This window comes from Lonsdalea britannica (genome assembly GCF_002111595.1).
GTDB lineage: Bacteria > Pseudomonadota > Gammaproteobacteria > Enterobacterales > Enterobacteriaceae > Lonsdalea > Lonsdalea britannica.
In genome coordinates this window covers 57,672-173,014 of record NZ_LUTN01000002.1, presented here as the reverse complement: position 1 = coordinate 173,014, position 115,343 = coordinate 57,672, and the positions used below count along the sequence as shown (strand labels likewise).

The 115,343-nt window shown below is 54.6% G+C and carries 96 protein-coding genes, 1 tRNA gene, 2 other RNA genes, 10 pseudogenes and 1 other annotated feature; of the genes and pseudogenes, 51 read left to right on the top strand and 58 right to left on the bottom strand.

The genetic code is table 11. The features are described 5' to 3' along the window. Nucleotides 1-51: 51 nt before the first annotated feature. Nucleotides 52-1,500: a 16S rRNA (cytosine(1407)-C(5))-methyltransferase RsmF gene (rsmF, locus tag AU509_RS02205; RefSeq protein WP_094117548.1), complete on the top strand. Its 1,449-nt coding sequence runs from the start codon at nt 52-54 to the stop codon at nt 1,498-1,500. 117 nt (nt 1,501-1,617) lie between these two features. Beyond that, nucleotides 1,618-1,809 (top strand): YdfD/YebW family protein, encoded by a 192-nt coding sequence (locus tag AU509_RS02200; RefSeq protein WP_085651987.1) that lies wholly within the window; start codon nt 1,618-1,620, stop codon nt 1,807-1,809. Between the two features lie 194 nt (nt 1,810-2,003). On the opposite strand, the gene AU509_RS02195 is transcribed toward AU509_RS02200, so the two are convergent. Beyond that, on the bottom strand, nt 2,004-2,870 hold the full coding sequence (locus AU509_RS02195; protein ID WP_409359740.1) for a helix-turn-helix domain-containing protein: 867 nt from the start codon (nt 2,868-2,870) through the stop codon (nt 2,004-2,006). A 403-nt stretch (nt 2,871-3,273) separates the two neighbouring features. Here AU509_RS02195 and AU509_RS02190 point away from each other — a divergent pair, with 403 nt between their 5' ends. Together AU509_RS02190 and smrA are read left to right on the top strand one after the other, a co-directional pair. Then, a complete protein-coding gene (locus tag AU509_RS02190) occupies nt 3,274-3,495 on the top strand; it encodes a hypothetical protein (RefSeq protein ID WP_085651985.1) in 222 nt (73 codons plus the stop codon). 1,137 nt (nt 3,496-4,632) lie between these two features. Then, nucleotides 4,633-5,199 carry a DNA endonuclease SmrA gene (gene smrA / locus AU509_RS02185; protein WP_085651984.1) on the top strand — a complete coding sequence of 189 codons (567 nt, stop codon included), beginning with the start codon at nt 4,633-4,635 and terminating at the stop codon, nt 5,197-5,199. A gap of 49 nt (nt 5,200-5,248) precedes the next feature. Here smrA and AU509_RS02180 read toward each other — a convergent pair whose 3' ends face one another. Continuing rightward, a complete protein-coding gene (locus AU509_RS02180) occupies nt 5,249-6,592 on the bottom strand; it encodes an MFS transporter (protein WP_085651983.1) in 1,344 nt (447 codons plus the stop codon). A 434-nt stretch (nt 6,593-7,026) separates the two neighbouring features. Here AU509_RS02180 and AU509_RS02175 point away from each other — a divergent pair, with 434 nt between their 5' ends. From AU509_RS02175 to AU509_RS02155, 5 genes are all read left to right on the top strand, one after another. After that, the gene (locus AU509_RS02175) at nt 7,027-7,236 is read left to right on the top strand and encodes an ogr/Delta-like zinc finger family protein (RefSeq protein ID WP_085651982.1); all 210 of its coding nucleotides are present in this window, start codon (nt 7,027-7,029) and stop codon (nt 7,234-7,236) included. Between the two features lie 345 nt (nt 7,237-7,581). After that, nucleotides 7,582-8,901, top strand: a complete 1,320-nt coding sequence (gene guaD, locus AU509_RS02170; RefSeq protein WP_094117547.1) for a guanine deaminase — start codon at nt 7,582-7,584, stop codon at nt 8,899-8,901. A gap of 490 nt (nt 8,902-9,391) precedes the next feature. Next, on the top strand, nt 9,392-11,188 hold the full coding sequence (locus tag AU509_RS02165; protein ID WP_244200957.1) for a sensor domain-containing diguanylate cyclase: 1,797 nt from the start codon (nt 9,392-9,394) through the stop codon (nt 11,186-11,188). Nucleotides 11,189-11,540: 352 nt separating this feature from the next. Then, nucleotides 11,541-11,861 carry a phage holin family protein gene (locus tag AU509_RS02160; protein WP_085651979.1) on the top strand — a complete coding sequence of 107 codons (321 nt, stop codon included), beginning with the start codon at nt 11,541-11,543 and terminating at the stop codon, nt 11,859-11,861. A 335-nt stretch (nt 11,862-12,196) separates the two neighbouring features. Further along, nucleotides 12,197-12,430: a hypothetical protein gene (locus AU509_RS02155; RefSeq protein WP_085651978.1), complete on the top strand. Its 234-nt coding sequence runs from the start codon at nt 12,197-12,199 to the stop codon at nt 12,428-12,430. 37 nt (nt 12,431-12,467) lie between these two features. Here the strand turns inward: AU509_RS02155 and AU509_RS18430 are convergent, their stop codons facing one another. Continuing rightward, a complete protein-coding gene (locus tag AU509_RS18430) occupies nt 12,468-12,761 on the bottom strand; it encodes a hypothetical protein (RefSeq protein WP_094117545.1) in 294 nt (97 codons plus the stop codon). Between the two features lie 136 nt (nt 12,762-12,897). Here AU509_RS18430 and AU509_RS02145 point away from each other — a divergent pair, with 136 nt between their 5' ends. Beyond that, nucleotides 12,898-13,077, top strand: a complete 180-nt coding sequence (locus tag AU509_RS02145; protein ID WP_094117544.1) for a YodC family protein — start codon at nt 12,898-12,900, stop codon at nt 13,075-13,077. A gap of 552 nt (nt 13,078-13,629) precedes the next feature. Beyond that, complete coding sequence (locus AU509_RS02140; protein ID WP_094117543.1) at nt 13,630-14,007, top strand: helix-turn-helix domain-containing protein; 378 nt, start codon at nt 13,630-13,632, stop codon at nt 14,005-14,007. A gap of 588 nt (nt 14,008-14,595) precedes the next feature. Here AU509_RS02140 and AU509_RS02135 read toward each other — a convergent pair. From AU509_RS02135 to ftnA, 4 genes are all read right to left on the bottom strand, one after another. Further along, entirely contained in the window at nt 14,596-14,925 is a 330-nt protein-coding gene (locus AU509_RS02135; protein ID WP_094117542.1) for a hypothetical protein, read from the bottom strand. 15 nt (nt 14,926-14,940) lie between these two features. Beyond that, on the bottom strand, nt 14,941-15,648 hold the full coding sequence (locus AU509_RS02130; protein ID WP_094117541.1) for a hypothetical protein: 708 nt from the start codon (nt 15,646-15,648) through the stop codon (nt 14,941-14,943). A 973-nt stretch (nt 15,649-16,621) separates the two neighbouring features. Continuing rightward, nucleotides 16,622-16,963, bottom strand: a complete 342-nt coding sequence (locus tag AU509_RS02125; RefSeq protein ID WP_094117540.1) for a YebY family protein — start codon at nt 16,961-16,963, stop codon at nt 16,622-16,624. A gap of 174 nt (nt 16,964-17,137) precedes the next feature. Further along, complete coding sequence (gene ftnA / locus AU509_RS02120) at nt 17,138-17,647, bottom strand: non-heme ferritin (RefSeq protein ID WP_085651972.1); 510 nt, start codon at nt 17,645-17,647, stop codon at nt 17,138-17,140. A 320-nt stretch (nt 17,648-17,967) separates the two neighbouring features. Between ftnA and AU509_RS02115 the strand changes: the two genes are divergently transcribed. Both AU509_RS02115 and purT read left to right on the top strand, forming a co-directional pair. Further along, a complete protein-coding gene (locus tag AU509_RS02115; RefSeq protein WP_085651971.1) occupies nt 17,968-18,198 on the top strand; it encodes a DNA polymerase III subunit theta in 231 nt (76 codons plus the stop codon). A gap of 160 nt (nt 18,199-18,358) precedes the next feature. After that, nucleotides 18,359-19,536: pseudogene (gene purT / locus AU509_RS18935) on the top strand (formate-dependent phosphoribosylglycinamide formyltransferase). Nucleotides 19,537-19,724: 188 nt separating this feature from the next. Here the strand turns inward: purT and AU509_RS02105 are convergent. The 3 genes and pseudogenes from AU509_RS02105 to zwf form a co-directional block, all read right to left on the bottom strand. Then, nucleotides 19,725-22,436 (bottom strand): annotated as a pseudogene (locus AU509_RS02105) (AAA domain-containing protein). A gap of 496 nt (nt 22,437-22,932) precedes the next feature. Further along, nucleotides 22,933-23,574, bottom strand: coding sequence for a bifunctional 4-hydroxy-2-oxoglutarate aldolase/2-dehydro-3-deoxy-phosphogluconate aldolase (locus tag AU509_RS02100; RefSeq protein ID WP_094117539.1), 642 nt, complete (start codon nt 23,572-23,574; stop codon nt 22,933-22,935). A 123-nt stretch (nt 23,575-23,697) separates the two neighbouring features. Then, nucleotides 23,698-25,173, bottom strand: a complete 1,476-nt coding sequence (gene zwf / locus AU509_RS02095; RefSeq protein ID WP_085651968.1) for a glucose-6-phosphate dehydrogenase — start codon at nt 25,171-25,173, stop codon at nt 23,698-23,700. Nucleotides 25,174-25,534: 361 nt separating this feature from the next. Here zwf and AU509_RS02090 point away from each other — a divergent pair, with 361 nt between their 5' ends. Both AU509_RS02090 and pyk read left to right on the top strand, forming a co-directional pair. Beyond that, the gene (locus AU509_RS02090; RefSeq protein WP_085651967.1) at nt 25,535-26,404 is read left to right on the top strand and encodes a MurR/RpiR family transcriptional regulator; all 870 of its coding nucleotides are present in this window, start codon (nt 25,535-25,537) and stop codon (nt 26,402-26,404) included. 154 nt (nt 26,405-26,558) lie between these two features. Continuing rightward, nucleotides 26,559-28,001, top strand: a complete 1,443-nt coding sequence (pyk, locus tag AU509_RS02085; RefSeq protein WP_085651966.1) for a pyruvate kinase — start codon at nt 26,559-26,561, stop codon at nt 27,999-28,001. Between the two features lie 216 nt (nt 28,002-28,217). Here the strand turns inward: pyk and AU509_RS02080 are convergent, their stop codons facing one another. From AU509_RS02080 to znuA, 4 genes and pseudogenes are all read right to left on the bottom strand, one after another. Next, nucleotides 28,218-28,574, bottom strand: coding sequence for a hypothetical protein (locus tag AU509_RS02080; protein WP_139824006.1), 357 nt, complete (start codon nt 28,572-28,574; stop codon nt 28,218-28,220). A 330-nt stretch (nt 28,575-28,904) separates the two neighbouring features. Continuing rightward, nucleotides 28,905-29,867 carry a lauroyl-Kdo(2)-lipid IV(A) myristoyltransferase gene (gene lpxM, locus AU509_RS02075; RefSeq protein ID WP_085651964.1) on the bottom strand — a complete coding sequence of 321 codons (963 nt, stop codon included), beginning with the start codon at nt 29,865-29,867 and terminating at the stop codon, nt 28,905-28,907. A 150-nt stretch (nt 29,868-30,017) separates the two neighbouring features. Next, nucleotides 30,018-31,396: pseudogene (gene mepM, locus AU509_RS02070) on the bottom strand (murein DD-endopeptidase MepM). A 12-nt stretch (nt 31,397-31,408) separates the two neighbouring features. Further along, complete coding sequence (znuA, locus tag AU509_RS02065; RefSeq protein ID WP_094117538.1) at nt 31,409-32,455, bottom strand: zinc ABC transporter substrate-binding protein ZnuA; 1,047 nt, start codon at nt 32,453-32,455, stop codon at nt 31,409-31,411. Nucleotides 32,456-32,530: 75 nt separating this feature from the next. Here znuA and znuC point away from each other — a divergent pair, with 75 nt between their 5' ends. Both znuC and znuB read left to right on the top strand, forming a co-directional pair. Next, nucleotides 32,531-33,283, top strand: a complete 753-nt coding sequence (gene znuC, locus AU509_RS02060; RefSeq protein ID WP_085653342.1) for a zinc ABC transporter ATP-binding protein ZnuC — start codon at nt 32,531-32,533, stop codon at nt 33,281-33,283. Then, nucleotides 33,280-34,064, top strand: a pseudogene (znuB, locus tag AU509_RS02055) (zinc ABC transporter permease subunit ZnuB). The gene znuC and the pseudogene znuB overlap by 4 nt, the downstream one beginning before the upstream one ends. Before the next feature lie 123 nt (nt 34,065-34,187). Here znuB and ruvB read toward each other — a convergent pair. The 6 genes from ruvB to aspS all read right to left on the bottom strand — a co-directional run bounded on the left by ruvB (nt 34,188) and on the right by aspS (nt 39,469). Beyond that, nucleotides 34,188-35,192, bottom strand: coding sequence for a Holliday junction branch migration DNA helicase RuvB (ruvB, locus tag AU509_RS02050; protein ID WP_094117537.1), 1,005 nt, complete (start codon nt 35,190-35,192; stop codon nt 34,188-34,190). Nucleotides 35,193-35,199: 7 nt separating this feature from the next. Continuing rightward, complete coding sequence (ruvA, locus tag AU509_RS02045; RefSeq protein WP_094117536.1) at nt 35,200-35,817, bottom strand: Holliday junction branch migration protein RuvA; 618 nt, start codon at nt 35,815-35,817, stop codon at nt 35,200-35,202. Nucleotides 35,818-35,901: 84 nt separating this feature from the next. Then, nucleotides 35,902-36,423 carry a crossover junction endodeoxyribonuclease RuvC gene (gene ruvC / locus AU509_RS02040; protein WP_026742342.1) on the bottom strand — a complete coding sequence of 174 codons (522 nt, stop codon included), beginning with the start codon at nt 36,421-36,423 and terminating at the stop codon, nt 35,902-35,904. A gap of 37 nt (nt 36,424-36,460) precedes the next feature. Further along, complete coding sequence (locus tag AU509_RS02035; RefSeq protein WP_085653332.1) at nt 36,461-37,204, bottom strand: YebC/PmpR family DNA-binding transcriptional regulator; 744 nt, start codon at nt 37,202-37,204, stop codon at nt 36,461-36,463. A gap of 23 nt (nt 37,205-37,227) precedes the next feature. Then, complete coding sequence (gene nudB / locus AU509_RS02030; RefSeq protein WP_139824005.1) at nt 37,228-37,680, bottom strand: dihydroneopterin triphosphate diphosphatase; 453 nt, start codon at nt 37,678-37,680, stop codon at nt 37,228-37,230. Further along, entirely contained in the window at nt 37,673-39,469 is a 1,797-nt protein-coding gene (gene aspS / locus AU509_RS02025) for an aspartate--tRNA ligase (protein ID WP_094117534.1), read from the bottom strand. The genes nudB and aspS overlap by 8 nt, the downstream gene beginning before the upstream one ends. A 309-nt stretch (nt 39,470-39,778) precedes the next feature. Between aspS and AU509_RS02020 the strand changes: the two genes are divergently transcribed. From AU509_RS02020 to cmoB, 5 genes are all read left to right on the top strand, one after another. Beyond that, nucleotides 39,779-40,360, top strand: a complete 582-nt coding sequence (locus tag AU509_RS02020; RefSeq protein WP_085653326.1) for a hydrolase — start codon at nt 39,779-39,781, stop codon at nt 40,358-40,360. A gap of 18 nt (nt 40,361-40,378) precedes the next feature. Further along, nucleotides 40,379-41,194, top strand: a complete 816-nt coding sequence (locus tag AU509_RS02015; RefSeq protein WP_085653324.1) for a DUF72 domain-containing protein — start codon at nt 40,379-40,381, stop codon at nt 41,192-41,194. 155 nt (nt 41,195-41,349) lie between these two features. After that, nucleotides 41,350-41,745: an MAPEG family protein gene (locus AU509_RS02010; RefSeq protein WP_094117533.1), complete on the top strand. Its 396-nt coding sequence runs from the start codon at nt 41,350-41,352 to the stop codon at nt 41,743-41,745. A gap of 121 nt (nt 41,746-41,866) precedes the next feature. Then, the gene (gene cmoA / locus AU509_RS02005; protein ID WP_094117532.1) at nt 41,867-42,610 is read left to right on the top strand and encodes a carboxy-S-adenosyl-L-methionine synthase CmoA; all 744 of its coding nucleotides are present in this window, start codon (nt 41,867-41,869) and stop codon (nt 42,608-42,610) included. Then, nucleotides 42,607-43,578: a tRNA 5-methoxyuridine(34)/uridine 5-oxyacetic acid(34) synthase CmoB gene (cmoB, locus tag AU509_RS02000; protein ID WP_085653320.1), complete on the top strand. Its 972-nt coding sequence runs from the start codon at nt 42,607-42,609 to the stop codon at nt 43,576-43,578. The genes cmoA and cmoB overlap by 4 nt, the downstream gene beginning before the upstream one ends. Before the next feature lie 612 nt (nt 43,579-44,190). Here the strand turns inward: cmoB and cutC are convergent. Both cutC and AU509_RS01990 read right to left on the bottom strand, forming a co-directional pair. Further along, nucleotides 44,191-44,949: a copper homeostasis protein CutC gene (gene cutC / locus AU509_RS01995; protein ID WP_094117531.1), complete on the bottom strand. Its 759-nt coding sequence runs from the start codon at nt 44,947-44,949 to the stop codon at nt 44,191-44,193. Nucleotides 44,950-45,082: 133 nt separating this feature from the next. Next, on the bottom strand, nt 45,083-45,655 hold the full coding sequence (locus tag AU509_RS01990) for a VOC family protein (protein ID WP_085653344.1): 573 nt from the start codon (nt 45,653-45,655) through the stop codon (nt 45,083-45,085). Nucleotides 45,656-46,316: 661 nt separating this feature from the next. Between AU509_RS01990 and argS the strand changes: the two genes are divergently transcribed. After that, entirely contained in the window at nt 46,317-48,047 is a 1,731-nt protein-coding gene (gene argS, locus AU509_RS01985) for an arginine--tRNA ligase (protein ID WP_094117530.1), read from the top strand. Nucleotides 48,048-48,389: 342 nt separating this feature from the next. On the opposite strand, the gene murJ is transcribed toward argS, so the two are convergent. Both murJ and rimJ read right to left on the bottom strand, forming a co-directional pair. Beyond that, nucleotides 48,390-49,925 (bottom strand): murein biosynthesis integral membrane protein MurJ, encoded by a 1,536-nt coding sequence (gene murJ / locus AU509_RS01980; protein ID WP_094117529.1) that lies wholly within the window; start codon nt 49,923-49,925, stop codon nt 48,390-48,392. A gap of 187 nt (nt 49,926-50,112) precedes the next feature. Then, on the bottom strand, nt 50,113-50,697 hold the full coding sequence (gene rimJ / locus AU509_RS01975) for a ribosomal protein S5-alanine N-acetyltransferase (protein ID WP_094117528.1): 585 nt from the start codon (nt 50,695-50,697) through the stop codon (nt 50,113-50,115). A 308-nt stretch (nt 50,698-51,005) separates the two neighbouring features. Between rimJ and mdtH the strand changes: the two are divergent. The 3 genes and pseudogenes from mdtH to AU509_RS01960 all read left to right on the top strand — a co-directional run bounded on the left by mdtH (nt 51,006) and on the right by AU509_RS01960 (nt 53,737). Then, nucleotides 51,006-52,210 (top strand): annotated as a pseudogene (gene mdtH / locus AU509_RS01970) (multidrug efflux MFS transporter MdtH). A 168-nt stretch (nt 52,211-52,378) separates the two neighbouring features. After that, on the top strand, nt 52,379-53,029 hold the full coding sequence (gene grxB, locus AU509_RS01965; RefSeq protein WP_085653309.1) for a glutaredoxin 2: 651 nt from the start codon (nt 52,379-52,381) through the stop codon (nt 53,027-53,029). Nucleotides 53,030-53,173: 144 nt separating this feature from the next. Beyond that, nucleotides 53,174-53,737 carry a lipoprotein gene (locus AU509_RS01960; protein ID WP_094117527.1) on the top strand — a complete coding sequence of 188 codons (564 nt, stop codon included), beginning with the start codon at nt 53,174-53,176 and terminating at the stop codon, nt 53,735-53,737. Between the two features lie 68 nt (nt 53,738-53,805). Here AU509_RS01960 and AU509_RS01955 read toward each other — a convergent pair whose 3' ends face one another. After that, entirely contained in the window at nt 53,806-54,375 is a 570-nt protein-coding gene (locus AU509_RS01955) for a TorD/DmsD family molecular chaperone (RefSeq protein ID WP_094117526.1), read from the bottom strand. A gap of 31 nt (nt 54,376-54,406) precedes the next feature. Then, the gene (locus tag AU509_RS01950; RefSeq protein WP_085653304.1) at nt 54,407-55,144 is read right to left on the bottom strand and encodes a phosphatase; all 738 of its coding nucleotides are present in this window, start codon (nt 55,142-55,144) and stop codon (nt 54,407-54,409) included. Between the two features lie 338 nt (nt 55,145-55,482). On the opposite strand from AU509_RS01950, the gene AU509_RS01945 reads away from it, so the two are divergent. From AU509_RS01945 to AU509_RS01930, 4 genes are all read left to right on the top strand, one after another. Next, on the top strand, nt 55,483-56,499 hold the full coding sequence (locus AU509_RS01945) for a ParA family protein (protein ID WP_094117525.1): 1,017 nt from the start codon (nt 55,483-55,485) through the stop codon (nt 56,497-56,499). Nucleotides 56,500-56,735: 236 nt separating this feature from the next. Beyond that, nucleotides 56,736-56,825 (top strand) — tRNA-Ser (locus AU509_RS01940). 46 nt (nt 56,826-56,871) lie between these two features. Beyond that, nucleotides 56,872-57,002, top strand: a non-coding RNA gene (locus AU509_RS01935) — RtT sRNA. Nucleotides 57,003-57,048: 46 nt separating this feature from the next. Further along, nucleotides 57,049-57,178, top strand: a non-coding RNA gene (locus AU509_RS01930) — RtT sRNA. Between the two features lie 66 nt (nt 57,179-57,244). Here the strand turns inward: AU509_RS01930 and AU509_RS01925 are convergent. Continuing rightward, nucleotides 57,245-57,937 carry a carbon-nitrogen hydrolase family protein gene (locus AU509_RS01925; RefSeq protein WP_254901504.1) on the bottom strand — a complete coding sequence of 231 codons (693 nt, stop codon included), beginning with the start codon at nt 57,935-57,937 and terminating at the stop codon, nt 57,245-57,247. A 131-nt stretch (nt 57,938-58,068) separates the two neighbouring features. Continuing rightward, nucleotides 58,069-58,200 (bottom strand): annotated as a pseudogene (locus AU509_RS18410) (carbon-nitrogen hydrolase family protein); the annotation flags it as partial. Nucleotides 58,201-58,312: 112 nt separating this feature from the next. On the opposite strand from AU509_RS18410, the gene AU509_RS01920 reads away from it, so the two are divergent. The 4 genes from AU509_RS01920 to yjiA all read left to right on the top strand — a co-directional run bounded on the left by AU509_RS01920 (nt 58,313) and on the right by yjiA (nt 62,955). Further along, the gene (locus AU509_RS01920; protein ID WP_085651676.1) at nt 58,313-59,239 is read left to right on the top strand and encodes a LysR family transcriptional regulator; all 927 of its coding nucleotides are present in this window, start codon (nt 58,313-58,315) and stop codon (nt 59,237-59,239) included. Between the two features lie 334 nt (nt 59,240-59,573). After that, nucleotides 59,574-61,724, top strand: coding sequence for a carbon starvation CstA family protein (locus AU509_RS01915; RefSeq protein WP_094117524.1), 2,151 nt, complete (start codon nt 59,574-59,576; stop codon nt 61,722-61,724). 47 nt (nt 61,725-61,771) lie between these two features. Next, on the top strand, nt 61,772-61,975 hold the full coding sequence (locus AU509_RS01910; RefSeq protein WP_085651674.1) for a YbdD/YjiX family protein: 204 nt from the start codon (nt 61,772-61,774) through the stop codon (nt 61,973-61,975). Nucleotides 61,976-61,992: 17 nt separating this feature from the next. Then, entirely contained in the window at nt 61,993-62,955 is a 963-nt protein-coding gene (yjiA, locus tag AU509_RS01905) for a GTPase (protein WP_094117523.1), read from the top strand. 26 nt (nt 62,956-62,981) lie between these two features. Here yjiA and btsR read toward each other — a convergent pair whose 3' ends face one another. The 6 genes from btsR to cmoM all read right to left on the bottom strand — a co-directional run bounded on the left by btsR (nt 62,982) and on the right by cmoM (nt 73,042). Beyond that, entirely contained in the window at nt 62,982-63,701 is a 720-nt protein-coding gene (gene btsR / locus AU509_RS01900; protein ID WP_094117522.1) for a two-component system response regulator BtsR, read from the bottom strand. After that, nucleotides 63,695-65,383, bottom strand: coding sequence for a sensor histidine kinase (locus AU509_RS01895; RefSeq protein ID WP_094117521.1), 1,689 nt, complete (start codon nt 65,381-65,383; stop codon nt 63,695-63,697). The genes btsR and AU509_RS01895 overlap by 7 nt, the downstream gene beginning before the upstream one ends. A gap of 415 nt (nt 65,384-65,798) precedes the next feature. Next, nucleotides 65,799-70,241 carry a chromosome partition protein MukB gene (gene mukB / locus AU509_RS01890; RefSeq protein WP_094117520.1) on the bottom strand — a complete coding sequence of 1,481 codons (4,443 nt, stop codon included), beginning with the start codon at nt 70,239-70,241 and terminating at the stop codon, nt 65,799-65,801. Then, nucleotides 70,238-70,957, bottom strand: a complete 720-nt coding sequence (mukE, locus tag AU509_RS01885) for a chromosome partition protein MukE (protein WP_085651669.1) — start codon at nt 70,955-70,957, stop codon at nt 70,238-70,240. The genes mukB and mukE overlap by 4 nt, the downstream gene beginning before the upstream one ends. Then, the gene (gene mukF, locus AU509_RS01880; protein ID WP_085651668.1) at nt 70,938-72,260 is read right to left on the bottom strand and encodes a chromosome partition protein MukF; all 1,323 of its coding nucleotides are present in this window, start codon (nt 72,258-72,260) and stop codon (nt 70,938-70,940) included. The genes mukE and mukF overlap by 20 nt, the downstream gene beginning before the upstream one ends. Continuing rightward, the gene (gene cmoM, locus AU509_RS01875) at nt 72,257-73,042 is read right to left on the bottom strand and encodes a tRNA uridine 5-oxyacetic acid(34) methyltransferase CmoM (protein ID WP_094117519.1); all 786 of its coding nucleotides are present in this window, start codon (nt 73,040-73,042) and stop codon (nt 72,257-72,259) included. The genes mukF and cmoM overlap by 4 nt, the downstream gene beginning before the upstream one ends. Nucleotides 73,043-73,195: 153 nt before the next feature. Between cmoM and elyC the strand changes: the two are divergent. Further along, nucleotides 73,196-73,971 (top strand): annotated as a pseudogene (gene elyC, locus AU509_RS01870) (envelope biogenesis factor ElyC). Here the strand turns inward: elyC and AU509_RS01865 are convergent. The 6 genes and pseudogenes from AU509_RS01865 to msbA all read right to left on the bottom strand — a co-directional run bounded on the left by AU509_RS01865 (nt 73,968) and on the right by msbA (nt 80,350). After that, entirely contained in the window at nt 73,968-74,861 is an 894-nt protein-coding gene (locus AU509_RS01865; protein WP_094117518.1) for a YcbJ family phosphotransferase, read from the bottom strand. The pseudogene elyC and the gene AU509_RS01865 overlap by 4 nt on opposite strands. A 159-nt stretch (nt 74,862-75,020) precedes the next feature. Continuing rightward, nucleotides 75,021-76,334 carry a pectate lyase PelN gene (gene pelN / locus AU509_RS01860; RefSeq protein ID WP_094117517.1) on the bottom strand — a complete coding sequence of 438 codons (1,314 nt, stop codon included), beginning with the start codon at nt 76,332-76,334 and terminating at the stop codon, nt 75,021-75,023. A 281-nt stretch (nt 76,335-76,615) separates the two neighbouring features. Then, a complete protein-coding gene (gene kdsB, locus AU509_RS01855) occupies nt 76,616-77,368 on the bottom strand; it encodes a 3-deoxy-manno-octulosonate cytidylyltransferase (RefSeq protein WP_085651663.1) in 753 nt (250 codons plus the stop codon). After that, complete coding sequence (locus AU509_RS01850) at nt 77,365-77,547, bottom strand: Trm112 family protein (RefSeq protein WP_026740410.1); 183 nt, start codon at nt 77,545-77,547, stop codon at nt 77,365-77,367. Before AU509_RS01850 ends, kdsB begins: the two co-directional genes overlap by 4 nt. A 51-nt stretch (nt 77,548-77,598) precedes the next feature. After that, nucleotides 77,599-78,606, bottom strand: coding sequence for a tetraacyldisaccharide 4'-kinase (gene lpxK / locus AU509_RS01845; RefSeq protein ID WP_094117516.1), 1,008 nt, complete (start codon nt 78,604-78,606; stop codon nt 77,599-77,601). After that, nucleotides 78,603-80,350 (bottom strand): annotated as a pseudogene (msbA, locus tag AU509_RS01840) (lipid A ABC transporter ATP-binding protein/permease MsbA). The gene lpxK and the pseudogene msbA overlap by 4 nt, the downstream one beginning before the upstream one ends. A gap of 392 nt (nt 80,351-80,742) precedes the next feature. Between msbA and AU509_RS01835 the strand changes: the two are divergent. Both AU509_RS01835 and AU509_RS01830 read left to right on the top strand, forming a co-directional pair. Further along, nucleotides 80,743-81,234: a metallophosphoesterase family protein gene (locus AU509_RS01835; RefSeq protein ID WP_094117515.1), complete on the top strand. Its 492-nt coding sequence runs from the start codon at nt 80,743-80,745 to the stop codon at nt 81,232-81,234. Between the two features lie 18 nt (nt 81,235-81,252). Further along, a complete protein-coding gene (locus tag AU509_RS01830; RefSeq protein WP_094117514.1) occupies nt 81,253-81,582 on the top strand; it encodes a metallophosphoesterase family protein in 330 nt (109 codons plus the stop codon). 226 nt (nt 81,583-81,808) lie between these two features. Here the strand turns inward: AU509_RS01830 and AU509_RS01825 are convergent, their stop codons facing one another. Both AU509_RS01825 and AU509_RS01820 read right to left on the bottom strand, forming a co-directional pair. Then, complete coding sequence (locus tag AU509_RS01825) at nt 81,809-84,073, bottom strand: ComEC family protein (RefSeq protein WP_094117513.1); 2,265 nt, start codon at nt 84,071-84,073, stop codon at nt 81,809-81,811. Nucleotides 84,074-84,334: 261 nt separating this feature from the next. Continuing rightward, entirely contained in the window at nt 84,335-84,673 is a 339-nt protein-coding gene (locus tag AU509_RS01820; protein ID WP_026740414.1) for a DUF496 family protein, read from the bottom strand. A gap of 733 nt (nt 84,674-85,406) precedes the next feature. On the opposite strand from AU509_RS01820, the gene AU509_RS01815 reads away from it, so the two are divergent. The 4 genes from AU509_RS01815 to sbcB all read left to right on the top strand — a co-directional run bounded on the left by AU509_RS01815 (nt 85,407) and on the right by sbcB (nt 89,942). After that, nucleotides 85,407-86,126: a (Fe-S)-binding protein gene (locus AU509_RS01815; RefSeq protein ID WP_094117512.1), complete on the top strand. Its 720-nt coding sequence runs from the start codon at nt 85,407-85,409 to the stop codon at nt 86,124-86,126. Between the two features lie 9 nt (nt 86,127-86,135). After that, nucleotides 86,136-87,563 (top strand): LutB/LldF family L-lactate oxidation iron-sulfur protein, encoded by a 1,428-nt coding sequence (locus AU509_RS01810; protein WP_094117511.1) that lies wholly within the window; start codon nt 86,136-86,138, stop codon nt 87,561-87,563. Beyond that, complete coding sequence (locus tag AU509_RS01805) at nt 87,563-88,300, top strand: LutC/YkgG family protein (RefSeq protein WP_094117510.1); 738 nt, start codon at nt 87,563-87,565, stop codon at nt 88,298-88,300. Before AU509_RS01810 ends, AU509_RS01805 begins: the two co-directional genes overlap by 1 nt. Before the next feature lie 211 nt (nt 88,301-88,511). Beyond that, nucleotides 88,512-89,942 carry an exodeoxyribonuclease I gene (gene sbcB / locus AU509_RS01800; RefSeq protein WP_176223441.1) on the top strand — a complete coding sequence of 477 codons (1,431 nt, stop codon included), beginning with the start codon at nt 88,512-88,514 and terminating at the stop codon, nt 89,940-89,942. Between the two features lie 222 nt (nt 89,943-90,164). Here the strand turns inward: sbcB and AU509_RS01795 are convergent, their stop codons facing one another. The 12 genes from AU509_RS01795 to AU509_RS01750 all read right to left on the bottom strand — a co-directional run bounded on the left by AU509_RS01795 (nt 90,165) and on the right by AU509_RS01750 (nt 100,470). After that, entirely contained in the window at nt 90,165-91,526 is a 1,362-nt protein-coding gene (locus AU509_RS01795; protein ID WP_094117508.1) for an APC family permease, read from the bottom strand. After that, nucleotides 91,516-91,758, bottom strand: a complete 243-nt coding sequence (locus AU509_RS17890) for a hypothetical protein (RefSeq protein WP_139824004.1) — start codon at nt 91,756-91,758, stop codon at nt 91,516-91,518. Before AU509_RS17890 ends, AU509_RS01795 begins: the two co-directional genes overlap by 11 nt. Nucleotides 91,759-92,000: 242 nt before the next feature. After that, nucleotides 92,001-92,357, bottom strand: a complete 357-nt coding sequence (locus AU509_RS18930) for a PilZ domain-containing protein (RefSeq protein WP_322788415.1) — start codon at nt 92,355-92,357, stop codon at nt 92,001-92,003. Next, a complete protein-coding gene (locus AU509_RS18925; RefSeq protein ID WP_322788414.1) occupies nt 92,273-92,737 on the bottom strand; it encodes a flagellar regulator YcgR PilZN domain-containing protein in 465 nt (154 codons plus the stop codon). The genes AU509_RS18930 and AU509_RS18925 overlap by 85 nt, the downstream gene beginning before the upstream one ends. Before the next feature lie 138 nt (nt 92,738-92,875). Continuing rightward, nucleotides 92,876-93,769, bottom strand: coding sequence for a triphosphoribosyl-dephospho-CoA synthase CitG (gene citG / locus AU509_RS01785; protein ID WP_094117507.1), 894 nt, complete (start codon nt 93,767-93,769; stop codon nt 92,876-92,878). Continuing rightward, nucleotides 93,747-94,289: a citrate lyase holo-[acyl-carrier protein] synthase gene (gene citX, locus AU509_RS01780; protein ID WP_085651652.1), complete on the bottom strand. Its 543-nt coding sequence runs from the start codon at nt 94,287-94,289 to the stop codon at nt 93,747-93,749. Before citX ends, citG begins: the two co-directional genes overlap by 23 nt. Continuing rightward, complete coding sequence (gene citF / locus AU509_RS01775; RefSeq protein WP_085651651.1) at nt 94,282-95,811, bottom strand: citrate lyase subunit alpha; 1,530 nt, start codon at nt 95,809-95,811, stop codon at nt 94,282-94,284. Before citF ends, citX begins: the two co-directional genes overlap by 8 nt. 36 nt (nt 95,812-95,847) lie before the next feature. Further along, nucleotides 95,848-96,723, bottom strand: a complete 876-nt coding sequence (gene citE / locus AU509_RS01770; RefSeq protein ID WP_026743477.1) for a citrate (pro-3S)-lyase subunit beta — start codon at nt 96,721-96,723, stop codon at nt 95,848-95,850. Further along, nucleotides 96,723-97,013 carry a citrate lyase acyl carrier protein gene (gene citD, locus AU509_RS01765; RefSeq protein WP_085651650.1) on the bottom strand — a complete coding sequence of 97 codons (291 nt, stop codon included), beginning with the start codon at nt 97,011-97,013 and terminating at the stop codon, nt 96,723-96,725. The genes citE and citD overlap by 1 nt, the downstream gene beginning before the upstream one ends. Before the next feature lie 33 nt (nt 97,014-97,046). After that, nucleotides 97,047-98,090, bottom strand: a complete 1,044-nt coding sequence (citC, locus tag AU509_RS01760) for a [citrate (pro-3S)-lyase] ligase (RefSeq protein ID WP_094117506.1) — start codon at nt 98,088-98,090, stop codon at nt 97,047-97,049. Nucleotides 98,091-98,165: 75 nt separating this feature from the next. Continuing rightward, the gene (locus tag AU509_RS01755; protein ID WP_094117505.1) at nt 98,166-99,050 is read right to left on the bottom strand and encodes a fumarylacetoacetate hydrolase family protein; all 885 of its coding nucleotides are present in this window, start codon (nt 99,048-99,050) and stop codon (nt 98,166-98,168) included. Nucleotides 99,051-99,105: 55 nt separating this feature from the next. Beyond that, a complete protein-coding gene (locus tag AU509_RS01750) occupies nt 99,106-100,470 on the bottom strand; it encodes a 2-hydroxycarboxylate transporter family protein (RefSeq protein WP_085651647.1) in 1,365 nt (454 codons plus the stop codon). A gap of 427 nt (nt 100,471-100,897) precedes the next feature. On the opposite strand from AU509_RS01750, the gene AU509_RS01745 reads away from it, so the two are divergent. Both AU509_RS01745 and AU509_RS01740 read left to right on the top strand, forming a co-directional pair. Further along, nucleotides 100,898-102,541: an ATP-binding protein gene (locus AU509_RS01745; RefSeq protein ID WP_094117504.1), complete on the top strand. Its 1,644-nt coding sequence runs from the start codon at nt 100,898-100,900 to the stop codon at nt 102,539-102,541. Beyond that, nucleotides 102,531-103,256, top strand: a complete 726-nt coding sequence (locus tag AU509_RS01740) for a response regulator (protein WP_094117503.1) — start codon at nt 102,531-102,533, stop codon at nt 103,254-103,256. The genes AU509_RS01745 and AU509_RS01740 overlap by 11 nt, the downstream gene beginning before the upstream one ends. A 10-nt stretch (nt 103,257-103,266) precedes the next feature. On the opposite strand, the gene AU509_RS01735 is transcribed toward AU509_RS01740, so the two are convergent. Beyond that, nucleotides 103,267-104,091, bottom strand: a complete 825-nt coding sequence (locus tag AU509_RS01735; protein WP_094117502.1) for an SDR family oxidoreductase — start codon at nt 104,089-104,091, stop codon at nt 103,267-103,269. 194 nt (nt 104,092-104,285) lie between these two features. Continuing rightward, nucleotides 104,286-104,408 (top strand) — a sequence feature (His leader region). A 64-nt stretch (nt 104,409-104,472) separates the two neighbouring features. Between AU509_RS01735 and hisG the strand changes: the two genes are divergently transcribed. The 8 genes and pseudogenes from hisG to hisIE all read left to right on the top strand — a co-directional run bounded on the left by hisG (nt 104,473) and on the right by hisIE (nt 111,537). Further along, the gene (gene hisG, locus AU509_RS01730; protein ID WP_085651643.1) at nt 104,473-105,372 is read left to right on the top strand and encodes an ATP phosphoribosyltransferase; all 900 of its coding nucleotides are present in this window, start codon (nt 104,473-104,475) and stop codon (nt 105,370-105,372) included. Nucleotides 105,373-105,377: 5 nt separating this feature from the next. Beyond that, entirely contained in the window at nt 105,378-106,688 is a 1,311-nt protein-coding gene (gene hisD, locus AU509_RS01725; RefSeq protein WP_085651642.1) for a histidinol dehydrogenase, read from the top strand. Beyond that, nucleotides 106,685-107,755 (top strand): histidinol-phosphate transaminase, encoded by a 1,071-nt coding sequence (gene hisC / locus AU509_RS01720; protein ID WP_094117501.1) that lies wholly within the window; start codon nt 106,685-106,687, stop codon nt 107,753-107,755. Before hisD ends, hisC begins: the two co-directional genes overlap by 4 nt. A 15-nt stretch (nt 107,756-107,770) precedes the next feature. Continuing rightward, nucleotides 107,771-108,838, top strand: a complete 1,068-nt coding sequence (gene hisB, locus AU509_RS01715) for a bifunctional histidinol-phosphatase/imidazoleglycerol-phosphate dehydratase HisB (RefSeq protein WP_094117500.1) — start codon at nt 107,771-107,773, stop codon at nt 108,836-108,838. After that, nucleotides 108,838-109,427 (top strand): annotated as a pseudogene (gene hisH, locus AU509_RS01710) (imidazole glycerol phosphate synthase subunit HisH). Before hisB ends, hisH begins: the two are co-directional and overlap by 1 nt. A 6-nt stretch (nt 109,428-109,433) precedes the next feature. Continuing rightward, complete coding sequence (hisA, locus tag AU509_RS01705; protein WP_085651638.1) at nt 109,434-110,171, top strand: 1-(5-phosphoribosyl)-5-[(5-phosphoribosylamino)methylideneamino]imidazole-4-carboxamide isomerase; 738 nt, start codon at nt 109,434-109,436, stop codon at nt 110,169-110,171. After that, nucleotides 110,153-110,929: an imidazole glycerol phosphate synthase subunit HisF gene (gene hisF / locus AU509_RS01700; protein ID WP_085651637.1), complete on the top strand. Its 777-nt coding sequence runs from the start codon at nt 110,153-110,155 to the stop codon at nt 110,927-110,929. The genes hisA and hisF overlap by 19 nt, the downstream gene beginning before the upstream one ends. Next, nucleotides 110,923-111,537 carry a bifunctional phosphoribosyl-AMP cyclohydrolase/phosphoribosyl-ATP diphosphatase HisIE gene (gene hisIE, locus AU509_RS01695; RefSeq protein WP_085651636.1) on the top strand — a complete coding sequence of 205 codons (615 nt, stop codon included), beginning with the start codon at nt 110,923-110,925 and terminating at the stop codon, nt 111,535-111,537. Before hisF ends, hisIE begins: the two co-directional genes overlap by 7 nt. A gap of 812 nt (nt 111,538-112,349) precedes the next feature. Here hisIE and ihfB read toward each other — a convergent pair. The 3 genes and pseudogenes from ihfB to cmk all read right to left on the bottom strand — a co-directional run bounded on the left by ihfB (nt 112,350) and on the right by cmk (nt 115,191). Beyond that, the gene (gene ihfB / locus AU509_RS01690) at nt 112,350-112,634 is read right to left on the bottom strand and encodes an integration host factor subunit beta (protein WP_026740440.1); all 285 of its coding nucleotides are present in this window, start codon (nt 112,632-112,634) and stop codon (nt 112,350-112,352) included. A gap of 90 nt (nt 112,635-112,724) precedes the next feature. After that, nucleotides 112,725-114,398, bottom strand: coding sequence for a 30S ribosomal protein S1 (gene rpsA / locus AU509_RS01685; protein WP_099045370.1), 1,674 nt, complete (start codon nt 114,396-114,398; stop codon nt 112,725-112,727). A 104-nt stretch (nt 114,399-114,502) separates the two neighbouring features. Next, nucleotides 114,503-115,191: pseudogene (gene cmk / locus AU509_RS01680) on the bottom strand ((d)CMP kinase). Nucleotides 115,192-115,343: the final 152 nt, after the last annotated feature.

Here is a 115,343-nt window from a genome sequence, read left to right as displayed (position 1 = left end):
TCACTTTATGCTAAAATCCGCGCTTTGATTTTGCCCTAACGGAAATTGCCAGTGGCCAAACACATCCCAGCAACGCTCTCAGCCGAATTTATCGATGCAACGCAACGCATCATGCCCAGCCATCTCTCCATGGATGATTTCATTGCGGCCTGCCAACGGCCTCTGCGTCGCAGTATCCGCGTCAACACCCTCAAGATTAGCGTAGCGGACTTCTGCACACTTGCCTCTGCTCACGGGTGGGCGCTGGAACCCATTCCCTGGTGTGAAACGGGATTTTGGCTGTCGAACGTGGATGAGCAAGGGGCGCGGCTTGGCAATGCGCTCGAACACCTCGCCGGTTTGTTTTATATCCAGGAAGCCAGTTCGATGCTACCCGTCAGCGCCCTGTTCTTCGATGGCGAGAAACCGCAGCGCGTGTTGGATGTGGCAGCGGCTCCGGGGTCCAAAACGACGCAGATCGCGGCGTTGATGAATAACGAGGGCGGCATCGTTGCTAACGAATATGCCGCCAGCCGGGTCAAAGTACTCCATGCCAATTTACACCGGTGCGGCGTCAGTAATACGGCGCTGACGCATTTTGATGGGCGCGTCTTTGGCAGCGCGTTGCCGGAAAGCTTTGACGCCGTGCTGCTGGATGCGCCCTGTTCCGGCGAAGGCGTGGTCAGAAAAGATCCCGCGGCGATGAGCCATTGGTCGCTGGACAGTATTGCGAGCATCGCCGCCACCCAACGCGAGCTGATCATGAGTGCTTTCTATGCGTTGAAGCCCGGAGGAACGCTGATTTACTCCACCTGCACGCTCAACCATCAGGAAAACCAAGAAGTTTGTCGCTGGATGATGGCGCAGTTCCCGGACGCTTGTGCCATTGAGCCTTTACATGACCTGTTCCCTACGGCGCACCAGGCTGCGACGGAAGAGGGTTTTCTGCACGTTTTCCCTCAGATTTTTGATAGCGAAGGGTTCTTCGTCGCACGCATGAGAAAAACCGCCAGCGTTGCTCCCCTGCCGCATCCCGGCTTTAAAATGGGTAAGTTTCCGTTTACCCCACTGCACGGTAAAGTGGCGCAACCGGTGATAGCCGCAGCTCGTCAGCAGGGAATTGAGTGGAGTGAAGACCAGCTCCAACTGTGGCAACGCGATGATGAAGTCTGGCTTTTCCCTAGCGCGCTAACGCCATTACTTGGGAAGGTCCGTTTTTCCAGAGTCGGTATCAAACTCGCCGAACGGTTTGCCAAAGGCTACCGCTGGCAGCATGAGGCGATTGTCGCGCTGGGAGAGACGAACTCATCGGCCACATTCGAACTGAGTGCCGCAGAGGCGCAAGCCTGGTTTCAGGGAAAAGATGTGTATCCGGCCGAATTGCCTGATGTCAGTGAAGCTCTACTGATCTGGCGAAGCGCGCCATTAGGGATAGCTAAGCGCATCGGTAGTCGGTTTAAAAACACGCTGCCGCGCGAGTTGGTCCGCGATGGCGCCAGCGCCGGGCCTTACTGCGACTAACGTCCCCACGTCTGGGATGCTGGTCCGGCATCCCCTTTTTCCCACATTTTCAACTACACTTCCTGCGTTAGCCTGTTAAATATTCAGCCCTTAGTCATCCTAAGAGGAAGGCATCGCATGTTCGCATTGGTGATTTTTGTCTGCTACGTAGGCGGGAGTTGTGAAGACCTGGTTGCGGGCGTTTATGAGACAGAAGCGCAGTGCCTGAAAACCATGGGTGAGCAACGTATTCGAAATGGCGGATGTTATCCCATCGAAGACTTTATCGATGGATTCTGGCGCCCCGCCAGAGAATATCGGGATTGGTAATGACTCGGCATGACCTCTACGGCAACAGAGGCTAGACGACGGTAGGAATCGAAGAACACGGCGATGCTGATATCGTAAAGACCTCTGCTACTCTCGTTCAGTTCTTACCCTTAACCCTACAGGTTCACGCTCCAGCAAACGGTATCAATCATTTACGGACGTTGGAAAAGCGAAGCAATCGGCGCTTCGCCTCATCAAGCATTGCGGGTGATAGTGAAAACCACTAACCCTACCGGAGACACTTCCTCTGCCCCACACTGGAATTGCGCCGTACTACCAGTGACGGAGATCTTTTTACCCGGCAACAATGAAACATCATAGACATCGTTTCTGCCATCGATATCCAGCAGCCAGCGGCCATTACCGAGGCAGGTTACGCCGGTATCAACCAGCCATGAGGCCATGCTGCCTTCCACCAACAGAGGCGTGTTCACGCCTTCAGGCAAGAATGCGCTATCCGCTTTCCAGTCACCGGCCGCCTGCAATTTACCCGCTTTGAGCGTCTTTCGTGGCACCAGTACGGTATCGCCCGTGTCATTCGTCTCATGATGGAGATGATGAGGTGAGCCTTTACCTATAGCCAACCATTCCAGCGACACGCCGGTATCCAGCGCACACGCCACCACCACATCACCGGGAAAAAAATCACGGCGAATCCAGGTGCTGATGGTGCCAGGCGCGATATCCAATAACTCGCCCAGCTCTTTTTGCGTGCTGAAGCCGTAAGCATCCAGCATTCTCCGCAAGACGGCGCGCCCCCCTGAAGCCAAAATTTGCTCATAGAGCGCTTTGCCTTTGAGGTTCGCGTCTTGATGCAGCATCTCAGGCCCGTCGATAAATTCGCCAGTCACCAACCATCCTGCATCGACGCCATTATCAAGCGCGCATTTCAGAATGATATTGCCGGGGATACTGTCTCGCTGTACCCAGTTACTGATGGTATTTGCCGGAATTCCTGTAACTTCGCTCAATTCCTTTTGTGTTTTTACCCCATAGCTTGACAGGATTCGCCCCAGCACAGAAACCGTAGCTGTGGTATTACTTTCTCTGTTCAAAAACACCTCTTGAGCATGGAAATAGATACGTTATGTGTCTTAACCGCCCTAAAAACCGTCACCGCTCTAATTATTGAAGAAAAATCACGCGGCATCTGATGATATTACAATTTTACCCTTATCCAGCATGAAAATAATGAGGCCTTTTACCCAAATTTCCAGTGCAAATGCTCAGTTAACTTACTTACTAATCAAAAAACCGTCGCATCCGGCCGCAAACCCGGATTTTTGCCCTTCAAGATCTTAACTCACCGAATGACTCATTTTTAATCAATGAGTTGTGATCATAGCACCTGATTCCACGGTTAGGATTTCGCCGCGAAAATACCACGGGCAGTTATGGGTTGACGAATATCGCGTTCTGTAAAATACTGTATATAAATACAGTTACGAAGACAGGCGGACTATTGTGGAACATCTCGACAACCAAGCATTGACACTGGCCAGAATCAGGCTGATTGCAGATATGACATTGATATCACAAATCCGGCCTGACGAGATGCAAACAGCGATGTCGTTGATTGCCGATCTTGCTCATGGTGCGGTAGACGCGGAAGGCTTTCAGCAGGCGCTGCGGGAATGCGGCGACGCTCAATGGCTCAAAGCCTGGTTTGACCGCCATGCCGTTTAGACTCGCGCCTCGCGCATCCTATCGTTACTGAGCAGTTTCAGGTCAGCTTGAAATCTCGTTTGTAACATTATCTTGCTGCTATTTTGACATTCACCATCGCAAACACCGGCGTTAACGGCATCTATTTTCTTCAGGCCATTACCTAAAACTAGTTCTATTTTTTACTCATGTCTATTTGTCGATTCGATATAACTGCGAAGGTTATTTAAGATGGCTGAAAGCCAATAAATTGGTGGATATTCATACTTGAATTTATCGTCTTTACCCGTAGAGTTTGATATCCCACGTTTGAATTTTGCCACTGAAGATTATCATTGTTATTTCACCGGGTAGCATAACCAACGCTTGACACATAAGCGGTGACGATGTCATTCAGGAATAATTCTCGCCTATGTTAATCGCCTCGTAAAAATAGTGGATATCATCGTGATGATTCATGAATTTTTACCACTACCTGTTTTTTATTCTCATCCCCATTCACAGCGGTGAGACAGGATAAATCCTGTGGCCACACCCGCACCGCATCCGCCTACACAGACCTTGTGTAAGGTATGTCTGTTTATATGGCTATAGCGGCATCAGGTTGCCTCACATCGCGCTCACAGAGACAGATCATTGAAAGAACGCTGACGTTAGCCCTCTCGAATGATTTTTTGATATCGCGTTCTTAACGCTATATCAGCCGTATTTTGGTGGTAATAGAATAAATCCGGGAAATGCACAATATTATGAATAGAATGAAAAATACGCATCGATGACTCGGCAATCCAGTTTCGTTATTTTAGACCTACCGAAAAGAATAATCATCCAGTCCAAGAGATCGAACGGAAAAACACCGTTTTTCCTCACTGAGTTTTATACATCACACCGAGATGATGATTGTTATCCCTGCGCGGGAAACGTTCATTCAGCCGTGGCTAAGAATATAATATTGAATCAGAACATTTAAAAACGAAGACAATTTCGCCACAACCTTATTTTGAGGGAACGAGGGATAACCGTGAACGCCTTAATCACCGTGTCTTCTGCGATCTCCATTATCGGCATTACTCAGACTCCACATTCAAGTAACCCGATGATCTTTTTTCCCGCTCCCGTTATAGTCATCGTGTTCCATAGATCATCGAGGTAATGGCAATGACACCGGATGAAAAATCTTTGTTCAGACACGCAGTTGGCGATGTCACCCCACTGCGTTCTTGCAGTACGATGGTACACCTTAAGAAATCACCGGCCTTGAAAACCAAACAGGCTCCAGCAGAAAACAAACCGACCAATTTTCTGATCAGCGGCTATATCGACATCCTTGCGCTGGATCAACCTTTGATGCACACCCAGGATGGGATTCAGCGAGGCGTACTGGACAAACTGCGTCAGGGGAAATATTCGCTGGATGCCAGTCTGAATCTGATGAGAAAGCCCGTGGCGGTGTGCCGCGACAGCCTATTCGAGTTTATGCTGAAGGCGCAGCATGACCACCTGCGCAATCTACTCATCATCCACGGCAAAGGCCGCGATGACGAGTCCCACGCTAATATCATTCGCAGCTATCTTGCCCGCTGGCTGTCCCAATTCGAGTCAGTGCAGGCATTCTGCGTCGCACAGCCTGCGCATGGCGGTCATGGTGCTTGTTATGTCGCGTTGAAGAAATCAGCGCAGTTGCGTCAGGATAATTGGGAAAGGCATGCGAAACGCAGCCGGTAAGGGGAGGAACACAGGATTGCCCTATTGCTCAGGGCAATCCTTTCGCCATTCAGTAACTGAAAGCGACAGAGCGATGACGACGACCAAGCTGCCCTTTCGCCAAAATCATCAACGCCGTCAGGAAAGCCGGTAGCGCCAGAACGGCAAACATCATACCGAAGCTCCACTCCATGCCCAGCACCTGCGCGCCAGCAAACGCGCTCATGATCGCGCCCATACGCCCAACGCCATGCATCCATCCTGAACCTGTCGCACGCGCCGCCGTCGGGTAGAAACGGGCGGACAGCGCATTCATGCCGGTATTCGCACCGTTAAGACAGAAACCGCTGATCGAAGCCAGTAAGGCCAGTAAAACAAAATAGGATTCCGACAGTCCGATTAGCGCCGTCGCCACTCCGCCCGCCGCATAAATAACGCCAAGCGCCAGGTGAGGATTGATTCGATCCATTAGCCAACCGGCAAATAGCGAGCCAAAAGCGCCACCGGACTGATACAGGGCGGTGATAACCGTTGCTTGAGTGACTGTCATTCCAGCCTCTTTGATTACGGTAGGCAACCAGCTGCCTAGCAAGTAGACCATAAACAATCCGAAGAAATAGCCGCCCCAGAGCATGAAACTACCGAAACGGTACTCTTTAGACAGCACCAAACGTACAGCGAACGTTGCTTTTTTATCTTGTGCGGGCATCGCGAACTGAGTGCCACTATGGCTCACGCCAGGCGCAATTTTGTCGACGATGTGATGAATACGCGCCGAGTTCGCGCGCTTGGTCACCAAAAACCTCACAGACTCGGGCAGTTTGACGACCAAAAATGGCAGCAGCAACAGCGGTAATATACCGCCCATCATAAGAACGGTATGCCATCCCCACTGCGGGATCAGCCAGGAAGCAGCAAATCCGCCTGCTGCCGCACCGACGCTAAACCCGCAAAAGACGATGGTAATGATAAACGAGCGTTTCTTTTCCGGCGCGTATTCCGCAACCAGCGTTCCTACGTTAGGCATGGCAGCGCCTAGCCCCAGCCCAGTCAGAAAACGGAAAATAATCAGATGTTCCACGTTTTCCGAGAACGCGGCCAGCAGCGTCCATAAACCGAACAGGAATACGCTACTGATGATAACCACCTTCCGCCCACGCCAGTCCGCAAGCGGGCCCGATATCATCGCCCCCAGAGCCAGTCCCACCAATGCCGCGCTGATGACTACCGCCAGCTCAGCATTGCCAATTCCCCACGCGGCTTTGAGCGAAGGACCGATAAAGCCCATGATGGCGATATCCATGCCGTCCAATGCAATAATGCAGAATGAAAGGATGACAATCAGCTTTTGGTAGGAGCTGAGGGGACGTTCGTTGATGAGCTGACGAACGTCTAAGGGGGTGGAACCTGTCACGCTTACTCTCCAATAACTCTTCTGCGGGGCTGTTAACCAAGGCTTACACTGTAAACAATTATTTCCGACAGTAAAACAGTCCGACCATAATAAATTTGCTGTCCAGACGGATTCCGTGACAGAGCGCGCGAATGATAGCCAACGCGCCCCGTCAATGAAAGTACGAAACCGGTACCCGCTCTTTTTTACATCATCTATAGTAACCACCAAAAACTCATATTGTGAATAACAAAGGCCACGTTTTTCACATACCCCACCCGATAATTAATAATAACTCATTGAATTTAAATAATATAATTTACATCGCGAGCACAAGATCAGCAATTCAATGCTTTTTTGTGATTTTATTATTGAAATATATTTGCAAATTCAAATAAAAGGTTTCACCATAAAGGTTATGTTGAAGAGATGAATCTGTTTAAGGAGATACCACCATGATGCATTGCCCTTTATGTCACCATGCCGCCCATGCGCGTTCCAGCCGATATCTGTCGGATGGCGCCAAGGAGCGCTACCATCAGTGTACTAATGTCAATTGCGGGCACACCTTTGTCACACTGGAAGCCGTCACCCGTTCAATTATGGTGCCAGGCAAAGTGGATCCCGTAGAAGCCTCTGCTGACAACCCACCGCCACCGCCTTAATCACGCCTTCCCCCTACCTGGTCAGGGGGAATATCTTCCCCCTGACACGCTCTTTTAGCCCTCAGCCTACCCGTCACTTCACTTCGCAAACTCAAACAGCCCCCCTTGAGTCACTCACTGTTATTGACGCTCGCCGGATGCTGCTTTTAGTATCAAATGACTTTTACTGATTTTCAGTCACTTGCACACACAGGTCTTCATACAGAACAGGGCCTGCATGCTGACGAATTCCTTCCGCAGGAGAACACACTCAAAAATCAGCTGATAATTTCCCCTCGCCGTTGATGAAGCTTCCGAGGTGTCATTTATGGATAAAACCTGTCGACTCTTTTCATGGAGATGTGAATGATGGATGCCGTTCAAACACAGGCGTATCGCGCCAGCCTGCTGTATTTTACCGCCGACCCACGGTATGCCCCCGACGAAGCCACCCACTTTATTGACGATGGTTTATTGGTTGTTCAGCACGGAAAGGTGCTGAATGCGCTGAATTATGCGGACGTCACCGCCAAAGAACTGGCCCTTATGACGGTGAGAGATTATCGGGGCCAGTTGATTATGCCCGGCTTTATCGATACCCACGTCCATTTCCCCCAAATTGAAATGATCGCGTCTTACGGTGAACAGCTACTGGAATGGCTGAATACCTATACGTTCCCAACCGAGCAAAAATACGCGGATGCCGACTATGCTCACCACATGGCTCGAGTGTTCATCCGCGAACTCCTGCGACACGGCACCACCAGCGCAATGGTCTTTGCAACGGTGCATCCACAGTCTGTCGATGCCCTTTTCAGCGCGGCGGCAGATAAAGCGATGAGGCTGATTACCGGGAAAGTGATGATGGATCGTCATGCGCCGGAGGCGCTGTGCGATGACGCGCAACAAAGCTATCAGGACAGCCGCGCCCTGATTCAAAAATGGCATCATCATGAGCGGTTGCTGTATGCGGTAACGCCGCGCTTCGCCCCCACTTCCACGCCGGAGCAATTAAGACTGGCAGGTGAACTGCTACGCGAGTTTCCAGACGTTTATATGCAAACGCATCTCAGTGAAAACAAGCACGAAATTGACTGGGTTAAATCACTCTTTCCTGAGCATCGCCACTATCTGGACGTATATCATAATCACGGTCTCACGGGTTCTCGTTCCCTGTTTGCACACGCCCTCCATCTTGAAAAGGACGAAGTAGACACGTTGTCGCGCAGTCGTTCCTCCGTCGCCTTCTGTCCAAGCTCGAATCTGTTCCTTGGCAGCGGACTGTTCCCGCTACACGCGCTGAAAGCTGCCGGCATTCGCGTGGGAATGGGCACCGATGTCGGCGCTGGCACCAGTTTATCCCTTCTGCAAACGCTGAATGAGGGTTACAAAGTGCAGCAATTGCTGGGCGAGAAACTGTCTGCCCGCGAGGGGTTGTATCAGGCTACATTAGGAAGCGCGGAAGCGCTCTCCTTGGATGACAAACTGGGAAACTTCCTGCCGGGTAAAGAAGCGGATTTTGTCGTTCTCGACTGGGCGATCACACCGCTGCAGCAGTTGCGACAAGCGCAGGCGAGCACGCTGGATGAGAAATTGTTTGCCTTGATGATGCAAGGCGATGACCGCAATGTCGCTAAGACCTACGTCAACGGCGCGTGCGTCCACACACGCGAAGAGTCCACGTGATCCCATCCCGCGCATTATTGCTTAGTCACAGCACTGACATTACTGCGTGGTTTATTGGCAAAAACGAATCGTTTTCCATATAATTTTTCTTTCTTATTAGTTAGTTCGGGTGAGTAATCTCTGGGGCAGGAAAGTTTCTGGCTATAATGCAACTTATCAGCAGTCACTTACACTATGGGCAGCGGGCGACTGCGGCATAAAACACCGAATATTGCATTATGCTGAAATGGGACCAGAGCATTCTTTCCCGAAGCGGTTCGTGTTTTCTGTGACTCAGCTTCAGCATGTCCAGCCTGTTCAAGGTGGGCTCGCGGCCAGTGTGACGTACAGGATTGATCAGCCTAATAACCTTTATACATGCCGGGATGGACATTCTTTTTTGAACCAACCCCCATCCGGGCATCGACCATAACAGCAAATGACCTAAGGCATAACCATGATTCCGCCTCTCGATGCCGGCACAAAGGAACAACGGAGTGCCCTTCTGCGCATGATGAACATTCTGGACACGCGACCGGTCGAAGAATTGGAACGTGTCACCCGCATTACCCAGTCCTTCTTCGAAGTCGATAGCGTGGTGATCTCTTTAATCGACACAGACCGCCAATGGTCGTTATCACGGCGAAATTTCCCCTATTCGGAAACACCGTTGTCGATCTCTTTTTGCGTTCATACGGTCGCGTCCAACGAGCCGCTTATCGTTCCGGACGCGCTTCAAGATCCCAGATTTAGTGATAATCCGATGGTGACGGGCAAACAACAGGTCCGATTCCACGCCAGTTATCCACTACGCTCATTTTACGGCATTCCATTGGGCGCTCTTTGCCTTTATCACAGCCAGCCGGTTGAATTTACCGATAAAAAACTAGAGCAGCTCAGCGATATGGCTTACGTGGTGCAAACCTACCTGCAAAGAGTCGAAATGCAGGCCGAGGCCGAAAGCACCCGAGATATGCTGCACCGGGCAGACTACGTCAACCGTCAGATTTTTTCTCAGGCAGCCATTGGCCTCGTACTGATGACGCCGGATAAAAAACCGATCAGAGTTAACCATACGATCTGCAAGATGCTGGGATATACCGAGGAAGGGCTGTTGCAGACCACGATGGAAAGTGTGACGTATCACGGCGATCTTGCGCTGACCAAAGAGCGCTACGATAACCTTCTAAAAACGGGCACCCGCAATACGACGTTTCAGAAGCGTTATTGCCGGATGGATGGCTCGCTGTTGTGGGCCATGGTCTCGGTGGCTCTTCTCTACAATCCCGATGGCAGTCAGCATGGACTGCTGTTGGCGATAACTGATATCAGCAATCAAAAAGCCTCGGAAACCGAGCTTCTTTCGCTCAGCAAGGAGTTGGAGCAGCGCGTCGAACAACGGACTGAAGAGCTCCAGCGCAGCCATCAGTTTATTCAGGATATTACCGATCATATTCCCGCGATGATCTCCTGCATCAGCCCGGACAATATCTTTACCTTCGCCAATCACCACCTCAAAGTGCTGCTGGGAAGTCAAGGCGATGATCCCATCAACTCGCCTATCAGCACCATCCTGCGTCCCAAGGAGCGTAAGCTGTTCATGCCATTGCTGGATAAGGTGCGCAAAACCCGGCAGCCAGTGCATATTGAACACACCGTCGACTTGCCTTCCGGTGTTCACACCACCTACCACACGCAGATGGTGCCGGCAGAACCGCCCGCGCAAGGTGTTTACGTCTTCTCCACCGATATTACTGACCTGACGTCACTGCGCGATCAGCTTAAATTCGAAGCCAATCACGACCATCTCACCGGATTACCCAATCGACGCGCCGTTATCTCCTACCTGAACCAGCTCGCGTTGAAGCAACGTCGGAGCGGTCTGGCGCTGCTATTTTTCGATCTGGATAACTTCAAATACTACAACGACCACTACGGACACGAATTTGGCGATCGGGTAATTAAAACCTTTGCTCGCATTTTGGGGCAAAATACCCGGCCCAACGATCTGATTGGGAGACTGTCAGGTGACGAGTTCGTCATGGTGCTGCACGAGCGTAAAGATATGGCGCGTGAAGTGGAAAAGATCAGCCGCACGCTGAAAGAGCGGATTGAAAAGCCCACGCGCATTCGTGGTCACGACATTGTGCTTTCCGCCAGCGTGGGTATCGCCATATTAGGTAAAAATGACCGTTTGGATGTCAATCACTTTATTCACGAAGCAGATACCGCCATGTACCAGGCTAAACGTCAAAGCATTCACTCCTCGCGCGGTCATAAACACGACGTCAAAAATGACAAGAAGTGACACCGTCACTATAAATGTGCTGCAAAAAATTTTTGTCTGTCTATACTCCCTGTCGGTTGCCGCTGAGTTCAGTGGCATGCCCTTCTCACCCTTTCTATGCCTTTTCCTAACCTACTGTTTGCTCTCAGCCCATACAACCCCAGGCACTAGCCTCAATGGCCCTAAACTGGTTACATAACGGTACTGGTATCGCAACGTAGCCAATGCGGCATGATCGGTATTTTCTTCCCGATACGTCACGAGCCATAGGGAAGCTGATGAGATCCAGCTTGAATGACCGTTTGGACGGGGGATGCGTCAACTAAGGAGAGAATTTATCCCCACATAGCGTCCTACAAGAGGAGTTAACATAATGAGTGAAACAGATAAAAGTATTTTGTCGCTATTCCTGATCGGCCTGCTGATTGCCGTCGGCAAGATATTGATAGGCGGCAAACCCATCAGCTTAGGACAATTTACCGGTCGATTATTATTGGGGGGCTTTGTATCGATGATTGCCGGTGTCGCGTTGATACAGTTCCCAACGCTGTCCCCTATTGCCATCAACGGCATTGGCGCAGCACTGGGGATTGCGGGTTATCAAACGATCGAGCTATTTCTCCAGCGCCGAGCCCGCAACCAAGGGGATAAGGATAGAAGCAGCGACAAGAATGATAATAATCGGACGGAATAGCGATTCTGAATGTGGTGTGCTTTCATCCTCGGGCTGACACCAGTAAAAGCTTCGCCATGGCGTTATCAGAATGCATTTCTCAACATACACACGACAGGTATCTCAGTCAGCCCAAGCCTTTCTCATGCTCTCCTTTTTCGTCGCGAGAGCCCTTTCTCTCCTATCACGCAGCAGGCAGGATGCTGTCTGATTCAAGAAAATTTATGAACCTCGCCGTCAAGTTCCGCAAGTGAGCCGGTAAAGGGCTCGTTGACAGTAAAATGCCACGGATGGGATGTGTGAACCGAAGAACCCAACGACGCCGTGCTATACTGCCCTTCCCAGAGATTTTTAGTATGAAATCAGAAGACACCCTTGATTGGTATCCTGCCCAACTGCCTCCCGTCAAAATTATCTTAGGTAATGCCGTTCTGGAAGTGATGAAAGTTGGCCGTCCTGTTAATACCCGGACTCTGCTGGAGTTTCTGCTGGTTATGCAGGGCAGACAGAAACGGCGTGATGATAAAATCGCCATGCAAACCGCGATCAATGTATTAAAAAACAATCAAGCCGTTCATGGCAGAAGTTGAATTTCTTCGCACTCATGAGGAAAGTAAATTGCGTATCTCAATGCTGGCGCCTCCACTTCTGTATCATCTCGTTTGACACGTCACTGTCGTAGCAGATAGGCGAATAGCCCCCAGCTCGACTCCATGCGCTTCGACCGCCGCACCGGCTACCATTTTTGGCCGAGTGATAAGGGCATGGACAATTTCCTGGATACTTGTTGATTGAGTCCTGAATAATGGCTTTTTTCACCTGTTCGTCACTTAAAATAGACGTCTTGGCCGCGGAAATATTGATAAAAAATAAAGCAAAAACCGCGATTGTTTTTAGGCTAATAATATTAATATTTTTCATCTCATTGACCTGTCAGACTCACTGAAATAGCGATACTTCTCCAGCATTATTTATCGATAAGTTTCTTCCTGATAAAACGGCCAAATACGGTGAATTTGCTATAGTGAAAATAATTTACTCAGCTGAGGAATAACCCATGTTCAAAGAAGGTGATATTGTCCAGAGCAAAACCGGTGGTCCCAAGATGGTTATCCATAAAGTTGAAGACAACCAACTATGGTGCATCCGGATGGATGACTCGTTAAAGAAAGAGCTCATCGTTGCAGTTGACGCCGTAGAACCCTATCGTGAAGAGGGTCCTTTCGGCGTTTGCTGACCAAAAGGCGGCCCAGGCCGCCTAAATGTTCTCGCTCTAAGAACTCAGATCTTGTGCTGAAAATCCGCTGAGCGCCGACAAACGCTCCCAGCACCGACATGGACGAAAAAAGCTATCCACCGTTTTAGCGTCAAACTCCTCACGCCCTATCCCGCAACGACAAATCACCTCCACCAAGATAAGTCACCATCAAAAGGTTCATTGATACCGAATTAAGCTATTCACCCAACAAATTTATGACCAATAAGTATTGCTCCAATAACATGAAGCTTGTTAAATATAGACTTTGATAGAAGGCAATTATACGTAGGTGTCACGAATTATTTAATAGAGAGTGAAAACATTACCAGCGTGACATCATTTCATTACACAGCATAAAAGCGAATCAATCATTGAATAACATTAGGCTTTACACGCAACTATTTTTAATTAAATCATCACTTAACACTCTTTATCCCGAATATATCAACATAGCAATAAAGAATTGCTTTATTAAAAAATCAATTTTCAATTAACTATGCCGAACTAAAATCCCGGCTTACAATGAACGCTATGCCAATGAAAGATTTTGATAACCGCCTTATTTCCAGGCTCGCTGAACTCAATAACAAAGGTTTTTCCAAAGCCGATATGGCCAGAGCCGCGAACGTTAGCAAACAAGCGGTGACCGGATGGTTTAGAACCGGAACGATAAGCAAAGCCTCAGCACTCGCCGTTGCGGATGCGAGCGGTGTTTCCATCGCCTGGCTGTTTGGTAAAAAGGTCGATGAAGCCCATGGCTTGAAAGAGCGTGAAATGAGAATGCTTAATGTATTTCGTCAACTACCTGAACCCGAACAAGATCATATGATCGAATTATTCCAGGTACGGCTCAGAGAAATTGACGAATACGTCCAAACATATCTGCGTGGCAGAGTGAAACAAGAATAAAGAGATTCTTTTATTTTTAACCCTATTCTAAAAAATGTTGGACGACCAATAGTATCTCAAGCATTATATAATTCTAGAAAAAACAGTTACAATAGATGACTTGACTACTGAGTAGTGTTTTTGTAGTTAGATTACAGTGAAATTCTTGAGTAGCTCACACATCTTCAAACTGAAGCCTTGCTACGCTTGGCGATGACGATGATGACAACGTTTTTTACTGACTGAATGTCGTACTAGATTCACGAAGGTCGAGCAGATGATTTTAAATCACCACCAATGTGTTTTTACGCATCAGGTTTAGATTATTTGTATGTAAATAATTTATTTAAACATACACGGAGGAGATATCTCATGAGACGCTGCTGGATATCGACAAATGCTATCCCTGATAAAGCATCGTGTGTGGTGAGTAAAAATTTTCCATGCTTTTATTTAAATAATGATTGACACTCAATAATGCCCTAGCCATAAATCAGTAAAAACGGGCTAGTTATCCATTTTTTCCGTTTAAAGCCCGACTTAACAATAATATAATTGTATGGTTCCAGTAATTGATAAAGGGTGGCGATAGCCACCCTTTAAATGATATCAACTCTTGGGGCGCGTGAAGAGAACAAACAAACCGAGAATTATGTCTCCAACGATCCATAAGCTGAATAGCATTGCGACCCCAAGTCCTGTTCCAATAGCAGCGCCTGCTTGCTCTGCACCAGATAACTGCTCAATGCCCTCAGAAGCTGAGTTATACCCTCCAATAATCCATACAAGCATTAAAATATTGAAAGCGATAAAAGAGAATTTGACAAGTTTACCAAAAAAACCTCTTTTAGGTTTTCTGAGCTGAACAGCACAAGATGGGCATTTAATTGCGGCATCACTAACTTGGCTTGAGCATTCTGGGCAACTGATTAAGGCCATTTCAACCATCCTTTTTTACATTGGTTTGATAGATTTAAATTTAAACAAAAATTCAGGCTCTGATAAGGAACCATCTATTGTCATGCTTTTTTCTTGTACTGCGTCCTCATCGGAGGAAAAAAACTCACCGGAAAAAATGACTTTCTGTCCAACGGACATGCTCAACAATGAATTGTATAAAGCAGTATTTTTTTCAATTAGCGTATGACTTCCCATGTCGGAAAGTTCATTATTCCAAGTGCCGACCGAAAGGATCGGTGAAAGCTTGATGGTCAGTATTCCTTTCCCATCATTATTTGTATCAAGCTCCGATATAGTTCCAACCCAATCAGTTACTCTAGTCAACCTCATATTCAAAAGCTGCTCTTTTCTTTCGTCGCGTAAAACAGACTTTTGAAGTTCATTTTTTGCCATTGCAAATTTATCTCTCACCTCATCGGAAAGAGCAATGAAAGCAGTTTCTGCGTGGGGTATTTCTGAGGCTGGCTTCGCCTTAACAACAGCACTAGAAACAGTACTGGAAACAGCAGGCTCATTACCACTTGTTGGATTATCGGTGGAAACGATGATAAGGAGCAAAATTACCGCCAGTGCACTAAGAGAAATATAAATTTTCTTTTTAGATTTCTTTAGTTTATTTCCACACGTTGAACAACATGTGAGATTTTTTTTATTTAAATTGCCACAAGAGTCACATTGAGCAAAAAGGCTTTCACTTTTCATATTACTCGGAATTTCCTTGTTCCTATAACTTAAAGCATTAATATTTTAAGATTTTTCTTATCCTACAGAAACATTTTGCAATGTCAATAACCACTTAAGGAAACTAATAAATTCTTTCATTTTCATAGCCATACAAAAACACATATTCCATTTTGTTATATATGAATACAAATAAACCAACCTTAAGTTATTAAAGATCTTTTTTGTTTTGCCTCCTGATAACGAGTCTAAAGTGAAAACAACAAAATTGTAGAAGTACATAAAACGAAAAGTTGCGCTAACTGTTGCTTATTTAAGCAACGAGCGACGTCAATCAAAAAATATTATGCTGATACCGAATTCACATTGTTCAACGTTAACATCAGAACCGAATTCTCTCATACAGAGTCCACCTCAAGCATCTAAATATATACATAGCCAAATCAAACATTATTTTTAAATAGCAAAAAAACTGAAATTTTTTCAGATCTCTCGCAAGAATTCTCTATTACATTCATTTCAGCAATAAATAAATGACAGGCGACGATATTATCGTATCGCGGCACATTTTCGATCATACAAAATAACAAGATGACGGTACATGACGCGTACTTCACTCCAGAGCAACTGAAAAACGCGATTTACATGAATCTACAGGCTCAACGCGTTGGCGATACAGTGATGATAATTAATATTGAGGTACAGGAAATGACTTGGGAAATCATTATAACTCATTAATTTAAAAAAAAAGACCGAACACGATTCCTGTGCTCGGTCTAGGGAAATGGCTCTTGTGATAGAGCCGTGCGCTAAAAGTTGGCATTGACGCAGGTTCTAAGGAACCTACCCTTCAAGCGTAGACGAGACATTTCCCTTTTCCAGCTATGTATGAGCTGACTTAGCGCTTTAAGTCACTATTAGACCCATTTTGTGATCGCGAGCTCAGTCATGGTGACTAACCCACTTTTGATAACACATTGGATGGCTGAGTTTTTCATCCCTGGCACAGCTGTTCAGCGCGGTTCACAAAAGGTAGCAAACTTATTTTCTGACCTGGGTGTTTGGGATCGTCCAGCAGGATGATATCCAGCGGTTGAGCGTTTACCTCACCCTGTCGAACCTGAGCCCAGGCGACACCATTCAAGGGATACTGCATCAGCGTGCTGGGATTAATGACATAAAGCGCATTACCCGGCCGGCAGATCAACTGCACTTCTTCGCGAGTAAACGCCCAGCTGTCGCCATATTGTAGCTTGCTAATGTTCGTAATCCCCGTCGCCGCGAGCGCTGAAGAGCAAAAAGAGGTCGTTAAAAGGAGCCAGATGAGTTTTTTCATTTTGATTTCCACAGCAAAACAGACCGTTGTCTTTACAAGGTTTCTTGACGTAAGGCATCAAGAATAAGCCACAGTAGAATCATAACGACACACTAAAGGGAAGTCGAGCAAGGGGAAGTCAGGAGAAATGGAGAGATAAGGCGATGTCGGATGAACATCGCCTTTGCGCCACTATCAGGCAGAAGGCGTAGCGCTCGCCGCCATTCTTTTGAGATCTTGATCGATAAAGAACAGTCCACCTTCGGAAGTACTCACCATCGCCAGTTTATCCAGAATGGAGTTGAACAACTTCTCTTCTTCATGCTGCTCAGCGACATACCACTGCAGGAAGTTGAACGTTGAATAGTCCTGCAACGTCATGGCCGCATGCGCCAATTCGTTAATCTTTCCGGTAATCAGCTGTTCGTGTTCGAAGGTCAATTTGAAAATATCAGTCAGAGAGTCGAACTCTACGGGCGGAGCTTCGATTGCGCCAAGAACCGGCATACTACCCGTATCGTCCAGGTAATCGAACAAACGTTGCATGTGCTCCATTTCTTCCTGAGAGTGAGACTTCAGGAAAGCTGATGCGCCTTCGAAACCTTTATTTCCACACCATGCGCTCATCTGTAAATACAGGTTGGCAGAGTAGAACTCCAGGTTCAGCTGTTCATTCAGCTTTTGAATCATTTCTTGTTTTAACATGTTAAATCCTTTTCCACTGGCAGGGGATTATTCGAAGGGCATTATGCACAAAAATATTAAAATTAAAAACATACTATTAACCAATGTTCTCATTATTTTTACCCTAAATTCAAAGTATTATCATTTATCTATGAGAATGGTTTTCATTGCTTTCTATTTATTTCGATTCTGCTTTGGTCATCATTTTTATTAGTGGCAATTAAATTCAAGGATTTCTCAGCCTTACCGTAAATAGAGCGCGGTTGATCGAGGGGTGGCGTGTTGCTTGCCATTTGATACGGGCTGTTTTATGTTTGTCGCGCCATAAACAGGAGGACATCATGGGACATAATCTGGCCGACCTCTCACTCGAAGAGATGGAAAAAGTGAACGTCGATCTCGCCGCTTCCGGCGTCGCTTTTAAAGAGCGCTATAACATGCCGGTCATCCCTGACGTGCTTGAACAACAGCAACCTGCGCATCTACGCGATTATTTCCGGGAACGGGTCAGCTTTTATCGTCAGCTTTCATTGCAGTTCTCCACGCTGCCCTATGACCCCAACAGTAAATAATCCGTAAACACCGTCATCATTCAGGTGATGACGGTCTCCCCCTGACCTGCTTGATCGCGCGACATCACGTTAAAATAAGTTAAAACGCCCTGCGGATGCGTACGCAAACGGTTTCGTTTATACTGCGCCGGAATTCTTAACCGCATCGGATACTACTTTTATGTTAACAATCGGAACAGCCCTGCGTCCTGGCGCCACCCGCGTCATGCTGCTGGGATCGGGCGAGCTAGGCAAAGAAGTGGCGATTGAATGCCAACGTTTGGGAATTGAAGTCATCGCTGTGGATCGCTATGCCGATGCGCCCGCCATGCAGGTCGCACATCGTCGCCACGTCATTAACATGCTGGATGGCGAAGCGCTCGAACGGCTGATCGCTCAGGAAAAACCTGACTACATCGTCCCTGAAATCGAAGCTATCGCCACCGATATACTCGTCGCGCTTGAGAAACAGGGACAACGCGTCGTCCCATGCGCTCAGGCCACCCGGTTAACCATGAATCGCGAAGGGATACGCCGTCTGGCGGCGGAGACGCTAGGTGTCCCGACCTCTCCCTATCAATTTGCCGACAACACCGTCAGTTTCCAAGAGGCAGTGCAACAGATCGGTTTCCCCTGCATCGTCAAACCCGTCATGAGCTCGTCAGGAAAAGGCCAGAGCCTGATTCGTGACGCCCAGCAAGTAGACTCTGCGTGGCGCTATGCGCAGGAAGGCGGCCGGGCCGGAGGCGGTAAGGTGATTGTCGAAGGGCTGGTGAAGTTTGATTTTGAAATCACCCTGCTGACCGTCAGCGCGGTCGACGGCATTCACTTCTGCACACCCATCGGACACCGTCAGGAAGATGGCGACTACCGAGAGTCCTGGCAGCCGCAGCAGATGAGCCAGTCGCGCTTGAGCGGGCAAAAGCTATCGCCGGCAAAGTCGTTGAAGCGCTTGGCGGCTATGGCCTGTTCGGCGTTGAACTGTTCGTCTGCGGCGACGAAGTCATTTTCAGCGAGGTTTCGCCGCGACCGCACGATACCGGCATGGTGACATTGATCTCGCAAGATTTATCCGAGTTCGCATTGCACGTGCGCGCTTTTCTTGGTCTGCCGGTCGGCGCTATTCGCCAATACGGCGCGGCCGCTTCCGCGGTGATACTGCCAAACCTGACCAGCAGCGACGTCCGCTATCAGGGACTGGAGCATGCCTTGCTGCCACAGACGCAAATCCGCCTGTTCGGCAAGCCGGAAATTAACGGCCAGCGTCGAATGGGCGTCGCGTTAGCGATGGACGATACGACAGACGAGGCCGTACAGCGCGCCAAGGCCGTCGCCGCAGCGGTACAGGTCAACGGTTAACATTCAGGGGCGCAGTCTGTCTGTGCCCTTTTTCTCTCCCTTGCCCCGTCTTAAAGAGAGTGAGGCCGCCAGCGTGTGACGACCATTCCGCTTTTTGAGTCCATTCTCGAATGATGTCCCCTGACGACTGGGCTAAATGCCTTCCCCTCCTCGTGGAAATAAACGAGAACAATGCACACGGTATTGCCTCACGCGCTGAGCGCAGGGCTCGCCCACTGAGCGATAAAGTCGGCGATCCTCTCTTCGATGCGACTCTCGGTAGTGCGTAACCGAATGATCTTAATTCCGTTTTTTACCAGAATGGCGTTTTTTAACGCGTCCCGCGCCGCCTGAACGGGTTGGTCGTGCGAGCCACCATCGACCTCGATCACTCCCACCGGTGTTTTGCCTACCTTGAAATAGATCACAAAATCGCAACTGGCACGCGCCATGAAAGCCCGCTCGCGATGCGTCAAAGCCGGATTGTTCGGTGATACGACCTGATTCAGTTTAACCTGATCGTGACACAGTAACCCCTGACATGACGGTTCAGACAACGCCTCGCGCAGGAGTTGTGCCGCAATCTGCTCAGATTTGTAGCGTGAATCCTCGGTTCGTAATCGGGCGTTTAAACGCGCCAGAGACTGGTCATATTCGCGGTACAACAGGTCGAACGCCGACACCACGGGCGCACGCACGATTTGCTCGTCCTGCGCGTAATAAGCGATGTAGCGCATCAAGGCTGCAATGTGACCCTTGTTGCCGGTGAACACCTCGTCGCCCGTCACCAGAGTGAAGCGGTGCTTGGACCGCGACACCGCAACATTGATCATGCGCGGATCATCGACGAAATTGAGGCGTTTACGATCTTGGTTGTAACGTTTCTTGTCCAGTACGGTGGAGAAAACGATCTCATCGCACTCCCTGCCCTGAAACTTGTGCACGGTATCCTTGACGTAATCCGCGGGCAGGTGCGTCCCGGAAAGGTTGACCTGCGCCCGATATGGCGCGATAAAACCACGCCCGTCACCATCCTGCCCGGTGGGTTCGCCTTCGTCGTCAAGCAGCTTGAGCAGAGAATCCAGCTCCCGCAAATTGGTGTTCTGCCGCGTGTGGTTACCCTTGGCGGTTACCACCAGACGCAGCGGCTCTTCGCCTTTATCCTCGGTCATAGGTAACAGCGCATTATCGTAAAACTGTTGGTTGCAGAATTGGATGATTCTGGGATGGCAACGGTAATGCTCTTTCAACAGGGTTCTGGGCAGAGCTCCTTGAACACACCGATGCACGAATCAAGCAGGCTATAGCGCTCGCAATCGTAGGCGTCGGCGGGTGCCGGCTGGCCTAACGTCACGGGGATATGTGCCAACTGACGGTTGTCGCCGACAACGACCAGATTTTTCGCGCAGCCCAAGGCCAGAATCCCCGGCACGATATCCTGCAACGAGGCTTCGTCGATGATCACGTAGTCGAGGATCGCCCCCGGGGCGATAGAATTAACAATGGAGTGCGTACCGCTACCCAAAATCGGGAAGCGCTGCACGAAGGCATCGAACTGCTTGCGGTAGGTCTTAGCGTCGAAGCTGCCTAAAGCCCGGGGCAACCCGTGCAGGTGTTGCTTCAGGTGGCGCATCGACGACGTCTTTAACTCTTCAAGCAAGTCCGTGAAATTCGCACGCGCCAACGACGCTCGGCACGCCTGTAGCTCCGTTTTTTTGTCCTGTAACGCCTTGTCGTAATAGTGCATCTGTAAGGCATGGAAAACAGACAGGCGCATGTCTTCCTGGGCGAATGGCTTGGTGCGAAAAACTCTGAAGTTGAACAGGAGTTCAATACGATCTTTGAAGCGGATACGTTGCTCGCCGAGATGGGCGAGATAGGCCATCAGGTCCGCAATTTTACGCGGAGACAAACCATATTTGTCTAGCGAAGCTTCAGCTTGCACGCCACTGTCTGTCTGCCACTGCTGTAGGTAGCGTCGTTCAATCATTAGCTCATCGATCTCAACCTGCAATTGCGCCGCCCGATTGTGATCGTGCATGTGCTGTTTCAAGCGGCTCAGCAAAACTTGAATCTCATCCAACGTGGGTGTGGGTGCGGGCTCGGGCTCGTTTGATGGACAAGGCGGCAGGTCGGCAAAAAAATCTTTGCGGTTGCTCTGATTACCCAGTTTGGCGATCAGATGGCCGAGGCTACATTTTTCCAGTTTTTCGTAGACGTTTTCAACGGCCGCATTGTTGTTGGACAGCACGGCCACGGTTTGTCCACGCAGCAGAATATTGGCGAGGATGTTGAGGATGGTTTGGGTTTTTCCCGTGCCCGGCGGACCTTCGATCACGCTGACCTGCGCGCGGAAGGCCTGCTCGACCGCAGCCAGCTGGCTTTCATTTACCCCGAAGATAAATCAGGCCTTGGCCCTCTTCCAGCGTTCCATTTTGGGCTGAGCAATAGGCATGCAAGGCTGTGTCAGCACTGGCAGGCAATTGCTCCAGTTGTCGAACCACATTGGCGGCGATATCACGGTCACTCTCCGACTTCGCGTGATCCCGACGGGCATTCGCTACTTTCACAAAGTAGTCGAAGACCGGCGATGCCTTCATCGTCGTCGGCGCGGAAAACGCAATACGGTCCATGTTATAGACATAAGGCAGAGCAACGTTTGGATAGAACACGACAGCATACCGCTCGCCATAGATCGTTGCCCTGGCAATAGGCGTGACGATCGCGCTGCCGGGCTTGGACAACAACATCTCGCCCAACTCATGGGTGGGAGAGATCCGGCAGTCACTGAGCGGATGTATGCTATTGCCCTTCTCGCCGTATGAGCACCTCAGTTGTAGTCCTTGCTTCTTGTCATTCCAGATAGACCATTTAGTGATCTCTGAAGTCTTGTCTACACCACTCACTTGGATAGAAGCCATACGTCCCTTTTCTGTTTGCAAACAGCATTCGAATTCACGTCCGAATGACATTCAGATGCCGTTATTTCCTTAATGTGGGGACATTTTGCCACCATTTTATGTGTGGCAACAGACGGGTTATGCGATGGGTTATTCGCCTGTGTTCAGTATCTGTTTGAAGAGCCCCTATCGCAGCAAGTCGACCGAAGGCTAAAGACCCCAATCCCGAGCAACCGCTCTGGGCCCCCCGCGGCAGGATCGGTGCAACCAGATGGTTGGTCGTTTTCAGGTCGTCACGCTACTAACCCAAAACGGGTCAAGCGCCGAAACGCATCGACATAAGAAGAAAGTGATTAACTTATTGATAAACTTGATGTGCTCGTTTCTGCTCAGTCCAGAAAAATTTCGGACTTGCGTTATCGTCGCATAAAAAAAACCACCTCCGAAGAGGTGGTTGAGTCATCGCACTAACACACGGCTGAAATGTTATTTACGCCCTGTCGGCCTTGAGGCCGAATCAGGCTTTAGCACCTTCGATTGCGGTGCGGGCCAGGTCAGTGATGCGGTCGTAGTCGCCGGACTCCAGCGCGTCAGCCGGCACCAGCCAGGAGCCGCCCACGCACAGGACGCTTTTGAGCGCCAGATAGTCGCGGTAGTTGTTCGGCGTAATGCCGCCGGTTGGGCAGAAACGGATTTTGCCGAACGGACCCGCGATAGCCTGCAAGGCTTTCACGCCACCGTTAGCCTCAGCCGGGAAGAATTTAAATTCGGTTAATCCGTAATCCATACCCAGCATCAGTTCTGACACAGTGCTGATACCTGGAATCAGCGGAATATCGCCCGCCGTGGCCGCTTTCAACAGCGGTTCAGTCAATCCAGGGCTGATGGCGAACTGCGCGCCGGCTGCCACCACCTCGGCCAGCTGCTGAGGATTAGTTACCGTTCCCGCACCCACGATTGCGTCCGGCACTTCTTTCGCTATCAGGCGAATCGCTTCTACCGCACACTCGGTGCGCAACGTGAGTTCCAGTACGCGGATACCGCCAGCGACCAAAGCTTTCGCCATGGGAACCGCATGTTCCAGTTTATTCACGACGATCACCGGGATGACCGGGCTAGCCGTCAGAATCTGTTCCGCACTGGTTTTCCAGTTTTTCATTAAGCGCTTTCTCCACTCATGCCCAATGGGCATTGATTAATTTGGCGCGGTCATCCCATAAGTCGACCGCGCTGTGATTCCTTGCTGCTCAGCCGCGAACAAACCGCAGGCTGCGGTTCATCATTACTCGACTTCGTTCCAGGAACGGCCATCACGGGTGATCATCGCCACGGACGCCACTGGACCCCACGTGCCCGCCTGATAAGGTTTAGGCGCGTCATTGTCCTGGTCCCACGCTTCCATGATGGAGTCTACCCATTTCCACGCCTCTTCCACTTCGTCGCGACGAACGAACAGCGCCTGAATACCTCGCATCGTTTCCAGCAGCAGGCGCTCGTAGGCGTCAGCCAGATGCTCCTGATTAAAGGTTTCGGAGAAGCTGAGGTCCAACTTGGTCGTTTGCAAACGGTGCTTGTGATCCAGACCAGGGATCTTGTTCAAAATCTGAATTTCGATCCCTTCGTCAGGCTGAAGACGAATAATCAGTTTGTTTTGCGGCAGTTGCTGATAAGAATCGTGAAAAAGATTCAGCGCCGGATTTTTGAAGTACACCACGACTTCTGAACATTTACTCGGCAAGCGTTTACCCGTACGCAGGTAGAACGGCACGCCGGACCAGCGCCAATCGTCGATATCCACGCGAAGAGCGACAAATGTCTCTGTGTCGCTGGACTTGTTAGCGCCCTCTTCTTCGAGGTAACCGGGGACTTTTTTGCCCTGAACGAATCCTGACGTGTATTGCCCGCGCACAGTAGTGTCATGAATATTGGAGCGGTCGATGCGACGCAACGAGCGCAGTACCTTAACCTTTTCATCACGAATGCGATCCGTCGTCAGGTCGGACGGCGGCGACATGGCGATCATCGTCAGGATCTGCAGCAGATGGTTCTGGATCATGTCGCGCATCTGTCCGGCCTGGTCGAAATAACCCCAACGGCCTTCGATACCGACTTCTTCCGCAACGGTAATCTGAACGTGATCGATGGTGCTGTTATCCCAGTTATTGGCAAACAGCGAGTTGGCGAAACGCAGCGCCAGCAGGTTCAGTACCGTTTCTTTTCCGAGATAATGGTCGATACGGTAAACCTGACACTCGTTAAAGTACTCCGCCACCTGGTCATTGATGACCTGCGAAGAGGCCAGATCGGTTCCCAGCGGTTTTTCCATCACGACGCGAGCGGGCTCTTTGTTCAGCCCGGCTTTACCAAGACCGCCGCAGATAGCCCCAAAGGTACTAGGCGGCATGGCAAAATAGTTGATCGTTACGCGGTTTTCCTGGTCAAGCATGTCGCCCAAACGCTTGAAACCCGCGGCATCCTGTACATCCAGATTGCAGAAATCCAGCCGCTCGCTCAGTGTTTTCCACAGTTTCTCGTCCAGCGGCTCTTTAAGAAAAGTATCCAGCGCTTCCCGCACGACTTTGGTATAGGCCTTTTTGTCCCAGTCCGCACGGCCGACGCCGATGATACGGGTGTCCGGGTGGATATGACCTGCTTTTTCCAGTTGATACAGTGAAGGCAGCAATTTACGGCGCGCCAAATCCCCTTTTGCACCGAAAATCACCAGGTCACATGCCTGGGCCGTTGACGTTACCGCCATGTTCTATCTCCTCATTGCAGGATGCTGTAATTTTATTACATATGTAATGTACTATTTTTGGCTGGGACCAGTAAACCGTTAGCCTGCGACATACCCCACAAATCGCCGTGTAACAACGTGATAGCTGAGTATTTCCTTCGGTACACTGATAACGACGCAAATCGTAGAGAGAAAACTAGCTAACAATTTCGACAGTCAGTGACTATTTTGAAAGTTAGACACACGTCATGTTCTGGTGAAAAAACCACAATTTCACCGCGCCGCCCTCTGCCACGTCAGGTTTGCGCATAGTATATTTCCATGAAATTCGCATCGATTCACCTCTGGCTGAAATCGACATGACCATTGATGGTATCACTCTATGAAAATGCTGGATAAAATCCGGACTCGCCTGGATCGGTTGAGTAAGTCAGAAAGAAAGGTGGCTGAAGTCATTCTTGCCTCACCGCAGTCAGCTATCCACTCCAGTATAGCGACACTCGCTAAATTAGCGGAAGTCAGCGAACCCACCGTCAACCGATTCTGTCGGCGGCTGGACTGCAAGGGATTTCCCGATTTCAAATTGCAGTTGGCGCAAAGTATCGCCAACGGCACGCCCTATGTGAACCGCAATGTAGAGGAGGATGATACGGTTGAGGCCTACACCGCCAAGATCTTCGAATCCACCATGGCCGGTTTGGAACATGCCAAGTCGCGTCTCGACATTCCCGCCATCAACCGCGCGGTCGATCTCCTGACCCAGGCCCGCAAAATCTCCTTCTTCGGCTTTGGGGCTTCGGCGGCCGTCGCGCATGACGCCATGAACAAATTCTTTCGCTTTAATATCCCCGTGGCCTACTTCGACGATGTGGTTATGCAGCGCATGAGCTGCATGAATTCCGGCGAAGGCGACGTCGTGGTGTTGATTTCACATACCGGCCGCACCAAAACCCTGGTGGACATGGCGCGCATTGCCCGCGAGAATGACGCGACGGTGATCGCAATCACCTCCGAAGGTACGCCGCTGGCACGCGAAGCGTCATTGACCCTACGGCTGGAAGTCCCGGAAGACACGGACGTTTACATGCCGATGGTATCGCGCATCGCCCAACTCACGCTAATTGATGTCTTGGCGACCGGGTTTACGCTGCGGCGCGGCGCGAAATTTAGAGATAACTTGAAACGCGTCAAGGAAGCCTTGAAAGAATCGCGTTTTGATAAAGAAGGACCGTTCAGCACTCCCTATAACTGATTTGCACTCAGGCCAGCGTAGCTGCTTTTCGCCGGTACGGTTCAACCGCCACGGCATGCCCATTGCGCGGATCACCCTCTTGCCCCCTAAGAGGCGTCAGCCGTGTTTTAGATACTATCGCCCTATTCAGCTTCACCAGTCAACGGAGTCATCCATGTCCAGACGGCTAAGAAGAACGAAGATTGTTACCACTTTGGGACCGGCAACCGACCGCGACAATAATTTGGAAAAGATTATTGCCGCCGGTGCAAACGTCGTCCGCTTGAACTTCTCTCACGGCACCGCAGAAGACCACCAACTCCGTGCCGATAATGTACGTGAAATTGCGGCAAGGTTAGGCCGCCACGTCGCCATTCTTGGCGATCTCCAGGGTCCAAAAATTCGCGTATCCACCTTCAAAGAAGGTAAGGTTTTTCTCAACGTCGGCGACAAATTCCTGCTCGACGCCAATCTGGGTCGCGGGGAAGGCAATAAAGAAGGCGTCGGCATCGACTACAAAGGTCTGCCCGATGACGTCATCCCCGGCGATACGCTGCTGCTCGATGATGGTCGCGTTCAGCTCAAAGTGCTTAACGTGGAAGAGTCGAAAGTCTTCACGGAAGTCACCGTCGGTGGGCCGCTCTCTAATAACAAAGGCATCAACAAACTGGGTGGCGGACTCTCAGCGGCTGCACTGACCGACAAAGATAAAGCGGATATCGTGACCGCCGCCAAAATTGGGGTGGACTATCTGGCCGTTTCATTCCCCCGCACTGGAGCCGATCTCAATTACGCCCGCCAGTTGGCATTAGAGGCGGGCTGTGAAGCCAAAATCGTATCCAAAGTCGAACGCGCTGAAGCCGTCGCAACGGACGAAGCGATGGACGACATCATCCTGGCTTCCGACGTCGTTATGGTTGCCCGAGGCGATTTGGGCGTAGAAATCGGCGACCCTGAGCTGGTTGGCATCCAGAAAAAGTTGATCCGTCGCGCTCGTAAACTCAACCGTGCCGTCATCACCGCGACGCAGATGATGGAGTCTATGATCACCAATCCGATGCCGACCCGCGCGGAGGTCATGGACGTCGCCAACGCCGTGCTGGATGGAACCGACGCCGTCATGCTGTCAGCAGAGACCGCCGCGGGCCAATATCCGTCGGAAACCGTTGCCGCAATGGCCAACGTCTGCCTCGGTGCGGAAAAAATTCCGAGCATCAACGTCTCTACACACCGCCTTGACGCGGAATTTGATAACGTCGAAGAGTCGGTGGCGATGTCAGCCATGTACGCCGCCAACCATCTGAAAGGCGTGACCGCCATCGTCGCGATGACCGAGTCCGGTCGTACCGCGCTGATGATGTCTCGCATCAGCTCCGGTTTGCCTATTTTCGCGATGTCGCGCCATGAAGGGACGCTAAACCTGACCGCACTCTATCGCGGCGTCACCCCTGTTCAATTCACCCGTTATTCTGACGGCGTCGAAGCCGCAAATGATGCCGTCATTCTGCTGCGCGACAAGGGCTTCCTGATGTCCGGCGACCTGGTGATTGTCACTCAAGGCGATGTGATGGGTACCGTCGGCACTACGAATACGGTAAGGATCTTGCGAGTCGAATAAGCGAATAAAGTCGTAGCATCGCCCTCTGCAAAATGGGAACGATGGATAGTAAAAAAGCCGGATATACCGGCTTTTTTTCGTAGGGTCAAAGGTAAGAAGTATCTGATGTAAGCATTATTTTTTGAGGGAACAATGAATCACTAGGTTACGTCAATCATCCGCGTTTCATTTTCTAGCTACCGTCCCTCTGTTGCCACTTTCTGACACTTTTACGGTTTATTTTTTCGGCGGATATAATTCCTGCTGTTTCTCTTTCGCTGTATTCATTTTATTAACGTGATGCTCTGCAGCTGAATTTTTCGCCTGCACCTTTTCATGCATTGGATTATTTTTCTTTTGGACCGCTTTCTGATGGCTTTCCGCGCGGGATTTAGCCGCCTGGCGTTCGGCCTCCAGCTTCTTGGCTGAATGCGTATTAGCAGCATGGTTAGCGGACTCAACACGGCCATGATTCGCCACAACAGGCGCCATCGGGTTTCCCTCGTGTGCAGGATCAACCGCTGCGTTGGCTGCCGTAAAACTCAGTGCTGATGTGGCCAGTAAGACACCTAAAAATACAGGTTTAAAATGCATGATGAATATCCTTTTACCGCACTATTTAATCAGTTGGGTCAGTCCTATAAAACGCGGCAGTGATTTTGCTTCGCTTGATTTAAAGGACTCACGCTAAAGTCACCGTTATGACGACTTTAATAAAGTAATAACAAGGGATGAAGGCGATTCATACGAGGAATTATCCGAGATAATAAAATGTCAGAAACAAATAAAACGCTAATTATGTCTGACGTCCGGATAGGGTAAAGTTTAATGACGAATTGTTTCCACACTCACCGATACCGTTATTTCCGGCACCGGTAAGTGGTGATAATGGCGCGCATTTATATCGCAAAAGAAAGCGCGATATTATAAGTCTTTGCGTAGATAAGGCTCCGTTTCACCCGGCTTGCGAGTCTTCAACAATTTCAGAATCCAGGTGTACTGCTCTGGATTGGGTCGTACTAAAAACTCCAACTCTTCATTCATTCGGCGTGCGATGCCTTCATCATCAGCCCCTGCGATATCGCTCATCGGCGGACGGATATAAATATCCAGTAGCGAAGTCCGGGCGTTGTAGACCGGAAACAGCGGAACGATCTCGCTACGGCAGACTTTCATCAAACGACCGACTGCGGGCAACGTGGCTTTGTACGTAGCGAAGAAGTCGACGAACTCGCTGTGCTCCGCGCCATGATCCTGATCCGGCAGGTAGTAGCCCCAATACCCCTCTCTTACCGAACCGATAAAGGGCTTGATGCCGTCGTTGCGCGTATGCAGCCGACCACCAAAGCGACGTCTCAGCAAATTCCACAGGTAATCGACCAACTCATTTTTCTGGTTGTGGATCATCGCCGCCATTTTCTGACCGCGCCAACTCATCAGCATTGCGGGCAGATCGACTGCCCAGCCATGCGGCACCATAAAGATCACATTCCGATCCTGATCTCTCAACGTATCGATAATGTCTTCACCGTGCCACCGCACTCGCTCATAAACACGTCGGGCGGGGAGAATCGCCAGCTCAACCATCAGCACGATGGACTGAATAGACGTCGCAAACATATCGTCGATGATCTTCTCTCGCCGCGCTTCGGTTATCTCTGGCATACACAGCAGCAGGTTGATGCGGGCACGGCGGCGCGCGCCTTTAGAAATACGTCCCACCATTCGGCCCAACGCACCCAGCACAGGATCTCGCAGCTTAGCCGGTAGACAGGCGACTAGCGCCAATGCTCCCGCGCCCAGCCAGATCCCCCAATAGCGAGGGAGAAAAAAAGCGGATTGAAACTGGGGAATAAATTCGGATCGGTTTTTCTTCACTTTTTCCATGCGTTTACTCTTTGTACCCAATAGAGACCGCGTTAAAGGCAGTCTGCATAGACTCTACATTAAGCCGGGTCGCTATTCAGATAGGCCGCGACCCACAAAAAAACAGCCGGTAGCGATGAGGCGACCGGCTGTTGAAAGGCGTTAGAGAAATCAGTCCAGCTGCAGCTGCGGCAGCATCTCACGCACCTGAGCCAGATAGTCACGGCGTTCTTTACCGTCCAGCCTTCAGAGCGTGGCAGTTTCGCCGTCAGCGGGTTGACTGCCTGCTGGTTGATCCAGACTTCATAGTGCAGGTGGGGACCCGTTGAGCGGCCGGTGTTGCCTGACAGCGCAATACGGTCGCCGCGTTTCACTTTCTGACCCGGTTTAACTAAGAGTCGGCTCAGATGCATATAGCGCGTGGTGTACTGGCGACCATGACGTAAGGCGATGTAGTTGCCTGCCGCTCCATCACGCTTCGCGACGACCACTTCCCCATCCCCGATAGCCAAGACGGGGGTTCCCACCGGCAGCGCAAAATCGACGCCGCGGTGCGGTGCGACACGCCCTGTGACAGGGTTAAGTCGACGAGGGTTAAAGTTGGAAGAGATTTTGAACTGTTTCATGGTCGGGAAACGCATAAAACCGCGAGACAATCCCGACCCTTCACGATCGTAGAACTTTCCATCTTCGGAACGGAAAGCGTAATAATCTTTACCGCCGCTGCGCAGACGCACAGCCAACAGTTCGCTTTGCTCGTTATGGCCGTCAAGCACTTCGCGGGACATCAACACCGAGAAACGATCGTCGAGACGCAATTTACGGAAGTCCAATTGCCACTGCAGCGCTTTGATCACTTCACGGACTTCGCCATTGGTCAGCCCGGCGTTCAACGCGCTGTTAACGAAACTGCCCGTAAGACGCCCGGTTAGCACCTTGTTGTGCCAGTCGCCCTGCATGTTTTCGATAGCTTCCTTGAAGACATCGCCTTTGCGGGTATAGGTGCGTACCTCACGGCGGGACACCTGCCAACGCAGGCTTTGCAAATCGCCGTCCCGTCCTAGCTCCCAGGAAATCTGCTGACCGATCTTCAGGTTGCGCAGCCCGGAATTCTGCTCCGCCAGCGCGGCAATATCCGACATATCGATGCCGTACTGGGTCAGAATGCTACTGAGGGTATCGCCGGTAGAAACAACGTATTCATGCGCGGCGTTGCCATCGGACACGTTGTCATCCAGTTCATCCTTCGGGATATCGTCCGAGGGCGTCGGCTGGTCGAGCATCGTATTGTCGTCGCTGTCGGCGGAGTTCGCGTTAGCGGAAGAAGGCGCATCCAGCGGTTCGCTGGCGGGAGGGGTTAACGTTTTAGGCTGATTTCTTTCATTATCAGCATCTTTGATGATCACAGGCGCATCGTTGACCGGGGGGTAAACCATTGGCCGCCAGACGGCGACGGCCAGTGTTACTATGGTCAGCGACCCCAACATCACTCGGTGAGGTCTTGGGAGGGTGTTATACGCCTGAGCGATAGTTCGGACTATCTGCTGCACTTATTCGTATCCTCATGATTTTTTCTCCAGGCAGCTCAGATACTGGTTAGACAATTGCAGCAGAAAACGTGCATAGCTGTCTTTATCCAGAGCGATGTCGCTTCCCAACGGGTCCAGGACGCCCATGCGTACCTGCGTTCCCTTGGCGACAGCACTGATGACCGCTGGCCTGAATTGTGGCTCAGCAAAAACGCATTCCGCTTTGTGCTCAACCAACTGTGTTCGTATTTGATGTAAACGCTGTGCTCCAGGCGAGATGGCCGGATTGATTGTGAAGTAACCAAGAGGGCTTAATCCGTAGTGTTGTTCAAAGTACCCATAGGCATCATGAAACACGAAATAGCCTTTGTTTCGCACAGGCGACAGCATATTAACAATATTTTTATCCGTATGCGCAAGTTTCTCAGTGAAATGAGTCAGATTCGCGTCTAATTTGTCCTTATTCTGCGGCATTAGTTCCAATAATTTGTCATGGATGGCGATGGCGGATGCTTGCGCCATTTCCGGCGACAGCCAAATGTGCATATTGAACTCGCCGTGATGGTGACCGTCGTCATGCGCTTCTTCTACCGCCGCCGCGCCGTGCGCGTGGTCTTCATCATGCTCGTCATGAGCCTCTGCAACGTGGGCATGTTCGTCATGAGCCGCATGGTGGCTATCCCTGTCGTGGTCGCTCTCGCTGTGATGATGCGACTCTTTTATCATGGCGGCTTTGATCGCGGGTAGTGCGGAAAGCGTGATTTGACGGTTCGCCGGAATTTGACTCAACGGCTTTTGCAGGAAGGCTTCCATCTCTGGCCCTACCCAGATAACCAATTCCGAGGACTGTAAACGCTGGACATCAGAGGGACGCAGGGCATAATCGTGGGGCGACGCGCCGTCCGGCAGCAAGACTTCCGTCGGCGTGACTCCATCAGCAATGGCAGCAGCGATGAAGGCCAGCGGGCGAATGGACGTCACAACGTCCGCAGACGCGAGCGGGGCTGCCCCTGCCGCCACGAGCAACGTGCTGGCGGTTAGCGTTTTTTTTATCCATTGAGGTAAGTTACGGCGTGTCATGACAGGTCATCCATCGATTTCAGAAAAAATTTTCGTTATATTATAACGTCACACGGTATCTGCAAGCAGAATTCTATGTCTACACTGGTTTCTCTCGATAACATTTCCGTCCAGTTCGGCAGTCGACGCGTACTCTCAGACATCTCGCTGACGCTGCAACCGGGACGCATCCTCACGCTTTTGGGCCCAAACGGCGCTGGAAAATCGACGTTGGTCAGAGTCGTGCTTGGTCTGCAGGACATTGCCGGCGGCACGCTAACGCGAACGCCGGGCCTGCGCATTGGCTACGTGCCCCAGAAACTGCACCTTGACGCCACCCTGCCCCTGACGGTCAGCCGTTTTATGCAGCTCAGCCCCGGCGTCAAAAAACAGGACATTTTGCCTGCGTTAAAACGGGTCAATGCCGGACATCTGCCGGAGCAACCAATGCAGAAACTTTCCGGCGGCGAAACGCAGCGCGTGCTGCTAGCCCGTGCGATCCTGACCCGTCCCCAGTTGCTTGTCCTCGATGAACCGACGCAGGGCGTCGACGTCAACGGCCAGTTAGCGCTCTATGACCTCATCAATCAGCTGCGCCAGGAGTATGGCTGCGGGGTCTTAATGGTTTCCCATGACTTGCATCTGGTGATGGCCAAAACGGATGAGGTTCTGTGTCTCAACCAGCACGTTTGCTGCTCCGGTGCCCCAGAAGTCGTTTCGCTACACCCCGAGTTTTTGGCCATGTTCGGTCAACGCGGCGCAGAACAACTGGCCGTTTACCGGCATCACCACAATCATCGACATGATTTAAATGGAAAAGTGATTTTGAAAAGGCAGGATGGCGCATGATCGAATTGTTATTTCCCGGCTGGCTGGCGGGAATATTGCTGGCTGTGGCGGCCGGTCCGTTGGGCTCTTTCGTCGTTTGGCGCAGAATGTCTTACTTTGGCGATACGCTGGCGCATGCTTCTCTGCTGGGGGTCGCTTTTGGTTTACTGCTGGATGTGAATCCCTTTTACGCCGTGATTGCCGTCACGCTGGCGCTGGCGCTGGGATTGGTTTGGCTGGAACGTCGCCTTATCTCGCCATTGATACGCTATTGGGAATCATGGCGCACAGCGCCCTCTCGCTGGGTCTGGTCGTGGTTAGCCTGATGAGCAACGTCCGGGTGGATCTCATGGCCTACCTGTTCGGCGATCTGCTCTCCGTGACTACGGACGATCTGTGGCTGATCGGCGGCGGTGTCGCCGTCGTTGTCTCTATTCTGTGTTGGCAGTGGCGTTCGCTGCTGTCCATGACCATCAGCCCCGAGCTGGCGCACGTCGACGGCGTATCCTTGCAGCGCAGCAAACTCCTGCTCATGCTGGTCACCGCACTGACGATCGGTTTGGCAATGAAGTTTGTCGGCGCGCTGATTATCACCTCACTGTTGATCATTCCGGCGGCAGCGGCACGGCGCTTTGCCCGCACACCCGAACAGATGGCGGGGATCGCCATCATCATCGGAATGATGGCCGTCACGGGCGGCTTAGCGCTCTCGGCCGATGCCAATACGCCAGCAGGCCCTTCCGTTGTGCTCTGCGCTTCTCTGCTGTTTATGCTGAGCCTGATGAAAAAACAATCCGCCTAGTATATGCCCCCGGGTCTGCGTGAGCTTCGTGCAGATCCATTCATTCCCTATTTCATCCCAACGAAGAAGGCCGCATACCAGATGCGGCCTTCGGTAAAACCCATTCGGATAGCAACGTCTGCGTTACTCTTGTCGCGTCAACCCAAAGTGGCGATAGGCATGTTGGGTGGCGATGCGTCCGCGCGGCGTGCGTTGCAGAAAGCCCTGCTGAATCAAAAACGGCTCCAGCACATCCTCGATGGTTTCACGCTCTTCGCCAATCGCAGCTGCCAGATTATCCAGCCCGACCGGGCCGCCCATAAACTTGTCGATGACCGCCAGCAGCAGCTTGCGGTCCATGTAATCAAAGCCTTCAGAGTCAACCGCCAGCATATCTAATGCCTGGATCGCGATTTCACCGTCAATGACGCCGTTCGACTTCACTTCGGAAAAGTCTCGTACACGACGCAGCAAGCGGTTGGCGATACGCGGCGTTCCACGTGCGCGGCGAGCCACCTCCAGCGCACCTTCCTCCGTCATCTCCAGTCCCAGACACAACGCGCTGCGGCTGACGATATACTGCAAATCCGGAACCTGATAAAACTCCAGGCGCTGGACGATGCCGAAGCGATCGCGCAGCGGCGAGGTCAAAGAACCCGCCCGGGTCGTGGCGCCCACCAGCGTAAACGGCGGCAGATCCAGCTTGATCGAACGCGCCGCGGGGCCTTCGCCAATCATGATATCCAGCTGATAGTCTTCCATCGCAGGATAGAGGACTTCTTCCACCACCGGCGACAGGCGATGAATTTCATCGATAAAAAGGACGTCGTGGGGTTCGAGGTTGGTCAACAGCGCGGCCAGATCGCCCGCTTTTTCAAGCACAGGCCCTGAAGTGGTACGCAGGTTCACCCCCATTTCGTTCGCCACGATATTGGCCAACGTGGTTTTGCCCAGTCCGGGAGGACCGAAGATCAACAGGTGGTCCAGCGCATCGCCACGCTGTTTCGCCGCCTGTATGAAGATTTCCATCTGCTCGCGCACCTTGGGCTGGCCGACGTACTCCGTCAACAACTTGGGGCGGATAGCGCGATCCAGCACTTCTTCTTCGGTGACGACCTCGGGGGAGATTAAACGATCGGCTTCAATCATGGCTACCTCAAAGAACGGCGCGCAACGCGTCTCGGATCAGGGTTTCACAATCAGCGCCAGGTTTGGCGATCTTGCTAATCATCCGGCTGGCTTCCTGCGGCTTATAACCCAGCGCCACCAGCGCAGACTCTGCTTCGGCCTCGATATCCGCAGATGATGTCGCAGCGTCAGCGGCGGGCGGCAGCGTCAGATCGCTAGCGGAATTGAACAAGTCGCCATTCAGCCCCTTGAAGCGGTCCTTCATCTCAACCACCAGACGCTCGGCAGTCTTCTTGCCGACGCCCGGTAGCTTGACCAGAGCACCGATTTCCTGACGCTCGACCGCGCTGACAAACTGCTGCGCCGACATCCCCGAGAGGATTGCCAGCGCCAGTTTCGGTCCGACGCCATTCACTTTAATCAGTTCGCGGAACAGGGAACGTTCCTGCTTGTTGTTGAACCCGAACAGCAGTTGCGCATCCTCACGAACAACGAAATGAGTGAAGATGATCGTTTCCTGTCCCAGCTCGGGCAACTCGTAGAAACAGGTCATCGGCATATGCACTTCATACCCCACGCCGTTGGCTTCAATCAATACCTGCGGGGGTTGTTTTTCCAGAACGATGCCTCTGAGACGACCTATCACGTGACGTTTCCTTTTGAATTTGCGCTTAACGATGGGGTATAGCTTATACCATAAAAAAGGCTGGATGAATATCCAGCCTGGTCTCTAGCGTAGCCGCCCTCGCGCTAAGGTCAGCCTCTCCTGCCCCATGCGGGTCAGGTTCTGACTGAAGTGACAATGCGTGATGGCGATCGCCAGCGCATCGGCGGCATCCGCCTGAGGATTGGCGGGCAATTTCAGCAAAGATCGCACCATATGCTGCACCTGACTCTTTTCCGCAGCGCCAGTGCCGACGACCGTTTGCTTGACCTGACGTGCCGCATACTCGAAAACCGGCAGCGACTGATTGACCGCCGCCACGATGGCCGCTCCCCGCGCCTGCCCGAGCTTTAGCGCCGAGTCGGCGTTTCTTGCCATGAACACCTGTTCGATGGCGAAACAGTCCGGCTGAAACTGCGTGATGATTTCACTCACGCCTGCATAAATCAGCTTGAGCCGGCCGGGGATATCATCCACCACAGTGCGAATACAGCCGCTACCGAGGTAGCTGATCTGCCGCCCCTGCTGGCGGATGATGCCATAACCGGTGATTCGCGAACCAGGGTCTATACCGAGAATGATCGTCAACGCCTGTCTCCCCACCGGTTTATCGCCGGCAACGCCATTACAGCAGCGCCGCCACCTCGTCGGAGATATCACCATTGTGGTAAACCTCCTGCACGTCGTCACAGTCTTCCAGCATGTCGATCAAACGCATCAGTTTCGGTGCGGTTTCTGCATCCATGTCAGCCTTGGTCGACGGGATCATGGACACTTCGGCCGCTTCGGCCACCAGACCGGCTGCATCCAGCGCATCTTTCACTTCACCGAAGGTTTCCCACGGCGTGTAAACGTCGATGGCGCCATCGTCATAAGTCACGACATCGTCCGCACCCGCTTCAAGCGCCGCATCCATGACCGTGTCTTCATCCAGACCCGGCGCATAAGAAATAACGCCTTTTTTCGTAAACAGATAGGCGACGGAGCCGTCTGTTCCCAGGTTGCCGCCGCTTTTGGTAAAGGCGTGACGCACTTCAGAAACCGTACGGTTACGGTTGTCGCTCAGGCATTCCACCATCACCGCGGTGCCGCCGGGACCGTAACCTTCATAAATGATGGTTTCCATGTTGTCGGCATCATCGCCGCCCACGCCGCGGGCAATCGCACGGTTCAGGGTATCGCGCGTCATGTTGTTGGACAGCGCTTTATCGACCGCTGCACGCAAACGCGGGTTGGAGGCGACTTCACCGCCGCCCAGACGAGCAGCCGTCACCAGCTCACGGATAATTTTGGTGAAAATTTTGCCGCGTTTGGAATCCTGCGCCGCTTTACGATGTTTCGTGTTGGCCCACTTACTATGACCTGCCATAAAAATCTCCGAAAAAAGCCTGTTCAGGCCGGATAAATAACAAATTCTTCAATCGCCTGCCGGTTACTCCATGACTTTGTCAGGCGCGCCGCGCTGGGCGCGTCCAGCCATTGATACGCAAGGTGTTCACTTATCTGCACCTCACGTTCCGTAGGTAACGCCAGACAGAACCACGATTCCTTATTGTGCGTGACCCCCGGGGCATAGCGATGTCTTAAATGAGCAAAAAGCTCAAACTCAACACAGCGGTGACAGTCGACAAGCGATAGCGCTTCCGCCGCGATATCGATATCCACCTCTTCCTTTACTTCACGCTGTGCGGCATACCGCGCGGTTTCACCGTCTTCCAGACTGCCGGTGACCGACTGCCAAAAATCAGGATCGTCGCGCCGTTGCAACATGAGCACCCGCCCGGTGTCACGGGCATAGATAACCACCAGAACCGAAACGGGTCGCTTATAGGTCATATCATGGATTCTCTGACCGTTGATCCTGTGCCGCTTTACCTTTGCCTACCACGGCAATGGAGAGTTCATCCAACGCCGCCGGATTGGCAAAGTTCGGTGCTTCAGTCATCAGACAGGCCGCCGCCGTGGTTTTCGGGAATGCGATTACGTCACGGATGTTGTCCGTCCCGGTCAACAACATAACCAGACGGTCGAGACCGAACGCCAGACCCGCATGCGGCGGCGTGCCGAACTTGAGGGCATCCAGCAGGAAGCCGAATTTTTCGCGTTGCTCGTGTTCGGTGATGCCCAGAATGCGGAAGACGGCCTGCTGCATATTGCCATTATGGATACGCACGGAACCCCCGCCCACTTCATAACCATTCAGCACCATATCGTAAGCGTTGGCGATGGCCGAAGTCGGTTCGGCTTCCAACTGCTCTGGCGTCATGTTGCTTGGCGCAGTGAACGGGTGATGCATCGCCGTCAAACCACCTTCGCCATCGTCTTCAAACATCGGGAAGTCGATGACCCACAGTGGACGCCAGGTGCCTTCTTCCGTCAACTTCAGGTCGCGACCCAGCTTAAGCCGCAGCGCGCCCAGCGCGTCAGAGACAACGTTAGCTTTGTCTGCGCCGAAGAAAATGATGTCGCCGTCTGCCGCACCGGTGCGTTCCAGCAACGTGGTGATAATCGCTTCATTCAGGAACTTCGCGACCGGGCTCTGGATACCTTCCATGCCTTTCGCACGCTCGTTGACCTTGATATAGGCCAGCCCTTTCGCGCCGTAGATCTCAACAAACTTCGCGTATTCATCAATCTGCTTACGGCTCAGCTGTGAACCGCCCGGTACACGCAGCGCGGCGACGCGGCCAGCGGCATCGTTAGCAGGGCCAGAGAACACTTTGAACTCGACGTCTTTCAGCAGATCGGCAACGTCCACCAGCTCCATCGGGTTACGCAGATCGGGCTTATCGGAACCGTAGCGACGCATCGCTTCCGCAAAAGTCATGATCGGGAATTCACCGAGATCGACATCAAGAATCTCGGTCCACAGTTCACGCACCAGTCTTTCCATCAGCTCACGTACCTGCGGAGCGGTCAGGAACGACGTTTCTACATCGATCTGAGTAAATTCCGGCTGGCGGTCTGCGCGCAGGTCTTCGTCACGGAAACATTTCACGATCTGATAGTAACGGTCGAAACCAGACATCATCAGCAGCTGTTTAAACAGCTGAGGGGACTGCGGCAGCGCGTAAAACTTGCCTTTGTGTACGCGGCTCGGCACCAGATAGTCGCGCGCGCCTTCCGGCGTGGCTTTGGTCAGCATCGGCGTTTCAATATCCAGAAAACCGTTGCTGTCCATGTAACGGCGCACAAAGCTGGTGATGCGCGCACGGGTTTTAAGACGCTGCGCCATTTCAGGGCGGCGCAGGTCGAGGTAGCGGTACTTGAGGCGAGCTTCTTCGCTGTTGACCTGATTGCCGTCCAGCGGCAGCGGCTCAGCGCGGTTGATGATGGTCAGAGAAGTCGCGATCACTTCAACTTCACCGGTCGCCATGTCTTTGTTCACCTGATTGTCGGGGCGTGCGCGCACCTGACCGGTCAGCTGAATACAAAATTCGTTGCGCAGTTCGGAAGCCAGGGTAAATGCGTCCTGTCGATCGGGATCGAAAAAGACCTGAACCAGACCTTCGCGGTCACGCATATCAATAAAAATCAAGCCACCCAGATCGCGTCGACGGTTAACCCAGCCGCACAATGTCACTTCCTGGCCCACGTGGGACGAGTTTAACCGTCCGCAATATTCAGTACGCATCACGATGTCCTTTATACTCAACCGCCGTTACCGCGCCCAGCCAACCCGTTTGACGGCTGACAAAACGACGGCATGATTTGCGGGAATACTGTCCGATGAAAAAAGGGGGGCATTATAAAGGAATTTCCCCCTTTCGATAAGAGTCCCGACTGGCCGTGGCGGCTTTCTTCACCGCTCTGCCCTTTGTTTGATAAAAAAGTTAACATTATTATCATCTGGTAAACGTTTTTTGCTGGTGTGTTGACCGACCTGCGCCTAGCCTGAAGCCAGAATTGAAGACTCGAGTCACCAGATAACAGGGCCCTCACCATGCTGATATTGACCCCCTCCACGACCGCGTTGGTACTGATCGATCTTCAGGAAGGCATTCTTCCTTTCGCCGGTGGCCCTTATGCCGCCGAAGACGTGGTTCATCGCGCGGATAAACTAGCCACCCTTTGTCGGCAGCGCGGCGCGACGGTTATCCTGGTGCGCGTCGGCTGGTCCGCTGATTTTGGCGACGCGCCCCGACAGACGGTCGATCATCCCAATACAGGCGGCCCCCTGCCGGACAATTGGCTGACGTTTGCGTCAGGACTCCACGTCATCGACAGCGATATTCGCATCATCAAACACCAGTGGGGCGCGTTTTACGGGACGGATCTTGACCTGCAACTGCGCCGCCGGGGGATAGACACCCTGATTCTGGGCGGTATTTCGACCAACATTGGCGTGGAGTCGACCGCGCGCAGCGCCTGGGAGCACGGCTATAACCTCGTGATAGCCGAAGACCTGTGCAGCGCCGGCAGCGCAGAACAGCATCAGAGCAGTATGACGCATATTTTCCCGCGTATCGCGCGGGTTCGTAACAGCGCCGACATCAAACAGGCGTTAACCTTGGACACGGAATAGAAGGCAGAACGCAGACCTATGTACATTGGATTGCCGCAGTGGCAGCACGCGGCTTGGGGAAAACTGGGATTACGCGATCTGGCTGACTACGCCCGACATTTTAACTGCGTGGAAGGCAATACCACGTTTTATGCGCTGCCGTCCGCGGAAGTCGTCTTGCGCTGGCGGGACATGACGCACGATGATTTTCGTTTCTGCTTCAAATTTCCGTCGACCATCAGCCATCAGGCGGCGCTGCGGGAGTGCCAGGCGGAAGTGACGCAGTTCTTTCGCTGTATGGCGCCGCTGGAGGCCCGAATGGGGCAGCTGTGGCTGCAACTCCCCGCCGCATTCGGGCCCGGACAACTGCCGGACCTGTGGCAGTTTCTGGATACGCTGCCGTCAGGCTATACCTATGCCGTCGAAGTTCGCCATCCCCAATTTTTCGCCAAAGGCGAAGACGAGCGTCGACTCAATCAAGGACTTCATCAGCGCGGCGTCAACAGAGTCATTATGGACAGCAGGCCGGTCCATAGCGCGATAGCCGAGAGTGAGGCGATGCGAGAAGCCCAGCGCAAAAAACCACGTGTTCCCGTGCATGCCGTGGTCACCGCGGCTCAGCCATTCGTACGATTTATCGGCAACGATAGCCAGGAAGAGAACCAGCGCTGGTTCGAACCGTGGATCGCCAAACTGGCTCATTGGCAGACCGAGAGCACCCCCTACTTATTTATTCACACGCCGGATATTGGTTTTGCACCGGAGCTGGCGCGTTGCCTCTGGCCTAAACTGAGCGCCGTCGTGTCGGATATGCCGCCGCGTCCGCACTGGCCGGAGCAGTCCACGCTGTTTTAATCCGCTCAGACAAGGCATTGGTTAGTTCTTTTTCTTATACTTAATCCTTACTGGTAGAAAATTTCAGATAAAAAACCGTGCCGTTTCAGGCGACAGTTGGGCAAAAGAGAGGCTATTATTCTGCCAGCCGCTTTGGACAGGCAATGGAGTAGAAAATGGTAAGCACGCTATACGTGGTGCTCGGTGCATTGTTGTTAATCAAGCTTTCCTTTGACGTCGTAAAACTCAGGATGCAGTACCGTGTCGCCTACGGCGACGGCGGATTTTATGAACTGCAAACCGCCATTCGGGTTCACGGCAACGCCGTCGAATATGTTCCTATCGGCGCCATCATGCTGGTGTTAATGGAAATGAACGGCGCGTTAATCGGCATGATCCATCTCTGCGGTATTCTGCTGATCCTCGGTCGTCTGTTTCATTACTATGGCCTGCGGCAGCGCGAATTCCGCTGGCGTCGCTATGGCATGATGTCGACCTACCTTTCTCTCTCGCTGATGGTGCTGGCGAACCTGTATTATCTGCCTTGGGAACTGATCCTGACGCTGCGATAACCCTTCTCTAAACGGTAAGACGGGCTACCCCGCGCTTACCGTATTGTCCTGACGCTCTATTTTTGCTGCGCGTTTCTGATAGAATGCGCCCCAATTTCTTGTTCACATGTGTTTTTCCGCTATGACCAACCGCGATATGCTTTTTTCCGCTCCCATCGCCAATCTGGGAGACTGGACGTTTGACGAACGCGTGGCCGAGGTCTTTCCCGACATGATCCAGCGCTCGGTGCCCGGCTACTCCAATATTATTTCCATGATCGGAATGCTGGCCGAGCGCTTTGTTCAGCCCAACTCGCATATTTACGACCTGGGGTGCTCTCTGGGCGCGGCGACGCTTTCGATGCGTCGCCACATCCAGGTGCCGGGCTGCCAGATTATCGCCGTCGACAACTCTCCCGCGATGGTCGAACGCTGCCGCCGTCATATCGACGCCTTCCGCGCCGACACGCCCGTCGACGTTCGCGAAGCCGATGTATTGGACACGCCAATCGAAAATGCGTCGCTGGTCGTGCTGAACTTCACCCTACAGTTTGTCGCGCCGGAACTGCGCCAAACCCTGCTGACACGAATTTATGAAGGGCTGCGGCCCGGCGGCGCGCTGGTTCTGTCTGAAAAATTCAGCTTTGACGATGACACGGTCGGCGATTTGCTCTTCAACATGCATCATGATTTCAAACGCGCTAACGGCTATAGCGAGCTGGAAGTCAGCCAGAAACGCAGCATGCTGGAAAATGTCATGCTGACGGACAGCGTCTCCAAGCATAAAGCGCGTCTGGCTCAGGCCGGCTTCGAACACAGCGACGTCTGGTTCCAGTGCTTCAACTTCGGTTCCCTGCTGGCGATTAAAGCGGAGGCGGCACAATGATCGACTTCGGACGCTTTTATCAGCAGATCGCCATCGGGCCGCTTAGCCACTGGCTCAACACATTGCCAGCGCAAATTACCCAGTGGCAGCAAGAGTCGCTGCACGGTCGATTTAAGCAGTGGTTCAACACGCTAGAACACTTGCCCGAACTGACGCCCACCTCGCTTGACCTGCAGAACGGCGTGTCGGCAACAATGATGCCCGACATCACCGACGGCCAGCGCGCAGGCATTGAGCAGCTGCTACGTAATCTGATGCCGTGGCGTAAAGGTCCCTTCTCGCTCTATGGCGTCTCTATCGACACCGAGTGGCGCTCGGACTGGAAATGGGATCGCGTACTGCCCCATATTTCACCCTTGCAGGATCGTCACATTCTTGATGTTGGCTGCGGCAGTGGTTATCACCTGTGGCGTATGGTGGGCGCAGGCGCTCGCTTGGCGGTCGGCATCGATCCTATGCAGCTGTTTTTATGTCAGTTTGAGGCCGTTCGCCGCCTGCTGGGCGACGACCGTCGCGCCCACGTTTTGCCTTTGGGCATTGAGCAACTGCCCGCGCTGGCCGCGTTTGACACCGTCTTTTCCATGGGCGTGCTCTACCACAGACGCTCTCCGTTGGACCATCTGTGGCAGTTGAAAGATCAGCTGGTCAGCGGCGGCGAATTGGTATTGGAAACGCTGGTTATCGAAGGGGATGAAAACAGCGTACTGGTGCCAGGCGAACGCTACGGTCAGATGCGCAATGTTTATTTCCTTCCTTCCCCTGCGGCACTGACACAGTGGCTTGAAAAATGTGGCTTTGTAGACGTTCGGCTCGTCGACCTTTGCGTCACCACCACTCAGGAGCAGCGGCGCACAGACTGGATGGTCAGCGAGTCCCTGGCGGATTTCCTCGATCCGACCGATAGCACCAAAACGGTCGAAGGCTATCCTGCCCCGCTTCGCGCGGTCATCGTCGCCAAAAAACCCTGAGTCTTCAGAGAAGAATAGTCCCGGTTATACGTCGGGGCTAACCCATAAATATCTCTATTCATTCTCACACTGATATTATCAACGCACGTAACAATGCCTGAGTTATTTAATTCCTCGATTTCATCAACGACGTAACAGCATCAATAAACAGCAAATATATCATTCGAAAGTTCAAATGAATATTTAACACAAACCAATTATTATCAATGGGTTAAATTATTGTTTTTTTGTGTTTAAACAATTGAATGATTAATGAGAGATAATTTCACTGACAACACGAAAAATAAGCCACCCCCGATTTCATTGATCAATCTCTTAAAACCGCTACCAATATTAATCATCTGTGCTTTTTTAGGGAGTGCGACGTAAGGTGATAATCCCGCGTTTACCAACAAATACCTTCGTTAAATTCAGACGGGGGTCGTCAGTCTGAGATATACATTATCTGGCGTACCCATTCGCTGCGCGAGGATGTTCACAAACCGGACAGCGTGACCCGAATGAGTCGTTTCGATATCCGAAAAAAAGCCCCGGTAACACACCGGGGCTTGGTACTCGCAAGCAAACCTGCTGAAGTATGCTGCGCGGCAAAGGTAGGCACATCGCGTCACATCATACGACGGGCGCCGTGTGCTGATCGGAGGTCAGTGCGATCTTCATCGCCGCCACCACGTCGCCATCGACGCAGTAGTGTTGGAATTCATCGCCATCGACATCGGCGCTCATAGTGACGCCGGCTTTGCGATATCGCATGGGGGACGGCAACCACTGTCCCGCAGAGCTATGCAATTCTTTAATCCCGCTGGAGCGAAATTTATGCAGGTTAGTCAAACGCACGCCGGATCCCGCCATAATGATTGGACCGCGCTCTAGTGCATTAAGTTCCCGCAATAATGGCAAACCACTTTCGGCACTCTGCTGCTGGCCGGAAGTTAATACGCGAGAGACGCCCAAATCGGCCAGCTGCATCAGCGCCTGTCGGGGGTTGAAGCACATATCGAACGCCCGATGAAACGTGACGGCCAGTCCATCGCAATGCGCCATTACCTGCTTCATGCGCGCTAAATCGATATGCCCTTCCGCATCCAGGATCCCGACAACCAGTCCCGGAAAGCCCAGGTCGCGGATCTGGTCGATATCATACAAAATCGCTGAGAATTCCGTCTCGCTATAGCAAAAATCGCCGCCGCGAGGCCGCACCATCGGATGCACCGGGATCGTCAGATGATCGCGCGCCTGACGGAGCATACCGTAACCCGGCGTCAGTCCGCCCTCGCGCAGGCCCGCGCACAGTTCCACACGGTCGGCCCCCGCGCGTTCGGCCGTCAACGCGCAATCGATGCTGTAACAGCATACTTCCAGCTTAGGCATACGTACCTCTCCCTAAAATCACGGTCAGGAGCAATGGCGCCCCTGAATAAATGAGTCACTATACTATGGCACCACGTTACCGTTCTTGAGGAGACCAACATCAAAGGATATGAAGTCGCGCACAGTATGGCGTTCAGCGTCCGTCACGCTCGCTCTCGACGATATCCTGCAAGCTGAAAGGATGAAACTTGAGGGTGACGGTGCCGTTGGTGACCGCCAGCGTAGGGTTAGGCAAGCGTTCCTGTTCTCCTTGCGGCTGACTGAATTTAAGACGGATCCCCTGAGTCAGCAGCGCCTCGTCCGGGAGACAGGCCAGTGCGCGCTGATGCAGCGTGGCCGGATCGCCGGGTAAAACGACTTCAACATGCTCCCAGCCTTCATGGGGATAACGTTTGTTCCCCGGCCACGGCAACTCAATGCATGCGATTTGCCAAGGGCCGACCACCACGGGCTGAGACAAGGTAAACAGACAAATGGGCCGGCCATTAATCATGTTTTCTGACAGCAGCGTCGCCCCATGCGCCAGGAGCGCCTCACGCCAGTGCTCCGCCGTCGCGTTTTGGTGGCAACGCAGGGAGATGTGGTCGGCCTCGAATTGCGCGATATCCAATGAAAGCTGTTCGGCGAGTTTGTTCATCTCGGACTCGAAACGAGACAGATCGGCCATTAATGACGCCGGGAGCGGTTGCGATGTATTAGCCGCCATTTTCTTTTCAAATGCCTCCATTAACGTTAAGTGCTTTTTTAATTTACAGAGAGATAGCATCAGCATCCAGTGTTAAACGGAATTGTCAGTCGATTGTCAGTTTTTTGTTTGTTTTTTTATCGTTTAAGATCATCAGTCTGATTAATTAATTAACGAAACCTCGTCATATCCATGATGTTTTTTTGCTTATCGCCAACAATAACCCTGACGTAAATAACCTTCTTAATTGGCTGTTTTTACGCATATTCCTATATTTCATGGGAGTAATCTTAAATACACTTTCGCCCATTGTGAATAAACAATAAAAGGGATAATTTCGTTATTCCAAAAGATATAAAAAGGTCGTTCATCATGTCGCTACTTATTGTATCGGTTTTATTAATTGCATTAGCCGGTTATGCTATCTTTCGTCATCTTAAAAACATGAAAAGCGCACGTTTGGTTACCGACAGACGAAATAAAAAGCGTTAATGCCCCTCTGGTTTTCTCTTTTTTAGATTTATCTGTATGGCCGTTTTCTTTTTATTTCCTCTACGTTTTTTTTACCATGATGCACCATCATCATGCGCTCCCCGATGAGCCTGTGACACCGCAGCTCTGCTGACTCAATCGACCAAATATGGTATAAGCAGGGGCTTAATTTGTAATGTAAGGTAACCCGGTGAATATTCAGGCTCTTCTTTCCGAAAAAGTCCGTCAGGCATTGGTTGCGGCGGGCGCGCCCGCTGACAGCGAAGCGCAGGTTCGCCAATCGGCAAAAGCGCAATTTGGTGATTATCAGGCTAACGGCGTGATGGCCGTGGCTAAAAAATTAGGCATGCCTCCCCGTCAATTGGCGGAAAAAGTGGTTCAGCTGCTGCAGTTGGAAGGAATCGCCGCCAAAACTGAAATCGCCGGTCCCGGCTTCATCAATATCTTCCTCGATCCTCAGTGGCTGGCCGCACAGTTAGAGCAAGTGCTAACCAGTCCGAAACTGGGCGTATCTCCGGTAGAACCGCAAACCATCGTCATCGATTACTCCGCGCCGAACGTGGCCAAAGAGATGCATGTCGGCCACCTGCGTTCCACCATTATCGGCGACGCGGCGGTAAGAACGCTCAAATTCCTCGGCCATAACGTCATCCGCGCTAACCACGTCGGCGACTGGGGCACGCAGTTCGGCATGCTGATCGCGTTTCTGGAGAAAGTGCAGAACGAAAACGCCGGCGAGCTGGAGCTGTCCGACCTCGAAGCGTTCTATCGTGAAGCAAAACAGCATTACGACGCTGATGCAGAGTTTGCCGAACGCGCTCGCGGCTATGTGGTGAAACTGCAGGGCGGCGACGAGTATTGCCGTACCATGTGGCGCAAGCTGGTGGATATCACCATGAGCCAGAACCAGCGCAACTATGACCGCCTCAACGTCACGCTGACCAAAGACGACGTCATGGGCGAAAGCCTGTACAACGACATGCTGCCGGGTATTGTCGCCGATCTGAAGGCCAAAGGTCTGGCAGTCGAAAGCGAAGGCGCCACGGTCGTATTCCTTGATGAATTCAAAAACAAGGAAGGCGATCCAATGGGCGTGATCGTCCAGAAGAAGGACGGCGGCTACCTGTACACGACAACGGACATCGCCTGCGCTAAATATCGCTACGAAACGCTGGGTGCCGATCGCGTTCTTTACTACATCGACTCCCGCCAGCATCAGCATCTGACGCAGGCTTGGACCATCGTCCGCAAAGCAGGCTACATCCCCGAAAGCGTGAGCCTGGAACATCACATGTTCGGGATGATGCTGGGCAAAGACGGCAAGCCATTCAAAACCCGCTCTGGCGGCACCATCAAGCTGGCGGATCTGCTGGATGAAGCCTACGAACGCGCGGTGAAGCTGATTGCCGACAAAAACCCGGAGATGCCGCAGGACAAAGTGGCCGAGCTGGCGAATGTCGTGTCTATCGGCGCAGTGAAATATGCGGACCTCTCCAAGAGCCGCACCACCGACTACGTCTTCGACTGGGACAACATGCTGGCATTCGAAGGCAATACCGCGCCTTACATGCAGTATGCCTACACCCGCGTCGCGTCTATCTTCAAGCGCGCCGGTGTCGATGAAGCCAGCCTGACCCAGCCAATCGTACTGACCAACGAGCGCGAACAGTCGCTGGCAACGCGTCTGTTGCAGTTCGAAGAAGTCATTACGACCGTGGCACGCGACGGTACGCCGCATGTGATGTGCGCTTATCTGTACGATCTGGCCGGTCAGTTCTCCGGTTTCTACGAGCACTGCCCGATCCTGAATGCCGAGAACGAGGCTGAACGCCAGAGCCGTCTGAAACTCGCGATGCTGACTTCCAAGACGCTGAAGCAGGGTCTGGACACGCTGGGCATCCAGACTGTCGAGAAGATGTAACGCTTCCCTCCACGCCGTCTTCCCCAAAGGCGGCGTGTATCCCCCTTCCTTTGCCCAGACCTTATTCAAGCGACTTTGGTACCCAAAGCGCCATCCCCCCATCGCGTTTACCCGGTGAGTGGTGGCGGCGTGTTGCACCCTTCTCTTGTCCCCAACAAATCCAAGCGACGTTGATACCCATCGCCCCATCCCTACCGACAGGGTTTAGCCAGAGAGTGGTATTAAGACCAATATGTCATTTCATTAGGAATGGGTGTGGCGAAGAGAAGCAGGGGCAGTCTGATGAAGGGTTGATACACCCGCGACGAGCGAACCCGCCGAGGGTGTGAATGCTGCTAAGGCTTAGAGGCTGCGGCGCGAGAAATCTTTCGGTCGAAATCCCATCAACGCCAGCGTAACGAAATAAGCCCCGGCGCCAGCGATCACCATCACCATCAACCGCAAGATACGCACCGTCATACCGCCCTGATCCCACGGCGGCATGAACTGGTTTAGCGCCAGCAATGTCCCCGACATCACCACCACCGCCAGCAATAGCCGCACGAGGAAACCGGTCCAGCCCGGTGACGGTTGAAAGATCTGCTGCTTGCGCAACTGCCAAAAAAGCAGCGCGGCGTTGATGCACGAGGCCAGACCAATCGACAACGCCAGTCCGGCATGCTGCAACGGGCCGATGAACGCCAGGTTCATCAGCTGCGTCAGCGCCAACGTCACCAACGCGATCTTCACCGGCGTTTTGATGTCCTGTCGTGCATAAAATCCCGGGACCAGCACTTTCACCACGATCAGCCCCATGAGGCCGATGGAGTACGCCACCAAGGCCCGCTGCGTCATCTCCGCATCAAACGCGCTGAATTTACCGTATTGGAACAACGACACCGTCAGCGGTTTCGCCAACAGCCCCAGCGCCACCGCGCTTGGCAACGCGAGCAGGAAACAGAGTCTTAGTCCCCAGTCCATCAAATGGGAATACTCTTTGTGATTGCCGCTGGCCGCGCTTTTCGACAGCGACGGCAGCAGGATAGTCCCCAAGGCGACGCCCAGCACGCCGGAGGGGAACTCCATCAGGCGGTCGGCGTAATACATCCATGACACCGCGCCCTGACTCAGGAAAGAAGCGAAAATCGTGTTGATGATCAACGAGATCTGACTCACCGACACACCGAGGATCGCCGGTGCCATCAACTTCATGACGCGGGCGACGCTGGGGTCGCGCCATTTGAGCCTCGGTAAGACCAGCATACCGATTTTCTTGAGGTGCGGCAGTTGATAGCCCAGCTGCAACACGCCGCCGACCACCACGGCCCAGGCCAGCGCGAGCACCGGTGGATGAAAGTACGGCGTAGCGAACAGAGCAAAAAAGATCATGCTGACATTGAGCAGCGTCGGCGCAAACGCGGGCACCGAAAAACGGTTCCAGGTATTGAGCACCGATCCGACCATCGACGTTAGCGAAATCAACAAAATATACGGGAACGTAATACGCAGCAGCGAGGAAGTGAGTTCAAAACGGGCTGGCGTTTCGGCAAACCCAGGAGCCGTCACCATAATCACCCAGGGTGCGGCCAGCATGCCAGCAATGGTGACCAGCGTCAGCACCAGCGTCAGCATCCCGGCGATATACGCCAGAAACGTGCGCGTGGCCTCTTCTCCCTGCTGGCTCTTGTGTTCGGCCAGAATGGGGACGAAAGCCTGCGAAAAGGCGCCTTCAGCAAAGATACGACGCAGCAGATTGGGCAGTTTGAAGGCGACATAAAAGGCATCGGTCGCCATACCAGCACCAAAAACGCGGGCGACGATAGCGTCACGCACAAAGCCCAGCAGGCGCGAAAGCATTGTCATTGAACTGACCGCAGCCAGTGATTTAAGTAAATTCATGCGAGTGTTCTGAATACCGGGGAAGAGAATGGCGCAAACAGCCGTCCAGCCGTACACGCCTCTTGGGTGCGCCTAGTCTACGCATTGTGCGGGCAAAAGCTACCGGTTGGTGCCTCTGCTCAGCGCGCTAAGCCGCAGAAGTGACTGAGCACGCTGATTTTTGCGACAGTTCTGAACGCCCGACCCGCTACTTGCGCATGGCCCAGCGCTCGTTGGTCAACGCGGTTAACACGTGGTCCTGCCATTCGCCGTCGATCAGCAGGTAATCCCGGGCATACCCCTCTTTTTCGAAGCCCAGACGCGCCAGCAGTCCGCCGCTGCGGTGATTGTGCGGCATATAGTTGGCCATGATGCGGTGCATACGCTGCTGAACAAACATATAACGCAGGCCCGCGTTCAGCGCCTCGAACATCAACCCCTGCCCCTGCCATTTCTGCCCAAGCGAATAGCCCAGATAACACGCATGGAAAGATCCACGCAGAATATTGCTGAAGTTGGCGACGCCGCGCACTTCGGTTTCGTTCGGATCAAGCAGTAAAAAATAGAACGCGCTGCTTTGCTTGTGCATATCGGTGATCACACTCAAACGCGCCTGCCAGCCCGAAGGATAACAGTGGCTGGCATCTCGCACCGGCTCCCAGGGTTTCAAAAAATCGCGGTTTTCCGAGTAATAATCCGCCAGACGCCAGGCATCACGCTCATGAGCCAGACGTACCACCAGCCGGTCTGTCGTCAAACGGACCGTGGCAGATGTGGAACGATAGCCAAACATTTTTCTTCCCTCAGGTTCGGGGTAATTAATCGATTATGTTTATGGAACCAACCCAACGGCTATCCGCCAGCAATCAGCGGATAAACATAACGTTAAGCTTACTATAAACCGCGTTGACTGCATCAGCGCAACCGCGTAATCACCGGGTTATCGCGCAATTAGCGTACGCTTAGCCCTGCAATTCCCGTCGCCTCGCGACGAGCGGCGTCTGACGATAAAAAAATATTATCTCTATGTCACCTATCGCCATTCATCAATTGGCGAGAGAATGAACGCGTGGTGATTCCTTCTTCTCGTGACGGTGCAACATGCCTTTGATGACGCAGGCGCGCAGCCTGGGTAAATATTTCATTCTGCTTGATAACATGCTGGTGATTTTAGGGTTTTTCGTTGTGTTTCCCCTGATATCCATACGATTCGTCGACCAAATGGGTTGGGCCGCGCTCACGGTCGGCACCGCATTAGGGCTGCGTCAGCTCACCCAGCAGGGGCTGGGGATCTTCGGCGGCGCGATTGCCGACCGGTTCGGCGCCAAACCGATGATTATCACCGGCATGCTGATGCGTTCAGCCGGTTTCATCTGCATGGCGCTGGCTACCACGCCCCTGGTACTGATGCTTTCCTGTTTTCTCTCGGGACTCGGCGGCACGTTGTTCGACCCGCCGCGCACCGCGCTGGTCATTAAGCTAACCCGTCCCAGCGAACGTGGACGTTTCTTCTCCTTGCTGCTGATGCAGGACACGGCGGGATCGGTCACCGGCGCGCTGCTCGGCAGTTGGCTGATGCAATATAATTTCAACGTCGTCTGCTGGGTCGGCGCTTTCATGTTCCTGCTGGCGGCGGGCACGAATGCCTGGTTGCTGCCTGCCTATCGTATTTCCACCACGCGGACGCCCATGCGCGAAGGCATGCTGCGGGTGCTGCGCGACAGCCGTTTTGTGATCTATGTGCTGACGTTGACCGGCTATTTCATGCTGGCGGTGCAGGTTCTGCTGATGATGCCGATCGTCGTAAACGAAGTCGCTGGAACGCCCGCGGCGGTAAAATGGATGTATGCCATCGAAGCCGCGCTCTCTCTGACCTTGCTCTACCCGGTCGCGCGCTGGAGCGAGAAACGTTTCCGACTGGAACAGCGGCTGATGGCCGGACTGTTTATCATGACGCTCAGTCTGTTTCCGATGGGGTTGGCGACGCACCTCAACCTGTTGCTGGTTCTGATCGGCCTATTCTATTTCGGCTCCATCATCGCCGAACCCGCGCGCGAAACGCTGGGTGCTTCGCTGGCCAACGCCCGCGCTCGCGGCAGCTATATGGCTTCAGCCGCATGGGTTTGGCGCTGGGCGGAGCGCTCGGGTACAGCGGCGGCGGCTGGTTGTACGACAGCGGACGCGCGCTCGGTCAACCGGAGCTGCCGTGGTGTATGCTCGGGATCATCGGGCTGATGACGCTGGCCGCGCTTTACTGGCAATTCCATTTGCGGCGAATTGAGCCCGCAATGCTGGGCGATCGCTAATCCCGCCTGGACCTGTCTTTTACCGGGTGCCTTCGCACCCGAATTGATCTCAAGCGAAAAGCCCCCCATACTTTTTCGGTATAGATGCCGCTTTTCACGGCGTGCTCGCAGATGTCCTCATGAATACGGCACCGGCATCGCATTGATCGACTACAAAGGAAGACTGGTATGAAACTTTATATTTACGACCACTGCCCATTTTGCGTGAAAGCCCGCATGATTTTCGGCTTGAAAGATATCCCGGTAAAACTGGAATACCTGCTCAATGATGACGAAAAGACACCTATCTCCATGGTCGGTAAAAAAATGGTCCCCATTCTTCAGAAGGAAGATGGCAGCTTTATGCCAGAGAGTCTGGATATCGTGGAGTATATCGATGCGTATGACGGCAAACCGCTGTTGACCGGCCCGACAAACCCGCAGATTGACGCCTGGCTGCGTAAAGTCTCCGATTACGTGTATCGCCGTCTGGTCATGCCTCGCCTCAGCCGCGCGCCCTTTGAGGAGTTCGCCACGCCTGCCGCACGCGACTACTTCATCAACAAAAAACAGGCGCAGGGCGGCGATTTTGAAGAGCTGATGAGCCACTCCGCCGGGTTGATCAAAAATATCAGCAACGATCTTAAAGATCTCGAACCGCTGATTGTGCAGGCCAACGCCTGCAATGGCGAGCTGTCGCTGGACGATATTCACCTGTTCCCGCTGCTTCGCGCGCTGACCATCGTCAATGGCGTCTCCGTTCCGTCGAAAGTGGCCGACTACCGTGACAACATGGCTAAACAAACCCAGATCCCGCTGCTGAGCGGCATGGCTCAATAAGACTCCTTTCACATACCGGCGCTCAATGTGTCGGTATGTGCTTCACCGTTTCAGGACTTTCCGATTGGCGCTATTCACGCAAAAGCGCACGCTGCCCCGCTATCAGATATCGATAGTTTCAAGGGAATTAATGAGGTTATAACAATGAAAAAATCAGGATGGGCGACACTGGCATTGCTGGGCGGACTGATGCTCAGCGGCTGTAATCAGCTGACCCAGTACACCCTTAGCGAACAGGAAGTGAATCACTATTTGCAGGAACATAACGACTATCAGAAACAGATTGGCGTACCAGGCGTTGTGGATGCACATATCGTCCTGACCGATCTGTCCACGCAGATTGGCCGCGAAGAGCCGGGGAAAGTCACGTTGACCGGCAACGCCAAGGTCGACATTAGCTCCCTGCTGGGCGCGCAGTCCGCGGACATGAAGCTGACGCTCAAAGCGCAGCCGGTGTTCGACAAGGCACAGGGCGCCATTTATCTCAAAGAGATGACGCTGACCGATTACACGGTGCAGCCGGAAAAAATGCAGACGATGTTCAAAACGCTGACGCCGTATCTCAATCAATCGCTGAAAAGCTATTTTGATCAAAAACCCGTCTACGTATTAAATGCTGAGCACAGCACGAAAGAAGCAATGGCCAAGAAACTGGCGAAGGGAATTGAAGTGAAACCCGGTGAGTTGATCATCCAACTGACTGAGTAATGCAACGCTGGCCGTGGCGGATACCGACCACGGCCAGTTTTAGTCATCTGAAAGCATCGTCGGCTCGCTTACTCCTCGCCCTCTTCCGTTTCCGCCAGCTCTTCCCGCATCGCTTCCAGCGCTTCACGCGTCACAATCGCCAGCGCACGGTAAAATCCGGTGGTCGCATGACTTTCGACTTTGCCCAGAAAACGGTCGCTCCACGGCAGCAGGTAGGTATCAAACAACGCGGTCTGCGCCTCGGTCTCATCTTCCTCAGCCTGATCTTCCAGCCATGATGCCGCCAGCAGCAGTCCCCCGAAATGATCGGATGGCCCGTCGCCCAGCGGCATACCACGCTGCTGCAAAAATGCGCGCAATTCCGCTTCCGGAGACGTCGGCGCGTAACCCGAGCGCCAGGGCGTGACCGCCGCGTCTTCACCGGCGAACAGTCGTTGATAATCGGCGCTCAGCGTATCAAGCCCGTCATCTTTCAAACTGGTTTGCATTCGCGTCAATAACGCATCCTGCTCCAGCGGCCATTGCTGGCCTAGCTTACCCTCTTTTACCAGCGTCATGAGAGGGGTCAGCAAGGGATCCTGCGGCTGGCGATAAAACAGTGAGCCCAAAACACGGCACACAATGGAAAATTCATTCATGCGTTAAACCTGTAAATAAAGAGTGACAACGTCACAAAGAGGCCAATTCAGGGATAGCTGGCTTACCGCGCCGTTCCAGAAAATCCAGTACCCGGCGAGGGCTGACATTCAACACGCGTTCCGCCGGGAAATCAACTTCCCGCAAAATACGTTCGCAGTAGGGAAACTCGCCCAATGCAAACGCGACATGACTATCCGATCCCAGCGCAAGATATCCGCCTGCATCACGCACCGCTTCGGCAATCGCCTGACAGTTGGCTTCGCTGCCTTTACGAGAATGGATAAAGGAAGAGTTATTCAGCTCCAGCGCCACGTCATACTTCGCGGCCGCTGCCGCCACCGCCTGAATGTCGATAGGATATTTCGGGTTGCCGGGATGGCTGATGATATGCACGCTGCCCTGCGCCATCGCCGCAATCATCGCCGTGGTGTGCGCCTCTTTATCTCGCGGCGGAAACACCGGCTCGTGAAAGCCTGCGATAATCAGATCCAGACTCTCCAACATCGGCCCCGTGCAGTCGATATCACCATCCAGATTTTTGATGTTGGCCTCGATCCCCCGCAGGATACCGATACCTTCCACCGTCCTCGGCCACACGCGCATATTAATGAAATGCCAAGGATGCGGGGCATCCGCCATATCCGGACCGTGATCCGTGATAGCGAACAGCTGAATATGCTTACGCCTCGCTTCGGCGATGTAATCATGCAGAGTGCTATAGGCGTGGGTGCTGGCTACGGTGTGCATATGTAAATCGACGGGGTACATGGCTTCTCCTGGCGCTAATTTTACGGTGACAGCATACCATCGTTCCCTTCTCCACACAGCTCGCGGGGATAATTGTCACGGTATTTTAACAAATGGAAAACACCTTATAACGCCGTGGGGCTGATTTCATCTGTATTCAATGCAAAGCTCAAAATTTTTATTTGATAGTTGATCTACATCTTTGGGGCTCATGTGAACATCGATTTGCATAGAGCTCCAATAGACCTAAAGAATGAAAAGGACAAAAACGACATCAATTAGTCAAAAATAGACTTTACAATGTCTATTTTTGACGTCATGATAATTCAAAGTTAGTAACTGACCTAAAAGAGGTGTAAATGAACGTTTATTCTTTCTGGAATAACAAGGGTGGTACGGGTAAGACAAGTATAGCTTTTCAGGCTATATGCAAATATGCAGAAGATAATCCCGGCAAAAATATATTGGCCGTAGACTTATGCCCGCAGGCTAACCTGTCGGAGCTTTTATTGGGAGGGCAAGAAGGACATGGAAATAGCAAGCTTTTAATTGCACATGGAAACACTCCAAGAAGAAGTATTGGTGGTTACTTCGATAATAGGCTTTCATCTCCTTTTACGCCGACAGGTTTCACCTCTACTGATTACATACTGAATCCAAACCAAAGCAACAATCAAATTCCAAGTAACATTGATCTTATATCTGGAGATCCACTAGTTGAGCTTCAAGCAATAGCTATGAATACGTTAGCGAACGCTAATTTGCCGGGGGTCAATGCATGGATGTCTGTAATTGATTGGCTTAATGACCTATTGAAGACAACTTCCGGCTACGATGAAGTTTTTATCGACACAAACCCAAGTTTTTCTATGTATACCCAAATTGCACTTGCCGCATCGAATTTCGTAATAATTCCAGTGATGGCTGATGACTCGTCAAGAAGAGCGTTACAAAATGCATTATCTTTGATTTACGGAATAAGCCTTCCTTCACCAATTTATTCAAAATTCACATTTTCATCCCAGATGGCACAAGCAGGTAGAACACTCCCAAAAATTAATCTAGTAGTCAGAAATAGACTTACTCAATACATGGGAGATGCATCTGCTTACCAAGCAGTTTTGAACGGCATCAACACCGATTTGCGAAATGCAATTAAAAATCATCCACAATTTTTTACCTTCTCAAAACCTGAAGATGGTCTAATAAGTGTCCGAGACTTCCAAACTACTGGGGTCGTAGCATTTGCGCGAGGATGCCCTTTTTCGAAGATGAAATCAGGGAAGTTGAGCATCAATGGTCAGCGTATTCAGGTTAAAATGGAGAATCTTAAAAACGTTCGAGCTGCTATTGAAGAGTTGATAAAAAAAATTTAGTTTGTAATTTCCTTTATCCCAACTAAATATAAGCGGGCATATCCTATCCGCGCTATAGGGCCTGCTTAAAGGTTCTCTAGAATGAATCGAGTCAGGAACTACATAGCGCACTTCTGGCCAGTAAAACAGCAAATTGCGTTAACTTTAGCTAATCGCACCATAACAAGGCATAAGTGTGTTGACGCTGCATGGGAATTTCCCTACAGTAGCGCCCGTTGTCTGAGAGGGCAACCACCGGTGAGGTGTCCGAGAGGCTGAAGGAGCACGCCTGGAAAGTGTGTATACGTGAAAACGTATCGAGGGTTCGAATCCCTCCCTCACCGCCATATTCCATAAGAAAGCCTGAGCGAAAGTTCAGGCTTTTTTGTATGCAGAAATCCCCTGGAGGGAGGGTGAGAACCCTCGTCAGGGTTCGACAAAACGGCAACGCCGTTTTGCATGGCCGCCAGGCCACCCGCAGGGCAAGGCGCGCAGCGCCGCAGTGAATCCCTCCCTCACCGCCATATTTACAGAGAAAGCCTGAGCGAAAGTTCAGGCTTTTTTGTATGCAGAAATCCCCTATAGGGAGGGTGAGAACCCTCGCCAGGTTCGACAAAACGGCAACGCCGTTTTGCATGGCCGTCAGGCCACCCGCAGGGCAAGGCGCGCAGCGCCGCAGTGAATCCCTCCCTCACCGCTGAACCGAGATAAAAAGCCTGAATTTATATTCAAGCTTTTCCTTTAACGAAAAACCTCCCACACCGCATTATTTCTTCGATTCGTTCGCCCCATCCCCCACCGTATTCTTATATCGCACCGCGGCGCGGGGCGTTTCATCGACCGTCAATGAGAAAACATCCGGGCGGGCGTAGTGACCGGTAACGTCCATATCGTAGCGGGCTTTGACCAGATCATCGGTATCAATTTCCGCTGTCAGCAGCCCCGCTTTTCCCGTGAACGGGCCAGCCAGCACGGTGCCCATCGGGTCGACAATCAGGCTGCCGCCGTTGATCAGCGGGCGGTGATCGTCCCAGGCCGTGACGCTGATCCCCAACTCGGCGGGCGAGGCCTGAATTTGACAGGCGGTGATCACGAAACAGCGCCCTTCATGAGCGATGTGCCGCATGGAAGCCTGCCAGTTCTCGCGTTCATCCACGGTCGGCGCGCACCAGATCTCCACGCCTTTGCCGTACATGGCCATGCGCAGCGCGGGCATATGGTTTTCCCAGCAAATCGCCGCACCGATCTTCCCGGCCTGTGTGTTGACAACGCTCAGCGTCGAACCGTCCCCCTGCCCCCAAATCAGCCGTTCAGTGCCGGTCGGCATCAGTTTACGATGCTTCCCGACCAGTCCCCCGTCGGGCGTGAAGAACAGCGCGCTGCAATAAAGGGTATTGCCGTCGCGCTCGATGGCGCCCACCACCAGCGACGCGCCGGTGCGGGCGGAGAATCCCGCCAGCGCTTCGCACTCTTCGCCGTTAAGATCGATCGCGTTGTGGTAGTAGCGCGCGTAGGCCTCGCGTCCCTCCGGAAGACGGTAGCCCAGATAGGTGCCGAAAATCTCCCTTTGGGATATCCCCCTAACAGCGCCTCCGGCATCACAACCAGCGCACAGCCGCTGCGCGCTATCTCATCTTCATACGCCAATATCTCCTGCAAGGTCGCCGCTTTTCCTGCGGGTGAAGATCCCAGCTGCAATGCCGCCACAACGGATTTCGCCATACTTTGTTCCCCTGTCATCAATGGTTAATGGCCGCCTCGCTCGTGAGGCGGCATGGGCTTCAGAGTGGCACTGCGCTAGAATGAATAAAAGGCCACTTCGTTGCTGAATACTATGAATGAAATTAATATCGGCTCACTGGATCTGAATTTACTGAAAACCTTCGAGGCGTTGTATGAAGAAGGCAGCGCCAGCCGTGCGGGCGTCAGGCTCGGGTTGACTCAGTCCGCCGTGAGCGCCGCATTGAAACGGCTCAAAACGCTGTATCACGATCCCCTGTTTATCCGCAACGGACGCGGGTTGTCGCCTACGCCCAGAGCCAGAGAACTCCAGCCGTTGGTCAGCGACGCCTTGAATAAATGCCGGGAAACGCTGCTGCTGTTAAACGACGAAACAGCATCGTATGCGGGCCGAACGGTCATCCTGGGTCTGTCGGATGATTTTGAGCTGGCGCTGGGACAACCGCTGTTGCAGAAGTTAAATTTGCAGTCGCCCGGTCTGCGCGTCGTGTTTCGGCAAACTCACAGCCAGATCGCCGCCGATATGCTGCTGCGGCATGAACTGGATTTGGCGCTGACGGCCGGAGGGTTTACCTACTCTTCACTGTCCAAAAGTCATCTGGCGACCGGGGGCTACGCTTGTCTGATCGACTCAACATCGGATGCGCCTTCACCCACGCTCACGCTTGACGAGTTTATTCGCCGCCCGCACCTGCTGGTCTCGCACGGCGGCTATATCGGACTCATGGATGAAAAGCTGACCGAGCTGGGACTCGCCCGTACCGTCGGCGCATCGACCACGCACTTCGCCGCCATCCCCTGGCTGCTGAAAGACAGCGATCTGGTCACGACCATTCCGGCGCACGCGGCCAAAGCCATTGCCGAGAGGGTGCCGACACTGCGCTATGTCCCTTGTCCGTTGACGATGCCGAACTACGCCATTGAGTTAGGATGCCGCCAACCGGCCCTGCGCGACCGGCCGATACTGCGGGTGCGCGAGGCACTGACCGAATTGACGACGGCTTTCGACTGGGCCGGATAGCCGATAAATTGATATTGGTAACACTTTTGATATTTTGTCGCAGGATCTGTGACTCCTCCCGCGACCTGCCTCATCATTTTTATCCCTTTTTATGGGATCGCCCTCACACATTCAAGCCAGCAATAACCTCATAAAGACCACTGGCGCGCGCCCATGACCGCTTAGGGGTGCTATCCCACCGCTCACGCAATTATCCCACCGACCGGCCGCAAAGTTCGCCACGATAGCCGTCAGCATCAACACTGGCTTTCTCTCTAACTCCTAAAACCCATACAGCCTTATTAAAGCAGCCCGTTTCGCTGTTTTACTGGTTCGTCTGACAAGCAGGTTTTGTATGAAAAATAATACGTTCCTCAAACATATTCCCTGGGTCGTCATCGGTATCATCGGCGCGTTTTGCCTTGCAGTCGTCGCCCTGCGTCGGGGCGAAAACGTCAGCGCGCTGTGGATTGTCGTCGCGTCTGTCTCCGTCTATCTGGTGGCGTATCGCTATTACAGCCTATACATCGCCCAGAAAGTCATGAAATTGGACCCGTCGCGCGCGACGCCCGCCGTCATCAACAATGACGGTCTCAACTACGTGCCGACCAACCGCTACGTGCTGTTCGGACATCACTTCGCGGCTATCGCGGGCGCCGGACCGTTAGTGGGACCGGTTCTGGCGGCGCAGATGGGCTACCTTCCCGGTACCCTATGGCTGCTGGCTGGCGTCGTGCTAGCCGGCGCCGTACAAGATTTTATGGTGCTGTTTATCTCCTCTCGCCGTAACGGCGCGTCGCTGGGTGAGATGATAAAGGAAGAGATGGGACGCGTACCGGGCACCATCGCCCTGTTCGGCTGTTTCCTGATCATGATTATCATTCTGGCGGTGCTGGCGCTGATCGTGGTGAAAGCGCTGGCGGAAAGTCCGTGGGGGGTGTTCACCGTATGCTCGACGGTGCCGATCGCGTTGTTCATGGGTATCTACATGCGCTTCCTGCGTCCGGGCCGAGTGGGCGAGGTTTCCGTCATCGGTATCGTACTGCTGGTCGCCTCCATCTGGTTCGGCGGCATCATTGCGCACGATCCGTTCTGGGGACCGGCGCTGACCTTCAAAGACACCACCATCACCTTCACGCTGATTGGCTATGCGTTTGTGTCCGCGCTGCTGCCGGTGTGGCTGATTCTGGCGCCGCGCGACTATCTGGCGACGTTCCTGAAGATTGGGGTCATCGTCGGTCTGGCGGTCGGTATCGTGATCCTGAACCCGGACCTGAAAATGCCCGCCATCACCCAATACGTGGACGGCACCGGCCCGCTGTGGAAAGGCGCGTTGTTCCCCTTCTTGTTCATCACTATCGCCTGCGGCGCGGTCTCCGGCTTCCATGCCCTGATTGCCTCCGGCACCACGCCGAAGCTACTGGCCTGCGAAACGGATGCGCGGTTCATCGGCTACGGCGCCATGCTGATGGAGTCCTTCGTCGCCATCATGGCGCTGGTGGCCGCGTCCATCATTGAGCCGGGCCTTTACTTCGCGATGAACACCCCGCCGTCGGGTCTTGGCATCGTCATGCCGAACCTGCACCAACTGGGGACGGAAAACGCGCCGCTGGTCTTGTCTCAGTTGAAAGAAGTGACCACGCAGGCGGCGGCGACCGTCAGCAGTTGGGGCTTCGTGATTTCACCGGAACAGATCCTGCAGACCGCCAAAGACATTGGTGAACCGTCCGTGCTGAATCGCGCAGGCGGCGCGCCAACCCTGGCGGTGGGCATCGCGCTGGTGTTCCATCAGATCATTCCCGCCGCGGATATGGGCTTCTGGTATCACTTCGGCATTCTGTTTGAGGCGCTGTTTATCCTGACCGCGCTGGATGCGGGTACCCGTTCCGGCCGCTTCATGCTGCAAGACCTGCTGGGCAACTTTATCCCGTTCCTGAAAAAAACCAACTCGCTGCCCGCCGGTATCGTCGGTACGGCAGGCTGCGTGGGTCTGTGGGGCTACCTGCTCTATCAGGGCGTGGTTGATCCGCTGGGCGGAGTGAAGAGCCTGTGGCCGCTGTTCGGTATTTCCAACCAGATGCTGGCCGCGGTCGCGCTGGTGCTGGCCGCCGTCGTGCTGGTGAAAATGAAACGCACGCAGTATCTCTGGGTGCCGCTGGTGCCTGCCACCTGGCTGCTGATATGCACCACCTGGGCGCTGGGCATGAAACTGTTCAGCACCAACCCGCAGATGGAAGGTTTCCTGTTCATGGCGCGGGAGTATAAGGCGCGCATTCTGGCCGGCGGCGAACTGACCGCACAGGAGGTCGCCAACATGAATCACATCGTGATCAACAACTACACCAACGCCGGTCTGAGCATTCTCTTCCTGGTCGTGGTCTACAGTATTATTTTCTACGGTATCCGCACCTGGCTGAACGCCAGAAAAACCGATCAGCGGACGGATAAGGAAACGCCGTACGTCCCCATTCCTGAAGGCGGCGTAAAAACGTCTTCCGGACATTAATGATGCTCAGCTCCGCTTCGGCGGGGCTGAACGCTTAGGAAAACACGATGTTTGATCAATTAGGCAAGGCGTCGAAGTATCTCGGGCAGGCCGCTCGCATGCTGATCGGGATCCCTGACTATGAAACCTATGTCACGCATATGCAGACCAACCATCCGGACAGCCCGATCATGACCTACGAAGAATTTTTCCGTGAGCGTCAGCAGGCGCGTTACGGCGGCGACGGTAAAGGCGGCATGCGCTGCTGCTGACCCAAAGGAGAATCATGATGACCCCCATTCCCGTCACGGTATTAACCGGCTTCCTCGGCGCGGGCAAAACCACGCTGTTGCGCCATATCCTCAACGCCCCCCACGGTTTGAACATCGCCGTCATTGAAAACGAGTTTGGCGATGTCGCTTTCGACGACCAGCTGATCGGCGACCGCGCCACGCAGATCAAAACGCTCAGCAACGGCTGTATTTGCTGCACCCGCTCCAGCGAACTTGAAGATGCGCTGCTCGATCTGCTCGACAGTCGGGACAAGGGCGATATCGCCTTCGACAGACTGATGATCGAGTGCACAGGCATGGCCGATCCCGGCCCGATCATTCAGGCCTTTTTCTCCCATGACAGACTCTGTGAACGCTATTTGCTGGACGGTGTAATCACGTTGGTGGACGCCGTGCATGCCGACGACCAGCTCGACCGTTTCCCGTTAGCGCAATCGCAGATAGGCTACGCCGACCGTCTGCTGTTGACCAAAACCGACCTCATGGGCGACCACTCGGCGCTGACGGAACGCCTGGGCCGGATCAACGCCCGCGCGCCAATTCACCCGGTTACACAGGGTCAGATTGATCTGTCGCATCTGTTCAACACCCGCGGTTTTCTGCTGGACGAACGCGTGGTCGCCGCCAGGCCGGTCTATCGTTTTGCTCCCAACAAGCCGGATGACATCGCCTCCATCGTCGTCACGCTCGACTATCCGGTTTCGCTGGACGCTGTATCTAAAGTCATGGAAGGCCTACTGGCTGGTTTTACCGATAACCTGCTGCGCTACAAAGGGATGCTGTGGATTCAGGATCAGCCTCGCTGTCTGCTGTTTCAGGGCGTGCAGCGCCTGTACAACGCCGACTGGGATCGCGAATGGCAGCCCGAGGAAACGCCGCGCAGCACGCTGATTTTCATCGGCGTACAGCTGCCGGAACAGAACATCCGTCAGGCCTTTGAGAACCTGCGCCCCCAATGACGCCTCGCGGGATGCGCTTTCACCGCTCAGAGACCGAGCGTTTCCTTGAGGTTTTTGAGATAGCGACGGCTGACCGGCACGGTTTGACCGTTGCGCAGCAGCAGCTCCGCCTGCCCGTTGTCTTCCAAACGGATCTCGCTCAGGTGGGCCATATTGACCAGATATTGCCGGTGGCAGCGCAGGAGCGGCGTGCGGTTTTCCAGCGTCCTCAGCGTCAGGTCGGTAAACCCTTCACGACCGCCGTGACTGGTGACATAAACGCCGCTCATGCGGCTGCTGACATAGGCGACGTCCTCCATCTGCAGCAGATAGATACGGCCGCGACCGTTGCAGGGAATAAATTTTAGCGGCGGCTGTTGGTCGGAAAGCACGGAAATATCCTGCTCCTGTCGTTCCTGCCGCAAACGCGTCAGGGTTTTCTGCAATCGCGCGGACTCGATGGGCTTAAGCAGGTAATCAAACGCGTGTTCTTCGAATGCCTTGACCGCGTACTCGTCGAAAGCGGTCAGAAATACCGTGTAGGGCCGATGCTGATGCTCCAGCATGCCCACCATCTCCAGTCCGCTGATACGCGGCATTTGAATGTCGAGAAACATGACGTCGGGACGCAGCGCATGCACGGCGCCGATGGCTTCCACCGCGTTGGCGCACTCGCCGACAATCTCGATATCGCGCTCCTGTTGCAGTAACACCCGCAGGTTTTCCCTCGCCAGCGGTTCATCGTCGACAATCAACACTCTCAACATAAACGCTCCTCCCAAGGCAGCCGCAGGATGATGCGGGTAAACGCGTCCGGCTCACAGGTGACCGTCAGGCCGTAGCCATCGCCGAAACGCGCTCGCAGACGCTTATCCACTAAGCTCATGCCCAGACCGGTTCCCTTCTGGCTGGGTTGATACAGACCGGCGTTATCTTCTATCGCCAAAATCAGATGTTCGTCCTCCCGGCTGGCCCGTATCGTGATTTCGCCGACGCCCAGCAGCTGGGAGGTTCCGTGTTTGATGGCGTTCTCCACAATCGGTTGCAGCGTAAAGGCGGGCAACTTCTGCATCGACAGTTCATCCGGCACTTTCAACTGGACGTTGAGCCGCGACTGAAAGCGCGCCTTTTCGATTTGCAGGTAGGCGTTAACATGATCCAGTTCGTCGGCCAGCGTGACGATCTCCGTCGAACGCTTCAAATTCTTGCGAAAGAAGGTCGACAGGTATTGCACCAGCTGCCCGGCTTTGTCGCTGTCGTGACGGATCACCGCCATCAAGGTATTGAGCGCGTTAAACAGAAAATGCGGATTCACCTGCGCATGCAGCAGTTTGATCTCCGACTGGGCCAGCAACACTTTCTGATCTTCATACTTACCCGCCAGAATTTGCGCCGACAGTAACTGCGCGATCCCCTCGCCCAACGTCCGATTGATCGAGCTGAACAGGCGATGTCGGGCTTCATAGAGTTTAATCGTGCCAATGACGCACTGGTTCTCGCCGCGTAACGGAATGACGAGCGTAGAGCCGAGCTTACACTGCGGATGCAGCGAGCAGCGATACGGCGTTTCGTTACCGTCCGCGTACACAACCTCGCCGGTTTCCAGCGCGCGCCAGGTGTAATCAGAGGAAATGGGCTTGCCGGGCAGATGGTGATCATCGCCGATGCCGGTGAAGGCCAGCAGTTTCTCACGGTCAGTGATCGCCACCGCGCCGATGTCGAGTTCCTGAAACAGCACCTGCGCGACCTTGGTGCTGTTCTCTTCGTTGAAGCCCTGCCGCAATATTCCCTCGGTCGAGGCCGCCACCCGCAGCGCCGTGGCGGAAAACGCCGAGGTGTATTTTTCAAACATCGCGCGCTTATCCAAGAGAATACGCATGAACATCGCCGCGCCGACGGTGTTGGTCACCATCATGGGCGCCGCGATGTTTTGCACCAGCTGCGACGCCTCTTGAAACGGGCGGGCAAGCAGCAGGATGATCGCCATCTGCGTCAGCTCGGCGACCAGCGTGATCGCCCCCGCCGTGAAGGGGCTGAACAGGCTGTCGCTGCGCCCGCGCCGGATCAACACGCTGTGCACCAGCCCGCCTAGCAGACCTTCGGTAATGGTGGAAACCATGCAGCTGAATGCGGTCATCCCGCCCATGGCGTACCGATGGAGACCACCGGTCAGGCCAACCAGCCCGCCGACCACCGGACCGCCCAGCAAGCCGCCCATGACGGCGCCAATCGCGCGCGTGTTGGCGATCGAGTCGTCAATATGCAGGCCCAGATAGGTTCCCATAATGCAGAACATCGAGAAGGTGACGTAACAGAGCAGCTTGTGCGGCAACCGCACGGTGATTTGAATCAGGGGAATAAACAGACGCGTTTTACTCATCAACCAGGCGATGACTAAAAACACACACATTTGCTGCAACAGCAGTAACACCAAATTAAATGCGTACATACCCGGAGGCCGCCAGTTTTCTGTAGGAGTACCTTATCCTGATTCGCACAGGGATTCTTTGAATCGTGGCATATAACGGACAAATAAGGGGCAAAATGCGGCACAAATCGTCTTCACCGTTCAAGGGTTGGAATCGGGCGAAGCAAGCGTCTGCTGTGACCTCAAGCCGCACCGACGCGGGTTTTATACGTTCTGATGGAAATAAGTGACAGCGTCACGAATGGAGCCAGATCGGCATATTGGCCACCGCACTGGAATGTGGAAGGACATCAACCATAGATTGGGGGAAATCAGAGGGAGGTCAAGGCTGCGTTGGCGCTAGCAGCACTTCGCACTGAATGGGATCACATAACCCGGTGAAAAACAAAAGGCGACCCCCGCAGCAGCGGAGATCGCCTCTAACGTACGCTGAACGCTACGACGTTGGCGTCGCCACGCTCTCTTCGGTTTCGCTGGCGAAGCCACGCAGGCCAACCACATGCACATGCTCGTGGTTCTGGTACACCTTACGAACCAGCTTGTAGGTGGTGCCTTTCTCCGGACTGATGTTCTCCGGCGCCGCGATAATCAGCTGCATTTCCAACCGTTCGCACAGCTCGAACAGCGTCGCGATGGATTTGGCATCCAGACGCGCCGCTTCGTCGAGGAACAGCAGACGACAAGGCGAGATATCCTTGCCGCGCAGCCGTTTGGACTCTTCTTCCCAGCTCTGCACTACCATCACCAGAATGGACATCCCGGTACCGATGGCTTCCCCGGTCGACAGCGCCCCGCTCTCCGCACGCAGCCAGCCGTCGGTGCCGCGGTTGACCTCCACTTCCATCTCCAGATAGTTGCGGTAGTCCAGCAGCTCCTCGCCGATGGTCTGCGGCGCGCGCTGACCCATATCGATTTCCGGATTCAGGCGCTGATAGAGTTTCGCCAAGGCTTCCGAGAAGGTCAGACGGTTGCTGCTGAACAGATCCTGATGCATCTCTTGCTGTTCGGACAACACGTTTAGCAGCGTGGTATGCGTTTCACGCACGTTGACGTTCAAGCGCACGCTGTTGACCTGGCCGAACGCCACCGCCTGCAACCCCTGGTTCAGCATGCGGATGCGGTTCTGCTCGCGCTGAATGGTTTTGCGGATGATGTTAGCCACGCTGCGAGAACTGATCGCCAGCGTCTTCTCACGCGAGGTCAGCTCTTCCGTCAGACGGTTCAGCTCGATCTCCATCTGTTCGATCGCTTCCACTGGGTCATCGGTGCGAATGATGTCCTGACGGATACGCTCGCGCAGATGCTGGTATACCGCGATGTAGAACTGGATTTTGCGTTCCGGACGTTTGGGATCTTCGGAGAGACGCAACACATCGCGCAGATGCTCGTTGTCCGCCACGGCCTGGCGCAGCGCACCCAGCGCCTTATCCGACATAGAACGCAGCTCGTCACCGCTCATATAAGCCAGTTCGCGGCGATGCAGTCGACGCTCCATGCCGTTGTCGCGCACCAGACGCATGACGGAGCACCAGCCGGACTTGGCGGTCACGACCTGTTCACGCATCACATGGTAGTCGCGCTCCAGCTTGCGCAGTTTCTTCTGCAAGGCATCCATTTCGGCTTCGCAAAAGGTCAGTTGTTTCTCGAGCTGGTTGCGACGTGCGCGGTTGTTGCTCAACGCGGCATGCAGCTCGTCACGACGCTGACGGGCGCGAGCTTCCGACTCGGCGTCCGCACGGACGCCGATATCCGTCAGTTCCTGCGTCAACTCTTTCAGCATGTCGCGCTTGGCGTCATAGGCGCTTTTCAGCGACGCCTGAAGCTGGCTGTACTGCGTCAGTTGGGCCTGATGCTGGCGCAGCTGATCGCGAGCGCGGGTCCGCTCGGTTTCCGCCTGTTCAAGACGCTGGCGCAGCTTCTCGTTGAGATCGGCGTCGGCGTTGAGCATGCTCGCGGAATCGGTATAGCTGAAGTGCGCCCGGCGCTGCACGACTTCGGTCAGCGCGAAGGCCTGCTGTTTGGCGAGACGCTGCGCGCTCTGCGCCTGCGTGTAGTCCGCCTGCAATTGTTCATGCTGCTGCGGGTCGTTCTGCAACACGCTGACCAGCGGTTCCAGCTGCGCCAGCGTGGCGCCGTGCTGCTGGATGAAACGTGCGGCGTCTTCCGCCTCGTCAAGCTCTTCGCGGATTTCATCCACGCGATCGGCCAGCGTGTCGTCGCACAACAGGCTAATGCGTGGGATCAGACGGTTAAGCAGCGCCGTATTCTCTTTCGCCTGCTCATACTGCTGGCGCTGCTGCTGATTTTCATTATCGAAATTGCTGATGGCGCGTTCCAGCTCGCCACGACGGCCGCTCAGCTGGCGGATGTCCTCTTCCGGATCGTCATCAAATGCCACGGCCAGATGCGCGCCGATAAAGCGGCTGAATGCCTGATGCAGGCGCTGGGTTTTCTGGACGTCGAACGACAGCGTCGCGTACTGCTCGGACAGCGCATCGCGTTCGCTGCGCAGGCTTTCCAGACGCTGTTCGCGCGCGGCGCGGCCAAACAACGGCACTGAAGGGAAGCGTGAGTAACGCCACTGACGGTCGGCAATTTTCACGACGACCGCTTTCTCCAGCTCTTCCACTTCGAACACGCTGTCATCGAAGGACTGCGGATCGCCCTCGATCAGATAGAGATCTTCCGGGCAGTCTTCCAGACCGGAGAGCTGTTCACGCACCAAAGACAGGTCCGCCACCACGATAGCGTGACGCGACGGTCCATACAGCGCGGAGAAGTACGGCGCGTCGTCCAGCGTGACATCGTCGTAGATCTCCGACAACAGTACGCCGCCAAAACGCTCCGCCAGCGCGTTCAGGCGCTGATCTTCCGACCCGCCAGGCTGGCTGAGCCGTTCGATCTGCGCTTCGACTTCGCGCTTGCGGGCCGCCACTTCATCGCGCCCGACGGTGGTTTCGCGCTCGCGCTCCAGCAGCTGCTGCATGCATTCCGTGACCTGACGACTGTCCTCGAAGTTTTCCCCGCTCTGTTCACTAAGCTGGGATAGCGTTTCCTGCGCCGCCAGCCATACCGGCGCGCGAGCCGTCAGCTGCTGGATGCGCTGCTGAATTTGATCCAGCTCCTGACGCAGCGCCATACGGCGTTCGCCCGCTTCCGCCACCAGTCCGGCTAACTCTTCGATCTGCGCGTCGACTTCCTGCTGCACGCCCTCGAGCTCTTCCGGCTGATACTCCTGACCGTTGCGCTTGGCAAAATCTTGCAGCAGACGTTCGGCGTCCTGCTGCTCGCGCAGGCGCTGCTCCAGCTCGGACAAACGCATTCTCAACGGCTGTACGCGTTCGGCCTGATAGCGCTGGGAAGAGCTGTCGCGCAAAGCGTCTTTGGCGACCTGCCAGGCTTCGCTGCGGCTGACCGCGCCTGCAATCCGGGTCACCAGTTGATAAGCCTGCTCGTATTGACTGTGCGCCGCATCCGCCACGCTCAGTTTTTGCTCCAGCATCAGCAGCAGTTCGGTGGCTTCCTGCTCGCGGGCGTGGAACGTGTCCAACCAGTCATCGGCGTTTTCCGGCGTGAGATCCGGCTGCTGACACAGCGTCCGGGCGCGCTCCAGCGCCTGACGCGCCTGCTGATACTGAATCGCGCGCGTTTGCTGCGCATCCAGCGCCTGCTGGTAGTCCGCCAGCTGGCTTTTCAGCTCGTCGACTTCCAGCTCCGCCGCGTCGGCGCGCTCCTGATTCTCTTCTTGCTGATCGTGCGCTTCCGCCACGATTTCGTTCTGTTCTTCGAGTTTGTCGCTCAGCTCTTCCAGATCGCCGCTGTAGCGCTCGATTTTTTCCTGCTGACGCATCGCGGTCTGCACCAGACTCAGATGGTCGCTGGCCGACTGATAGTCCGTTTCGAGATCGCTTTCCGCGCCGCTCTGCTCATGCAGCTCGCGCGACATTTCCACATGGCGGAACTGCTCGGTCGCCAGCTGTTTTCGGCTGCCGAACAAATCCCGACGCAGCGTTAACGCGTTGTCCAGATGAATGCGTCGCTCATTGGCGTGCCGCATGTAGTCCGCCGCCACATAGGAGGTGGCTTCCGAGATCAGATGCTTGAACAGATCGCGGTCAGACTGCGTGACGCGGATCGCTTCAAGCGTCATACGGTTTTCGCGCAGCGCGGCTTCCATATCCTGAAACGCCTTGCGCACGCCGCTGTTTTCCGGCAGCAAATAGTCGCGCAGGGAGCGGGTGATGGCGCTGGAGATCCCGCCGTACAACGACGCTTCGATCAGGCGATAGAACTTGCTGCGGTCAGACGCAGAGCGCAGCCGACGCGGCACGATCCCCAAATCGAACATCAGCGAGTGATAGTCGGTAATGGAGTTGAACTGCTTGAACTGCACGCCGTCGATCTCTTCCAGACGCTCTTTCAGCTCCGGTAACGGCAGAACGCGCGCCTGACGTTCGCCGACGGTCTGGGTCAAAATCTCGGTCGGGCCAACAGACGTCGGCAGTCCCTGAATGGTGAAGGGTTTGATATCCACTTTGCGATCGCGACCGGCGACCTGCTGGAGGCGCACGCCCACCAGTACGCGCTGGTGGCGAGAGTTCACCACGTCGAGAATCGAGTAACACACCCCGGCGCGCAGCTTGCCGTGCAGCCCTTTATCGCGAGAACCGGACGTCGCCCCGGCCTCGGTGGTGTTGCGGAAGTGCAGCAGGGTCAGGTCGGGGATCAGCGCGGTGACGAAGGCCGCCATCGTGGTGGACTTCCCGGCCCCGTTACCGCCCGACAGCGTAGTCACCAGTTCATCCAGGTCGAAAGTACGGGCGAAGAAGCCGTTCCAGTTAACCAGCGTCAGTGAGCGAAATTTACCGCGTTCAATCATTCCTGTTCATCCTCAACACTCGGGTTATCGCCGCTTGACTCTCCGTCGTCGCTGTCTTCCAGCGACAGGCTGCTTTCCACCGGCATGGCTTCGCCGTCGCGGATCATACGCAGCTGCGCTTCACGCGGATCGTCGCCGCTGCGCACGTCGGCGCCGAAGCGGAATACCGCTTCGGTGATGCGGAATTTGCTGTTATCGCTGCCCATGAAGTAGATCATGCCCAGTCGGCGCAGGCGGTTCAGCGAAGTGCGGACTTTTTCCTGCAGTTTCTGACGGTCCAGATCCGATCCGGTGGAACGCTGATTGACCAGCTTCAACAATTTGTTTTCATCCGCCAGGCTCATCAGCTCGTCATACAAATCCTGCTGACTGAAGATGCCCTCGTGCGCGAGACGCTCAGGACTGAGATAGAGATAGCAGAGGATTTTCCCCACCATCATATCCAGCTCCGACAGCACGGAACGCGGGATCAGCGTCGTTGAACGCGGACGCAGGTAGAAAAAGCCCTCCGGCGCGCGGATCAGTTCTACGTTATAGCGGCTGTAAAAGAACTCCAGCTCCTCCTGAAAATCCATCAGCAGGGCGTGATTTTCCAGTTCTTCGACGCCGATGTGGCGTCCAGCGCGCAGTTGGCTGTCCATCGCAGGAAACTGCGGATTGGACAGCGCGGCCATCAGTTTGGCCGTAATAATAGGTTCAATATTTGTCGATGACATGGGCCTGTACCTTGGCTCCGTAATCATTGATTGCCTGCCATTGCGCGGGCAATCCGGTAAAATCGGCTTCGGCTACGCCCAGACGTACGGCCTGGTCGACCACGATTCGGGCAACGTCAAATTGCCGGGAGCGAGGATACTGCGCCAGATACTCACGCATCACCTCACTCAAACACAGCGGAATCTGCTGCTCTTTATATTTTTCTAGCGCTTGCTCCACTAGCGCGGCCACCTGCTCGCGCATCTCGCTGAACTCTTCATATTCCAGCTCCGGAGGCAGTTCCCCGGTGACTTCGTCGCTGCGCAGCGCCAGCTCTTCGTCACGCATATCCAACAGCCTGTCGGCATTGGCGAAGGTCAGCGCCCACGGCTGGTCGAAATAGGTCTGCACCGACTGGCGCAACCGTTGGGAGAAGACGCGGTTTTTATCCATATCGATGGCGGTACGAATAAATTTATGGACGTGACGGTCATAGCCGATCCACAGGTCGATCGTCTGCTGTCCCCAGCTGATGATGCGATCCAGCTTGCCTTGCAAATCGAACACCAGGTTATCCACAAATCCCAGCGTATCGTTGCCAAGCGTCGCGTCCTGAATGCGCAACAGGTTAGCCTGCAGCTTGTCGCCTGCGGCTTCCAGCGTATCCTGTAGCTCGCGCAGCGTGTCGGAGGTTTCGGTCAGCAGCTGTTCACAGTTGCTGATGGCCGCGCGCCAGTCCTGCGTCAATAGCCCGGCGATATTCTCTTTCACCCCCTGCTGCTGTTCGTCCATGATGCGCTGGGTCAGATCGATGCTGTCGAAGATTTCCGCCACCGAATATTTCAGCGGCGCAAAGACATTGCGGTGCCAGTGAAATTCATCTCCGCCCTCTTCCGCCGCTTCGGCGGCGCGGCCCAATTCCTGAGCGACGATGGAAAGCTGCATGGAGAGACGCAGCGCGGAGAACTCACGCTGACGAATATAGTAATCCGTGATACCGATGCCGAGCGGCGTCAGTCGATAGATGGCATTGCCGTCGGCCAGCTCGCTGGTGAAGCGGTTGATCAGACGCTGTCGCACCAAATCGTTGATGGCGTTGTTGGCGCGTTGGGCAATGGTTTCGTGTGTTTGTTCGAATCCCTGGCTGACGTGACGGAACGCGTCCACCAGTTCGCCTTCACTCATCTCGCCGTCCATGCGCTCGCCATTGAGCGTGGCGATCGACAGCAAAAACGCCAGCCTTTCCGTCGGCAGCGAAATCGAAAAATCGTTTTTTCTAGCCCAGGCGACCAGTTCGGGTACGGTCTGGGAAAAATCACTCATAATGCATCCTTCAAAAGGGGCTTATGCGCCATAACGTGGATGTAGCGCCCCAGGCTGACAAAAGGCTCCTGCCGGCAATAGCGCTGCTCGAGCGCCAGCAGAGTGTCAAACTCGTCAATCTGTTTTTGCTTGTCCCGCAAATAATCGTGAAATACCCGTATCCCGGTTTTGCCGCTGATCGTCAGACCTAATGCGGAGAGCCAACCGTAGACCTCATCCGGATCCAGCGGATGGTCGGGAGACAGCGAACGCCGTTTGCGTTTCGGCATGCCGACTTCGACATAGCCGAAGTTGCCCAGCACCATATTGCGCATCAAAAAAGCATGATGATTATAAAACATCAGCGATAGCGCTCCACCCGGCGCCAGACAGTCCGTCAGCGTGCTTAAGACCGGTTGAGGGTCAGCCACCCACTCCAATACCGCGTGAAACAATACCAGATCGGCGGGCCGATCCATATACGAGGCGATATCCTGTGCTGCGCAGTGAACAATGCGCAGACGATCCGTGAGGCCTTGCGCCTCGGCGGCAGCCTGCGCCCGCCGAATCATCTCATCGGACACATCGCACAACAATACCTGGTGTCCTAAAGCGGCCAGACGGCAGGCCATATGGCCTTCGCCGCCGCCGGCATCCACAATGACCAGCGGACGTTGCGGAAGGCGGGCCAGCAAGGTTTCCAGATCCTGCCACAGCACGGCCTGACGCAATTTCCCTTTGGTGGTGCCGTAGATATTCCGGGCAAATTTTTCAGCGATATCGTTAAAGTTACGATCCTGCATTCCACGGGTTCCACGCAATTGATGACGGCGCATCCACAATGCCCCGCCTCACTCCTAATCTGACATTTTGGCACAGGCTGGCATAGAATGAATCGCCTGAGACCACGTTCTCCGCCTGGATGGCGCTTTTTCACTCAAATTGGATGCTATTTTATGCTGTTTGACCTCAAAAAGTATGTGGGCGGCCTGTTGCAGCCGCTGCCGCTTTTGCTGTTATTGATGGGGATCGCGCTTCTGCTGCTGTGGTTCACCCGCCGCCAGAAGACCGGACGCGTCATCCTGACGGTGAGCTGGCTGACGCTGACCTTGCTGAGCCTGCAGCCAGTGGCGGATCGACTCTTACTTCCGCTGGAGTCCACCTATCCCACCTGGCAGCCCGGCCAGCCGCGGGTCGGCTATATCGTCGTCCTTGGCGGCGGCTATACTTACAACCCCGAGTGGCGCCCAGCTCAAACCTGGTCGGCAACAGTCTGCCGCGCGTCACCGAAGGTATTCGGCTCTACCATGCCAACCCCGGTTCCAAATTGATCTTTACCGGCGCCGCGGCGAAAGGCAATCCGGTCACCAGCGCCAGCACCGCCGCGCGAGTCGCGGAGAGTCTGGGCGTACCAGCGGAAGATATTCTGCAGGTGGGGACAGCGCGTGATACGTCGGAGGAAGCGGCCGGTACGGCGCTATTGGTAGGACAGCAGCCTTTCCTGCTGGTGACCTCCGCCAACCATCTGCCGCGCGCCATGCGCTTCTTCGAGGGACAAGGCTTACATCCGATCCCCGCCCCGGCTAATCAGCTGGCGATCACCTCTCCGCTGAACCCGTGGGAAAAACTGTTCCCGTCGGCGCTGAATCTCTCGCACAGCGAGCGGGCGTGGTATGAAACGCTGGGTGGCCTGTGGCAGAAGATCAGAGGAACGCAGGCGACGACGGACTAATCCAGCCAGGGCAGCAGCTCTCGCGACGCCCGGTCGAACAGCTCACGGTCCAACTGGCCGGTGTGAATATAGCGAGATACGGCAGCCCACACGACGTAAAGCCAGCGTCGGGAAACAAAGGTTTCTGACACCGGCGCACGACGCAAATAATGGTACAGCAGTTGTTCCGCCATCCCTTCGTCACACAACCGGAACAGCTCGTATTCGCGCGGCGCCCACAGCATCATGCCTGGGTTGATCATCGCCAGCAGTTGATCGCTGCGGCTATCTTTCAACATGCTGCGCAGCGACAGGTTTCCGTGCACCAGCACGCAGGGATCGTTAAAGTCCCGGAATAGCGCGGGTAGCGCCTGACGAGATCGGAACAGCAGCGCCCTGTCTTCCCGCGTCAGCAGCGGGGTCTGCACCAGCATCAGCGTCGACCACAGTACCTCCAGCCGCTGGGCGTACCAGTTGGGCCAGCTGTTTTCCTGAATGCTATCGACCGACCCAACGCAGCCGTGGCTGTCAATGCGATGCCAGGCCAGAACGCTATCCACGATTTGGTCCATGAGCGACGCCCAGCGCTGTGGCGTGCGGGTCGGCGTTTCGACCGGCACGCCGCGCAGCCGCTCCAGCAGCAACAACTCTTTATGCGACGGATGCTGACTCATCACCATTCCGTAAACGGTCGGCACCCGCACGTCGCCTTCGCGCGCCAGCATGCTCAGTTTGTAGGCCTCCTGCTGAGCGACGCCCTGACACACATAGCTTTTGACCAGCAGCGGAATCGCATGACCTTCCTTGTCATACATGGCGTACAGATGCGCATACGGTTGTTCACTAATACGTTCGACGCGGCTAAGAGGTTCCCCTAATACCGCACTCAACTCGGCTTTAAGCAATTCCATAAGCATGAGACCTTGACTGAAGGGGGAGGCTTGTCGATCGTACCATGCCGCTGCGGGGGGCGGTTTTCCTCAATACAGATCAAACAAAGCCTGAATCTGCCCATGATGGGCGCAGAACCTAAAGAATAGCAAAAGGTTCTGCGCAAAGAGTGATAGGGATTACTGACGTTCGAAAGCGCCGAGGTCAGGCGCCGCGCCTTTATACGGCAAATTGAGGTTGCCGCCCTTGTCGATGAGCCAACTGCCGGCGGACAAATGCAGGCTTTTCAGCGCGGGCAAACTGCCGTCCAACTGACGCTTGGCATCCCAGCCGGTGACGGCAACGCTCTCAAACTCGGCATTCGACAGCACTTTAGCCTGATTCCACGAGTTGTAGCGCATATCCGCACCCTGCGAATGTGACAACGACAGACCGCCGTATGAGATGTTATTGCGAACAACGCCCAGTCCGATTTCCGCCCCGCTGGCGCTGATGCCCAGCAAATTGAAATTAGGTTTATTCTGGTAACCGGTGTTGTTGAAGAAGTTATTGGCGACCGGATGATGGTTAGCGTAAAAACCGGCGCTTTTGTTCAGGAACGCTACGCTGTGACGCACGGTGTGTTTGGGGGCGTTAGCGATGTAACGTGCGCCGTATCCGCCAATTTTAAATCCGTTGCCGTTACCGGCGGGTAGCGAGGTGGTGGTGCCGGGCAGATATCCGTGCAGCCACGCCCAGGAGTTTTCAACCACCACGGGCGAGTAGGCGTTGATGAAATCGAAACCGTCGTCCGAATTCGACCAGGCCCGGCAGCCGCGCAGCAGGTTACCCGGTTGATTGGCGGCGATATGGACGCCGAAGCCGTCGCCGCTCTGCCCCGCGCCGTTCGACGTCAGCGGATCGTAGTTATGATGGGAGTCGCAGTTAATCACCTGATTGTTGGCGCCATTCTGCAAAAACAACCCGGTTCCCATGATGTGGTGGATATTCAATCGCTCGAACGTGTTGTTGCTGCCCTTGATCCACACGCCCCAGGATTCGTGGTTGAGATTATTATTCTGCCGAACGCCCACAATCTCCAGCCCCTTCAATGACACCCAGTTCGCCGCCACATTGAATCCTTTGATGCGGCAGTCATCCTTCATTTTGCTGAAGTCGAACACCGGCGTTTCACCCGTATAAGCCCAATACTGAATGGGTTTGCCCGCCATTCCGCTTTTATTCAACGTCACCGCATTGACGATATCGGTACGACTCGCGCACCGGTTGACGCCCCCGGTAACACTGTATATACCGCCGCGGATCCATAGCCTGTCTCCGGGCGCGAGAGTTTGCTGGGCCCGTCCAAATGTTTTCCAGGGCGCGGTGAGGGTGCCAGTGCCGTTATCATTACCGGTCGGTGAGAGATAATAAGTGGCCGCGCTCGCCGGTGCGGCAGTAGCGGCAAGCAGGCCCAATGCCATCGTTGAGCAGATCGTGTTACTCATTTCCATGTAGAACGCCTTCCTTTTATGGTCTTCATTAATGCTATTGAGGTTGTCCCACTCGCCTGACACGGTGACATGACATCCTCCGGCAATCTCGGCAGTCTTCGCTGAACGCCTTGCCTCATCAGACGGCGTTTCTAATTAAACGCGCTGATCGTGACCGATACCGGACGATTCAGTCCGGCCTGAAAATCCGGATTGATCGTGTTTCGTCCCGGATTTCACCAAAAAAACAGGCGGCCATCATGTCCGCCTGTCGTCGTACCTAAACGAGAATGAGAAAAGCGTTAGCCGCCGGCCATCGCCAAGCGCACGCGCGCCAGATCTTCCGGCGTATCCACGCCGACGCTCGGAATCGCTTTCGCCACATCCACATGAATTTTTTCGCCGTACCAGAGCACGCGCAACTGCTCCAGCAATTCGATTTTTTCCAGTTCGCTCGGCGCCCAACTGACGTAGCGACGCACAAAACCCGCCCGGTAGGCATAGATACCGATATGACGCAGGAAGTGATCCCCGACGTTCTCTTTCGACTGGGCGAAACGCTCGCGGTCCCACGGGATCGGCGCACGTGAGAAATACAGCGCATAGCCTTCGGCGTCTCTCACCACTTTCACCGCGTTGGGGTTGAAGACGTCTTCGCTGCCGACGATCGGCACGGCTAACGTCGCCATCCCTGCCCGGCTTCCCGCCAGGTTCTCAGCGACCTGACGCACGATGACCGGCGGGATCATCGGTTCATCGCCCTGAATGTTAACGATGATCTCATCATCCGGGAGACGGTAGCGTTCAATCACCTCCGCCAGTCGCTCCGTTCCTGAGCTGTGATCCGGGCTAGTCAGACAGACTTCACCGCCCGCCTGACGAATGACCTGCTCGACGTCAGGATGGTCGGTGGCCACAATGACACGTTCCGCACCCGACTCCTGCGCGCGTTCCATGACGTGGACCACCATCGGTTTGCCGTTGATGTCGGCCAGCGGCTTGCCCGGTAAACGGCTGGAGGCGAAGCGGGCCGGAATAATTACGGTAAACGTCATTTTGCGGTCTCGTCGGCGGTCAGATGGCGGGCCTCATGATCCAGCAGGACGGGAATGCCGTCGCGTACGGGATAGGCCAGACCTTCTATCTTGCAGATCAGTTCCTGTTTTTCTTTATCGAAGACCAACCGGCCGTTACAGACCGGGCAAGCGACTATTTCAAGTAAACGATGATCCATCGTGCTTCCTCCATCAAGAAGCTCTTTGTCAATGAGAGGCAACGCGCCTTTTCAGGCGTTCGGGTTGCCCTGTCGATACTGTGCGATCAGTTGTTCGAGCCGTGCCAATACGGCCTCGGCGGGCGCCGCGGATAGCTCGGCGGTGACCGGTAAATACCACCAGTTAGCCTTGGCGAAAGCGCGGCACTTCACCGCGTCTTTTTCAGTCATGATCAGCGCCTGTTGTTCGCCGCCGGGTAGCGACGCAAGCTGGGCAGGCGAATAGGCCTGGTGATCGGCAAACGCGACCTCATGCTCCACGGTCGCGCCCTTTTGTTTGAGTGTGGCAAAGAATCGCGGCGGATGCCCGATCCCCGCCATCGCCACCAGCGGCGGCAGTTCCGATACCGGGCGTCGTTCGCCGGTCACGAGATTAACGGCTTCGTCCGCAGACAGCTGCATGGCGATCTCGCCGGGCTGAACATCGCCGCCGTTAACGATGATCGCATCGACGGAGGCCAGACGGGAGGCCCGTTCGCGCATCGGTCCGGCGGGCAACCACCAGCCGTTGCCAAAACGGCGTACCCCATCGACCACCACCACTTCGACATCCCGCGCCAACGCATAGTGTTGCAGGCCGTCGTCGGTGATCACAATGTCGAGCGGATAGGCGGCCAACAGCGCCTCTACGGCCTCGCGGCGTTGGGGCGCAACGGCAACGGGCGCGCCCGTGCGTTGAAAAATCAGTACGGGTTCATCACCTGCCTGAGCGGTGGTGACGTCGGGTGAAACGACCAGAGGATAGCGTTCCGCTTTTCCGCCGTAACCGCGCGAAACCACGCCGACGCGGTAACCTCGCTGCTGCAGCTGTTCCACCAGCCAGATGACGACCGGCGTTTTACCGTTGCCTCCCGCGGTCAGGTTCCCCACCACCGCCACCGGCAAAGGCGCGCGCCACACATGGCGCCACCCCCAACGATAGCTCAGGCGAATAATCCCGCTTACCGCGCCATAGAGCAGCGATAGCGGGATCAGCAGCCAGTAGAGCGGAGAGCGTCCTGACCAGATGCGGTCAATCATGAGCCAAACTGCATCTTGTGCAACTGCGCGTAAGCGCCATCACGGGTAATCAGATCGTGATGATTGCCGCGTTCAATAATGCGACCGTCTTCCACCACCAGAATCTCGTCGGCATTTTCAATCGTCGAGAGACGGTGAGCGATGACCAGCGCGGTACGGTCTTTCTGCAGTTCATCCAGCGCCGATTGAATCGCGCGTTCGGATTCGGTATCCAGCGCCGAGGTGGCTTCGTCCAGAATCAGGATCGGGCAGTCGCGCAGCAGCGCGCGCGCTATCGCGATACGCTGACGTTGTCCGCCGGACAACAGCACGCCGTTTTCGCCGATCACGGTATCCAGTCCGTTCTCCATCTTGCTGATGAAGTCCATCGCGTGCGCCATGGTTGCCGCGCGTTCGATATCTTCACGGCTGAACGATTTGTCGAAGGCATAGGCGATGTTGTTCGCGATGGTGTCGTTGAACAGGTGTACGTTCTGGGACACCAGCGCAACCTGATTACGCAGAGAAGACAGCGTGTAGTCGCGCAGGTCGTGACCATCCAGAATGATTTCGCCTGACTGGATATCGTAAAAACGCGTAATGAGATTAGCGATGGTGGACTTGCCGGAGCCAGAGCGTCCCACCAGCGCGACGGTTTTACCCGGCGGCACATGCAGGCTGATGTCGTTCAACGCCAGCGTTTCCTTGCCCGGATAGCGAAGTCGACATGACGGAACTCCAGGTCGCCTTTGGCGCGCTCAATCACGCGTTTGCCTTTATCGGTTTCCTGTTCCATATCCAGGATGGTGAACAAGGTCTGGCACGCGGCCATACCGCGCTGGAACTGCGCGTTAACGTTGGTCAGCGATTTCAGCGGGCGCATCAGGGTAAACATGGCGGAGAAGACGACCGTGATGGTCCCGGCGGTCAGGGTTTCCATAACGGAGGGGAAGCTCGCGGCATACAGCACAAAGGCCAGCGCCAGAGAGGCAATAAACTGCACCACGGGATCGGAAATGGAGGACGCAGACACCATCTTCATGTTCTGCTGACGCATGCGGTTACTCACCGAATCAAAGCGTTCCGACTCGACTTTCTGGCCGCCGAAAATCAGGACTTCTTTATGCCCTTTGAGCATTTGCTCCGCGCTGGTCGTCACCTGCCCCATCGTGTTCTGCATGTTTTTACTGATGTTACGGAAGCGCTTAGACACCAGACGAATGCTGTAGGAGACAATGGGCGCGATCACAATCAGGATCAGCGAAAGCTGCCAGCTGTACCAGAACATCAGTACGAACAGGCCGATGATGGAGGCGCCCTCACGAATAACGGTCACCAGCGCGTCCGACGAGGAAGCCGCCACCTGTTCGGTGTCATAAGTGATTCGCGACAGCAGCGTCCCTGTGGACTGCTGGTCGAAGAACGAAACCGGCATTCCCATGATGTGGCTAAATAACCGGCGACGCATGTTCATTACGACCTTGCCGGAGACCCACGCCACACAATAGCTGGAGATGTAGCTGGAGATCCCTCGCATCACCATCAGCCCGATAATGGCTAACGGCATCCACACCAGCACGTTGCGGTCAGCCTTGCCAAATCCGTCATCCAGCAACGGCTTGAGCAAAGACAACATAAGCGTGTCGCTGGCGGCATTCATTACCAGTGCGACGCCTGCGACGACCAACCCCGTCTTGAACGGCGTGATCATCGGCCATAGGCGACGGAATGTCTGCCATGTGGAAAGATCTTGATCATTAATCATGCAATAAACCTGAGCCTATAGAAATAGCCGCCTATATTACCCATTCATGGCCCCGTGAGAAAGACCAAAGGGGAATCAGGGCGATATGTGGAAATGCCGCATCAGTGCATTTACGTGTAAGCACGGCGTGTCGTTACCCGACCTCGACGAACTTTCCTTCACCTCCTGTGTGGTTCCACGCGGTATTAGCGCTTCGTTTAATATTCTTTCTGCCCGGCAAAAGCATCGCGCACGCTATTTCCCCGCACGATAAGACAACGCCCGCCATATTTCAGAAACATTGGATTTGTAGAGTGATTTTAATGACGTCATCGCGAGCCATGAATAATCCACGCTCATGAAAGACGCTGATGCCGATTTTATTTTCGCGCTAATAATATTCAGGAGGAAATATGTTAACCAGACGGAATTTTTTATTTATTTCGGCCGGGGTCATGCTAAGCGGATGCCATATTGGAAAAAACACCCGTTCGGCAAAAACTAAAACGCGCATTGTGGTTGTCTCGGATGGACATTACGGACAGGAAAATACCGCATACGATCACAACTTCACCCGAATGGTGGACGAAGTGAATGCCTTTAACGCTAAAAAGCCCATTGATTTTCTGGTGTTCAACGGCGATTTGATTCATAACGAGCCGCGTTTTCTTGCTCCTGCCCGCGCGCACCTCGACCGTCTGGATATCCCCTATTTTGTCACCCGCGGGAACCACGATCGCGTGACGGAAGACCTCTGGGTGGCGCAATTCCATCAGCCTTTTAACCATAGCCGGGTATTACGAAATGACGCGTTCCTGTTCATGGATACCTCGGATCTGACGGGAACCTACCGATGCCCCGATCTGTCATGGCTGAATGAAAAATTAGAGCAGCAAAAAGATTGAGACGGCATTTTCATTTTTATGCACATCAATCCGGTCGGCGCGGCTAAGGCCTCGATTCAATGCGAAACCATCGCTTCAACGTTATCGGCCTATTCTAACGTTAAAGCGGTATTTAACGGACATGACCACGACCGCGATGAAGTGCTGACCCGTAATAACATTCCCTATATTTTCGACGGACACGTGGGAGGAAATTGGGGCAAAAAGTATCTGGGTTATCGCATGATAGAAATCAACCACGATCATTCCATCCTGACCTATATGATGAGCGAAGAGACGGTGGTTAACACCAACACGCTAGCAACACGAGCGGCCGACCGTGTGGTTAAAGCAGCAGTGACAATTTAGAACTTCGCGCAGGCCTGTTTCGTTGACCGGTTTGATCGTCGAGAGGGATAATGATGAGACGCCTGACCGCCTGGTGTATCCCTCCCTTTCGACCTCGATCAGGCATTTCACGCCGCTCCTGGCAAATAACAGATCTCCCCCATCACGCGACTCCGCCTGCTACGAAGATGGCGTCCAATTCGCTTAACGTCGGCGACCGTTGACTCTCCTCGCAATACCATCGCGTTCATGATGCCTCGGGACTGACGCCAAAACGGCGATGATACCAACGCGGGGAGATGTCCTCCCTAAAGCCAAAGGCCTGCCAGCCTTCTAAGAAAAAGCGCACGCTGAATTGACCGGACGTCGCCGTGTCGTGCCAAGGGTGCTCCAGCTGACGATAGCGTCGCCGCACTTTCACCGACGGCAGCCGCCACGGGTTATAGCGGGAGTTGGACGACGCCGACCATTTCGCCCCCACCGCACGAATAAAGGGCGACGACGAAGAGGTCGCGCTGCCGTGATGCGGCACCTGCAAAATATCCGCCGCCAGCGCCAGCCGCTGAGTACGCAACAGTATCGCTTCCGTTTTGGCCTCAACGTCACCGGTGAGCAGCACTCGAAACTGACCGTCATCGACCGCGACCACACAGGAGTCATTGTTTCCCGCATCGTGGACAGCTTTCGGTGGCCACAACACCCTGAAACGTAATCCCTGCCAGTGCCATTGCTGACCTTGCAGACACGGTTGATGTCCCTTCTGGGTCATCGGGCTGTACACCTGAGCCGCAGGAAACTGCCGCTGCAGTTCGATGAGTCCACCGCGGTGGTCCAGATGACTGTGGCTCACGATAATCCGCTCCAGTTCCAGCCCCCGCCATCGGAGGTAGGGCACAATTTCACGGCTCGCCATAGTGCCGCCCGCCCAGCTCGCCCCCGTATCGTAAAGCACGGCTTTACCGTGACGCTCGATGACGACGGCCAGCCCGTGACCAACATCCAGCATATCCACCCGCCACAGGGGCGCAGGCGCTTTTGGCCGAAGGAGCAGGATCAGCAGCAGACTGATCACGCTGAGAGGCGCATAGCGCCACCAGGCAAAACGCCAGATCGCCACCGCCAGCCACCCGGACAGACTAAACGGCAATGCCTGCTCCCCTAACGCCCACCAGCCGGAGGGCAACCCTGCCAGCGGTGCGAATACGGCCGTCAGCGATCGATCGGCCAACCACCAAAAAATGGCGCTAACGTCCGGCGCGAAAGACAAGAGCAGCGCAACCAGCACCAGCGGCGTCGTCACAAATGACACCAGCGGCACGGCCCATAGATTTGCGGGCAGAGATGTCAGACTGACGCCGTGGAACAACACAATCTGCAACGGCAGCAGCAAAAGCGTCATGCCCGTCTGTAGATGCAGCCAGCGGAGCCATACCCAGCGTTTGGGCCGCAAACAGCATGCCGGTAGCGGCGCCCACTGGTACCAGAAAATGAGCGCCGCCACGGCGAAACTCGATAACCAGAAGCTGTCCGATAGCACGCTGAGCGGATCGCCGGTCAGGATCAAAGCCACGCACCCCAGCCAGACCTGCCACGGCGTACAGCTGACGCCCGTGAGTCGCAGCAACGTCCACACGCTCAACGCCAGACCGGCCCTGACCGCCGGAGGATTGCCGCCCGCCAACCAGACATAGCTCAGGGCGGCGAACAGCCCGACGATCAACGGAAAGCGATAGCCAATACGATGCACCGGAAACAGGCTCTGCATGCCCCGCGCCAGCCCCCAACCCAACAGCGCCGCCAGCGCGATGTGCAACCCAGATATCGCCATCAGATGCATCGTGCCGGTCTGACGCAACAGGGCCTGAGTGTCGTCGTCTACGGTCGCCATCTCGCCAAGCGTCAGCGCCAACAGAATCGAACGCCACGGCAGGCGCTGAGTCTGACGTTCCACCGTCGTCACGATGTCCTGCCGAACTCCGCAGCGCGCATCCAGCACCGTCGCGTGTTGAACGGCTCCCGTCAGCGTTTGCCTGCGGGCCAGCGCCCAGCGCTGGCTGTCGAATCCGCCTTCGTTCAGCCGACTGTGTACGGGCCGCAGCTGTAGCCGCAGACGCCAGCGTTGCCCGCCGCACCACGCGTTCAGGGCCGCGCCTGAATTTAACCGGACCGCGACCGGAGGAAACAGCCAGCGTTCATCGACCCGAATCAGACGTACGACCGGGGCCGCTTCCGGCTGCGCACCAAAGCGTACGCTGGCGATCGCCACCTCTGCCGTCACCGGACGCGATGTCAGCTCCACCGTCTGACCGACGGCCTGTCCGGCGTTGTGACATCCCCACACCAGCGCAAATCCCGCCAGGACTCCGGGGCGCAGCGTGCCGGGAAGGTAACGGTAGGCCGGGATTAGCGCGGCCAGCAAGGCGAACAAGACGCTTGTCGACGGGATTTGCGGCAACCACAGCAGCGGCAACATACCGCTTATCAGCGCAAGCGCCATGACATTCAGCGACATAGGAAAGCGGCACTCCCTGACCGTTCAGCCCGCCCGTCGGACGGCGTCTTTATCCCTTTACCCAGTCTATTTTTCATCGTGATGAAATCACAGCGGCCAGTGGTTGAAGCGCGAGCCACTGCGCAAACAGGCATGCAATGCCGTGCAACAACGTTTGAGCGGAGAAATGTGGTCAGTGAGGTGATGTAGAGGGGATCGTGGTGAGCGCAGGCAAAAAAAAAGGATCGCCGAGGCGATCCTTTTGATAGGTCATGAAACGGGTTATTTGGTCTCAGCGGCCGATTTGATTTCACCCATTTCTTTAATTTTGCGTGACAGCTCACGGCGTTCTTTCGACAGATCCGCGTTTTTGATGATGTATTCATCAACACGGTCTTCATAGTCGCTACGCATGTTGGCGATGATGTTCTGAATATCATCAATTGACATACCCGGTTTGATGTATTCGCTCAGGTTGTCCAGCAGCAACACACGTTTCTGGTTATCACGAATTTTCTTTTCGTTATCGGCGATTTCACGCTGCAGCTTGTTTTTACGACGGAATGTACGCACAAACGCCAATACGTCCTGGAAACACGGTTTGTTGTTACCCTTATCCATTTTCTACCCTTACTTAACTCATATTAAGATTCAAGATGCGGAAACCGCCCGTGCTAAACATACAGGTTAGCAGTTCTTTACGACAAGTCGGTATTGACTGATTGCAGCCACTGCCGGATGCCGACGGCGATTACAGATGAGCTTGTTTTATCATTGTTTTCACTTTCTTTCACCCGCTTTCCCCTCCACCCGCCGAAGGACGGCATTGCATGGCGGCCGACCGACCACTCTTCGTACAATTTTAGCCGCATAGGTCTATGCGACTCAACGCGTCCACCGTTGAGATCTTGTATGGCCCGCCTTTCTCTTCGCGAAGGGTTGGCCTACTCCACACGCTCTCGCGATTGTGGCGATTATCTCAAGGCCAGTATGGCTTATGGACGCCAATATTTTCGATGCGTCATTATATTAAACAAGGGATTTGCCACGGCCATCGGTTATTACGCCGACGATAAACAGCGGTAACAAACCGAAACAAAAAAGGAGGTGTCATTATACTTCCACGTATTCTAAAAATTAATGAGGGACCACGTCGCCTTACCCTTCATTATCTTTCCGGCAATCAATAATTTATTCAGAAAAATATTATCAGGCGCTATAAATCATCGAAAATGGATTAATTCGACATGTTCAGTGCCGTTATTCGGAAATAATCAACAACGCCTATCACACTATTTTCCCGCTCACGGGCGCATGATTTTCTCATGCAAAGGAATCACAGAGAGGCAAGCAAGTGAATGTGAACTTTTTCGTCACCTGTATTGGTGACGCGCTAAAATCAAACATGGCGCGCAACTCGGTATTACTACTCGAAAAACTGGGATGTACCGTCCACTTTCCACAGAAACAGGGCTGCTGCGGCCAACCGGCGTTAAATGCCGGATATACCGCCGACGCCATTCCCGGCATGAAAAACCTGATTGCCGCGCTGGAAGAAAATGACGACCCCATTATTTCTCCGGCAGGCTCCTGCACCTACGCCATCAAAAGCTATCCCGATTATTTGAATGACGATCCTGAGTGGGCAAAGCGCGCGGCAAAGGTCGCCGACAGGATTTACGATCTGACCTCTTTCATCGTGAATACTCTCAACGTCGTGGACGTGGGCGCAGCCTTGCCGGGCAAGGCGGTTTATCACCCCTCCTGCAGCCTATTCCGCAAATTGGGCGTTCAGCATGAACCGATGACGTTGCTGGAGCATGTCCAGGGATTGGAAATCGTCCCGTTTCCGCTGGCCGAAACCTGCTGCGGTTTTGGCGGCACGTTCTCCGTCAAGATGGCGGAAATATCCGGCGAAATGGTGAAAGAAAAGGTCAGTCACATGATGGAAGCCAATCCTGATTACCTCATCGGCGCCGACGTCAGCTGCCTGATCAACATCGGCGGACGTCTCCATCGCGAAGGCAAATCCGTGAAGGTGATGCACATCGCCGACGTGCTGATGAGCCACTAAGGAGCCAACATGTATCTTAAAACCAGCGATGTCCCGTTTCATGAGCGGATCCGCGAACAGATTGACGACGGCGTCATGCGCAAGGCAGTGGCGATGGCTCAGGAGCGCATCGGCGCTAACCGACAAAAAATGGTCGACGACCTCGGACACTGGGAGTCATGGCGCAGCCGCGGCGAACAAATCCGGCGACACGTCCTCGAAAATCTGGACGCCTACCTCTATCAACTCTCCGAAAATGTGACTAAAAACGGCGGACACGTCTATTTTGCCGCCACCAAAGCGCAGGCGACGGACTATATTCTCACGGTCGCGAAGCAGAAGCAGGCGAAGAAGATCGTCAAATCCAAGTCGATGGTCACCGAGGAGATCGGTCTCAATGCCGCGCTTCAAGGCGCCGGGTTAAGCGTTATTGAAACCGACCTTGGCGAATATATTTTGCAGCTCGCCCACGACGCTCCATCCCATGTGGTCGTCCCCGCCATTCACCGAGATCGCCATCAGATCCGCAAAATTCTGCATGACACGCTGGGCTACACCGGCTCCGACACCCCGGAGGCGATGACGCTATTTATTCGCGAGCAGATGCGGCCGCAGTTCTTTAGCGCGGATATCGGCATCACCGGCTGCAATTTCGCCGTCGCCGAAACCGGGTCAGTGTGTTTGGTCAGCAATGAAGGCAACGCACGGCTGTGTACCACGCTGCCGAAAACGCACATCGCGGTGATGGGCATGGAGCGTCTCGCGCCCACATTCGAGGAAGTGGACGTGCTGATAACGCTACTGGCCCGCAGCGCGGTGGGCGCTCAGTTGACCGGCTACAATACCTGGCTGACTGGCCCGAGAGAGGCGGACAACGTCGATGGCCCCGAGGACTTCCATCTGGTGGTGGTCGATAATGGCCGGTCAGCCGTGCTCGGTTCCGAATTCCGCGATATTTTGCACTGCATCCGCTGCGGCGCGTGCATGAATACCTGTCCGGCTTATCGCCATATCGGCGGTCACGGCTATGGTTCGATTTATCCCGGTCCGGTCGGCGCCGTACTGTCTCCCCTGTTGGGCGGATACGCCGATTTCAAAGACCTGCCCTACGCCTGTTCGTTGTGTTACGCCTGCAATAGCGTCTGCCCGGTCAAAATTCCGCTGGCGCAGCTGATCCTTAAACATCGCCGCAAGATGGTCGACGCAGGCCTGCCGCCGAAAGCCGAACAGATCGCAACGCGCCTGTTTACCTATGCCAATAGCCACCCAACCCTGTGGAAAGTCGGTATGGTCAGCGGCGCCCACGCAGTCAACTGGTTTATCAAAAACGGCAAAGCCCCCCTGAATATCGGCGCCATCGGCAAATGGACAGAAGCGCGGGATCTGCCGCAGAGCGACGGCGAAAGCTTTCGCAGCTGGTTTAAGCAGCATCAGGCGAACACAGAGGAGAAACAGTGATGGGAAATGCCAATCGCGACACATTCCTGGCCCAGATAGCCCAGCAGTTGGGTCGTCCGGTGCGCCATCAACCCGCCGCCGTGCCTCCGCCGGTTTGCCGCTATGAAAAGACCCGGCTTGCGGATCTTTCCCTTCAGCAACGCTGCGATGCCTTTGTCAAACTGGCGCAAGAAACGCTCAAGGTCACCTGCCGACTGACGAGCGAACAGCACGCCGCGCAGGCCGCGCGCGAACTCTGTCAGCACTATATTGACAACCGCGAACAGCAACGGGCGCAGCACGAAGGTCAGCCCCCTGTCGTGATAAGCGGAGATGCCCGCTTACAAGCGCTGGGGATCACGACCGCGCTTCAGGACGGGTTTGCGGCGCAGGAATGGGATGCCACACAGGGTGAGGAGAATATTCATGCCGCCGAGCAGGCCGATGTCGGCGTCGTGTTCGCCGAATACGGACTGACGGAGTCCGGCGGCGTCGTGCTGTTTTCTGCGCCGGAACGTCCACGCTCGCTGAGCCTGCTGCCCCCCTCATCCATTTTCGTGGTGCGCAAGAGCACGCTTCTGCCCCGCGTGGCGCAGTTGGCAGAGCGTCTGCATCAGATGGCGCAGGCCGGAGAGCGTATGCCTTCCTGCATTAACCTGATCGGCGGTCCCAGCTCCACGGCCGACATCGAGCTGAGCAAAGTGATCGGGGTACATGGCCCGGTTAACGCCGCTTATCTGATTATCGAAGATTGCTGACCGCCTCTTGCCCAGTCCCGGCGACCGCGCCGGGACGCTTCCACGGACAACACCGATTCCTCCCGCCGACTTCTGCCGGGCGACGATATGGTTTACCATTGCCGCCATGTCATGTTTCGTTTACCGGCGCGTAAGCGAAACCTCCCATTCGCACTCGACGCGCCCGATGCACGCGTATCCGGCGGGTCCTCGCAACCGACAGAGAAACAGCGTGTCCAACAAACCCAGCACTCCGACATTTTTCATCCACGACTATGAGACCTTCGGCAAGCATCCGGCCCGGGACCGACCGGCGCAGTTCGCAGGCGTACGCACCGATATGGACTTCAATATCATCGGTGAACCGCTGGTCATCTACTGTCAGCCGACGGACGACTATCTGCCGGAGCCGGAAGCGGTTCTGATCACCGGTATCACGCCGCAAATCGCCAAAAGCAAAGGCGTTAACGAGGCGGAGTTCGCCCGTCAAATCCACGAAGCCTTTAGCGTGCCGGGCACCTGTATCTTAGGCTACAACAACATCCGTTTCGATGATGAAGTCAGCCGCAACATTTTTTACCGTAACTTCTACGATCCCTACGCATACAGCTGGAAAAACGGCAACTCCCGCTGGGACCTGCTGGATGCGCTCCGCGCCTGTTACGCGCTACGACCGGAAGGCATCGTCTGGCCGGAAAATGAAGACGGCCTGCCCAGCTTCCGACTGGAGCACCTGACTAAAGCGAACGGCGTCGAACACGCCCACGCGCATGATGCGATGTCCGACGTTTACGCGACGATCGCGATGGCTAAACGGCTGAAAACCGCGCAGCCCAAGCTGTTCGACTATCTGTTTCAGCTCCGCAACAAGAATAAAGTCAACGCGCTGATTGATATCCCGAACATGAAACCGCTGATGCACGTGTCCGGCATGTTCGGCGCGGCGCGCGGTAACACCAGCTGGATTGTGCCGCTCGCCTGGCACCCGGAAAATCGCAACGCGGTGATCATGTGCGACCTGGCGGGCGATATCACGCCGCTGCTGGAGCTGGAGCCTGATGAACTGCGCACGCGGTTGTACACCAAGCGCGACCAACTGGAAGCAGGTCAGGCCCCCGTTCCCATCAAGCTGGTGCAGATCAACAAGTGTCCCGTACTCGCGCCCGCCAGTACGTTGCGGCCGGAAGACGCGGCGCGCTTGGGGATTGACCGACAGCACTGTCTCGATAACCTGCAACGTCTGCGTCAACACCCGCTGGTGCGGGAAAAAGCGGTAGCGCTGTACGCCGACGCGCCCGCTTTCGCCGCCGCTGACGATGTGGATCTTCAACTGTACGATGGCTTTTTCAGCGAGGCAGACCGGGCGGCGATGACCATTATTCAGGAAACCTCGCCGCAAAACCTGCCCGCGCTCGATCTGAAATTCGCCGATGGTCGTATTGCAGAATTGCTCTTCCGCTTTCGGGCTCGCAATTATCCGGCCACGCTGGATGACCGCGAGCAGCAGCGCTGGTTGCAGCACCGCAAAGAGGTTTTTACACCGGCGCGTCTGGAGACCTACCTGAATAACCTCCATGAGCTGTATCAGCTGCATCAGGACGACGAGAAGAAGGCCCAGTTGCTGAAGTCGCTGTTTGCCTACGCCCAGCAGGTGGTGGGCTGATACCAGCGCCTGACTGACGGGATAAGACTCAAGGCTGACCGCCGTCACGGACGACGTAAGACGCGACATGATCCGCAGGTCAACGCCATGTCCGTCAGGTCCCCCTCTGGCGGGCGATATTTGTGCCGGGCGGCCATACTTCCGACCGTTTGGCGATAAAAAAACGGCCGCCGGGGATCACTCCCTCGGCGGCCGTTCTCACGTCAAACTTACGTAGTAGAGTTAGACGATGTCTTCACTGCACTGCGGCACCGGCTGTCTGAAGCGACGGGTCACCACCGCCAGATACAGCAGGCCAATCGCGGCCCAGACCAGTCCCAACGTCATCGACGTTTCTTCCAGATTCAGCCACAGCGCGCCAACCGCCAGCGCGCCCATGACGGGCAGCACCAGATAATTGATGTGGTCTTTCAGCGTCTTGTTGCGACCTTCACGGATGTAGAACTGAGAAATCACGGACAGGTTGACGAAGGTAAACGCCACCAGCGCACCGAAGTTAATCAGCGCCGTCGCCGTCACCAAGTCAAAACACACCGCCGACAGAGCAATCACGCCGACCAGCAGAACGTTCAGCGCGGGCGTCCGCCATTCGGGGTGGATGTAGCCGAAGAAACGCTCAGGGAAAACGCCGTCGCGTCCCATGACATACATCAAGCGGGAAACGCCTGCATGTGCCGCCATACCCGACGCCAGCACCGTGACGCAGGAGAAGACCAGCACGATGGACTGGAACAGTTTACCCGCGACGTAGAGCATGATTTCCGGCTGAGAGGCGTCCGGCTCGTGGAAGCGAGAGATATCCGGGAAGAACAGCTGCAGGAAGTAGGACACCACGATGAAGATAATTCCGCCGATCAGCGCCGTCAGGAAAATCGCTTTCGGGATCACGCGTCCGGCGTCCGGCGTCTCTTCCGACAGGGAGCTGATGCCGTCGAAGCCGAGGAAGGAGAAGCAGAGTATCGTCGCCCCGGTAATCATCGGCACCACCTGCGCGTGCTCGGACCAGAACGGTTTGCTGCTCACCAGCGTACCCGCGCCCTCACCGCCGGAAATGCCCTGGATCACCAGCGTCAGGAAGACCACCATAATCCCCACCTGCACCACCACAATCACCGAGTTGAGGTTCGCGACAATGTTGATACCGCGCAGGTTGAAGAGCGTCATCAGTCCGACCAACGCCGCCACAAAGATCCAGGACGGTACGCCGGGGAAGATGGCTTCCAGATAAATTTTGGCGAGCAGAATGTTGATCATCGGCATGAACAGATAGTCCAGCAATGAGGACCAGCCCACCATGAAACCAATGTGTGGGCTAATCGCTTTCTGCGCATAAGTGTAGGCCGAGCCCGCGGACGGGAATCGACGCACCAGTTTTCCGTAGCTCACCGCCGTGAACAGAATGCCGGTCAAGGCAAAGGCGTAAGCGGTCGCCACGTGGCCATCAGTGAGGCCGGAAACAATGCCGAAGGTGTCAAAAATTGTCATGGGCTGCAAATAGGCGAGCCCCATCATCACGACTTGCCAGAGCGTCAGTGTTTTTCTTAGTTGTACTCGTTGGCTGGAAACCGCTGCATTATGCGACATGACGCATCCCTCCGTTGCCGGCAATAGACGTACGGTTCATGGATGCCGTGGATCTATTGGACACGGGAAGGCGATAAAAAACGTGGTGATTTGAAGTAGATGAAGACAGGTTGCCGCCGTCAACGGACGCTGACGCACGATCGAAGAAAGTCAACGCCGCTGCGGCGCCGTAGTCGCTGCTTACACAGCGCAAACCGGCGGGCAGCGGTACTGCTACAACAGAATGCCCCATTTCACATATTCCTCTGTTCTGCCTTCGCGGCAGGCCTAATCTGATATCGTTCCGGTACGTTGCCCGGCCCCTTCATTAAGAAAAAAGTCTCAAAAAAATAACCGACGCTATTAACGTCGGTTATTTCAGGGCGCGTATTCTGCCGCAGAGGGGGGCGAGAGACAAGACTTTGCGAGACTGTGGGAGTTATTTAAATTAAGTCACCGGGAACGTCGCGCAAATGGCCTGCCGCTAGCAAAAAATCACAGCACTCGTTTTCTTTTTTCGTGCTGTTCCAGCTCGAGCGCCATAATCACCTGCTGCAGGCTGCGTTCCTGTCCAGGCGTCAGGCACGGGAATTTGAAGCTGAGTCGCTGCACCTTTTTCACTTCGCCTTTGGCGCCGACAAGGCGGCTGACCGCATGGCCGATGAACTGCACGTCGATGCTGAACTCGCCATAGGTGCCGAGTTCCAGCGTGACGTTTTCCAGAATCTCGCCCTGCCCCAGTTGTTCCGCGACGTCTTCCTGTTCGCTCAGCAAACAGACGCCGCCGAGAGAAAGATCTTTGATCGTAAATTGGAAACGGCTGTCATCCGGCAGATTACCGCGGCAGAGCATCGGCGGCCACGCGGGGGAGTTAATGCGGAAGTAGCTGCGGCGCTGGATACGGTAGAGATCCGCCGGAATTTCGGCGCAAAAAGCCGGGAAGCCTGATAATCGATTTTCGACACCACATTCGCCTTGAACTCCACCTTCGCCCCTGCCGGTTCAGCGACAAAGTTCAGCTCTGCGTCAAAGACATCACTTCCATGCGTGGTGCCGCCGAGATCGAAGATAAAGGTATTATTGTCCGGCTGGACATCCAGAATATTGCTGATGAAATGACCCCGAGAGTGATTCACCATTAGAGCCGTATTATTTTTATGCAGCTCGCGTAGCGTCGCGCAGATCGCCAGTTTGTTTCTCTTCAGAAATTGTTCTTTTTTGGTTTCGTCCATTTTGTCCATCCCAAAGTTAAATCATTACCGCTGACAGATCAGTCCCGATCGGTCACAGCTTAGAGTTATAGGTAAGATATCGTCATTTGTGTCTCCAACTTTACGCTGGATTGACATTATTGGGATTTATTAAAAAATTTATTCGGCGGGATAATGATGCAATAACCAGGTCAGCGCCAGAAGATCGGCCGTGCCGCCGGGGCTGAGATGGCGTTCGGTTAACGCGCGGTCCATCGCCTGTAAACGTGGGTGGGTCACGCCCTGTTCCAGCAGATCGGCCGCATAGCCCTGAACGAACGCCAGCCCTTCCAGCCCGCCGCGAGACACGACGTTGGTGTCGGGGTTATGCGCCATCAGCACCACCAGCGTATGCAGCAATGCCGTTTCCTGATCGTGCTTGCGCAGCGCCTGTCGATAGGCGGGCAATGCCCAACGAGTCACGGTTTCAAAGCCGCTGGCGGCTTCTCCCCGCGCACCGGTCAGGCCATGGCGCTGAAACAACTGCTCTCCGGCCGTCGCAGAGCGACGAGATTGAGACAGCTCATCACGCACCAGATCGCGACACATGTCCGCCACCGTTTGACATAAGCTCCGCTGCGTCAACGCCACCCCGTTCGCCGCCAGCCAGCCCGCAGCGCTGCACAGCAGCCCGCAGGCGAAGATGCCGCCTTTGTGCGTGTTGACCCCTCGCGTCGCCGCGAGCATGGCCTGCTCACAGGCGATACCGACGGGCCGAACCTGCGCCAGCAATTGCTTAGGCGACGCCTCCGCGTGGGCATAGCCGACGTCGGTAAAACGGCGAAACCACGGCGTCATCGCTGCGATGCTTTTCTGAAACAACGGAACGTCCATGTCGTGATGCGCGCCGTTGTTAGCCCGGTCCACCAGACCCGGTTTTGGCGTCAGCATGACCTCTACCGTCAGCGCCTGCACCACCCGCCGGTCAATATCCGGCAAAGGCAGCGCCGCGCAAGCGCCAGAGGACACGGCAGTCTGAGCCAGACATTCGTCAGCGTGAGGAGAAATAGGCATTCAGCCTCTCCTCAATCCGGGCAATGACGTCGGGCAACGGATGCCGCCGCGAACGCGCGCAGGCATGCGCGGGCTCGTCGCACAAAAGACAGCGGCGACCGGCACGTTCCAGACGAGCGCGATTGAGCGCGCCGGACTGCGGGCAGAAAACGTCGAAGTCCCACAGCCGCCCCAGCGGATGCGAGTCTTCAAGTGACACGGTAGCGCGTTTAATCGCCAACGCATCGCCGTCCACCGCCCAGAATCCTTCCGCGCCCGTCACCGGCCAGTGCAGCTGATGTTCCGCTACCTGCCAGCCTTGTTCGCGGCTCAACGCGTCGAACGCCGCCACGGCCTCTTCCATCGCGCGGCGATACAGCGGCGAGTCCTTGACCGGCCCCGGCGTCACCAGCGTCAGCGACACCAATGGGGCGTGGTGCCGCGCCAGCAGCGCCTGCTGGCGAGCGGCACGTCGTTCTTTCGCCTCCAGCAGGTGTTCCAGCGAAACCGTTTCGGGCGACAGCGCCGTCACGTTATTCATCGTCCTCTTTCACCTGACGTACGACGTCGATGACGCTACCGTCGCGATAGCGGATCACCCCGACGATGCGGTCGTGAAACGCGATCGGTTTCGGCTCGCCTACCAGCGCCACAGCGCGTTCGTACAGCGCTTCGATCGACATGACGGTCAGCCCGGCGGCCGTCAGTTGCTCGGCCACTTCTGGACGCGCCGGATTGACGGCAATCCCATGATCGGTCACCAGGACGTCGATGCTTTCGCCCGGCGTCACACAGGTGGTGACGTGACGAACCACGGTCGGAATACGACTGCGAATCAACGGCGCCACAATCACCGTCAGGTTAGCCGCCGTCGCCACATCGCAGTGTCCGCCGGAAGCTCCACGCATCACGCCGTCGGAGCCGGTGATAACGTTGACGTTGAAGTCCAGATCGATTTCCAGCGCGCTGAGGATCACCACGTCCAACTGATCGCAGCACGCCGCCTTGGAGGTCGGGTTCGCGTAGACGTTGGTCGAGATTTCCACGTGGTTAGGATTAGTCGCCAGCGACGCGGCCGCGTTGGCATCAAAGCATTGGGTATCCAGCAGTTTCTCGATTAACCCTTTTTCATGCAGGTCGACGATGCTGCCGGTGATGCCGCCGAGGGCGAAACGCGCCACGATATTCTGCTTCTGCATCCGATCTTCAAGGAAGCGGGTGCAGGCGGTGGAAGCCGCGCCGGAGCCGGTCTGAATGGAGAAGCCGGGTTTGAAATAACCGGAATGCTCAATCACATCGGCGGCGGAGCGCGCGATAAGCAACTCACGCGGGTTACTGGTCACGCGTGCCGCGCCGACGCTGATCTTCGCCGGATCGCCGACTTCGTCGACCTGCACGATGTAGTCCACCTGATCCTGCACGATGCTGGCGGGCATATTGGGAAACGGCACCAGACTTTCTGTCAGCAGGACAACGTGACGAGCGAACTCCGCATCCACCATCGCATAGCCCAGCGAGCCGCAGCGGGACTTGCCGTCCGTGCCGTTGGCATTGCCGAACTCATCGCTGCACGGAACGCCCAGAAAGGCGACGTCTATCTTCAGTTCGCCGCTTTGCAGCAAATGCACCCGGCCGCCGTGCGAGTGGATCTGCACCGGCTCTTTCATCAATCCGTGGGAAACGGCGTCGGCCAGCTTGCCGCGCATGCCCGAAGTGTAAATCTGGCGAATCACCCCGTTGCGGATGTGTTTGACCAACGGCGCGTTGCAACTCATCAACGAGCTGGAGGCCAGCGTCAGGTCTTTGAATCCCATGTCCGCCAGCGTGTCTATCACCTTGTTGATCACCTTATCCCCTTCACGGAAATGGTGATGGAAGGAGATGGTCATCCCGTCTTTCAGACCGCTTTTGACGATGGCGTCTTGTAAATCGGCACACAGCTTGCGCTCGTGCTTCTGAGTCAGATCGTTCAGCCACGGCGTGTTGTGGTTGGCGTCGACGAACGGCTGTAACTCGCTTTTATCCGGAAACTGCTGACGCAGCGCTTCAATAATGTTGCTCATGATCCAATCCTGTCATTGCTGAAAAAAGGCCGACGTTCACTTACGCACACCGGATGCCTGGGCGCGTTCCACCACCCGGCGGGCATGGTCGATAATCGGCGCGTCAATCATCTTGCCGTTCAGCGAGATCACGCCCAGTCCGGCGCGCTCACCTTCTTCCGCCGTCTTGATCACCAGTTGGGCGTAGTCCACCTCATCCTGTGTCGGCGCGTAGGCGTTGTGCAGCAATTCAATCTGACGCGGGTTAATCAGCGATTTTCCGTTGAAGCCCAGTTTGCGGATCAGTTCGACCTCCCGCAGGAAGCCCTCTTCGTCGTTGACGTTGGAATACACTACGTCGAACGCGTCGATACCGGCGGCACGCGCGGCATGCAACACGGCGCAGCGGGCATAGAACAGCTCGGTGCCGTCACCGCGCTCCGTCTGCATATCCATCACATAGTCGAAAGCCGCGAGCGCGATACCGATCATGCGCTTGGAGGAGCGAGCAATGGACACGGCGTTGATGACGCCGACCGCGGATTCAATCGCCGCCATGATGCGCGTCGATCCGACTTCGCGACCACACGCTTTCTCAATGCGCACCAGATGTTGTTCCAGCTCGTCGACATCGTCGGTGGAGTCGGTTTTCGGCAAACGAATCACATCCGCGCCTCCGCGAACCGCCGCTTCCAGATCCAGCAGCCCGAACGGGGTGCTCAGCTGGTTGATGCGCACGACGGTTTCAATGTCCTGATACATCGGGTGTTGCAATGCGTGGAACACCAGCAGACGCGCGGTGTCTTTTTCTCGCAAAGACACGGCATCTTCCAGGTCGAACATGATGGAGTCGGGTTTATAGATGAATGCGTTGGAGAGCATGGCGGCGCTGGAGCCGGGGAGAAATAGCATACTGCGGCGTAATGTTGACATTAGAGTTTCTCCCATTCGACCTGCTGGGCATCAGCCCCGCGCAGGATGGCGCTCTGTACGCGAGCCCGGATCACGCAGTCCAGCGCGCCCTTGTCTTCCACGATAATGGTGCCGTCCTCTACGCCCAGCGACTGTAGGGTTTCATCGACGACTTTTTTGATTTGATCGCCGAACTGCTTGATGACTTCACTGTTGATCACGACGGTTAACTGACCTTCAGCAGGGGCGACCTTGACCAGCAAATCGCTGGACTCAAAGGTGCCCGCCAAGGCTTCCTTGACAATCTTCATCTTTAATTTCCTGCCTGATACATGAAAAGTGAATTACGCGTACTGAGGCTCGCAGTAACGCTGTAAATGCTGCAATGTGGTCGGCGGCACCATGTCCCGAATAGGATCGAGCTGGCGCAGCTTCAAGAGTTTTCGGACTTCCGAGGCGGAGATGGCCCGGCCTGAGTGTTCGCAGGTGCGCTCGATTTCGATCACCTTGAGCGCAGGCGCCTTCACTATGCCGTCCTGCTCCAGCCAGTAGTGCATATCCTGATTGTATTGATACGTCACCGGACAGAAGGGTTCTGTCCCGACGAAACGCTGGTTGATACCGAGCGCGGGGGCGATATATTTGCGGAAAATAATCAGGTCGATGGCCGCATGGGCCTGAGTGATCAGCTTCTCTTCCTTCAGGAAATAGCCGGGAAAGGTGGCCTTGGAAATCATGTAGTCCGAGCCGGGATGCACCGTCAGATTGGGGATGTGTTCAACCCCTTTCTGCACCATCTCCAGCCGCTCGCTGTACGGAAAGAAAGAGACGTCTTCGCGCACGACGAAGATGTGCAGCCAGTCGCTGGCGCTGGCGGCCTGCTCAGCCAGATAGCGGTGACCCAACGTGAAAGGGTTGGCGTTCATCACAATAGAGCCGATACGATCGCCGGGCTGCCGCAACGCGGACAGCTTCTGACAATATTGTTTGATGCCGATGGGCGTATTTTCCATCAGCACCGCCGTCTCGTCGTAGCTGGCGATAGGGTAAAAGCCGCAGCCGCGAAAAATGGCGATATTGTCGGGTTTAGTGTAGAGAAATAGATGGAACGTACCGCGATCGGAAGCCAGCTGAACCACTTCATTGACCATCCGCACCCCCAGATTCAGGTCTCTGAACTCGGGATCCACCGCCACGCATTTAATGGTGTTCGACGCCAGTCCCGCGCAGGCCACCAGATGACCGCAGTGCCTCCCTACCACAAAGGTGTTTACGTCATTGTCCATGCCCAACTGACAACGTGTCAGAAACTGGTGGATCTCTTCCAGCTCCTCGGCAGGGTCTTTGACATCAAGTGTGGTAATAAAGAAAGACTCATCGTCATACATAACGGTAATCCTGCTTCTGACGGCTATTCAACATAATGGCTGATAAAAATATCCCCGAGCGAACGGGGACCGAAATTAATGGGTTATCGTGGCTGACGAGGGCTGTACATCATCGATGCGGCTTTTGGCCTCAGCGATGGTGTTGCTCAGTCTGCCGAGGTGTTCGATGTCGACTTCAATGCGATCGCCGGAGCGCATAAACAGCGGCGGATGGCGCTTTTTACCCACGCCGCCCGGAGAGCCCGTGATGATGACATCGCCCGGCGCCAGCGAGGTAAAGGTGCTGATGTACTCGATCAGCTCCGGCACCTTGTGCACCATGTTGCTGGTATTATCTTCCTGCACCTGACTGCCGTTGAGGTAAGTGTGGATATCCAGCACCTGCGGATCGGGGATCTCATCGCTCGTCGTCAGGTAAGGACCGAACGCGCCGGTCTTCGGCCAGTTTTTGCCAGCGGTAAACCAGCTGTGCTGCCAGTCGCGTACGGAACCGTCCATATAGCAGCTGTATCCCGCGACGAACGATAGCGCGTCTTCGCGAGCGATGTTCTGCCCCCGGCGACCAATGACTACCGCCAGCTCCCCCTCATAGTCGAACTCATCCGAGAACTGAGGTTTCAGCACATCGGTCATGTGCCCGGTCTGAGAGTCGGCAAAGCGCACGAACAGCGTCGGCGCCGGATCGGCCTGATCAAACTCTATGCGTTTCGCCGCGTAATTCATACCGACGCACAGGATCTTCCCTGGGTTAACAATGACCGGTAAGAACGTGACATCGGACTCCGCCACATCAGGCGTTTCATCGACAAAGGCTTTCGCTGCAGCCAAGCCGTCTCCCGCCAGTAATGCTTTCAAATCCGGATAACGTTGACCCAGTCTGCTGCGCAGGTCAATAAAGCCAGCCGGTGTGTAGATGCCGTAGCTGTCTTTTCCGTTATGGCGGTAGCTTGCAAGTTTCATAATGATTCCCGTATTAAAAATTACTTATGCTTCTTTGCTTTACTGTCGTACTGACTTAAATCAGAAAGTTACCGAGGACCAATAAAGCCACGGAAACATTGATGGCACCGCCGATGCGGGTCGCAATCTGCGCGAAAGGCATCAGTACCATGCGATTGCCGGAGGTCAGGATAGCGACATCTCCTGTACCACCTTGTCCACTTTGGCAGCAAGAGACAATCGCAACATCTATGGGGTACATCCCGATTTTTTTACCGACGAAAAATCCCGTCGCAACCAGCGTCACCACGGTGGAAACGATAACGATCAGGTTGGTGATAGTGAAAGCATGCACCAACTCTTCCCACGGCGTAATTGCGACGCCGACAGCAAACAGGATGGGATAGGTCACTGACGTCTGGAAAAATTTGTACACCACCTGCGATCCTTCCAGAATCCGCGGCGAAACGCCATGCGCTAGCTTCACTAAAACTGCCGCAAACAGCATGCCAACCGGCGCAGGCAAACCAATGTATTTGTGGCCCAGCATGCCCACCATATAGAGCATGATGGCCAACAGCGCCCCGGAGGCCAGCGCGGTCACATCGATTTTACCGCTGAGTTCAGCCGACAGCGCCGGGGTTTTCTTGTTGTCGTTAGATTTGCCCGGCATCAGCTCACCCTCACCGGTCAGGTGCGGATAACGCTTGCCGAGCTGGTTAAGCATCCCCGCCAGCATGATGGCGGTCAACCCGCCAAGCATGACGATCGGCAGTATTCTTCCCAGCGCCACGCCCTGATCCATATGCAGCAGCGTCGCATAGCCGATGGAAAGCGGTATCGCCCCTTCGCCGACGCCGCCCGCCATGATAGGCAGCACCAAAAAGAAGAACACCTGGAAAGGGTCCATACCCATCGCGAGTCCGACGCCAACGCCGACCAACATGCCGGCAATTTCGCCACATAGCATGGGAAAGAAAATCCTGATAAAACCTTGGATTAAGGTGTCCCGATTCATGCTCATGATGCTGCCCACGATAATGCAGCAGATATAGAGGTAAAGGATGTTGGTGGACTTATAAAACAGCGTAGTGGAGTCAACCACGACCTTTGGCAGCAGCCCATAATACACCAGCGCCGAGGGGATAAAGGTAGCGCAAATGGCGGCGGCGCCCATTTTACCGATAATCGGCAAACGCTTGCCGAATTCCCCGCAGGCAAACCCGAAAAATGCCAGCGTCGCGACCATCACAACAATATCGCTGGGGAGTTTGCCATCCAGACAGTCGAGCGCGATTAATAGACCGATAAGAAGAAATAGCGGCAGAGGAATAATACCGACTTTGTATGTGTCCAGTACGTACCACCATTTTTCTTTCAGCGAACGCTTCACAGAGGTCTTATCCTTTACAACGATATATGAATCATCTGTCGTACTCATGCCCTATCCCCCTTACATTATTTTACCAGCCATATTAGGAGGTCAAAATCCATTATTGTGTGATAACCTTCAAATTGAAAAATGAGTTTTAATGGCACTTATGGTTTTTAAAGTTTTAATGATTAATGTGATAAAAAACAATCACTTAAAACGTTAACATTATTAAACAATTTTCATAAATATGCCGTTAATTTTCATCCCGATATCGCTGGCGGAAATATCCCCTGAGTATGTTATAAAAAAGTAATTGAAATGTTTTATGCCGAATTACTTTGCCTATGAATGTCTACATATATGCCGGAGGGTATTAATCCTGCGTACGACTTATCTGTCGGCGCTCACAAGAATGGGGACTGCTCATCCCCTTGCACTTCTTTCATGCTAGATTGAACTTTCAGAAAAACAAACTTAGTGGTGTTAGCGCGACATGGCATTTAGGCTTTCCTTTCATCTCAGACTCTTCATTTATCTGATGATTTTTTTCTCCCTGCTATTAGCGATGGGCAGCCTTTATTATTACCGCGCAACATCTCAACGCCTCTACAATGAGCTGGGCGGCCGGGCGCAGGTGCAGGCGAAAGAGATCGCCGTGATCCCGTCTCTGATCGCCAGCGTGCAGCATCGCGATATTCCCGCGATTGACCAACTGGGACAGAAATTAATACAGAACAGCGACGCCAGCTTTATCGTGATTGGCGACCGCAGCGCCGTGCACCTGTTTCACTCCTCGGATGCATCGCTGGTCGGCAGCCAGATGGTCGGCGGCGACAACGCGGAGGTGCTGGCCGGCAAGACGACGATCACCCTACGCCACGGCGGAACCGGGATTTCTCTGCGCAGCAAAGCGCCGATTATGTACGGTAATGAGGTTATCGGCATCGTCTCCGTCGGCTACCTGAAAACGCATATCGACAGCCTCTCGCTGAGTAACGTCAGCCACGTCCTGCTGGCAATAGTGGCGATCTTCATTGCGTTGTTCCTGTTTTCATGGTGGTTCTCACACAACCTCAAAAAGCAGATGTTCGGGCTGGAACCGCAGGAGATCAAACTGCTGGTGCGCCAACAGCAGGCGTTGCTCGAATCCATCGACGAAGGCGTCATCGCCATCGACAAACAATCACACATCGCCGCCATCAACCATTCGGCAAAAACGCTGCTGGAACTGAACGATCCCGCCGTGACGCTCCGAGGCAGGCCGATAGACGAAGTCATCAAGTCCGTGCCCTTCTTTTCCAGCGATGAGATGTGGACCAGCGATACCCACGACGAAATTTGCCGTTTCAATCACGTCACCGTCATCGCCAGCCGCGTACGTATCATGTTGGAAGACGAGCTACAGGGCTGGGTTATCAGTTTTCGCGATAAAAACGATCTTCACACGCTGAGCCTTCAGCTCAGCCAGGTCAAACGCTACGCCAACAGCCTGCGGATATTACGCCACGAACAGCTTAACTGGACGGCGACGCTGGCCGGGCTGCTGCATCTCGAGCGCTACGATGAAGCCATTCGCTACATCGAGGCGCAATCGCAGGGTGCGCAGGCTACGCTGGACTTTATCTCCGCGCGTTTCAGCGCCCCCGCCCTGTGCGGACTGCTGCTGGGAAAATACGCCAACGCGCGGGAGAAGGGTCTGCAAATCCTTTTCGATCCTCGCTGCCAGCTGCAGGTTATCCCGGCCGCGCTGCGTGAGACGGAGTTGATGTCGATCATCGGCAATCTGCTGGATAACGCGATGGAAGCCACACTGGCCAGCCCGCGACCGCACGAACCTATCGAAGTTTATATTCACGATAATGAGCGCGAGCTGGTGATTGAAGTTGCCGACAAAGGCACCGGTATTTCCCCGGCGATCGCCGACCGTATTTTTGATATGGGCGTCACCAGCAAAACCTCCGGCGATCATGGACTGGGGCTTCATCTGGTCGCCAATTATGTCAACCAGGCCCAAGGTGTGATTGAGGTGTCCGCCAACCCGCCGCAGGGCACCATTTTTTCCGTATTTATTCCCCGGCATCTTACCGAGATACACCAGACAGAGACCAACAGGAACACAGAGCATCATGTCAATTGAGAAAACCACGTCGTCGACGGACAAATCGGTCGAAAACTTCGAGATATTGATTGTCGAAGATGAAAAACGACTGGCCGACATTCATGCCGAGTTTATTGAAAAGAATTTCAACCTACGCATCGTCGGTATCGCGTCTACGCTGCAGGAAGCGCGGCGACTGCTTCAGCAGCATCGCCCTCGATTAATGCTGCTGGATAACTATCTGCCGGACGGCGAAGGCATCTCGTTGATCGAGAGCGAACTTATGAAGGGAATGAACTGTTCGGTCATTTTCATCACGGCCGCGAGCGACATGGACACCTGCGCGCAGGCAATTCGCTGCGGGGCGTTCGACTACATCATCAAACCCGTTTCCTACCCCCGACTGCGCTCATCGCTCGAGCGATTTATCCAGTTCGTTAAGGCGCAATACACTTACAAAATCGTCGACCAGCAGAACGTCGACGTGCTGTATCAGCTGCAGTCGAGCGCCGCGCCGACAGGTTCAACAGTAAAAGGCATTGAGGAAAATACGCTGAATTTGATCCAGCAGATCTTTCATGACGATCCGGACACGCTGTTTTCAGTCGATGAAGTCGTCGCCCGAACGGGGCTGAGCAAGACGACCGCCCGCCGCTATCTGGAGCACAGCCTGGAGAATCATTTCCTCGACGTGCAGATGCTGTACGGCAAAATTGGTCATCCCCGCCGCCTGTACCGCAAAAATAGCAGCTGAAACGGCCTCGTCAGTTGAGCGGGATCGTCATCGGGTCCGGATGCAAATACTCAAACCCCAGTTCACGGCAGATAAGCTGCCCATCGACCAGGCGCGCCTTCGCCGGGTCGCCCGCCAAAAATCGGGGCGGATCCAGGTGCAGACGCTGCGCCTGCGCAGTATAAAAAACCTCTCGGGAGGGATGCAGCGGCGCGCACAGATTGTAGAGGTGCCCGCCGCGCGGCAGCTGTAACAGCAGGAGAATAGCCGCCACCACATCTTCCTGATGGACCAGATTGACGCCGTGGCTGCCATTCGGCACGTCGAGACGTCCGGTCAGAAAACGCCCCGGATGACGCTCCGCACCCACCAGCCCGGCCAGCCGAATGATATCCACTTCGGTATTCGGCAGCGCATGCAGCCACTGCTCCAGCTCAGCAATGCTCTGCGCTGTCGCGGTTTCAGGCTGTAGCGCGCTGCTCTCCTTAACGGTGCCCTGCGTCCGTCCGTATACCGACGTCGTGCTGGTAAACACGATGCGGCGAACCCCATAGGCCAACGCGCTGTTGACGATCGCCTGCACCGCATCCAGATAGTGCGCGCCCTCCTGGGATACCCTGCTTGGCGGCAGCGTGACAATCAGCGCATCCGTTTTCAGCAGCGCGTCCAAAGCATGGGCGTCACACTCCGGCTGCGGCGTCAGACGTAGGCGGTAACACTCAATCCCGACGTTGCGCGCCGCCTCTACGCCGTCATCTGTCGTTTTGCTTCCAGCGACCTGATACCCTCGGCCCATCAACGCCAATGCCAGCGGCATGCCCAGCCAACCTAATCCGATAATCGACACTTTTTTCATTTTTCGCTCCTACCGTCACCGGCTTGGTTTCTCACCCACTATCCACGCTCAATTAACCATAGCAACAACAAATGCCCGCAGAGAGGTAAAAAACGGTTGCATAACTGACACAACTTGGTTTAGGTTAAGTCCCAGACGAAAATAAAATCATCAACGTTAGTGGAAAATATTATGTTAAGCGCTCTGTTCAACCACCATCATCACCATCATCCTGACTAGTCTTTCAGGCGATTGGTGCTGGAAGACATCTAGATCTTCCAGTGGCGCAGAATGCTAAAGAGAGCCCTCGGAAGATCATCTTCCGAGGGTTTTTTTATGGTCCCCCGTTTTTAAAAGAAGCCTGCATCAACAGGCACATCAGACAGGAAAATTGAGGTTTATATGCTGGATAAAACACGTTTACGGATTGCGATGCAGAAATCAGGCCGTTTGAGCGACGAATCTCGCGAGTTACTGGCCCGCTGCGGTATTAAAATCAATTTACAGCAGCAGCGTCTTATCGCTTTCGCTGAGAACATGCCCATCGATATCCTGCGCGTTCGCGATGACGATATCCCAGGGCTGGTCATGGACGGCGTCGTCGATCTGGGCATCATCGGCGAAAACGTGCTGGAGGAAGAATTACTCGACCGTCGCGCTCAGGGCGAAGACCCGCGTTACTTTACGCTGCGCCGTCTGGATTTCGGCGGTTGCCGCTTGTCGCTGGCGATGCCGCTGGATGAGGAGTATACCGGTCCTCAATGCCTGCAAAACAAACGCATCGCCACGTCTTACCCTCACCTCCTGAAGCAGTACCTCGATAAGCAAAACATCAATTTCAAATCCTGCCTGCTGAACGGCTCGGTTGAAGTCGCTCCTCGCGCGGGTCTGGCCGACGCCATCTGCGATCTGGTGTCCACCGGTGCGACGCTGGAAGCCAATGGACTGCGCGAAGTTGAAGTCATCTACCGTTCTAAAGCCTGCCTGATTCAGCGCGATGGCGAAATGCCGGCGGAGAAACAGCAGCTGATCGACAAACTGCTGACGCGTATGCAAGGCGTGATTCAGGCTCGCGAATCCAAATACATCATGCTGCACGCGCCCAGCGAACGTCTGGACGAAATCATCTCGCTGCTGCCGGGCGCCGAACGTCCGACTATTTTGCCGCTGGCCGGAGAGAAAAGCCGCGTCGCCATGCACATGGTGAGCAGCGAAACCCTGTTCTGGGAAACGATGGAAAAACTGAAAGCGCTGGGCGCCAGCTCTATTCTGGTGCTGCCGATTGAGAAGATGATGGAGTAATCACCATGTCGAACAGCTTCGAAACACTGATTGATTGGCAGGCCTGTTCAGAAGAAGAGCGGCAACAGCTGCTGACCCGTCCGGCGATTTCCGCGTCTGATCGCATTACCACGATCGTCAGCGACATTCTGGATCGCGTTAAAGACGAGGGCGACAGCGCCCTGCGTGACTTCAGCGCCAAATTCGACAAAGTGCAGGTGAACAACCTGCGCATCAGTCAGCAGGACGTCGACGCCGCGGCCGACCGTCTGGGCGATGACATCAAGCAGGCGATGGCGATTGCCGTACGTAATATCAAAACGTTCCACGAGGCGCAGCAACTGCCGCCGGTGGACGTTGAAACCCAGCCGGGCGTTCGCTGCCAGCAGTTGACCCGCCCTATCGCCAACGTCGGGCTGTATATTCCGGGCGGTTCTGCGCCCCTGCTCTCGACGGTACTGATGCTGGCGACGCCCGCAACGCTGGCAGGCTGCAACCGCGTCATTCTGTGCTCGCCGCCGCCGATTGCGGATGAAATTCTGTATGCGGCGCAACTGTGCGGCGTGCAGGAAGTCTTCCAGTTGGGCGGCGCGCAGGCGGTAGCAGCTATGGCGTTCGGCACCGAAAGTATTCCCAAGATGGACAAGATTTTCGGCCCCGGCAACGCCTACGTGACCGAAGCCAAACGTCAGGTGAGTCAGCGACTGGATGGCGCGGCGATCGATATGCCCGCCGGGCCTTCCGAAGTGCTGGTGATTGCCGACAGCGGCGCAACGCCGGACTTTATCGCTTCCGACCTGCTCTCTCAGGCCGAGCACGGCCCGGACTCGCAGGTGATTCTGCTGACGCCGGATCGCGAGGTGGCTCAGGCCGTCACCGTGGCGGTTGAAAAGCAGCTCAGTCAGCTTCCACGCCGCGAAATCGCCGCACAGGCGCTGGCCAGCAGCCGCGTGATCATCACCCGCGACCTGGCTCAGTGCGTTGAGATCAGCAACCAGTATGGTCCGGAGCACTTGATCATCCAGACCCGCAATGCCCGCGATCTGGTTGACGACGTCATCAGCGCCGGTTCGGTCTTCCTCGGCGACTGGTCGCCGGAGTCCGCAGGCGATTATGCCTCCGGCACCAACCATGTGCTGCCGACCTATGGCTATACCGCTACCTATTCCAGTCTGGGACTGGCGGATTTCCAGAAACGGATGACCGTTCAGCAATTAACGCCACAGGGCCTGCTTGCGCTGGCACCCGCGATTGAAGTGATGGCGCAGGCAGAACAGCTGACCGCCCACAAAAACGCCGTCTCCCTGCGCGTCGCTGCCCTGAAGGAGCAAGCATGAGCATAGAAAATCTGGCACGCGAAAACGTCCGCCAGCTGACGCCCTACCTTTCCGCCCGTCGTCTGGGGGGCAGCGGTGATGTCTGGCTGAACGCCAATGAGTTTCCTCAGGAGCCGGAGTACCAGCTCACGTTACCGACGCTGAACCGCTATCCGGAATGTCAGCCGAAGCGGGTGATCGAGCGCTACGCGGCTTATGCAGGCGTCAAGCCAGAGCAGGTGCTGGCCAGCCGCGGCGCAGATGAAGGTATCGAACTGCTCATTCGCGCTTTCTGCGAACCCGGCAAAGATGCCATTCTGTTCTGCCCGCCGACTTATGGCATGTACGCCGTCAGCGCCGAAACGTTTGGCGTCGAACGCCGTGTAGCGCAGAGCACCGCGGACTGGCAGCTGGATATGGGCTCGATTGAACGTCAGCTAGACAACGTCAAAGTGATCTACGTCTGCAGCCCGAACAATCCGACGGGCAATCTGGTGAACCCGGAAGATCTGCGCCGTCTGCTGGAACTGGCCCAGGACAAGGCGTTGGTGGTTATCGACGAGGCCTACATCGAGTTCTGCCCGCAGGCTTCCACTGCAAGCTGGCTGGCGGACTATCCTCACCTGGTGATCCTGCGTACGCTGTCTAAAGCCTTCGCGCTGGCGGGGTTGCGCTGCGGCTTTACGCTCGCAAACGAAGACGTGATTCAGCTGCTGTTAAAAGTGATTGCCCCTTACCCGCTCTCTCTGCCGGTGGCGGACATCGCCGCACAGGCGCTGAGCGAGACCGGTGTCGCGAAGATGAAAGCCAACGTCGCCGAGATACTGGACAATCGTCGCTGGCTGGCCGATGCGTTGCAGCCTCTGGACTGCGTAGAGACAGTCTTCCCCAGCGAAAGCAACTACCTGCTGGTGAAGTTCGACCCGACGACCCAGGTATTTAAATCTCTGTGGGATCAAGGCATTATTCTGCGCGACCAAAATAAACAGCCTGGGCTGGCCGGCTGCCTGCGTATTACCGTCGGCACCCGCTATGAATGTGAACGCGTCATCGCCGCCCTGAAGGCGCTTTCCGGCATCACCGCTTAATCTTGAGGAACGATTGTGGGATTGAAATACCTTTTTATCGACCGTGACGGCACGCTGATCGCCGAGCCCCCTGAGGATTATCAGGTTGACCGGCTGGACAAACTGGCGCTGGAGCCGAATGTCATTCCTTCGCTGCTGGCGCTGCAAAAGGCTGGCTTTAAACTGGTGATGATTACGAATCAGGATGGACTCGGCACCGCCAGCTTCCCGCAGGAAGACTTCGATCCGCCGCATAACCTGATGATGCAGATTTTCACTTCTCAGGGGATTGCCTTCGAACGCGTGCTGATCTGCCCCCACCTGCCGTCTGACAACTGCGACTGCCGCAAACCGAAAACCGCGCTGGTAGACGCATTCCTGAAAGACAACGTGATGGACAGCGGCAACAGCTATGTTATCGGCGATCGGGAAACGGATATCGAACTAGCGAAAAACATGGGGATCACCGGTCTGCGCTACCAGCGAGACGGGCTGAACTGGGCTGATATCGTCACCCAGCTGACCCGCCGAGACCGTCACGCACACGTCCGCCGCGTGACGCGCGAAACGGCCATCGAGGTTAACGTCTGGCTCGACCGTGAGGGTGAAAGCAAGATTAGCACCGGCGTGGGTTTCTTTGACCATATGCTCGACCAGATCGCCACCCACGGCGGTTTCCGTATGCAGGTTGAAGTCAAAGGCGATCTGTACATCGACGACCATCACACGGTAGAAGACACCGCGCTGGCGTTGGGTGAAGCGTTGAATAAGGCGCTGGGCGACAAACGCGGCATCGGCCGCTTCGGCTTTGTGCTGCCGATGGACGAATGTCTGGCCCGCTGCGCGCTGGATATCTCCGGCCGTCCTCACCTGGAATACAAAGCGGAATTCAACTATCAGCGCGTGGGCGATCTGAGCACAGAAATGGTCGAACACTTCTTCCGTTCGCTCTCTTACGCCATGGCCTGCACATTGCACCTCAAAACCAAAGGCCGTAACGACCACCACCGCGTCGAGAGCTTGTTCAAAGCCTTTGGCCGCGCGCTGCGTCAGGCTATCCGGGTTGAAGGCGACACGTTGCCGAGTTCGAAAGGAGTACTGTGATGGACGTGGTGATTCTTGATACCGGCTGCGCCAATCTGTCATCCGTCGCCTATGCGGTAAAACGTCTGGGCTACGACCCGGTCATCAGCCGCGAGTCGGACGTGGTGCTGCACGCCGATAAACTGTTTCTGCCAGGCGTCGGCACGGCGCAGGCCGCGATGGATCAGCTCAAAGAGCGCAATCTGATCGACCTGATTAAAGCCTGCACCCAGCCCGTCTTAGGTATCTGTTTGGGGATGCAGCTGCTGGGCAGCGCCAGCGATGAGAGCGGCGGTATCGATACCCTGGCATCGTCGACGCGCCCGTGCTGAAAATGGAAGACCAGGGGCTGCCTTTGCCTCACATGGGCTGGAATCAGCTGACGCCGCAGGCCGGTCACCGTCTGTTCCGCGACATTCCCGAAGACGCTTATTTCTACTTCGTGCATAGCTACGCCATGCCGGTCTGTTCCGATACCATCGCTCAGGCTCAGTACGGCGATGCCTTTACGGCCGCCGTGCAAAAAGAGAACTTCTACGGCGTACAGTTCCACCCGGAACGTTCCGGCGCCGCCGGCGCGCAGTTGTTGAAAAACTTTCTGGAGATGTAAACGGTCATGATTATTCCCGCTTTAGATTTGATCGACGGGCAGGTTGTCCGTTTACATCAGGGCGACTACGGACAGCAGCGTCAGTACGGCAGCGATCCGCTTCCTCGCCTGCAGGATTATCAGCAGCAAGGCGCGCAGGTGCTGCATCTGGTTGATTTAACCGGGGCGAAAGATCCGGCCGCTCGTCAGATTCCCCTGCTGAAAACGCTATTGGCTGGCGTCTCCGTACCGGTACAGGTCGGTGGCGGCATCCGCACACAGCAGGACGTTGAAGCGCTGCTGGAAGCGGGCGCTCGGCGCGTCGTTATTGGCTCCACCGCCGTTAAAGAGCCGGAGTTAGTGCAGTCGTGGTTCACTCGCTACGGCGCAGAAGCGCTAGTCTTGGCGCTGGACGTGCGTATCGACGCCGACGGCGTCAAAAATGTGGCGATCAGCGGCTGGCAGGAAAATTCCGGGATCACGCTGGAGCAGACCGTCGAACGCTATCTGCCGTTCGGTCTGCGTCATGTGCTGTGCACCGATATTTCCCGCGACGGTACGCTGCAGGGGTCTAACGTCGATCTTTATCGAGAAATCTGCCGACAATACCCCCAGGTGGCGTTTCAGGCTTCCGGCGGTATCGGCTCTCTCGCGGATATCGACTCGTTGCGCGGCAGCGGCGTGCAAGGCGTGATCGTGGGTCGCGCCCTGCTGGAAGGAAAATTTAACGTAGCGGAGGCAATCGCATGCTGGCAAAACGGATAATTCCCTGTCTCGACGTGCGCGACGGACAGGTGGTCAAAGGCGTTCAATTCCGCAACCATGAAATTATCGGCGATATCGTTCCTCTCGCTCAGCGCTATGCGCAAGAAGGCGCGGATGAACTGGTTTTCTACGATATTACGGCGTCTTCCGACGGACGCGTTGTGGATAAAAGCTGGGTTTCTCGCGTGGCGGAAGTGATCGACATCCCCTTCTGTGTCGCAGGTGGTATTAAAAGTCTGGAAGAAGCCGCACAGATTCTGTCGTTCGGCGCAGACAAGATTTCCATCAACTCGCCAGCACTGGCCGACCCGACGTTGATTTCCCGGTTGGCCGACCGCTTCGGGGTTCAATGCATCGTGGTCGGGATTGATACCTGGCATGATGCCGACACCGGGCGTTATCATGTTAACCAGTACACCGGCGACGAGCATCGTACCCGCGTCACTCAGTGGGAAACGCTGGACTGGGTTCAGGAAGTCCAAAAGCTCGGCGCAGGTGAAATCGTATTGAATATGATGAACCAGGACGGCGTCCGCAATGGCTACGACCTGGAACAGCTGCGGCTGGTTCGAGACGTTTGTCAGGTGCCGTTGATCGCTTCCGGCGGCGCCGGTACGCGCGAACATTTTCTGGAAGCGTTTCAGAATGCGCGCGTTGATGGCGCGCTGGCGGCGTCGGTCTTTCATAAACAAATCATTAATATTGGCGAACTGAAACAGTTCCTCAAGCAACAAGGCGTGGAGATCCGGGTGTGTTAACCGAACAACAAAGAAGCCAGTTAGACTGGGAAAAAACCAACGGCATGCTGCCAGCCATCGTACAACATGCCGTTTCCGGCGAAGTGCTGATGCTGGGTTATATGAATCCGGAAGCGCTGCAGGCGACGGAAGAAACGGGAAAAGTCACCTTTTTCTCTCGCACTAAAGACCGGCTGTGGACCAAAGGCGAAACGTCGGGCAACGTCCTGAACGTAGTCTCCATCACGCCGGACTGCGATAACGATACGCTGCTGGTTCTGGCCAATCCTGTCGGCCCCACCTGTCATACTGGAACAAGCAGCTGTTTCTCACCGGCAGCCAGCCAGTGGCAGTTCCTGTTTGAGCTGGAGCAGCTGTTAGCCAGCCGCAAAACTGCCGACCCAGAGAGCTCATACACCGCACGGCTCTATGCCAGCGGTACTAAGCGCATCGCACAAAAAGTCGGTGAAGAAGGGTTAGAGACGGCGCTGGCGGCAACCGTGCATGATAGAGAAGAGCTGACCAATGAAGCGTCCGATCTGATGTACCACCTGCTGGTGCTGCTTCAGGATCAGGATTTGGATCTGGCGACTATTATCGGCCGTCTGCAAGAACGTCATACCAAGTAACTGTCCTATGCAAGGGTCACTCCAAGGTTAGCTGGGGTGACCATTACCTTGAGATTCGTGCATACATTTCCGGGGACCATCGCAGTGGGGATATGCGCTTCGTACAGTCTGATGATCACCCAATTCTACTTTGAACCCAACAGCCTCAATGGTGTGACCTGATAGTCATTCCGCGCTGATGGCGGCTATTCTGCAAGTCTTTGACATGAGCGCCATACTACATACCCTGCCTTCGTCATAAATAAAGAGCTATTCTTCACATTATCTGTCTCCCGGGTTGACCTCAAAACATGGCATAACGCCCAGCCACCCTTTTCAGCGTCACGCGACGAAGGTTTATTCACCACGATATCTTATTTTTGCTTCGTTGTTTGCCAATGACGCGTGTAGGTAAATACGTCACATAGAGATCCGTCTGCCTAATTCTCTCGGAAACCATTCATCAACCGCGATGATCGATAGCGTTCATTCATCGTGCTCATCGCCCTTCCGCGGCTCATGAAAAGTCAAAATACCATCGCGCTCAATCATGCAAATTATCGGCAACAGGGCGTTCTGTGTTCTGTGTCTGTGTCTGTGTCTGTGTTCAATATAGTGCGCGCCTTGGAGAGATTATCTCTGTCGGCATGATGTCGTCCTGTTAAGGCGCATGCTTCATCGCGCAGGACGCTCACAGTAGGGATAGGCACAAGCAAAAGGGGCAAATCACAAATAGAAAAAAGGCGCCCTTTGACAGGCGCCTTTTAAAATTTCTTACTTGGCAGTCTATGCACGTAATACCGCGCAAGATGGCATTTATCTATTGCTGTCGATCAGCCGTAGATATTTGCACGATCGCGCAGTTCCTTGCCAGGTTTGAAATGCGGAACGTATTTACCTTCAAGTTCCACTTTCTCACCCGTCTTAGGGTTACGTCCGACACGCGGTGCACGGTAGTGAAGTGAGAAACTGCCGAACCCACGGATCTCAATACGATCGCCTTCTGCCAGCGTACTCGCCATCTGCTCGAGCATCTCTTTCACTGCATCCTCGACCAACTTGGCCGGGATATGAGATTGCTGTCCAGCAAGTCTTTCAATAAGCTCAGACTTGGTCATAGTTCCTCCAAGTATATGGTCAGTTAATACCATAATAACTTACTACCGTTTGAGACCGGACGGCATCTACTGCCGCCCGGTCCACCGTGATTATTCGCCTTTAGCTGCTTTGAAAGCTTCAGCCATTGCATTGGAGAAGTTGCTTTCGTCCTGTTTGTTGTTAACAGTCGCGATTGCATCTTTCTCGTCAGCTTCGTCTTTAGCACGAACAGACAGGCTAACTACGCGGTTCTTACGGTCAACACCGGTGTACTTCGCTTCGACGGAATCGCCAACGCTCAGAACCAGAGTTGCGTCTTCAACGCGGTCACGCGCGGCTTCAGAAGCACGCAGGTAACCTTCAACGCCATCAGCTAATTCAACTGTAGCACCTTTAGCGTCAACGGCAGTAACTTTACCCGTAACAATCGCACCTTTCTTGTTCATAGACAGGTAGTTGTTGAACGGATCTTCAGCCAGCTGTTTAACGCCCAGGGAGATGCGCTCACGCTCTGCATCAACCTGCAGGACAACGGCAGCGATTTCGTCGCCTTTCTTGTACTCGCGAACAGCTTCTTCGCCAGCTACGTTCCAGGAGATGTCGGACAGGTGAACCAGACCGTCAATGCCGCCATCCAGACCGATGAAGATACCGAAGTCAGTGATAGACTTGATCTTACCTTCTACGCGGTCACCCTTGTTGTGGGTTTCAGCGAACTGCTGCCACGGGTTGGATTTGCACTGTTTCAGGCCCAGGGAGATACGACGACGTTCTTCGTCGATGTCCAGAACCATAACTTCAACCACGTCGCCCACGTTAACCACTTTGGACGGATGGATGTTTTTGTTGGTCCAATCCATTTCGGAAACGTGAACCAGACCTTCAACGCCTTCTTCGATTTCTACGAAGCAGCCGTAGTCAGTCAGGTTGGTTACGCGACCGGTCAGACGAGTGCTTTCCGGGTAACGTTTAGCGATAGCAACCCAAGGATCTTCGCCCAGCTGTTTCAGACCCAGAGATACACGGGTACGTTCGCGGTCGAATTTCAGCACCTTAACATTGATTTCATCGCCCACGTTGACGATTTCGCTCGGATGCTTAACGCGTTTCCAAGCCATGTCAGTGATGTGCAGCAGGCCGTCAACGCCGCCCAGATCAACGAATGCACCGTAGTCAGTGAGGTTCTTAACGATACCTTTAACTTCCATGCCTTCCTGCAGGTTTTCCAGCAGCTGATCGCGCTCTGCGCTGTTTTCGGATTCGATAACTGCACGGCGGGAAACCACAACGTTGTTACGTTTCTGGTCCAGCTTGATCACTTTGAACTCAAGCTCTTTGCCTTCCAGGTGCAGCGTGTCGCGTACCGGACGAACGTCTACCAGGGAGCCCGGCAGGAACGCACGAATACCGTTCAGCTCAACGGTGAAACCGCCTTTAACTTTACCGTTGATAACACCGGTAACAGTCGCAGCTTCTTCGTAAGCTTTTTCCAGCATCAGCCATGCTTCGTGACGCTTAGCTTTCTCACGGGACAGCAGAGTTTCGCCGAAGCCGTCTTCGACAGCGTCCAGTGCAACGTCAACTTCATCGCCAACCTGAATTTCAATTTCGCCCTGCGCGTTCTTGAACTGCTCAGCCGGAATGGCGGACTCAGATTTCAGACCGGCGTCAACCAGTACGACATCTTTGTCGATAGCAACAACAACACCGCGAACGATGGAACCCGGACGGGTTTCGATTTCTTTCAGGGATTCTTCAAAGAGTTGAGCAAAAGATTCAGTCATGTTGATAATCTTAGGGTTTCTTAATTTAACGTCCATCTGGCATCCTGCTCGATGGGGCTGTTTCACATACCTCGCTACGCATCCTTACAGCGAGGTGGGATTATTTATTGGTTGGCCGGACCCAGCTTCTGACTTACATAGGCCAGCGCCCTTTCAACCACTTCATCTAGCGACATCTCGGTCGAGTCCAGCACCAGAGCTTCCGGCGCCGGCACCAACGGTGCGACGGCTCGATTACGATCGCGATCGTCGCGTTCTTTAATCTCGGATAAAAGACGTTCAAAGTTAACACTAAAGCCCTTCGCCTGCAACTGCAGCATGCGGCGCTGCGCACGCTCTTCCGCGCTGGCGTCGAGGAAAATCTTTACAGCCGCATCGGGAAAGACGACGGTTCCCATATCCCGACCATCGGCTATGAGCCAGGCGCCTCGCGAAAAGCGCGCTGACGCCGCAATAGCGCTTCGCGAACGCGGGGAAATGCTGCGGTCTGCGACGCCGTATTACCCACTTCTTCGGTGCGGATTTCCAGACTGACGTCTTCACCTTCCAACACCACTTTTAACTGCCCGTCTTCGGGGACGAAACGGACATCAAGGTGCGTCGCCAGCGGCACCAGCGCTTCTTCAGAGTGGATATCTACCTGGTGGTGCAGCGCCGCCAGCGCCAGTACGCGATAGATAGCACCGGAATCCAACAGGTTCCAATGCAACGCTTCCGCTAATGCTTTGCATAGCGTGCCTTTGCCCGCGCCACTTGGCCCGTCAACCGTAATTACCGGTGCAGTCACCGCCATGTTCTTCTCCTTCACACAGGGAAAATCTTCGTGCCATTGTAGACAATAAAGTCAGCCATTATACGCCGACATAGCGATAAACATTAAATAAAAGACTTATACCTAGTGAATATCCGGCGAATTCTTATACGAATAGCGGATAAAACTATTCA

Coding starts and splice junctions, on each gene's coding strand:
- AU509_RS01820 (WP_026740414.1), bottom strand. CDS start 84,673: ATGGATAAGGGTAACAACAAACCGTGTTTCCAGGACGTATTGGCGTTT.
- citE (WP_026743477.1), bottom strand. CDS start 96,723: ATGTCAACATTACGCCGCAGTATGCTATTTCTCCCCGGCTCCAGCGCC.
- AU509_RS02165 (WP_244200957.1), top strand. CDS start 9,392: ATGATGAACATTCTGGACACGCGACCGGTCGAAGAATTGGAACGTGTC.
- cmoM (WP_094117519.1), bottom strand. CDS start 73,042: ATGCAGGATCGTAACTTTAACGATATCGCTGAAAAATTTGCCCGGAAT.
- ftnA (WP_085651972.1), bottom strand. CDS start 17,647: ATGTTAAAACAAGAAATGATTCAAAAGCTGAATGAACAGCTGAACCTG.
- guaD (WP_094117547.1), top strand. CDS start 7,582: ATGATGGATGCCGTTCAAACACAGGCGTATCGCGCCAGCCTGCTGTAT.
- lpxK (WP_094117516.1), bottom strand. CDS start 78,606: ATGATTGACCGCATCTGGTCAGGACGCTCTCCGCTCTACTGGCTGCTG.
- rpsA (WP_099045370.1), bottom strand. CDS start 114,398: ATGACTGAATCTTTTGCTCAACTCTTTGAAGAATCCCTGAAAGAAATC.
- AU509_RS02130 (WP_094117541.1), bottom strand. CDS start 15,648: ATGAAAAGTGAAAGCCTTTTTGCTCAATGTGACTCTTGTGGCAATTTA.
- AU509_RS18925 (WP_322788414.1), bottom strand. CDS start 92,737: ATGGACGAAACCAAAAAAGAACAATTTCTGAAGAGAAACAAACTGGCG.
- AU509_RS01915 (WP_094117524.1), top strand. CDS start 59,574: ATGAAAAATAATACGTTCCTCAAACATATTCCCTGGGTCGTCATCGGT.
- AU509_RS02125 (WP_094117540.1), bottom strand. CDS start 16,963: ATGAAAAAACTCATCTGGCTCCTTTTAACGACCTCTTTTTGCTCTTCA.
- hisF (WP_085651637.1), top strand. CDS start 110,153: ATGCTGGCAAAACGGATAATTCCCTGTCTCGACGTGCGCGACGGACAG.
- citC (WP_094117506.1), bottom strand. CDS start 98,090: ATGTATGACGATGAGTCTTTCTTTATTACCACACTTGATGTCAAAGAC.
- AU509_RS01740 (WP_094117503.1), top strand. CDS start 102,531: ATGTCAATTGAGAAAACCACGTCGTCGACGGACAAATCGGTCGAAAAC.
- smrA (WP_085651984.1), top strand. CDS start 4,633: ATGACACCGGATGAAAAATCTTTGTTCAGACACGCAGTTGGCGATGTC.
- AU509_RS02020 (WP_085653326.1), top strand. CDS start 39,779: ATGCTGATATTGACCCCCTCCACGACCGCGTTGGTACTGATCGATCTT.
- AU509_RS01750 (WP_085651647.1), bottom strand. CDS start 100,470: ATGAGTACGACAGATGATTCATATATCGTTGTAAAGGATAAGACCTCT.
- cmoB (WP_085653320.1), top strand. CDS start 42,607: ATGATCGACTTCGGACGCTTTTATCAGCAGATCGCCATCGGGCCGCTT.
- AU509_RS01830 (WP_094117514.1), top strand. CDS start 81,253: ATGCACATCAATCCGGTCGGCGCGGCTAAGGCCTCGATTCAATGCGAA.
- AU509_RS01755 (WP_094117505.1), bottom strand. CDS start 99,050: ATGAAACTTGCAAGCTACCGCCATAACGGAAAAGACAGCTACGGCATC.
- AU509_RS02035 (WP_085653332.1), bottom strand. CDS start 37,204: ATGGCAGGTCATAGTAAGTGGGCCAACACGAAACATCGTAAAGCGGCG.
- pelN (WP_094117517.1), bottom strand. CDS start 76,334: ATGGAAATGAGTAACACGATCTGCTCAACGATGGCATTGGGCCTGCTT.
- AU509_RS02135 (WP_094117542.1), bottom strand. CDS start 14,925: ATGGCCTTAATCAGTTGCCCAGAATGCTCAAGCCAAGTTAGTGATGCC.
- AU509_RS18930 (WP_322788415.1), bottom strand. CDS start 92,357: ATGCTCTGCCGCGGTAATCTGCCGGATGACAGCCGTTTCCAATTTACG.
- hisG (WP_085651643.1), top strand. CDS start 104,473: ATGCTGGATAAAACACGTTTACGGATTGCGATGCAGAAATCAGGCCGT.
- AU509_RS02015 (WP_085653324.1), top strand. CDS start 40,379: ATGTACATTGGATTGCCGCAGTGGCAGCACGCGGCTTGGGGAAAACTG.
- AU509_RS02115 (WP_085651971.1), top strand. CDS start 17,968: ATGGGACATAATCTGGCCGACCTCTCACTCGAAGAGATGGAAAAAGTG.
- AU509_RS01990 (WP_085653344.1), bottom strand. CDS start 45,655: ATGGCGGCTAATACATCGCAACCGCTCCCGGCGTCATTAATGGCCGAT.
- AU509_RS17890 (WP_139824004.1), bottom strand. CDS start 91,758: ATGGGGCATTCTGTTGTAGCAGTACCGCTGCCCGCCGGTTTGCGCTGT.
- AU509_RS02145 (WP_094117544.1), top strand. CDS start 12,898: ATGTTCAAAGAAGGTGATATTGTCCAGAGCAAAACCGGTGGTCCCAAG.
- rimJ (WP_094117528.1), bottom strand. CDS start 50,697: ATGTTTGGCTATCGTTCCACATCTGCCACGGTCCGTTTGACGACAGAC.
- AU509_RS01920 (WP_085651676.1), top strand. CDS start 58,313: ATGAATGAAATTAATATCGGCTCACTGGATCTGAATTTACTGAAAACC.
- AU509_RS01945 (WP_094117525.1), top strand. CDS start 55,483: ATGAACGTTTATTCTTTCTGGAATAACAAGGGTGGTACGGGTAAGACA.
- AU509_RS02100 (WP_094117539.1), bottom strand. CDS start 23,574: ATGAAAAACTGGAAAACCAGTGCGGAACAGATTCTGACGGCTAGCCCG.
- AU509_RS02090 (WP_085651967.1), top strand. CDS start 25,535: ATGAAAATGCTGGATAAAATCCGGACTCGCCTGGATCGGTTGAGTAAG.
- AU509_RS01955 (WP_094117526.1), bottom strand. CDS start 54,375: ATGAATGAATTTTCCATTGTGTGCCGTGTTTTGGGCTCACTGTTTTAT.
- aspS (WP_094117534.1), bottom strand. CDS start 39,469: ATGCGTACTGAATATTGCGGACGGTTAAACTCGTCCCACGTGGGCCAG.
- AU509_RS01810 (WP_094117511.1), top strand. CDS start 86,136: ATGTATCTTAAAACCAGCGATGTCCCGTTTCATGAGCGGATCCGCGAA.
- AU509_RS01850 (WP_026740410.1), bottom strand. CDS start 77,547: ATGGATCATCGTTTACTTGAAATAGTCGCTTGCCCGGTCTGTAACGGC.
- AU509_RS01825 (WP_094117513.1), bottom strand. CDS start 84,073: ATGTCGCTGAATGTCATGGCGCTTGCGCTGATAAGCGGTATGTTGCCG.
- AU509_RS01865 (WP_094117518.1), bottom strand. CDS start 74,861: ATGGAATTGCTTAAAGCCGAGTTGAGTGCGGTATTAGGGGAACCTCTT.
- AU509_RS18430 (WP_094117545.1), bottom strand. CDS start 12,761: ATGAAAAATATTAATATTATTAGCCTAAAAACAATCGCGGTTTTTGCT.
- AU509_RS02160 (WP_085651979.1), top strand. CDS start 11,541: ATGAGTGAAACAGATAAAAGTATTTTGTCGCTATTCCTGATCGGCCTG.
- grxB (WP_085653309.1), top strand. CDS start 52,379: ATGAAACTTTATATTTACGACCACTGCCCATTTTGCGTGAAAGCCCGC.
- AU509_RS01960 (WP_094117527.1), top strand. CDS start 53,174: ATGAAAAAATCAGGATGGGCGACACTGGCATTGCTGGGCGGACTGATG.
- AU509_RS01745 (WP_094117504.1), top strand. CDS start 100,898: ATGGCATTTAGGCTTTCCTTTCATCTCAGACTCTTCATTTATCTGATG.
- mukF (WP_085651668.1), bottom strand. CDS start 72,260: ATGAGTGATTTTTCCCAGACCGTACCCGAACTGGTCGCCTGGGCTAGA.
- AU509_RS02200 (WP_085651987.1), top strand. CDS start 1,618: ATGTTCGCATTGGTGATTTTTGTCTGCTACGTAGGCGGGAGTTGTGAA.
- yjiA (WP_094117523.1), top strand. CDS start 61,993: ATGACCCCCATTCCCGTCACGGTATTAACCGGCTTCCTCGGCGCGGGC.
- murJ (WP_094117529.1), bottom strand. CDS start 49,925: ATGAATTTACTTAAATCACTGGCTGCGGTCAGTTCAATGACAATGCTT.
- citX (WP_085651652.1), bottom strand. CDS start 94,289: ATGAATAACGTGACGGCGCTGTCGCCCGAAACGGTTTCGCTGGAACAC.
- pyk (WP_085651966.1), top strand. CDS start 26,559: ATGTCCAGACGGCTAAGAAGAACGAAGATTGTTACCACTTTGGGACCG.
- hisA (WP_085651638.1), top strand. CDS start 109,434: ATGATTATTCCCGCTTTAGATTTGATCGACGGGCAGGTTGTCCGTTTA.
- citD (WP_085651650.1), bottom strand. CDS start 97,013: ATGAAGATTGTCAAGGAAGCCTTGGCGGGCACCTTTGAGTCCAGCGAT.
- AU509_RS02140 (WP_094117543.1), top strand. CDS start 13,630: ATGCCAATGAAAGATTTTGATAACCGCCTTATTTCCAGGCTCGCTGAA.
- hisC (WP_094117501.1), top strand. CDS start 106,685: ATGAGCATAGAAAATCTGGCACGCGAAAACGTCCGCCAGCTGACGCCC.
- AU509_RS01910 (WP_085651674.1), top strand. CDS start 61,772: ATGTTTGATCAATTAGGCAAGGCGTCGAAGTATCTCGGGCAGGCCGCT.
- btsR (WP_094117522.1), bottom strand. CDS start 63,701: ATGTTGAGAGTGTTGATTGTCGACGATGAACCGCTGGCGAGGGAAAAC.
- AU509_RS02175 (WP_085651982.1), top strand. CDS start 7,027: ATGATGCATTGCCCTTTATGTCACCATGCCGCCCATGCGCGTTCCAGC.
- AU509_RS02080 (WP_139824006.1), bottom strand. CDS start 28,574: ATGCATTTTAAACCTGTATTTTTAGGTGTCTTACTGGCCACATCAGCA.
- AU509_RS01795 (WP_094117508.1), bottom strand. CDS start 91,526: ATGTCGCATAATGCAGCGGTTTCCAGCCAACGAGTACAACTAAGAAAA.
- ruvB (WP_094117537.1), bottom strand. CDS start 35,192: ATGATTGAAGCCGATCGTTTAATCTCCCCCGAGGTCGTCACCGAAGAA.
- AU509_RS02155 (WP_085651978.1), top strand. CDS start 12,197: ATGAAATCAGAAGACACCCTTGATTGGTATCCTGCCCAACTGCCTCCC.
- hisD (WP_085651642.1), top strand. CDS start 105,378: ATGTCGAACAGCTTCGAAACACTGATTGATTGGCAGGCCTGTTCAGAA.
- AU509_RS02010 (WP_094117533.1), top strand. CDS start 41,350: ATGGTAAGCACGCTATACGTGGTGCTCGGTGCATTGTTGTTAATCAAG.
- citF (WP_085651651.1), bottom strand. CDS start 95,811: ATGAGCAACATTATTGAAGCGCTGCGTCAGCAGTTTCCGGATAAAAGC.
- zwf (WP_085651968.1), bottom strand. CDS start 25,173: ATGGCGGTAACGTCAACGGCCCAGGCATGTGACCTGGTGATTTTCGGT.
- mukE (WP_085651669.1), bottom strand. CDS start 70,957: ATGTCATCGACAAATATTGAACCTATTATTACGGCCAAACTGATGGCC.
- citG (WP_094117507.1), bottom strand. CDS start 93,769: ATGCCTATTTCTCCTCACGCTGACGAATGTCTGGCTCAGACTGCCGTG.
- znuA (WP_094117538.1), bottom strand. CDS start 32,455: ATGACACGCCGTAACTTACCTCAATGGATAAAAAAAACGCTAACCGCC.
- AU509_RS01895 (WP_094117521.1), bottom strand. CDS start 65,383: ATGTACGCATTTAATTTGGTGTTACTGCTGTTGCAGCAAATGTGTGTG.
- cmoA (WP_094117532.1), top strand. CDS start 41,867: ATGACCAACCGCGATATGCTTTTTTCCGCTCCCATCGCCAATCTGGGA.
- AU509_RS01950 (WP_085653304.1), bottom strand. CDS start 55,144: ATGTACCCCGTCGATTTACATATGCACACCGTAGCCAGCACCCACGCC.
- mukB (WP_094117520.1), bottom strand. CDS start 70,241: ATGATTGAACGCGGTAAATTTCGCTCACTGACGCTGGTTAACTGGAAC.
- znuC (WP_085653342.1), top strand. CDS start 32,531: ATGTCTACACTGGTTTCTCTCGATAACATTTCCGTCCAGTTCGGCAGT.
- AU509_RS01805 (WP_094117510.1), top strand. CDS start 87,563: ATGGGAAATGCCAATCGCGACACATTCCTGGCCCAGATAGCCCAGCAG.
- ihfB (WP_026740440.1), bottom strand. CDS start 112,634: ATGACCAAGTCTGAGCTTATTGAAAGACTTGCTGGACAGCAATCTCAT.
- AU509_RS01835 (WP_094117515.1), top strand. CDS start 80,743: ATGTTAACCAGACGGAATTTTTTATTTATTTCGGCCGGGGTCATGCTA.
- kdsB (WP_085651663.1), bottom strand. CDS start 77,368: ATGACGTTTACCGTAATTATTCCGGCCCGCTTCGCCTCCAGCCGTTTA.
- cutC (WP_094117531.1), bottom strand. CDS start 44,949: ATGCCTAAGCTGGAAGTATGCTGTTACAGCATCGATTGCGCGTTGACG.
- AU509_RS01735 (WP_094117502.1), bottom strand. CDS start 104,091: ATGAAAAAAGTGTCGATTATCGGATTAGGTTGGCTGGGCATGCCGCTG.
- lpxM (WP_085651964.1), bottom strand. CDS start 29,867: ATGGAAAAAGTGAAGAAAAACCGATCCGAATTTATTCCCCAGTTTCAA.